The organism is Streptomyces sp. NPDC002886, from assembly GCF_042888445.1.
Taxonomy (GTDB): domain Bacteria; phylum Actinomycetota; class Actinomycetes; order Streptomycetales; family Streptomycetaceae; genus Streptomyces.
Map to the genome: position 1 here is coordinate 1 of NZ_JBIAPV010000011.1, position 113,916 is coordinate 113,916.

Consider the following 113,916-nt stretch of genomic DNA (forward strand, 5'->3'; position numbering starts at 1 on the left):
ACGGCAGCCCCGCCGGCGCCTGGACCTTCTGGCAGAACCACCACTGGTACTAAACCACCAGCGGAACGCGGGGACACGAAACGCTCGGCCGGACACTCCGGCCGAGCGTTTTCGCGTGCCTGCGTGTCTGCCTGAATGCGTACGCGGCCGCCGACCGGGCCCTCAGGGCTGTGCCCCGCCCCGCTCCGCCCGGTCCACCAGCCGTGAGAGCTCCGTCCGGGAGCGCACTCCGAGCAGGGCGAAGACGTTGCGCAGGTGGTGGTCCACGGTGCGCGGGCTGACGGAGAGGCTCAGTGCCACCTCGCGGTTGGTGGCGCCCTCGGCGACGCGGCGCGCGATGCGCAGCTGCTGCGGGGTCAGGACGGCCAGCCCACCCGCGGGCACCGGGGCCGGTGCGTCACCGGTCGCCCGCAGTTCGCCGCGGGTCTGCTCGGCCCACGCGGGGGCCCCGCAGTGCTCGAAGGCGACCAGTGCGTCCCGTAGCCGGTTCTTCGCCTCGGCCGGACGGCGTCGGCGCCGCAGCCACTTCCCGTACAGCAGTTGGGTACGGGCCCGCTCGAAGTCGCCGTGCACCGCTTCGTGCCGGGTCAGCGCCAGGGCGAAGAGGGCGTCGGCGGTGTCGTCCGGCGGGGCGACCAGTGCGCGGCACCGGGCCAGCTGCGCCGGTGCCTGCGGGTCGACGCCCTGGGCGGTCCACAGGGCGAACTCCTCGACGGCCACCCTCGCCTCCGCCGAAGCCCCGGACAGGACGGCCGCCTCGACGAAGCAGGGCAGGGCGAGCATGCGGACGGCGAAGTGGCCGCGCCCGGGCCCCGGCCGGGTCAGCGGGCCGAGCCGGGCGGCGGCCTCGAAGGGCCGGCCGCGGCACAGGTCCGCGCGGGCCGAGGCCCATTCGGCAAGGGTGACCGCCTGGAGCAGTCCGTGCGGGCGGGCGATCTCCACCGCGGCGCCCGCATGCGCGGCGACGGCCGCCGCTTCGCCCTCGACCGAGGCGACCAGGGCCAGGATCGCGTGCTGGCCGGCGGCCACGTTGCGCTGCCCGGCCACGTGGGCGGCGCGCAGCCCCTCCTGTGCGTGGCTCCTGGCCCGTGCGTGCTGGCCGGCCCGCAGTTCGGCGTACGCGAGGTGTTCGAGGATCCGCGGGGTGAGGGAGGCCAGTCCCCGCGACCGGGACACGGCGAGGGCCCGCGCGTTGGCCCGGCACGCCGCCGGGATGTCGCCGAGCACCAGCGCGGCCACCCCGGCCCGCATCAGGCGCACGGGGTCGTCGTCGTCCCGGGCCCGGTCGAGTACCCGGCGCAGGGGCGACGCGGCCTCGGCCAGGTGCCCGTCGAGGGCCGTACGCAGCCCCGCCCGGTAGTCGCGCCTCGGGTCCTGCGGGGGAGAAGGGAGCGGGGCACCGGCGAGGGCCGGGGCCTCGGCGAGAGCGGCGAGGCAGGCCACGGGGTCGCCCGCGGCCCACGCCGCGTCCATCGCCTCCATCCTGGCCTCCAGGGCCGCCTCCGCGTCGGACGGGTCGAGGCGCTCGGCGGCCATGAGCAGCGCCTGGTAGGCGTCGCCGACCGGCCCGTCCCGCAGGGCCATGCTGCCCCGGACGAGTTCCGTGCGTCCGTGCACCGTGTCGGGGGAGGCGCCCTCCCCGGCGGCGGCCAGCAGCCGGCGCGCCCTGCGGGTGTGTCCCGCCAGTCGGGCGTAGTCCGCCGCCGCGGTGAGGCGTGCGGTACGGACGTCCTCCTGGGCGGTGAGTTCCGCGGCCCTGGACAGGGCCGCCGAGCGTTCCGTGCCCGAGGTCGGCGTGCCGGGAGCGGAGGCCGCGACGAGCCCGGCCGCGAGGGCGGGGTCGGGTCCTCGCGCGGCCAGGGCGAGGTGGAGCAGGTGGCGCAGACGGTGGCGGTCGGCGTCGACGGCCGAGGCGAGCAGCGCGTGGGCCGCCCGGCGCCGCGAGGACGGGGCGCCGGTGTATACGGTCCGCCGGAGCAGGGACCCCGTGAAGGTGATGCGGTCCCCGTCGTGGTGCACCAGCCTGGCCGCCTCGGCGGGGTCCAGCGCGGCCGGGTCCAGGCCGGCCGCGCCCGCGGCGCGCAGGACCAGGGCGGCGTCCGCGCCCGCCGCGTCGGGGTCGGGCTCGTGCGCGGCCGCCGCCAGCAGCAGGACCTGTCGGGTGGCGGACGGCAGCGGGGCGAGGCGGCCGCCGAAGGTGGCCCACAGGGCGCCGCCGTCCAGGAGCGGCCGGGGCAGTGGACGGTGGCCGCCGAGCTGATCCGGCGTCAGGCGCTGGGCGAGGGCCGTCAGGACGGCGGGGTTGCCTTCGGCCTCGGACAGCAACTCCGCGCGCACGGAAGGATCCAGCACCCCACCCGTGAGGTCACGGAGCAGGGCGGTCGCCGCGCCGTCGTCGAGCGGGCCGAAGCGGACCACGGTCAGCCCCGCGATGTCCGGATCGTCCGACCGGTGCTCCGCGACCGAGAGCAGGATCCCGATCGGGTGCGCGGGGTCGGGACGTCGTGCGGCCGAACCGAGGACGGCACGCGAGGGCGCGTCCCACAGGTGCACGTCGTCCACGCAGACGAGCAGGGGCTCATCCGCAGGGACGTACTGCCTTAGCAGCTCGGCCAGTTCGGGCGGACCCGGCGGCAGTCCAGGCAGTCCCGGCTGTCCGGCCGGCCGGATCGTTCCGAACGCGGCCCGGGGCGGCGCCGCTCCGCTCGTTTCGGCCGCCGCGCACAGCAGTGCGCGCATGCCGTCGTAGGGACGGGGCTCGCCGCTGAGGGGCCGGGGGCGCAGGACGGGCCCGAGCGTGAACTCCTCGCCGGCCCAGGCGAGAAGGGCGCTCCGGCCCAGTCCCGGTTCCGCCGCCAGCACCAGCGCGCCTCCGTGCCGGGGCCGGAGCTGATCCGACAGGGCGGCCACAGCGGCCAGTTCGGCCGTCCGGCCGTAGATCCGGCAAGGACTTGCCACAGTCGCCACAGTCGGGTGTCCGGTCACGCCGGTGAGGTTACTGCCGTGTAAACCACGGCGGAAGACCGGACGCGGCAGGTGGGGGCCGAAACGGAACGGCTTCCCCACCCGCCGGGGGCGGTTCAGGAAGTGTGGGGGCAGTTGCCCCGGTACTCCTCGATGGTCAGGCTCGGGCTCGGCAGCGGGCAGAGGAACTGCTCGTACCGGCCGTCGTTGTCGATGAACCGCTTCAGCCACGAGATGCTGTACTTCGCGATGGTGGTGTCCGAGCTGTTCGGGGTGAAGTGCGTGGCGTTGTTGAGCTCCAGGTACGCCTTGTCGAGCGAGCCGGGCAGGCTCGTGTAGAAGGGCTCGGAGTGGGTGGCGACCGGTGCGACCGTGTCCCCGTCGGCCCCCACGATCAGCGTCGGGGTCTTGATCTCGGGCCAGGACTTGTCGGTGTTCCAGCCGGTGAGCGCGATCGCCGCCTGCAGCGAAGGCCGGCTCTTGGCGGCCTCCAGCGTGCCGCCGCCGCCCATGGAGTGGCCCATCACGCCGAGTCTGCCGCTGTCGATCCGGGTGCGGACGGTGCTGCGCTCGGTGAGGTAGTCCAGGGCGGACAGCAGCTGGCGTCCCCGGCTGTCGGGCTGGTCGAGGGTGGTGAGCGTGTCGATGGTCAGGACGACGAAGCCCTGGGAAGCCAGTCGCGGGCCGAGCCAGGCGATCGACGACTGGTAGGCGGTGAAGCCGGGCGAGATCACCACGGCGCCGAAGGTCCCGTCCGCGGTGGACGTCGGGTAGTAGATGGTGCCGCCGCCGAAGCCGGTGACGCCCAGGGAAGAGACGCTGGTCTGGGACACCGCGTAGGAGCCGCGGAGGGCCTCGATGCTCGCGTTGGTCGGCGCGGGGCCCCGCTCGTACGGGTTGGCCGCCGAGGCCTGTGCCCCGGACGCCGTGAACGTGGCGATCGCGCCGAGGGTCACGAGGGCCGCGAGTGCGGACCCGAGCGAACGGATCCGCCTCCCGCCGCCGACGGGGTCGACGGACCGCCCGCTCGTACCGGCGGGGCCGCGGTCGGAGTGGACCTGGTGGGCGTTCTCGAAGGGTTGCTGCTGCACGACGGAGTCGTCCTCTCGGTCGTGGCGGAGCCGGCCCGGCGAGGGCCGGCACCCGGCTCCGTGCCGAGGTCCGTGCCGCCCGCCGATGAGTCGGTCCCGCCGCTTGCGCTGGCCGGACCACTGTCAGGGCGCACACCGGGGGCCCACATCGGCGGAACCACCGGTCTCGCCGACGGACCGGGCCGACTACCCGCGGAGGAGGCCCGCCACCCACGGCCGCGACCGGCCGGACGCGACCGGCCAGACGGGGCCGGACAGACGGGCCCGGTGAGACGCGACCAGCAGCCCCGGCCGCCCCGGTCAGCCGCCCGACAGCCGGTACGCGTCCCGCGCCAGGGTCAGCGCGATCAGGTCCCGGGGCCGGGAGAGCGACTTCGACGTCAGGTGTTCCAGCCGGCGCAGCCGGTTGAAGACCGTATTGCGGTGGCAGTACAGCCGGCTCGCCGCGCGGCCCGCCGAACCCTCCGCCGACAGCCAGGCGTCGAGGGTCTCCAGGAGCATCGCCCGGTCCGCCGGGTCCAGGTCGAGCAGGGGCCCGAGCACCGCCTGGACCAGCTCGGCCGACAGCTCGGGCTGGCGCACCACCAGGGCCGTGGGCAGCCGGTCGGCCAGCCGCACCAGCACCCGTTCGTCCGGACCGCAGGTCCGCAGCGCGGTCTCCGCCAGCCGCCGGGCCCGGCCCAGTTCGGCCAGTCCGTCCACCACCGGGCTGATGCCGCCCGGCCCCGGGCAGCGGTCCGCGAGTTCCGCCGCGAGATCGGCCGGGGAGGAGTCGCCCAGCGCCACCACGGCCAGCTCCCGCTCCGTGCGCATCCGCCAGAACAGCCGCATCCCGCCCGCCGCCACCACCCGGTGCACCGCGTCGGCCCGGTCGGCGGGTAGCACCACCACCGCGTACCGCCCCTGCTCCGGCAGGTCCAGGGCCAGCGCCACCTGGGCCGCCAGGGCCGGCGCCGTGTCCCCCTCCAGCAGGGCGTCCAGCAGGGCCTGGGCCCGCTCGTCGCTGCGCCGGCGCATCTCCACCTCCGCGGTGCGGTACGCCTCCGCGGTCGCCGCCGCCTGCTGCTCGATCCCCGCCCACATCGCCCCGGCCGCCCGGGCCAGGACGGGCAGCGCCTCGGGCTCCTTCTCGGTGACGATGTCCAGCAGCGCGTCCCAGGTGAGCCGGCCCGCCCTGCGGTACGCGTAGAGCAACAGGTCCAGCGGGAGCCCCTGTTCGGCCCGGCGCCGGCCCAGTTCCTCCGCGTACGCGAGGTCCTTGCGCGGGACGGAGCGGGATGCGGCGAAGGCCTCGATCCCGTAGTGCATGGCCTCGCTGACCTGTTGCCAGTGTTCGTCCCGCGGCACGGCCAGGTCGAACAGCGGCGAGTGCTTCGCCAGGTCCCTGATGAGCTGGTCGGTGAGTCCGGGGATGTCGGCGATCAGTACGTCCGCCGCCGACACCAGGACCGACCACTCCTGTTCCGTGCGCGTTCTGCGTCCACGTCCACCCATGGCCGCTGAGGATGTCACCCCGCCTCCGCCACCGTAAGGGGCGCGCGCGACAGGTCTGTGCGCGTGCACAACACGCTCCTGTCCGGGCTGGTCATCGGCAGCGATTCCGCATCCGCCCGTGGACGCCCGCCCCGACCCGGTGCTGGTGTGTGCGCCAGCACAAGGCCGCCCAGAGGAAGGAGAGGACGTGGGTTCGCTACAAGTGCGTGAGCTGTCCGTCGGCTACGGGCCGGTCCGGGCACTGCGCTCCGTATCGCTCGACGTGCCCGCCGGCGCGGTGGTCGTCGTACTCGGAGGGAACGGTGCCGGGAAGTCCACGCTGCTGCGCGCGGTGTCCCGGACGCTCGGGTTCCACCGGGGAGCCGCCACGGGCGGGAGCATCGCCTTCGACGGCCGGCCGCTGGACGGGCTCACCCCGGACCGGGTCGTCGCCGCCGGCGTGGTGCAAGTACCCGAGGGGCGCAAGGTGTTCACCCGGATGACCGTCGCGGACAACCTGCGCGCCGGGGCCCTGGGCGGTCGCGCGGGATCCCGTGCCGACACGGCCCGCTCCCTGGCCCGGGTGCACGAGCTGTTCCCCGTACTGGCCCAGCGGGCGCGGCAGCGCGCCGGACTGCTGTCCGGCGGCGAACAGCAGATGCTGGCCCTGGGCCGGGCCCTGATGGCCCGCCCGCGCCTGCTGCTGCTCGACGAGCCCACCCTCGGGCTCGCTCCCAAGATGGCCGCCACCATCGCCGAGACCATCACCGAGATCAACGCCTCCGGCGCCTCGGTGCTCCTCGTCGAGCAGAACGCCGCCCTGGCGCTGCGGCTGTCCTCCCACGCCTACGTCCTGGAGGTCGGCGAGGTCACCCTCGACGGCCCGGCCGCCGAGCTGGCCGCCTCGGACGAGGTACGGCGCCGCTACCTCGGCATCACCGACGAGGCCGCGCCCGACCCGGCCGGCGCCGGGACCCGGCGGGAACTGCGCAGGTGGACGGCATGAACGCGCACGCCTCCCCGCCACCGCTCACCGTCACCGACGTCACCGTCCGCTTCGCCGGCCTGACCGCCCTCGACGCGGTCTCCTTCACGGTGGAGCCCGGCAGCGTCCACGCCGTCATCGGACCCAACGGAGCGGGCAAGTCCACCTGCTTCAACGTGCTCTCCGGGGTCTACCGGGCCACCGGCGGATCCGTCCGCTTCGGCGCCGCCGAGCTCACGGGCCTCGCCCCGCACGCCGTCGCGGCCCTCGGCATCGCCCGCACCTTCCAGAACCTCGCGCTGCCCCCGCACACCACCGTCGCCGACAGCCTCCTGCTGGGGCGCCACCGGCTGATGCGGACCGGCTTCCTGGCCGCCGGACTGCGGCTGCCCGCCGCCGCGCGCGAGGACCGCCGGCACCGCGAACGGGTCCGGGAGATCGCCGAGTTCGTCGGCCTGGAGGGCGACCTCGCGGCGCCCGCCGGCTCCCTCCCGTACGGAAAACAGAAACTCGTCGAACTGGCCCGGGCCCTGTGCATGGAACCCCGGCTGCTGCTCCTCGACGAACCCGTCGCCGGCATGACCGCCGACGAGAGGCAGCGCACGGCCGCCGTCATCGCGGGCGTCCGGGACGGCCTCGGCATCTCGATCGTGCTGGTCGAACACGACATGGGGGTGGTGATGCGGCTCGCGGACGCGGTGACCGTACTCGACTTCGGCAGGCGCATCGGCGGCGGGACTCCCGCGCAGGTGCAGAACGATCCCGCGGTGGTCCGCGCGTACCTCGGAGAGGAGGAACCGGCCGCATGACCACCTTCCTCGAACTGCTCCTCGGCGGGCTCTCCATGGGCTCCGTCTACGCGCTGATCGCCCTCGGCTTCGTGGTCATCTTCAAGGCCACCGAAGTGGTCAACTTCGCCCACGCCTCCCTGCTGCTGGCCGGCGGGTACGTCACCGCGACCCTGCACGAGGAGCTCGGATTCTGGGGCGCGCTCCTGGCCGGCGCGCTCTCGGCGGCCGCCGTGGGGGCGGCGATCGAGTTCCTCGTGATGCGCCGCTACCGGGGCCAGGACCAGAGCGTGCTGGCCATCGTCACCATCGGCGTCGACATCCTCCTCATCACCGACCTCACCCGGCGCCTCGGCACCGACGTGCTCTCCCTAGGCGACCCGTGGGGCGACCGCGTGATCCACCTCGGTGCGGTCACTGTGCCCCAGACCCGGATCGCCGCCATCCTCGCCGCCGGGCTGCTGATCACCGTGTTCCTGCTGGTGTTCCGGCACACCTCCTGGGGCGTGGCCATGCGCGCCGCCGCCGAACAGCCGGAGACGGCCGCGCTGATGGGCGTACGGCTGGGCCGGGTCTCGCTCGCGGCGTGGGCCGTGGCCGGGGCGCTGGCCGCGGTCGCCGCGCTCTTCCTGACCGTCTTTCCCACGCCCGGCCTGGAGCGGGCCACGTCCCTCGCCGCCCTGAAGGCCTTCCCGGCCGCGATCCTCGGCGGCCTCGACTCCACCTCCGGGGCACTGGCCGGCGGGCTGATCGTGGGCGTCACCGAGGCGCTGGCCACCGGCTACCAGGGCCAGTTGACCTTCCTCGGCCGGGGCATCGGCGACCTGGCTCCGTACCTGGTGATGGTCGCGGTCCTGCTGATCCGTCCCGCCGGACTCCTCGGCACGAAGGAGCTCGCCCGTGTCTGACACCCGCAGCCCCGTGCTGCACCCCGAGGCCGTCGCCCCGGCGGCGGCCACCCGGCTCCGGCTGCTCACCTCCCGGAACGCGGCGGTGGGAGCCGCCGGCCTGGTGCTGCTCGCGCTGCCGTTCTACCTCGACCGGTTCTGGCTGCAGGCCGGGCTGTTCGCCATCGCCGCCGCCATCGGGGCCATCGGGCTCAACCTGCTCACCGGAGCCACCGGCCAGCTCTCGATGGGCCACGCCTTCTTCCTCGCCGTCGGTGCCTACGGGTACTGCGCGCTCGCCGGGGACGGCAGCACGGCGGGCGGTCACACGCTGGTCGGACTCGGCCTGCCCAGCTGGCTCGCCGCGGTCCTGGCCGTCGCCCTGGCCGGGGCGGCGGGCGGCCTCTTCAGCCCCATCGCCGGCCGCCTGCGCGGCGCGTACCTGGGCATCGCCACACTCGCGCTGATCTTCATCGGCCAGCACGTGCTGTTCAACGCCACCAGCGTCACCGGCGGGTTCAACGGCCGGGAGGTGGAGCCGTTGTCCCTCTTCGGCTTCACCTTCGACGACACCGAGACCGTCATCGCGGCCGTCCCCTTCCAGTCCGCCGAGAAGCTCTGGTACGTGGGCCTCGCGGCCCTCCTCTGCGGCGCCCTGTTCGCGCGGGGCGTCCTGCGGGGCCGGCCCGGCCGGGCCATGAACGCCCTGCGCGACCACAGCATCGCCGCCGGGGTGATGGGCGTGCCGGTCGCCCGGTACCGGGCCGCCGTCTTCGTCCTGTCGTCCATGTACGCGGGGCTCGCCGGCGTCCTGCTCGCCCTGGTCTTCCAGCGCACGGTGCCCGACTACTTCGGCATGGTGCTGTCCCTGGAGTACCTGGCCATGATCGTGATCGGTGGCCTGGGCACCGTCGCGGGCGCCGTCGTGGGCGCGGTCTTCGTCTCCCTGCTGCCCCAACTCCTCACCCGCTACAGCGAAGCCCTCCCGCTGGTGTCCGCCCCCGGAACGGGCGGGGTCTCGCCCGGCGAGGCCTCCCGCTACCTGTACGGAGCGGCCGTCGTCGTGGCCGTCCTGTTCCTCCCCGGTGGACTCACCGGCATCACCCGGATCGTCCGCACCCGCACCACACCCTCGAAGGAGCGAACGTGAACAGAAGAAGGCACGCCGCCGCGGCCCTGGCGGCCGCACTCGTCCTGACCGGCGCCGCCGGGTGCAGTGGCAAGGCCAAGCCGGCCGACGGGGACAAGCCCGCCGCCTCGGGCGGCGTCAAGGCCGGAGCCGGGGTGAGCGAGAAGACCATCAAGCTCGGCGCGCTCACCGACATGACCGGCGTCTACGCCTCCCTCGGCAAGAGCGTCACCCAGGCCCAGCAGCTGTGGGTCAAGCAGACCAACGCGGCGGGTGGCATCTGCGGCCGCACCATCGAGCTGACGGTCCGCGATCACGGCTACGACCCGCAGAAGGCACTCGCCGCCTACACCGAGCTGGAGCCCTCGGTGCTGGGCTTCGCGCAGTTCATCGGCTCCCCGTTCGTCGCCGCCGTCAAGACGCGGATCGACGGCAAGGACAAGGGGCTGGTCATCCCGCAGGCCTGGTCCGCCTCCCTGCTCGGCAGCCCGTACGTCCGCACGGTGGGAGCGACGTACGACGTCGAGACGATCAACGCCGTCGGCTTCCTCCTCGACCAGAAGCGGATCGCCTCGGGCGACAAGATCGGGCACGTCTACTTCGAGGGCGACTACGGCGAGAACGCGCTGACCGGCTCCAAGGCCATCGCCGCGGAGTCCGGGCTGACCGTCGTCGAGCAGAAGATCAAGCCCACCGACAACGACATGACCGCCCAGGTGGCCGCGCTCAAGCAAGCCGGGGTCAAGGCCGTGGTCATCAGCGCCGGCCCCCGTCAGGCGGCCTCGCTCGTCGGAGTCGCCGCGGCCGGCGGCTGGAACGTCCCGTTCGTCGGCAACAACTCGGCCTTCGCGCCGCAGCTCCTGGCCACCCCGGCGGGCGCGGCCCTGCAGAAGGACTACTACGTCGCCTCCTCGGCCCTGCCGATCGGCTCGACCGAGGCGGGACCGGCCGCCCTGGCCGCCGCGTACAAGGCCGAGTACCCGGACGCGGGCCTGGACAACGGCGTGGTGGCCGGTTACAGCGCCGGAGCCCTGTTCGGGGAGGTGCTGAAGAAGGCCTGCGCCGACAAGGACCTGACCCGCGAGGGGATCCGGGCGGCCCTGCTGAGCCTGAAGTCCTACGACAACGGTTTCGGCATCACGCACGACTTCTCGGACCCGAAGGCACCCTCCACGCGGCAGAGCGTGATCCTGAAGCCCGACGCGACGGTCCCGGGCGGCATGAAGGTGGTCAAGGAAGCCGCCGCGGCACCCGCCGCGACGAAGTTCACTCCCGCTTCCTGAGCGGCGGGCAGGAAACGGACGCTGCCGCCCCGACACGCGTCGGGGCGGCAGCGTCCGTCCGTCGGCAGACAGGCCGGCCGTCCCCCGATGAAACGCTTGGGGCCCTTTCGCCCAAGTACTGGACGAGGGGGCCGTCCGGGTTCCCGCGCAGGGGAGGGACCGGGTGCTCAGCCCACGACACCGAAGGCCTGTTGGAGGTAGTCCGATGAACGAGAGGCCCAGTGGCTTCGAGGAGCGCCTGAAGGCGGCGCTCCTCGCACGTCTCCCGGAGGCGCCGCCCGCGCCCCCCGGCAGAGGATCCGCCAGGCGGTACGGCATCCGCTGGCCGTGGGCCTCGCGGCGGCGGAGGTCGTCGCCGTGACGGCCCGGACGGCGGGTTCCCTACGGGCGCGCCGTGAAGAGCGCTTCCGTGAACTCCGTGACCTCGCCGAAGCCGAGCCGGCGGTAGAGGCGGACGGCGGTGGCGTTGTCCGCACGGACGTTGAGCCCGATGTGGTCCACGGTCTCGCCCAGACGTCGGCACAGCTCGGCGACGCAGGCGCCGGCGGCGCCCTGCCCGCGGACCCGCGGATGCGTGGTGACGTTCCCGATCGCGGCGACCCGGTACGCCGCGGAGTGCACGTGCACTCCGGCCACGGCGACCAGCTGCCCGGCCTGCCGGGCACCGACGTACTGGCCGGTGTCGAGCATGCGGTCGTCGAACCAGTTGCCCGGATACGCCTGCTGGAACAGTTCGAGGAGCTCGGGGAGGTCGTCGCGGCTCAGCGGGGCGGGCCGCCACGGTCCGGAGGCATACCGGTCGGCCAGGCCGGGCTCGGTCAGCGCCATGCGCAGCAAAGTGGCGTGTGACTGCGTGGCGTAGCCGGATTCCAGCACCTTCGCGGCGGTTCCGGTCAGATGCCCGAGGAAACGCCGGGGGAGTACGGGCAGCAGCGCCTCGGCCAGCTCCTCCAGGGCGGCCGCTTGCCCGGGGCGGGTGAAGCCCAGCAGCGTCGGTACGTCACCGACGGCGTAGAGCAGCGCCACCGGTCCGTCCTCGGACACGGTGTACCAGCTGGTGTGGGGCCACGGCAGGTCGTCGAGGTCGCCGAGTTCCATCAGGTTCAGGGCCGGGTCCCGTCCGAAGCGGGCGGCCAGGTCTGATCGGTCGTGGAGGCTGCGCAAGATCACCCGCACAGCGTACGGCGGGCCCCGGTCCGGTTCGACGGCGAGGTCGGGCAGCGCCACGGGAAGCGGCGGCGGACACCGCGGCGGACGCGGCGACGCCCCGCACCGAGACGGTGCGGGGCGTCGGGCTGCTGCGGAGCAGATCAGAGGGGACGAATGTCCTCGGCCTGCGGGCCCTTCTGGCCCTGGGTGACCTGGAACTCGACCTTCTGGCCCTCCTGGAGCTCACGGAAGCCCTGGGCGTTGATGTTGGAGTAGTGGGCGAAGACGTCGGGGCCGCCGCCGTCCTGCTCGATGAAGCCGAAGCCCTTTTCCGAGTTGAACCACTTCACAGTTCCGGTGGCCATCTTTTTGCTCCCTGTCGGGGACGAGGGCCCTCGCTTCTGAGGACCCTTGGGTGTGGGTTGCTTGCCCTGGTCCTCCGACGCTTGGTGAAGCGGTACTTCGGACACACGACTGCCGATCACGAGGCATGATCTACCCACTTGCACGAGGAGGGCAAACCGATGATCGGTTTGCCCCGGATCGGGCATTCCGCCCCCGGCCGATCGAGCCCTCCGGAGCCCGGGATCGAGCCCTCGGGAGCCCGGAACCGAGGATGATCAACAGGCCTGTGACCTCCTGCCCCTAGGGTGGTGGTCATGGAGTCGTACACGATGGGACAGGCCGCCGAGCTGCTGGGCGTGAGCGTCGACACGGTGCGGCGGTGGGCGGACGCGGGCCGCTTCCCGACCCACCGGCAGGGAACCCGGCGCATCGTGGAGGGGCCCGACCTCGCCGCGTTCTGCGTGGAAGTCGCCCACGAGGGCGCCGACGCCGAGGGCACCCCTCACACCTCGGCGCGCAACGCGTTCCCGGGGATCGTCACCGCGATCAAACTGGGCGAGGTGTCGGCGCAGGTGGAGGTCCAGGCGGGCCCGCACCGGGTGGTGTCGCTGCTGACCCGGGAAGCCGTTGAGGAACTCGGCCTGCAGCCGGGTGTGACGGTCACCGCCCGGGTGAAGTCGACCAGCGTGCACGTCCAACGCGACTGAACGCCCGTGTGCTTCAGGCCCGGCGGACCCGCCAGAGCCATGCCGTCGTACCGGCCAGCAGGGCGAGCGTCGCCGCGTCGGCCAGGTGGGCCGGGGTATCGCCCACCGGGGCGGCGAGGGCCCACTTCCAGACGCCGATGGCGACGGTCGGCAGGACGGCGGTGAGCAGGACACCGGTCGTCTTCTGGATCCGGGTCCAGCGCACCGAGGTGCAGAGGAGCACCGCGCCGAGGACGCGGAACAGGGTGCTGCAGAAGCTCGAGCCGGGCACGGAGGGGAAGAGCGCGGCGAACAGGAAGGGGAGGGTGAGCATCAGGAGCGGGACCAGGGGGTGGACCTTCCCGCGCCGGACCGGTGCGCCGGCAGTGTCGGTGCCGCCGGCCGCCGGGACGCCCGCGCTCTCGCTGCCCGCCTCGGCCAGGGCCGTCGCCGCGATCGTACGGGGGTCCCCCAGCTCCGCCAGGACCTCGCCGATCGTGACGCGGGGACGCTCGGCGCGCGTCACCTCGATGTGTTCGGCAAGGTCGGCGAGGAGCTCCCGGCGCCGTTCGGCGGGCAGTGCGGAGCTCTCGCGTTCGACGGCGGAGAGGTAGTCGCGTACGGGGTCGGCCGAGGTCTTCATGCGGGGTCTCCGGTGGAGTGGTGCGGGGTGGCGAGGAAGCCGTCGACGGCGTCGCGGAAGCCGGGCCAGACCCGGGCGAACTCGTCGAGCGCGGCCCGGCCGCTGTCGGTGAGCGCGTAGTAGCGGCGGGGCGGTCCGGTGGCGGACTCCTGCCAGGTCGTGGTGACCAGGTCGTCGCGGCGCAGCCGGGAGAGCAGCGGGTAGACCGTGCCCTGGCTGGTGGCCAGGGTGCCGGAGTCCTCCAGGGCGTGCAGGAGCTCCACGCCGTACCGGGGGCGGTCCCGCATCAGCGCGAGCACGCAGTACTCCAGGACACCCTTGCGCAGCTGGGCGGCGGCCCGGGCCTGCTTGGTCGAATCACCTGGTTCCATGCGATGCAAGATACCTGGCGAGGCAATCAGGCGGTAGAGGGGGGCTGCGAGAAAGGGCCGGCCACGGGGACAGGTGTCTTCGCCGGAGCCCTGTGGCCGATACTTGATCACGTGACGGGGGGAAGCACGGCTGTGGGCCGACCGGTAGGGAACTGGTTCACGGCCAGGTCAAAGGGTGTGGGTGATCGCATGGTCTCGTCGGTGACGCCGGGAGCCGACGTAGCGCGCGAGGACAGGTTCGACTGGTTCTGCGAGACGGTGTCCAGCGATGTGATGCCCGTCATGCTCAGTACCCGGCACACGACCGACTTCCGCGCCAAGATCACGGACCTGGATCTCGGCGTGGTGCGGTTGTCCTCCGTGGCGTGCTCACCGGTCCTCTCCCGCCGCACTCCGGCCCACGTCCGGCGTGGCGACCCCGAGCACCTGCAGCTGGCCCTCATCAGCCACGGCGCCTTCCGGATCTCCCAGCGGGGCAGTGAGTCGGTGGTCGCGGGGGGACTCGTCCTCACGGACACCTCACGGCCGAGCGAAGGGGTCAGCGCGGGCGGGCAGGGCGAGGCCATCGTGCTCCAGATGCCCCGTCCCGCCGTGGGGCTGCGCCCGGACCGGGTGGACCGCCTCCTCGCGCGGAGCCTGGCCGCCGACAGGGGGTCGGGAGCCGTCCTGGCCGACTTCCTGCGGACCCTGCTCACGCACGGCCCGCGCTGCGGCCCGGAGGAACTGCGCGGGATGGGGGCCATCGCCCTCGACCTGGCCACCGCCTGCCTCGCGCGGCACCTCGGCGACCTCGGCGAGGCGCCCGCGGAGGCGCGCGCACAGGAGACCCTGCAGCGGATCCACCGCTTCATCGACAACAACCTCGGCGACCCGGACCTGACCCCCCAGGTGATCGCCGACCGGCACAGCATGTCCCTGCGAGGCCTCCACGCCCTCTTCGCCGACCAGCCGCGGAGCGTCGCGGCACGGATCCGCGAAAGCCGGCTCGAGCGCGCCCACGCCGACCTCGCCCGAGGGGAGACGCGCTCTCGGCCCGTCCAGGCGATCGCGGCCCGCTGGGGATTCTCCAGCGCCACCGCGTTCAGCAGGGCCTTTCGCGAGGCCTACGGAATCACCCCCACCGAACACCGCGCGGCCTCCACGGCCAGCGCCCCGGGGCGCGGTCTTCCGGGCTCGTGGGAGCCCGCGCCCTCGGCGTAGGCACGCCGGCCGTCCGCGCGGAAGCGGATGTTAGCTTCCTCCCCATGACGGATCATCAAGCCGAGACCGGGGCGGCCTACGACGGGGTCGTCGAGCTGTACGCGTCGCTGTTCGCCGACCGGCTGGAGACGCAGCCCTTCTCGCGAGCCATGATCAACACCTTCGCCGAACTGGCGCGCGGGACGGGCAACCCGCGAGTGGCGGACGTCGGATGCGGTCCCGGGCACCTGACGGCCATGCTGCACGACTTGGGGCTCGACGCCTTCGGGCTCGACCTCTCCGCGGCCATGGTCGACCACGCCCGGCGGGCCCACCCGACGCTGCGGTTCGACGAGGCGCGCATGGAGGCCCTGCCCGTCGAGGACGCCGCGCTCGGCGGCGTACTGGCTCACTACTCGATGATCCACACCCCGCCCGGGGAGCTGCCCGCGCTGCTCGCCGAGCAGGCGCGCGTCCTGGTGCCCGGGGGCCTGCTCCTGGCCTCGTTCTTCGGGACCGACGGAGCGGAGCCGGTCCGCTTCGACCACAAGGTGACGCCCGCCTACAGCTGGCCGGTGGACCGGTTCGCCGCATCGCTGGCGGAGGCGGGCCTCGTCCCGTTCGCCCGGCTGGTCCACGACCCGGCCTCCGAGCGCGGATTCCTCGACGCCCACGTGCTGGCCCGCCGCCCGGAGACGACGTAAGGCACGTCATGCCCCCGGGCCGTTCTCCGCGGCCACTTCCCGGTGTTAAGGTTTTGTCTGATCGATCTCGATCACAGGATTGTTACTCCCCGAGGACGTCACCTTCGTCGCCACGCGACGCCAAGGCGACGTACCGCTTGAGGGGAGGCAAGGCCTGGGTGGCGCCGCGTGCGCGACCCGGGCCTTTTTTGTTGCCCGGATCCGGGCGTGAGAGATCGCGAACCGAAGCAGGCTGGCAAGAGCCCCAGGATGCAAGGAAGCATCATGAACACACCCGTAGCCGGACCCGGCACGCTGGCGGAGCAGATTCTCCGCGGCGTCGGCGGAGCCGAGAACATCGAGAGCCTCACGCACTGCGCGACGAGGCTCCGATTCCAGCTCCACGACGGGGCGAAGGCCGACACCGCCGGGCTCGACGCCCTCGCCGGCGTCATGGCCACCGTGCCCCAGTCCGGTGACCGCCTGCAGATCGTGATCGGCGGAGCCGTCGCACGCGTCTACTCCGAGATCATGAACCTGCCGTCCATGGCGGGCGGCGCCGCGTCCGGCGCGAAGTCCGACGCCGACGTCAAGGCCGCGATGCGGGCCAAGAGCCGCGGACGCTACGCCTGGGTCGACAACTTCTTCGAGTACCTCTCCGACTCGTTCCGCCCCCTCATGGGCGTCCTGCTGGGCTCCTCGCTCATCATCGCGATCGCCTCGGTCCTCGACGCCCTGGGCTTCGTCGACTTCCGTGCCGCGGACAAGTCCGCCACCTGGGTGTTCGTCGACGCCATGTGGCGCTCGGTGCTGTACTTCCTGCCGATCATGGTCGCGTACAACGCCGCCAAGAAGCTGAAGGTCGACCCCTGGGTGGGCGCCGCGGTGATGGCCGCGGTGATGACCCCGAACTTCACGGGCATGCTCAACCCGAAGTCCGGGATTCCCGGGATCACCTGCACGACCAACGGGACCCTGGGGACCCAGGAGTGCGTGGCCCACGTGTTCGGGCTGCCGATGCAGCTGAACGACTACGGCGGCCAGGTCTTCGTGCCGCTGCTGATGGTGGCCGTGCTCGCCTTGGTCTACAAGGGACTGCAGCGCATCTTCCCGGAGTCCGTGCACCTGGTCTTCGTGCCGTTCTTCAGCATGCTGATCATGATCCCGATCACCGCCTTCCTCATCGGTCCGATGGGCGTCTGGGCCGGCAACGGCCTCGGTTCGGGCCTGTCGTGGCTGAACGGCAACGCTCCGATCGTCTTCGCGATCATGATTCCGCTGCTGTACCCCTTCCTGGTGCCGCTGGGTCTGCACTGGCCGCTGAACGCGCTCATGCTCGTGAACATCAACACCCTCGGCTACGACTTCATCCAGGGCCCCATGGGCGCCTGGAACTTCGCCTGCTTCGGCGCGACCGCCGGTGTGCTGCTGCTCTCGATCCGCCACCGGGAGAAGGAGATGCGCCAGACCTCCGTCGGCGCCCTGGCCGCGGGCCTGCTCGGCGGCATCTCCGAGCCCTCGCTGTACGGCATCCACCTGCGCTTCAAGCGGATCTACCCGCGCATGCTCGTGGGCTGCCTCGTCGGCGGCGTGATCGTGGGCGTCCTGGGCGGCGTGGACACCAAGGCCTTCGCCTTCACCTCCCTGCTGACCATCCCGGTCTTCTCCCCGATGGGTACCTACGGCATCGCGATCACGGCGTCCTTCTTCGTCTCGATGGCGCTCGTGTACTTCTCCGACTTCCGCACCCCGGAGGACCGCGTGCAGGCCAACGCCGAGCGCGACGCCGCCGAGGCGGCCGCCCGCGGCGAGGCTACGGCGGCCGATGACCGCGAGCTCGTCACCGTCGGTGCGACCGCGGCCACCACCGGTGCTTCCACCGTCGCCGCCTCCGCGTCCACGGGCGGCACCGCCACCGCCACTCCCACCCCCAGCAAGGCAACCGAACTGGCCGCACCGGTCGCGGGCCGCGTCGTCGGCCTCGACGAAGTCGGCGACCCCGTCTTCGCCTCCCGCGCGCTCGGCGAGGGCGTGGGCATCGAGCCGGCGGACGGCCGCGTCGTCGCCCCGGTCGACGGAGAGCTGATCATCGTCGCCGCCACCGGTCACGCCTTCGGCATCCGTACCGCGGACGGCGTCGAGGTGCTCATCCACATCGGCATCGACACGGTGCAGATGAAGGGCGAGGGCTTCGACGTCCGCACCGAGGCCGGCCGGCAGGTCTCCGTCGGCGACCTCCTCGTCGAGGTCGACCTCGACGCCGTGCGCGCGGCCGAGCACCCGACGGTCACCCTCATGACCGTCACGAACACCGCCGACCTCACCTCGGTCGAGCCGCACACCGGGCAGACCGTCGCCGCCGGCGCGCCCGTGGTGACCGTAAGGCGCTGAGGGGCCGGCCACCGGTCCGCCGCGGGCACGTGACTCCTCGTGGGGCACGTGCCCGCGGCGTACCGGTCCGGGGAGAGGGCAGGTGGCGTAGGGGTGGGGAACAATGCGGGATCATTGGGTAGTACCGGACCGCGAACGAGAAGGAGAGCAGGCGTTGAAGGCGCTGCGTGTCCTCAATAACAACGTGGTCCTCGCGCGCGACGACAAGGGCCAGGAGGTCATCCTCACCGGGCGCGGCATCGGGTTCAGCTCCCGTCAGGGCAAGCCCGTCGATCCCGCGCTGATCGTGCGCGTCTTCGTCCCGGCGGACGGCCGTGACCCCGACCACCTCAGCGAGGTCCTCGCCCTCATCGACGAGGAGATCCTGCGGGCCGTCGTGATCGCCCTCGACGAAGCCGGCATCGAGGGGCGCGAGTCCACCCGGCCGACCCTCGCCATCGCCGTGGCCGACCACGTCGTCGGCGCTCTCGACCGGGCCGCCCGGGGCATCGTCATCGAGTACCCGCTGCGCGCGGAGGTCCAGGCCCTGTACGCAGCCGAGTACGCCCAGGCGCAGCGCCTGCTCGATGCCATCAACGAGCGCGTCGACCCGCGGCTGGAGGACTCGGAGGCGATCGCGCTCGCGTTGCACCTGGTCAACGCCGGTTTCGCCACGGGTGACCTGTCCTTCACGTACACGATGACCGGGGTCATCCAGCAGATGCTGGCCGTCGTGAGGGAGCGGTACGGGCTGTCCGTCTCCCAGGAGTCCATGAGCGCGGCACGGTTCATCACCCACGTGCGCTACCTCTTCGTACGGATCCAGCAGCACCGGCAGCTGAAGGGCCACGAGTCCACGATCGGCGACGGCATCCGCCGGCACTACCCGGAGGCGACGCGTACCGCGCAGCAGCTGGCGACGATCGTCGAGCTGCGTCTGGGGCAGCACCTGAGCGAGGACGAGGTCTCCTATCTGGCGCTCCACGTGGCCCGCATGACCACGGAGCCGGACGGCGCAGTCGCGTAGGGCCGGCGCGACCGACCACGCGCGCGGTTCGGGAACCGCGGACATGCCCCTGCCGGGAGTTCGGCAGGGGCATGTCCGCGGTGGAGGGGGCCGCGGAGGGCCGGCGGCTACCGTTCGCCGCCGCTCCGACGGCCGGTCCTCACTTCAGGTGCCGGGTGAAGAACCGGGCCACGGCGTCGCCCTCGAACTGCGGGACGCCGGTGTGTCCACCCATGTTGGCGTGCAAGGACTTCTCCTCGGAGCCGAAGGCGTCGAAGAGGTCCAGGGCCGCCTGCCGGTCGTTCCCCTCGTCGTCCCACTGCAGCAGGACGTGCAGCGGAACGGTGACCCGCCGGGCCTCCTCGAACATGGCGCGAGGCACCAGACTTCCGGCGAAGAGACCGGCGGCCACGATGCGCGGCTCGACCACCGCCAACCGGATGCCGATGGAGACCACTCCTCCCGAGTACCCGACGGGGCCACCGATCTCGGGCAGCGACAGGAGGGCGTCCAGGGCGGCCCGCCATTCCGGGACCGCCTCGTCGACCAGGGGGAGGACGAGGGCGTCGACGATCTCGTCGCCGACCGGCTCGCCCGCTTCCATCGCCCGGCGCAGGTCGGCGCGGGCCTGCTCGATGGCGGGCCGGCGGGGCCGGTCACCGCTTCCGGGAAGCTCGATGGTGGCGGTGGCGAAGCCGTCCGCCGCGGAACGCCGGGCCCGGTCCACCAGTCGGGGGTACATCCTGCGCAGCCCGAGGGGAGGGTGGCCGAGCAGGATCAGCGGCGCCGGGGTGGAGGGGGACGCGGCTGCCGGTGCGGGTGTCCACAGGATGCCGGGGATCTCCCCGAGGGTGAACTCGCGTTCGAGGACGCCGCCGTCGAGGCGCCGCGTGGAAGTGAAATGCATGGTCGTGCCTTTCGGGAGTGCACTGGAACGGCGCTCCCGGACGACCTGTCTACCGTCCGACCGTGACCCCGGAGGGGAGCACCCATGTCGATACTGCGTTCACGGGTACCACCTCCTCGATCTTTCACACGGCCTCCGGGACCGTAACAGCGGCCGCCCCCGTCCGCCAACGGGTTTTCGCCCGGGGGCGAGTTGTTCCTCTGGCCTCGTCGCTTCGTGAGGCCGCCCGGCGGAGTTCACATAACGAACATCTTCCGTTCCAATGACATGTGAAATATCACATAGCATAAGCGTCGACCGGGAATCCCCGGACGGGTGCTCCATCACAAGGAGAACGAACCACGATGAACCGCTTAGCCCTGCTCGCAGCCAGTGCCCTGGGTCTGGTCGTCTGCGCGATCACCCCGGCCGTCGCGGCCCCGTCGGCCGACACGATCGAGACGGTCACCTCCTGCGGGAGCTCCGGCCTCCAGGCGGGTCTGGCCACACGGGTGTGCGCGGAGGTCACCGGTACGTCCGTCACGTTCTACGGGAAGGTGGGACTGGCCGGCCCGCCCTCCCCGGGCAGCCCGCTGCCCGTGACCAAGGAGTTGCTCACCACCCTGACCGTGGAGGTCGTCGGGTCCGCCGCACCGCAGACCCAGATCAAGCCGGTCCTCTTCACCGCCGCCACCATCGAGGTACGGGCTCCCGCCGGCACCGCTCCGTGCGGCTCGACCGTCCGTGGCACCTTCGGCGTGGCCTCGTACCCCCGCGCGGCCAGCCCCGTGGTTCACGAGATCACCCTCACTTGCTGAGACCTCCCGCGCGCACGACGCCGAAGCCCCGGGCCGCAGGCCCGGGGCTTCGGCCGGACCGGAGCCCGGCCGCCGCCGTCCCGCCGCCGGGTGCCCGGTCGCTTCCCCCCTGGCCCCGGCGGTGGGATGTTTACGGGCTGGAGCGGCCCGCGGTCGCAGCAGGGCCTCGGAGAGGGAGCGAAGTGGACACCTCGATACGCCGGCAACGCCACACGGGCGACGGCAGAACCGCCGGAACGGCGCGGAAGGCCGGCGTGCCCGGCCCGGCGCGGCGCCGCTGGGCCGCGGTGACCGCCGCGGTGGCCGTCATGACGGTACCGCTGACCCTCGGGGCGGCCGGAGACGCGGGGGCGGCGGGCGACCGCTCGATCGTCTTCGCCCGCTACACGGCGACCGCGCCCACCGAAGACCTGTACGCGATCTCCCCGGGCGGCGGCACTTCCGTCAAGCTCACCCCCACCCCGACCGTCAGTGACGTGATGCCGAGTTGGTCCCCGGACGGCAAGCGCGTGGCCTTCGTCCGCTACGGAGCAGGTGGAGCCGTCGACGGCATATGGACGATGACGGCCGCGGGCGGCGACCTGAAGGCCGTCCCCGGCACCAAGGGCGCCTCCGATCCGGCGTGGTCCCCGGACGGCAAGCGGATCGCGTACGCCAAGCCGGTCGGCTCCCAGCGCGAGATCTACGTGGCGGCGCTCGCGGGCACGTCCGCCACCCGGCTCACGCACACCGCGGCGGACGACCTCCACCCGACGTGGTCCCCGGACGGGAAGTACCTGGCGTTCAACCGCGCGGACGCGAGCGGACACAGCAGGGTGATGCGGATCCGGCTGTCCACCCTGACCGAGACCGCGGTCACCGGTGCGAGCTCCCACGACTGGACGCCCGACTGGTCGGCGGCCGGCCGGATCGCCTTCAGCCGTGTGGACTCCTCCGGCTTCGCGCACCTCTACCTCGTCCGCCCCGACGGCACCGGAGTCCACCGCATCACCGCGGCCCGTTTCAACGACAAGAACCCGTCCTGGTCTCCGGACGGCAGCCGTCTGGTCTTCACCAGGGGCGGAGGGGACGACGCGGACCCCGAACACCTCTACCTGGTGAAGCCGGACGGCACCGCACTCACCCGGCTGACCAAGACCGCCTCCCATGACCTGGAGGCCGACTGGCGCCCGTAAGGCACCCGCCGGGCCGTCCTCGCCGTCCGCGATCCGGAGGGCAAGGACGGCCGTCACGTACGGGATCCGGTGGTGAACCGGCCTACTTGGACTGCGTGGAGACGCTCACCCCGCTGAAGTCCTGCGCGGCGGCGAGGCTGAAGTACACCCACCCGGAAGGCGGGTTGTCCACCGTCAGGGTCTCGGCGTTGCCGGCGTTGGTGGACTTCGCCCGGTAGCTGCTCGTGGTGGCCCAGCTGCCGCCGCCGTAGTACAGGTCGGCATTGCCGGAGCCGCCGCCGCTGGTGATGGTCAGCTGCTTGACGCCGGCCGGCAGGTACACGAAGTGGTAGCTGTAGTTGCCGGCGGAGGCCGCGAGGTTGTCCCGGCGGCAGTTCCCGTCGAACTGGCGGGGGTCGCCGCTGGTGCACAGCGGGGTGGACGGCGCATCCGGCAGGGGACCGCAGTCACTTGTCGCGCAGGCGGTCGTCAGCCAGGTGGCGAAGTCGGCGTCGTAGCTGGTGCCGATGGTCTGCTTCAGGACGGCGCGGGCACCGTTCCAGTCACCGGAGCGGTACTTGCCCAGCACGGTCTGCACGTCGGCGGGGTGGGCCTGGAGCATGTAGCGGACCGCGAGCCAGCCCCAGCGGTAGACCCGGTTCGAGTTGACCTCGGGGTCCGCGTCCTGGCCGTAGACGGTGTCGAAGAGCTCGCTGAGCTTGTAGGTCCGCTTGCCGGCCTCGGCGATCGCGTCGGCGTTGCGCTCGCCCCGGTAGCCGAACGAGATGTTCTCGGCGATGCCCTCGACCCACCAGATGGTCGGCGTGGTCAGGCTGGCCTCGAAGTCGCCGGCCATGTTGTAGCGGCCGTCGAGGTAGTGGGTGTACTCGTGATTGAGGTTCCAGACCTGGAACTCCGGGCGCAGCCAGTGCGCCTCGTGGGCGATGAAGCGGGCCTGGTTGCCGGCGACGGCCGGGTTGCCTTCCTCGTACATGCCTCCGTTGTCGACGTCGATGTCGTAGATGGCCCAGGCGTACAGCGAGTAGTTGGTGTAGTCGTCGAAGACGACGACCTCGAGGCTGGTGTTCACGTCGCCGGGGATCGCGCCCTTGTCGCCGATGACCCGGTGGAAGTAGGCGTCCTGGTTGACCAGGCTGGTGCAGGTGCCCTCCAGCTGCCCGGGGGACATGTCCTGGGCGCGGATCTTCAGGCCCGGGGTGCACGTGTGCTGGATCGGCAGGATGGCCGGGAGCACGCGGGCGCCCAGGTCGCAGATGGCGTAGGTCGCGCAGTTGTTCCTGTCGTACTGGCGCGTGTACCAGCCCAGGTTCATGGTGATCGGCGCGGTGGGGCCGACGTTCGGGTAGCGGTTGATCAGGTCCTTCAGCAGCGGACGGACCCGCTCCTTGAGCTCGGGGACGTCCAGGGCGTAGCCGAGGAAGCGACCGACGTTGCTGACCACGTCCAGGCGGTTGAGCTGCGCGCTGTTGCGCGTGATGAATCCGGCCCAGGTGTTCAGGATGGCGGGGTCGGTCTTGAGGGCGGCCCGCCAGCCGCGGTCGTCGTTCTTCGCCTTGAAGCCGTTCTCGACGACCCACTCGACGTGCTGCATCGCCAGGTTCATCTGGCCGGGCCACGTGCCGTCGTAGCTGCCGAGCATCCACTTGACGACACCGGCGTAGCGGCCGGCCGCGTGGGTGCTGTCGATCAGGGTGACGACCTCGTTGAGGATCTCACCGTTGGCGTCCGTGACGTCCTTGCTGCGCGGGGAGGCGAAGAAGGCGTCCAGCGCGCCGCGCGCGGCACCGTCGAGCGCCGTGCCGTAGGGGCCGACGACGGCCCCGTTGTTGTCCTGCACGTAGTAGCCGGCCCGCAGGAACAGCACCAGCTGCCCGACGGCGGCGCTGTTGCTGCCCGCATAGGTGGCGGAGGCGTCGCGCAGCGCGTTGGCGACGGTCACCATCTGGGCTTCGTTGAAGGCCTTGCGGGCGTTCTCCCCGGTGAGGCTGAACAGCGGGTACGTACAGGAGATCCGGGGGAGCGCCTTGAGCTGCTGGACCAGGGCGCCGCCGGTCGCGTTGATCACGCCGGAGAGGTCGCCGCACTCGTCGCCGGCCGCGGCCGAGGACCGCGCGCCGTCCTTGCCGGACTTGGCCGGCTGTACGGGCTTCACGGTCGGGGCGGGGGTGGCGGACTCCTCGGTGCTGTCCTGTGAGGAGATCCGGAACCGGGAGCCGTTGCTCATCGCGTCGGGCGACTTGGGGACCGGGATCGACCGGGGCGCCTGGGCAACGGATTTGCGTGCGTGCGCGGCGGCCGGGGTCGTGGCGCCGGCGGAGGCGGCCTGGCTCTGCGGCGCGAGCAGGCCGAGCGCAAGGAAGGCGGCTGCGCCCAGCGCGGGAAGTCTGCGCGTATTGGCCTTCGATATCCGGAAGGGATGCATCTGCGGGGGCCTCCGGGGCCGTTGTGGCCCGTGTGAGAAACACGGGCGTTTGATGTGTGACATGTAAAATTTCACATGTCGCACCGCACCGGAAGTCCTTTGGCCAGATTGGCACCTGGCGCGATGAGAACGTTGGCGGCCGGCGACCGTAAGGTGTGACGGCCGTGTGGAGATCCACATCGGGAACATCGCTCCGGGGGGAACGACATGCTCAACTCCGCGCGTTCGCGCGCCGGGTCCAGATCCGCGAGAAGGATGCTGGTCCCCGCTCTACTGGCGGCCCTGTTGGTGCCCGCCCTACCGGCCGGGAACGCGTTCGCCGCGACGCCGCCGGTCACCGCATCCACGATCACGGCACCCGCGCCCGTGGCCGCACCCGCACCCGTGTCGGTGCCCGCACCCGTGCCGAAGCCCGAACCGGCCCGGCCCGCGGCGAGCCCCGTTCCCGCGAACAAGGCGGCGAAGAAGGCGCCGGCCCCGGCGGGTTCGGCAGCCGAGCCCTGCGCGCCGCTCGCGCTGGCGCCCCTCGGCGACCCGGGCGGCGCGGTCGGCAGCGCCACCATCGAGCCCCAGGGCACGGCCTGCTTCGAGGTCGTCGTGACGAAGCCGGGTCTGCACCGGCTCCTCGCCTCGGACCAGTACGCCTACGCTTCCCTCACCTTCGATGGGAGCCGGGTCGAGTGCGGGGACGGCTCCTGGTGCGAGCTCGCGGCCGGAACGTACACGCTCTCGGTCTACAACAGCTTCTGGGAGCCCATCCAGAACCGGGTCTCCCTCGTCCCGCTGATGGCCGCCCCCGTGTGCCCGGCCGTCACCGGCACCGGCTACGACTCCGCCCCGACCACGGGGCTCGCCGTGGACCGCCTGGGCATCGTCTGCCACGCGTTCACCGCCGCTCCCGGCGACCGGATCACCGCCGACTTCCAGCTGACCGAGTACGGAGACTTCTGGCACTGGATCACCGACGGCACCGGCAAGCGCCTCTGTGACGGTTCCGACTGTGTCCTGCCCGCAGGGGAGGGCGGCTACCGCGTCCTCGCCGAGGTCCGCAACCCCACCGGGGGCTTCCCGGCCGCGTACGGCCTGAAGGTCCGGCGTCTGTCGAACCCCGCGGGCTGTGTGCCCGTCGCCGTGACCGGATACGGTTCCGCTCCCGCCCCGGCCGCCCCGCAGACCGGGTGCAGGACGTTCACCCCGACCGTGACCGGCCGCTACGACGCCCACGGCGTCGATGCCGAGGGCAGCGTCTCCGGCATCGCGGTGTACGCGGCGGACGGATCCACCGTCTGCGCGAACGGCCAGGACTGCTCGCTCGTCGCCGGCACCCCGTACACCCTGCTCACGGACAAGGCCGTGCGCGTCCTGTCCCGCACCGCGACGGCGGGCTGCGAGAACGTGATCACGCTCGCGCGCGACCACAAGGGCACCTTCGCCGTCCCGGGTGAGGTCGACTGTCTGAACCTGCCGGTACCCCAAGGCGCCCACGTCGCCGTCCTGTCCGACGGTGCCGCGTCGATCACCGTCGTGGACGCCAAGGGGGCCGCCTTCTGCGCGGACCAGCTGACGGACGGCACCTGCGTCCTGGGCGGCACGGCCCCGTACCGCGCCCTGGTCACCAAGGCGGACCCGTCCGACGAGGGTGACGTCTACCGTCTCGTCGTCCACCGCACGGACGCGCCGAGCGCCTGTCGTACGTTCCTGCCCGGCGACTTCACGGGCAAGCCGGTCCGGATGAGCGTGAAGAACGGCACGGAGGTCTTCGCCGACTGCCTGTCCATCGCGGCCGGCGACCACTCCGCGTACGAGATCTTCCAGATCGAGCGGATCTCGGGCGACGCGCACGCGACGGTCAACGTCCTCGACGAGAAGGGCAAGCCGGTCTGCTCCGTCAGCACGGCCTACGGCTCCTTCGCCACCTGCGCCCTGACGGCCAAGGCCGCGCACACCGTCCTCGTCCGGGGCCGGAACGTGCCCGCCGAGTTCGCCCTGACCCGCCTCGACGTCACCTCGACCGCGCGCGGTTGCGTCCCGACCGCGGCCGTAGCGGTGGGCGGCCCGTCCACCGGAGGCGTACCGGCCAAGCCCGGCACCTTCCTGTGCCACCAGGTGACCACGGCCGCCGCCGGGGACACCCTGCACCTGAACGCCCGGGACGCGCAGGGCTCCGCCCGGCTCCTGGCGTACCGGGCGAACGGCGAAGGCGTCTGCGGCTACTTCGCCGCCGGCTGCGCCGCCACCGGCTCCACCCGCTACCAGGTCCTCATCCAGGTGCCGGAGGGCAAGACCGCGGCACCCGCCTACCGGCTGGACGCCCTGCGCATCGGCACGGCGGCCGGGCCCGCCCCGGAGTGCGTCAAGGTCCCGAACGTCAGCTACGGGTTCGGGCCATTGACCTCCACCCTCAGCGAGCAGAAGACGGCGATCTGCGCCGTGCTCCCGACGGCGACGGGTGACCGCTTCGACCTGCGGTTCACGCCCGCCGGGACCTTCGAGCAGTCGCCGACACCCTGGCTGTACGACCAGGCCGGCCTGGCGAACGGCTGTTCGGGGTGGTATTCCAGCGAGGGTCAGACCTACACCTGTTCCCTGCCGAACGCCTCTCCGAAGACCTCCCGGCCGAGCGTGTTCGTGATCGGCCTTCCGGAGAAGCCCGCACAGGCCACCACCGCGGTACGGGCCGACGTGACGTGTGACGCCTTCCTGTGCGGCCCCGACGAGCGGACCGTCGGCACGGTGGGCCCGTCCACGGTCGGCCGGGGCAAGATCACCATGACCGTCACGGGCAGCGCCCTGCGCGAGGACGGCGTGGTCGAGTTGACCAGCGGCAGCTTCAAGGCCCGTTCGACGAAGACCTCGGTGGCTCCCGACCGGCGTCGTATGACGGTCTCCCTGGACCTCACGAACGCCCCGCTCGGCCCGCTGTCCGTGAGCGTGTTCGCGCACGGCATGCAGTACGGCATGGGCTCGGTCACCGCCGTCGCCCCGATCCGTTCCACCGCCGCCCCCACCGTCGGCGGTACCGCGGTCGTCGGTGGCAAGGTCACGGCCACGACCGGCTCTTGGTCGCCGGTCGCCGATTCCCACACCTACCAGTGGCAGGCGGACGGGAAGGCGATCGCCGGGGCCACGTCCGCGTCGTACACCCTGCCCTCCGCGCTCCAGGGCAAGCAGCTCACCGTGGTCGTGACGGCCCGCAAGGCCGGGCACCCCACGGTGAAGGCCACCAGCGCCGCCGTGCTCGTCAAGGGCGTCGCACCCAAGGCGACGAAGGCACCGTCCCTCACGGGAACGGCCAAGGTCGGGCGCGTCCTGACCCTGAGCCGTGGGACGTGGACTCCGACGCCGACCTCGTACACCTACAAGTGGTACGCGGACGGCAAGCTGATCACCGGCGCGACCAAGTCCACCTTCACCCTGACCACCGCACAGCGCGGCAAGCGCATCACCGTGAAGGTGATGGCCACCCGAACCGGCCACCTGACCGGCACCGCGACGACCCCCGCAACGGCGACGGTCGCCGCCTGACCCACCCGCTCGAAGCAAAGCCCCTGGGGCGGCCGCCCGGCCGCCCCAGGGGCTTTTCCGGTGCCACTCCATTCATGGTGTTTACTTATGCGAAGTGAATGTGGAGGAAAGGTGGGTCGGGGTGGCCATATCCGGTATGCCTGTGGATGATCCGGGAGCTTCCGGGACCGGTTCAGTGTTGCCATCCGCAATGGAATCCGGGCCGGCCTCACCCGGGCAGGCCGGATCTGACGAGCTGGAGCAGGTTCACTGGCTCCAGCGGGTCATAGCGGGCCTCGGTGTCTTCTTCGCGTTCGTCATCGGGATCGCGATCCTGAAGAGCGCGCGCGAAGCGCTCCCGTTCCTCGTTGTTCCGTTCCTCCCCACGGTCTGGCCGCTCTTCGCCCGGCAACAGCGGACATTCCGTCACCGGTGCCTCGTGGTGGGTACGACTCTGTGCGTCCTGGGGGTGCTCCTGGCCTGCGTGGGCATGTTCTTCGTCATCCCCTCCAACGTGATGCTCCTGTTGGCCGTGGCCGCGGACCCCCGCCGCAAGTCGGTCCTCGCCCGCATCCGTACCGCCGTCGCGGTGGGGGTCGCGGGCCTCATCACGGCCGGTGCGTGCGTGATGTTCGGCAACGTCCTCGCGGGCCCGGCGGGTTATTCCGTCGAGTTCGCCGGGGACGCGAACGCCGTCACGGGGGGAGACGGCCTGAGCGGGGCGACGAGCGTCAGCAGCGGCCCCTCGGGAACCCCGGGCCGGACCCGGCTGACGATCACGTACTCCACCAGCCTCTTCGGTGACGAGCGCAGGGAACTGCGCGAGTACCTGGAGAGCCTCCCCGACGCGGGCCCCGTCGAGGACTGCGGCCGAGGCCCCTGCCGCTGAGCCCCGGCTCGTCGTCGGTGACGTAGGCCCTGGCCGAACGTCGGACGCCCGGACGCGGTTCGCGTCCGGGTCCGCGTCCGGGATTCAGGACTCGTCGTTGGCGGGGCCGTAGCGCAGTTCCCCCGCGCAGGGGAGCAGGTAGCCGATCCTGCGGGATTCGGGCAGTTCGCCTGCCAGCGTCGCGGCATCGCTGCACCCGGACGTCTCGAATCCGATGAACCCCGCGCGGAAGTCCACGGAGCGGAAGACCTCGATGCCGATCCCGGCGAACCAGTCGTCCAGGACCGGGGACCAGGAGGACTGCGGACGCTCGATGTCGAGGCCGGCTTCCTCCAGGGCTCCGATGGGCAGGTAGAAGTCCAGCCAGTCGACGGGATCGTCGCCTTCCTCCCGCACGGCCATGCAACCGCAGGCCACGATGTGCCCGGTCGGGACCCGGACCCGCCCCAGTACGTGCCCGAACTCCGTCAGTGATTCGACCGTGCACGCCACGGGACCCTGCTCCTCGGGCGCGCGCCGCATGTCGCCGTAACAGCCCTGGACGCCGGCAGCGGACCACACCGCCGTCAGGGCCCGCTGCAGCCTCGCGTCGTCGCGGGGCCCCACCTCGATCGCCAGCTCGTAGAAGCCGCCGTGCCACGTGGACCCGCTGAAACCTCCCCGGTCACCCATGGCACGATCATGACGGACCCGGACCGCGATCCCGAGCTCACTTCGCCGTCGCGCGCCGCCGGGGAGAGGCACCGCGCGGCTCGGCGGAGCCCTCAGGAGCCGGAGGGTCCATCGCCCTCGGGGGCGACCATCCGGTGCCTGTACACACAGCCGACAAGAGACCGTCACACAGGACCGGAATCGGCAGCCGTCCGAAGGCGGTTGACGCTTGCATGACTGTCGGAGTAACTCTTCATGCGACCGGCCCCGGGAACCAGATCGACGCCACGGTGCGGCTCGCCGAACAGGCGGCGCGGGCGGGCCTGCGCTCGGCCTGGTTCGGGCAGACCTTCGGGGCCGACTCCCCGCAGCTCGCCGCCATCGTCGGGCGGGAGGTACCGGGCCTGCAGGTCGGCACGTCCGCCATCCCCGTCTTCGGCCGCCACCCGCTGATCGTCTCCAGCCAGGCCCAGACGGCCCAGGCGGCCACGCACGGCCGCTACCACCTGGGACTCGCCCTCGGTACGAAGCTGCTGACGGAAGCCGGCTTCGGCATCCCCTTCGAACGTCCCATCGCCCGCCTGCGGGAATTCCTCGCGGCCCTGCGCCAACTCACCGAGACCGGCACCGCGGACTTCCACGGCGAGCTGCTCACCGCCACCACGCCGATTCCGGGCCGCGTACCGGGAGCAGAGCCCCCGGTGCCGCTCCTCGTTGCCGCGATGGGCCCCCAAGCCCTCCGCGTCACCGGAGAGCTGGCCGACGGCGTACTGCCCTACCTCGCCGGGCCGCGCGCCCTGGCGGAGCACATCGTCCCGGCCGTCACCGCGGCGGCCGAGGCCGCGGGACGGCCCGCACCCCGCATCGTGGCACTCGTCCACGGCGTGGTCACCGACGACGTGGAGTCCGTGCGCGAGAAGGCGACCGAGCAGCTCGCCTTCTACGAACAGATCCCCTCCTACGCCAGGATCGTGGAACTCTCCGGCGGTCGACGGGCATCCGATGTGGCCGTCATCGGTGACGAGAAGACGGTGGCCGCCGAGATTCGGCGCTACCGGGACGCCGGAGCGACGGAAGTGGTGTTCTCGGGAACCGACCTCGCCGGCGACGCCGACCGGCTGCGCACCTGGGCGCTCCTGGGAGACCTCGCGAACTGACCCTCTCCGGGCGGACCGACCACAAAGTTACCGCGGGGTAGTCTCAGGTGAGCCGGAGCGGTAGCATCCGGTCCTGTGAAGGGGGAACCATGCCTCGTACGCTGACGGTGTCCGACAGCATCGTCGTCCGTGCCCGTCCCGCCGAGGTCTACCGGCGCGTGTCCGATCCCGCACGGATGGGGGAGTGGAGCCCGGAGAACCTCGGTGCCACCGTGCGCGGCGGCAGCCGCGAATCCGCCGTCGGGATGGTCTTCGACGGCCGCAACAAACGCGGCGCCTTCCGCTGGACCACCCGGTGCACCGTGACGGCGCTCGAGCAGGACAGGCTGTTCCGGTTCCGGGTGCATGCCATCGGTGTCACGCGGCCGCGGCTGCCGGGTGCCATCGCCACCTGGGAGTACCGCTTCGAGGCCGTACCGGAAGGGACCCTGGTCACCGAGACGTGGACCGACGACCGCCGGTCCTGGCCGGACTTCGTGGCGAACGCCTTCGACCGGGTCGCGACGCGCGGAAGCGTCTTCGCCGACTTCCAGCGCCGCAACATCGCCACGACCCTGCGCAACCTCAAGAAGGCCCTGGAAACCGGCTGAGCCGCCGGCCCCGGGTCAGACGAGGCCCGCTTCGATGGCCCGCCGGACGGCCGCCGCCCGGTCCGGGATGGCGGCCTTGGCGAACAGGTTGTTGATGTGGGTCTTCACGGTGGCCTCGCTGATGAAGAGCTTCTCGGCGATTCCACGGTTGGGCAGGCCCTGGCCGATCAGCGCGAGGACCTCGCGTTCGCGGCGCGTGAGGTCCTCGGGCAGGGCGGATCCGGGCACGGGGCCGTTCGTGCCCTTCGCAGCCGCGGCCGTCGTCGTGCCCGTGCCCGTGGTCGTGTTCCTGACGGTGGCGAGCAGCCGGTCCTGTACCTCGCGGTCGAGTACGGACTGACCCGCGGCGGCGGCCCGGATGGCGCGGGTGATGTCCTTGCGTCCCGCGTTCTTAGTCAGGTACCCGCGGGCCCCCGCGCCCAGTGCGCCCAGGATCGAGTCGTCGTCGGCGAAGGTGGTGAGCACGACGACCGCCACCTGCGGGTACTGCTCGGACAGCCGGCGGGTCGTCTCGATCCCGTCCATGACGGGCATCCTCAGGTCCATCAGTACGACGTCCACCGGCCCGGCGGCCACGGCCGCCAGCACCTCCGTCCCGTCAGCGGCGGCCGCCACGACGTCGATGTCCTCGGCCAGGCCCAGTACCGCGGCGAGCGGCTCCCGGACGGCGGCCTGGTCGTCGGCGACGATCACCCTCAACCTGCGACGTTCCTCGGTCGGTTCGCTCATCCCGGGATCACTGCCTCCACGTGCCATCCGCCCCGGTCCGGCCCTTCGGTGACCGGGCCGGCGGTGACGGTTCCATTCAGTAGGGCGACGCGCTCACGCATTCCGATGAGGCCCATCCCGCTCCCGGGCCCCGCGTTCCCCGGGCGGGTGCCGGGGCCGTTGTGGATCCTCAGGGTCGTCGATGCGGCAGCGAACCCCAGGTCCACACCGACGGCGCCGCCCGGCGCATGCCGTGCGGCGTTGGTCAGCGCCTCCTGGGCGATCCGCAGGAGGTTCTGGGTCACTCGGGCGGGGAGCTCGCGAGCCGTACCGGTCACGGTGAGCCCGGCGTGGCGGCCCGCGGATTCGACCATCGCGGTCAAGCTCTCCACGAGCGGCAACGCGTCCTCACGCAGGGCGTGTACGGTCCACTGCGCTTGCTTCAGGCTCTCTTTGACCAGGGCGTGGGCCTTGGAATTGGCTTCCCGGACCTTCTCCAGGTCACCGGTGTCGATCAACGCGTCGGTCAGTTCCAGCTGCATGTTGATCCCGGCCAGCGAGTGCGCCAGTACGTCGTGCACGTCCCGGGCGATCCGGCCGCGTTCGCTCAGCACGGCCGTGCGCGCCTCGGCCCGGGCGGCGCGCTCGGCGGACTCGGACGCCGCGATCGCGGCCCGTACCGCCTGGCGCTGGCTGCGGTTGAGGATGCCGACCAGGACCGGGGCGCCGGTGGCCAGGCCGAGCACCCACGGCAACTGCTGGTGCCCCGGACCGAGATCGAAGTAGATGACGCCGGCGCAGAGCGCGCTGCAGAACCCCGCGAGCGCCAAGGCCCACTTGGTCTCCAGCCGGTGCCCGATGTGACCGGTCAGGAAGAACGCGAAGAGGTATCCCGTGCCGCTGCTGCTGACGCCGATCAGCGCGGCCGCGGCGACGACACCGCCGGTCAGCCACACGGGGGCGAACCGGCGGGTCGCCGCGTTCTCGGGCAGCCCCCGGGCCAGCAAGGCGGCCGCGTTGATCACGAAGAGGACGGCGACGGCCAGCCCCTGGCCGCTGACGCCCATGGGCCGGATCGTCACGGCTCCGACGGCGACGACCGCCAGGGTCAGGGCCCATTGGACCCTGGGGTCCTGCCCGGGAACCGGACGCGCCCGCGCCTCCGGGGACGGTGCCGTTCCCGGAGGCGGAGGGGTCTTCGTCGGGGGCATGCGCCGAACATACTGCACGGTCACACCGTACGGTCGAGCACGGGCGCGGGGCGGGCCACCGTGTGGCTGCGGCTCCTGATGAAGATCGTCGCCAGCCGTGTGACCACTTCGGTGAGGGCCATCAGGACGAACGCCGCGACCCAGGCCTTGTCGCTGGTGATCTGGTGCGCGGCGCTGAACCGGGCGACATCGGCGGCGCCGCCGTGTTCGACCCACAGCTGGAAGCCCATCCGCGCTCCCATGCCCACGATCCACAGGACCGCCGCCACCGCACCGGCCTTGATCAGGACGTGCTCCCCGACGGTACGGACCCGGGTGTGGACGCCACCCGCGATGCCGAGCGCGGCGCCCACGGCGACCAGGACCGTGATCAGCACCAGGTCATTGCCGGCGGTGGGGATGGTGTCCAGGTAGGAGTAGGCCACGAAGGTCACGATCCCCAGCGGGATCAGGAAGGACCTGAGGTCGAGCCGGCCTTCCCGGAGCTGGCGGAAGACGATCAGGAGGAGGGCGATGTCGGTGATCCACTCGGTCGTTGTCATGCCCTCAAGCCTGCTGCGCGGCGGCTCTCGACGCCTGGACCCAAGGGTGGAGAGACGGGTGGAGATCGACGGCTCCCGTCCCTCCACCGCGGCCGCTTCCCGGCCGCTTTCCGGCCGCCGGGCGGCGGCCCTCACACCGGACTCCGTTTTATCCAAGACGGTGCGGCCGGCGCCGACGCATGATGAACGGTCCGGGTTCTGCCCGGATCGAGGGCGGGGACGTGTCTCCCCTTTCCACAGCTGGATACCGCATGCCGGGGGCCTGCCGATGTACCGACCGCTCGCTCTGCTCTTGGCTTTCTACCTGTGCGTGGCAGGAGTCTGGGCCGTGGCCACCACTCCCCGGTCGGGCGGCGGCGGTCCGGCGCCGTCGGCGGCAGCGGCCCTGGTGCCGGTCGGGACACCGACCGGGCCGGGCGCCGTACCCTCCACCGAGCCCTCCACCGCGCCGTCTCCCGCCGCCCCCACCGTTCCGGCGGTATGGACGCCGGGCACCCTGCGGAACTACCTGGTCGCCGAGGCCACCGCGAAGGACCCCGGCGTCGCACTCGCCGATCTGGAACGGATCACCGTCAAGTCCCCCTATGTGGACGGTTTCTGCCACCCGATCGCCCACGATCTGGGACACACCGCGCTCGTGAAATACCACGGGGACTTCACCAAGGCGATGAGCTTCCCCAACGACGTCTGCGGCGCCGGCTACCTGCACGGGATCGTGGAGGAGAAGCTGCGGGAGATGCCGAATCCGGCCGCTGCCGTCACCACCCTGTGCGGCCCCGCCCAGACCCCGGCCTGCATCCACGGCATAGGCCACGGCGCGATGTTCGTCTCGCACTTGGACGTCCCGGCCGCCGAGAAGATGTGTGACCGCTTCCCCAAGGACTACCAGGTGACGGCCTGCTCCGAGGGCATCTTCATGCAGTTGTTCGAGCCGGACGAGAGCGACCCCACCGCCCTGGCCAAGCTCCCGGACGACAAGCTCGCCGGTGAGCCCCAGTACCCGTGCGCCGAGCAGCCGGCGGACTACCAGAGCGCCTGCTACTTCTACGCGCCCATCTACTACTTGCAGACCCACGACTACACCGTGCACCCCGAGGCGTTCGTCCAGGGACTCGCCTGGTGCCTCAAGGCGTCGACCAACGACGGTCGTTCGGCCTGCTCGCGGGGCATGGGATCGAGGACGATGAAGTACAACATCGACCGCCCCGTGTGGGTGGGCGACCAGTGCCAACGGGCCCCGTCGGCCTGGCAGCGGCAGGACTGCGCCGCGGGAATGGTCAGTTACTGGAACGTCAACTACGGGGGCAAGTCGGCGGCCAGGACCAGTCTCTGCCCGAAGCTGAGCGGCCAGGCCAACGCGAACTGCCGACGGTCCGCCCCCGGCAGCAGCTCCGCGGACTGACGCAACGCCCGGCCGCACGCCTCCGCCCCCTCCCCGCCGCACCGATCGGACCCCCGCCATGGACCAAGCGCCCGACACGACCGCTCCCATAGCCGCCGGACCCCACCCCCACCCCCACGCCCACTCCCACGCCCACCCCGCCGCCGACGCCGGTCACGGCCTCGGCCGGTACGCGCTGCTGCCACTACGGCTCTTCCTGGGTGCCACCTTCCTGTACGCCGGTCTGGACAAGCTGGCCGATCCGCACTACCTGGGCGGTCTCACCGACCCCGCGTCCATGGCCGCACAGGCCCACGCGCTGGCGGCACACAGCCCGATCGGCGCCCTGCTGGACCGGGCCGCCGCCGCGCCCGTGCCGAGCGGACTGGCCATGGCCTTCGGTGAGCTCGCGGTGGGCTTCGGCACTCTGCTGGGCCTGTGGGGAAGAACGGCCGCACTCGCCGGGGCGGTCCTGAACCTGACCCTGTGGCTGAGCGTCAGCTGGGGCGTCCACCCGTACTACCTGGGCAACGGCCTGATCTACCTGGTGGCTTGGCTGCCGCTGATGATCGTCGGGACGCCCCATCTCTCTCTGGACGCCCTGATGGCCCGACCATCCCACCGGCCCCGCCCGGCCGCCGCCACCGCAGGCCCCCGCCTCCGCCTCCGCCGTCACGTCCTGCTGGACGGAGCCATCGCCACCCTGGCCGTCGCCGGAGCGACCCTGCTGACCGGAGCGGCGGCAGCCCGCAGCCGCCCGCGCACCAGGCCTGGGCCGGCCGGTGCCGCCGCGCCCTCGGCTTCCGCCAAGCCCTCGGTCCCCGGGTTCGCCGCCGCCTCGGTTCCGGTGGGCGGAGCGCTACGGGTCTCCGCCCCGGGGAGCGGCGACCCGGTCTATGTCCAGCAGCCGAAGGCCGGGCAGTACACCGCCCTGTCCGGGCTCTGCACCCACGCGGGCTGCACCGTGAACCCGCCCAAGGACGGCCGCTTCCTCTGCCCCTGCCACAACTCCTCCTTCGACGCCGCCACGGGCGCCGTCCTGCAGGGCCCGGCCACCCAAGCCCTGGCCCGGTTCGGCATCACCCGCACCGGTGACCAGTTGCACCTGGGGCCGGACGCGGACTCCTGACGCGGCGGCACGTGCGCGGTTCCGGGGCGGTTCGAACGAGGCGCGAGAGGCCACTTGGGCAGGGAAAACGCAACTTCGACAGGAGCCACCGAGGCGGTTACCTTCACCTGGTCTTCGGCGATCACCCACGGTCGCGAAGGAGTTCCTCCAGCCTGAGCCACCCGCGACGGGATGCGTGCGTCCCGCCCCACGCGTCCCCGCCAGGCACCCCGAACCAGGGAGAGACGCATGGCCCGTCTTGCGCTGTACACCTTCGGCGTCCTGAAGGCGCCTCTGGCCGATCCCGCGCCCCTCACCCAGGCGTTGTACGCCACCGGTGAGGCCGTCTACCGGGAGATCGGTGAGCGCCCCGGATACCTCGCGCGTGCCGAACCGGAGGACGGTGACCGGGGCGTGCTCTTCGATGCGGACTGGGGCGCATGGGGAGAGTTCGCCGTACCGACCTGGTACGGCAAGGGCCGGACGGTGGAAACGACCGCCCTTGCCACGACGCTCTCGCTCTGGACCGACCTGCGCCCCGCCTTCGATGCCGTCTACACGGGCCTGCACCGCGCGGCGCTGAACAGGCGCCACGACTGGTTCGAAAGGACCGAGCACCCGAACTACGTGTGCTGGTGGGTCGCCGAGGGCGTGATACCCACCTGGCGGGAAGGGGTTTCGAGGCTGGACCACCTCCGCGAGCACGGCCCCGTCCCGCACGCCTTCACCTTCCACCATGCGTTCGCCCCGGAGGGAACTCCGGCCGGGAACCGAGGCATCGGGCCGAAGGGCGATCGGTTGCGCGGAGCCGACCGCTAGGCGACCACCGCTCGGCGCACGACGAGAACGGCACGGTCGTCGTCATGCCGTGTGGCTCCGGCACAGGACATCAAGGCGTCCGCGATCTCCTCGACCGGTGCGCCCCGGGACTCCTCCAGCGTCCGGCAGACCAGGGCCGTGCCGTCGTCGAGGCTGAGGCGCGGCCCTTCCACGAGCCCGTCGGTGAGCAGGGCGAGGGTCTCGCCCTTCCCCAGGCGGCCCTGTGTCAGCGGGTACGCCGTGCCGTTCTGCACGCCCAGCGGGAGTCCGCCGGGCGTCTCGGGCGCCGATGTCCCGGTGGCCGTGCACAGGACGGGCAGTACGTGGCCCGCCCGGGCCGAAACCACCCGGCCGAGCGGATCGAGGAGCGCGTAGAGGCAGGTCGCGAAGCCGGCCGCCCCCATCTGGAGCATGAGTTCGTTCGTCCGCTCCAGAACGCGGTCGGGCGAGGGGTCCTCCCAGGCGTAGGCGTGCATGGCGGTACGGACCTGCCCCATCAGCGCGGCCGCCTGGATGTTGTGGCCCTGGACGTCGCCGATGATGCAGGCGACCCCGCCGTCCGGCAGGGCTATCACGTCGTACCAGTCACCACCCACCTCCAGGCCCTCGTTGGCCGGCAGGTAGCGCGCGGCGATCTCGAATCCCCTGATGGCGGGCAGCTCGGCGGGGAGCATGTCCCGTTGGAGCGCCCCGGCCAGCTCCAGGCGGGCCGTGCTCAGACGGATCCGCTCCCAGGCCTGGCCCGCGAGCTCGGCGATGACCCCGAGGAGGGTGCTCTCCTGTTCCGTGGTGCGGTGGGGGGCGTCGTAGGTGATGACCCAGCCGCCCAGAGGTCTGCCGGGCTCGGCGGCGAACGGCACCATGAGGAAGGACTGCGCGGTCGTCGCGTCCAGCAGGCCGTGCGCCTTCGGCCAGGCGGCGCGGTAGGCCTCCCTGGAGCCGATGGCCTCGGTGCGGCCGGTACGGATGGCATGGGCCAGGGGTTTCGGCGAGTCCAAGCTCATGCCGTGCAGGGAACGCGCCATGGCGGGGTCGATGCCCTCGCCGAAGGTGACCCGGAGCCGCTCGTTCTCGACGAAGGCGAGCAGCGTGCCCGTTCCGGCGAACGCGGGCGCCACCTTGTGCAGGATGGCCTCGGTGAGCTCCTGCTCCGTCTTGGCCGCGACGAATGCCGCGGCGAGTTCGCGGACCAGCCGGTTCTGCCGGGTGTGCTCGCGGGCCACGGCCCGTTCGTGCTCGTCGGCGTCCGTACGGTCCGCGGTGGACCCGACGATCCGCCGCGTCCCGTCGAAGCCGATGCGCATGATGCGGGCGACCGACTGCAGCGCACGGTAGCCGCCTTCCCCGTCGGGATGGCGGAAGCGGATGTTCACCACCTCGCGCTCGCCCCGGCGCAGGGCCCAGAAGGCGTCCTCGACGTGAGCCGTGTCGTCGGGATGCAGCTGGTCCAGCACGTTCTGCAGGGGAAGCTCCCCGGCGCCGTCGTGCCCGTTGTGCTTCAACGAGTTCTCGACCCACCAGAACCGGTCCTGCTCCTCGTCGTAGGCCCAGACGGACTCCCCCCGGAGCGCGGCCATCGCGTGCAGCATCGCCCAGCTGCCGGAGTCGGCGGGGGAGGACCGTTCCAGCTCGACCACGGCGGCCGGACGGCCCTCGGGACCGTCGACGGACCAGGCGGACACCAGGCACAGCACGGCTTCGTCCCCGCTCCGCAGCAGCAGCGGCCTCCGGGTCACCGGAGGAACGGTCCCGGCCGTACTCGCGACCGGCGGGTCCGTCCGATGCGAGTGGGCGACGTCGAGCAGGAGCCGGGACACCGCCCCCGCATGGCCGGCGGGGGCGAGCGCGGCAAGGGGGAGTCCGACCAGCTCGAAAGGGGCCGTGCCGAGAAGGGCGTGTGCCCAAGCATCGGCGTCGAGGATCAGCCCGGTTTCCCGGGAGCCGCCTTCGAGGGCCACCAGAAGGCGGCCGGATCCGTCGGCAGCGGGCCGCGCGAGGGTGGGAGGAGCAGGTTCTGCGGGCCGCGGGTTCATCTCGGGCGGTCCCCTCCAAGTAGATGGCACGACTTTCCAGCCAAGCGCGGGGGAGGGGATACGACCAGTGGCCGGACGTCCGCTCGGTGGGGACCGAAGGTCCCGTGCGCAAGGGTCCGCGGTCCCGTGTAGGCCCGGCTCCCGGCTCCTACCCGGCGGAGACGGGTCGTGACCGGTCGGGCGCGGGATCGCCGAGCCCGGCGGGGTCGGCCGACACCACGATCACCTCGTCCTCGGGGCTCCAGCGGTGGCGTGCGGCCTTGTGCGGGTTCAGCAGGAGGCCGTGGTCCGGCGACAGGGTGCGCCGCTCGTGCAGCCGGTACCCGATGGCGCATTCCCCCCGTGCGCGGGCCGCCGCGACGACGGTGGCGAAGTTCGCCTCGCTGCCCGGGCGTACGTAGGTTCCCGCGGGGCACAGGCGCACCGTGCTGCCCTCGGCGGAGAACAGCTCGCCGAACACGGGTGCGAGGTGCCGGTTCTGGGTGATCTGCGCCATGAGCAGCCCGGTCAGGTTGCCGCTGACGATGACGTCGGAGCCGGGATCGACCGGCGCCAGGGGCCGGTTGCGGTCGTCCGTGAGCTCGGTGACCACGCGCAGCTTCCGGGCGGTGCTCTCTTCCAGAAGACGCAGTCCCAGCAGCGTGACGAGCGTCCAGTCGTCGGGACGGTCGGGGCCCTCGCCCGGTTCGGGGCCGAGGACGACCAGTCCGTCGTACCCGGAGAGGTCGAGCCCCAGCAGGGTCTCGGGGTGGGACAAGGGCGCGGACCGGAAGTGCACGGCGAGACGGGGCGGAGCCGGCGCACCCCGCCCCGGCTCGTGGTCCGGCTCGTATCCCGGTCCCGGTCCCGGTCCAGCTCCCGGATCCGTCGCCGGGGTCGGGACCGACGCCCGGGGCCCGGGCACGGTGAGGTCCGTGACCACGTCGAGCACGGAACCGGGCCGGGCCATCCGGCGGAGCTGTCCGACCACGAGGGGTGCCCGGCGGTTCCAGCCGAGCAGGAGCAGCCGCGAGGCCTTCTCGGGCGGGGGCGCGGCCGTACTGACCGCCGATGGATCGACGAGGTGCTCGCAGTCCTCCGGTCGCGCCGAGTCCTCGTCGCGGGCGAGGACGATCAAGTGGCTGCCCGGTTCGACAGGGGTGCCGGCCGGCGGGTTCAGCACCGTACGGGCGTCCGCGGTGAGCAGCCCGATGACGCAGGAGTCCGCGTAGCCCAGCAGTGCGGCGCCGAAGGGGCGGCCGTGGAAGGGGGTCGCGTCGACGACGTGGAACTCGGATCCGGCGAAGTCGAGCAGGTCCCGCAGGACGAGGGAGAGGCCGGGGCGGCCCACGCACTGGGCGATCAGCCGGGCCGTGACGGTGTCGGTCCGCAGGACCGTTCCGCGCGGGCCGGCGGCGATCCGCGCCGGTGCGTGGTACCTGTCCTCGCGCACCGCGGCCAGCACCGGAGGCCCGTCCGCGGCCGTACCGAGGACCGCTCGCAGCGCCAGCAGGATCCGCAGGACCTCCGCGTCGGCGGCCGGTTCGTCCGAGGACAGCACCAGGACCGTGCTCGCCGTCTGCGGGCTGACCAGAGTGAGCACCCCGGGGTCGCTCGCGGGCCCGCTCCGGCAGATCACCCGCGGTCGTCCGCGGCCCGGGCTCATGCGCGCGGCGAGCGCCCGCTCCATCTCGGTCTTGTCCCGGTCGGCGAGCAGCACGATGGCCCTCGGCCGGCCGGGGGCCTGAGCGGCGGCCAGCTCGCTCACCACCGTGCCCGCCTGGTCCGACCAGCCGAGCACCACGATGTGGCCCTCCTCCAGGACGGTCGACCGCCCCCGGCTCAGCTCGGCCATCCGGTCGGCCAGACCCGTGGTGATCACCCCGACCAGGGTCGACACGCACAGCAGGGCCACCAGGCCGAGCAGGGCCGCGAGCACCATGCGCAGCGGTGTTCCGGTCACGGATCCCAACCGCAGCGTCTCGGCACTGGTCCGCCAAGCGGCTGTCAACCGGCCCGACAGCGAGCGCGGGGACCCGGGGTCCGTCCACACGAGCAGGGTGCTCACCGGGACGACGACGGCCAGGCAGGTGATCACCAGCCAGCCCATCAGGGTCCCGGTGCTGCGGGCCAGGGTCCGGTCGAACCGATAGCCGGCCCGGTCCCGCAACGTAGCCCGCCGCTGCCCCTCAGGTCGTCCCACGCCCATCCGGCGCCCCCGCTTCCGGCCCCGACCGCATCCCCCTGAGCGGTCTCCACATCCCTGAACGGTGCGGGGTGCGGTGCCGGTCCGCGGAGAGTTCCAGAGCTAATCCACCCATTCGGGCGGCTCGCACCTAGGCCGTCCCTTTCGGATCTTGCCGGGCCCGCGACCGACAAGATCCGAAAGAGACGACCTAGGCCGGCGCATCCGCAGGGTGCACCCGCCCCGGCAGAGGGAGGCCGGCCCGGCGGACACCCGACGGCTGGCACGGGCCCGGCGACCGCGTTTCACTGGGAACTGTCGGCAAGACCGGATCCGGCATGCTCCGGGAGGTCCCGTGAACACGCACACGCCCCCGCGCTTCGACCCCACCCGGGTTCCGCACCTGCTGGGCTCGTTCGCCCCGGTGAGCGAGGAGGTCGACGTCGGCGACCTCGAGGTGACCGGTGAGATCCCGCCCGCGCTGGACGGGCTGTACCTGCGCAACGGCCCCAATCCCCGCTTCACCCCGATCGGCTCGTACCTGTACCCCATCGACGGCGACGGCATGCTGCACGGGATCTGGCTCTCGCAGGGCCGCGCCCGCTACCGCAACCGCTTCGTACGCACTCCCGCCCTGCGCGCTGAGGAACGGGTCGGCCGGGCCCTGTGGGGCGGGCTGGAGTCGATGATCATGCCGGACGCCGACCAGGTCGGACCCGAACTCGCCGGCACTTTCCGGGACATGCCGGATGTCAACGTCGTCCGGCACGGCGGCCGGATACTGGCGCTCGCCGAGGCCGCGTGTCCCTTCGGGATCGGCGCCGGTCTGGAGACGCTCGGCCGGGAGGACTTCGACGGCGCCCTGCCGATGGGCATCACGGCCCACCCGAAGACCGATCCGGTCACCGGGGAGATGGTCGTGTTCTGCTACGGCCTCGAAGCGCCGTACCTGACCTGGTCCGTCATCGGCCGTGACGGCACGGTCACGCGCGGGCCCACGCCGATCGCCGGCGTGGACGAGCCGATGATGATCCACGACATGGCCCTCACCGCCCGCTACGCGGTCATCGTCCTCGCACCCGCCTTCCTCGACCTGGCCGCGGCCATGACGGGCGGCCCGCTCCTCGCCTGGCGGCCGGAGCGCGGGACCCGCGTGGTCCTCGTCCCGCGCGACGGCGGCCCACCGCGCTGGGCCGACGACGAGGCGTTCTGGCTCTGGCACACGGTGAACGCGTACGACGACGGACCGGGCCCGGAGGCCCCGGTGGTCCTGGACTACGTGCAGTGGAGCCGGCTGACCGTCGGGGGAGAGCGGGAGCCCGGCGCGGCCCCCGCGAGCGGCGGTCTCGTACGGGCGCGCATCGACCCGGTGGCGGGCACCATGGCCCGGACCCCGCTGGACGACGCCCGGGTGGAGTTCCCCCGCATCGACGACCGGCTCATCGGCCGACGCCACCGCCACGTCGCGCTGGCCACCGGGACCGGCCGGACGGACCTGCTGCCCGGTGAGTACGACGCCGTGCGCTTCCACGACACCGAGACCGGTACCGCCCGTGTCTGGGATGCCGGGGACCTGTCCGTCGGGGAGCCGGTCTTCGCACCGGTGCCGGGTCTGGACTCGCAGGAGCACGGCTACTGGCTGACCTTCGCCACCGACCGCACCGACGGGTCCGCGTGGTTCCTGGTGGTCCCGGCCGAGGATCCGGCCTCCGGCCCGGTGGCCCGCGTCCGCATCCCGGTCCGGGTCCCGCTCGGGCTGCACGGCTGCTGGCTGCCGACGGACGGGGGCTGAGCGACGTCTGCGGCCCCGACCGGCAGGATCGGGAGCCGGGCGGGTCAGGCGGGCCGTTGCGCGTAGCAGAAGAAGTGCTCCTCGGGCCCCGCGAGGGGATCCACGGGTACGAAGGACGACGTGTGGTGGTGGAGCACTTCGAGGCCGGCTTCCGTCAGCCGTCGCAGGTGCTGGTCCGCGGACAGGCTGCTGACGGTCACCGGATGGCCCATCCACTCGATGTCCAGTCCCCGGATGTCTCCCGGGACCGTGGCCAGCACGAGGTACCCGCCCGGCGCGATCCAGGACGCCATCCGGTCGAGGGCGGCCGCGATGTCCGGCTGGTCCATGACCAGGAGCGGGAAGAAGGAGCACACGGCGTCGAAGCCGGCGGCCGGGGGGACGTAGGTGCGTACGTCGGCCTGCTCGAAACGCGCCCCCGGAACCCGGGCGCGGGCCGTCTCGACCATGGCCGCCGACACGTCGATCCCGGTCACGCCATGCCCGGCGCGGACGAGCACCTCCGCCGTGGGCCTGCCGGTTCCGCTGCCCACGTCCAGCACCCGGGCTCCGGCGGGCAGCCGCCCCGCGAGCCATTCCAGGGCCTCCAACTGCTCGGGCACGGAGCCGAACAGCTCGTCGTAGCGCCCACCCAGCGCGTCGAACACCTCGGCCGCGCTCTCGCGTCGGGTCATGTCCCCTCCTCCTGCCGGTGGTTGCCACGCTACCGGCCCCCGGGTGATCAGGCGCCGTACACCCGGAACTCGGCGACCTGGCCGGCGGGCCAGCCCGTGTTGGAGGTGAAGACGAGCCGAAGGTGGCGGGCCGCGGTGCCGGCGGGCAGGGCCAGGGTGGCGGTGTTCCCGGTGGCCGGGTCGAACGTACGGGCCGAGGCGCCGAGTACTTGGCTGAAGGAGGCGCCGTCCGTGCTGCTCTGGACGGCGACGGTCTGAGTGCGGGTGGCCCATGCGGTGGCCGGAGGGAGGGTGAGGACGATGCGGCGCACTCCCACGGAGTCGCCCAGGTCCACCTGGAGCCATTGGGGGAAGGCGTTGTTGGCGCTCTCCCAGTACGAGTTCGCCTGGCCGTCCACGGCGTTGCCCGATCCGTACACCTGGGTGTGGCCGCTCTCGGCGGTCGGCCGGTTCAGGGCCAGATCGACGGTGGGGGAGCCGCCCGCCGTGGTGGTCGGGGTCACCTGTCCGGACGGCTGGGAGACGGAGCCCGCCGCGTCGAGGGCCTGCACGTCGAAGGTGTAGGCGGTCGAGGCGGTGAGTCCGGTCACCGTGAACGTGGTGGAGCTCCCCGGGGCCGCGCCGATCGGGGTGGCCCCGGCGCCGGTGATCCGGCGGATCCGGTAGCCCGTCACGCCGATGTCGTCGCTGGAGGCCGTCCAGGCGAGCGTCACGGTGGTATCGGTCACGGCGGTCGCGCGCAGGTTGCCGGGGGCCGTCGGCGGGGCCGTGTCCCCGCCGACGACCGGCGGGGTCGGGCGGACGGCGGTGAGGGGGATCTGCCCCTTCAGCATCCGGGCGCCGTCGCCCGTCAGCCGCAGGTAGTAGTCGGACGAGCAGGCGGTCCCGTCCTCGTCGAGGGCCGCGAGGCCCGATCCGGCCGGCACCCACAGGGGGGACTCGGCGGTCTTGGCGATCTGGTTGCCCTCGTTGTACTCGTCGAACATGGAGATGTACGCACTCGCGACCCCGGCCCGGCCCATGTTGTAGAACTGCCGCCACATGAAGTCACCGTGGGCGCGCTGCCGTTCGGTCACCCCGCCGGGCAGGACGCACGGCTGGTAGTCGATGCCGTGTGCGGCGCACTCGGCGAGGTCGGGCAGGGTCGCGACGTTGTAGAAGTTGTCCGCGTCCCCGACGTTGCCGATCCGGCCGACCATCCACGGCGAGAGCATGTCGAAGGCGTGGTAGACCCCGGAGAAGCCGGGACGCGAGTCCCCGCCTCCCGTCCGCCACCAGGTCGGCACCCCACCGATCACGTAACAGCCCTGCTGCTTGAACCAGTTGATGACATCCAGACAGGCGTCCGGGGTGAACGGCCGCTGGTTGTCGTTGAAGCCGAAGCCCCAGAGGCACACCACGGGCTTGCCGTTCTGCCGGGCGTACGCGGGCGAGCCGGTGTGGGCCCGCATCTTGTTCACCCAGTCGGCCTTGATGTCCGTCTGCATGGACGTCCAGTCGGAAACGTCGTACATCACGTAGAACTTGACGCCCTGGGACTCGGCTGCGCCGCGCACCTTCACCGCCATCGCGTCACGGGTCGGACCCTCGCCGCCGGTCGGGTTGAAGCGCTGGAGCGCGGCGGCGTCGATGCCGTACTCCTTCATCCAGCGGAAGTGCACGTCGACGGTCGACTGGTCGTACGAGGAGAACAGCGAAGCGGGCTGTCCGTTGCCCAAGTTCCCGAAAGCGGTGCGGTAGGTGGTCGGATAGTCGCGGACATCGGGCCACGCCACGATGGCCTTGTTGGACGTGGACGGTGACTGGCCCCAGTTCTGGGCCCAGTGCCACCAGCCATTGATCGGGGCACCGTCGCCGGCGCACGCGAACCAGCCCTGGTACCCCACGGTGACCTTGCCGACGACGTCGCCGGGTGCGCTCGCCGCGCGTGCGCCTTCGGCGAGCGCGATCCGGGAGGCTCCGACGACTCCGGCAACTCCGGTGGCCCCGGCGGCGGTAGCGGCCCGCAGGACCGTACGGCGCGTGACACCCATCTGGATCTCCTCCGACTGCGTCGCATCAGCGCTGACCTTGACGCGGCAGAGCGTAGGGAGGTGAGCATGGGGATGCAATAGAGAGGCATGGATCCGCAAAAACCAAGAAGAAGAACGCAACAAGCAGCCTGTTGTGGGAGGCTGAGGGTTCGCCGGAATGTCGCACCTTCGAACTCACGGTCCGTTGCCACGCGCTATGTGCGCGACGCGCGACACGCGACGTGCTGCGCCCACGCGAAAGCGCCCCGCGGGCAGCGGGGCGCTCTAGGAGGTGAAGGAGCTAGTCGACTTGCTCCCCGTCGTACATGCCGCCCTTGCAGAGGTTGCCCGCGTCATTGATCGCGGGCGTACCGCCGCCCTGCTTGCACTCGGAAGGAGTGACGACGGATGGAGTGCTCTGTAGCGCGGTGGCGGAAGCGGTGGCGGCGCCGGTGAGGCCGAGTCCGGCGAGGGCCAGCGTGGCGATGACGGCGGCGAAGATTCGTCGCATGCGCATGTGGTTCCCCTTTCACGGATTGCGTCGGTTGGGGCCACCTTCCAGTTTCTCACCGGGGTGGGTGGCACGTCATGTCGAGCCGTGCGCCATCGCAGGTGCTCGGCGTCGCCCGCCCCCGGGTGCGCAGGACGGGTGGGGGAGAGGGTGCGACGCTGAAGTGAGGGGCCCGCGAGTGGAGCTCCGAGTGCGTCCCATCCGGTCCGCGGCCCTCTCGCCGAGCCTCGTCAGGCGGCCATACCGCGCGGTTCCGGCCCCTCGGAACCAGGACCACGCGACGAACCCGGAAGGCAGGTGCGTCCCATGCGCACGTCAACCCGTATCGCCGGTGCCCTCACCGGCCTGACCCTCGCCCTCGGTGGCGGGGTCCTCGCTGCCCCTACGGTCCGGGCGGACATCCCCGCCTGCACGCAGATGGCCGAACTGGCCGGTGCCACCGCTTCCGACTCCGTCACCGCAGCGTGCGGCCGTGGCGTGGTCGGAGACCTGCAGAGCTGTGTCACCGGGCTGACCGAAGCCGGGGTGGCGGGCGGCGCCGCGACCGGTGCCTGCCGGTCAGCGGCCCACGAACCGCGTTAGAGGACCGCGCGCGGCGCCGAGCCCGGCGTCGCGGGCCTCCCGCGGAGCGCCCATGCTGGAGAAGAGGGCGCCGTCGTCTTGGCACTTGTCCTTCCTTGCCCTTCCCGAAGGCCGAACGAGGCGCCTGAGAGGAGGAAGTCATGCGCATCCGAAGAACCCTGGGCCTGGCCCTGGCCGCGGCAACCCTGGCCGGCATGAGCGCTGTCGGCGCTGTCAGCGCCGCGGCCGCCTCGTCTCCGAACATCTCCAGAGACGACTGCACGGCCGCCGGCGGACAGATCGCCGCACGGCCTTACGCCGGCTACTACTGCGCGCTGCCCGACGGGACCAAGCCGGCGATCGATTGACCGTACGGGCCCGTAACAGCACACCAAGGAGCCGACCGGCACCGTAAGGCGCCGGTCGGCTCCGCCGTGCTCCCCGGCGACCCCGGGGACGACTCCGTCGTTCGGCCCATCAAGGGCATCGGCCGCAACGCCGAAAAGGACCAAGCGGAGTCGCTCCACCCTCGCGTTCCATGACACCTCCGTGCCGCAGGCCGCCCCCGATGAAGGCGGTCCCGTACCCCGGCCGGCCGGCCCGGAGGAGATCCCGCATGCGCGCCTTGCTGCCCCTGACCGCCGTCACCACCACCGCGCTCCTGCTCGGCACGGTCACCGGCGCGAGCCCCGCCGCCGCGGACCGGACCCCCGGCGGCACACCCCTGGTCAAGGTGTCCGACGGCGACCCGTACGCGGGCTGCGCCATCGGCGCGAGGTCCCCCGAGAGCGTCGTCTACCCGGGCACCGAGGTCGAGCCGTACCTGTCCGTCGATCCGCGCGACCCGAAACGCGTGGTCACCGTGTACCAGCAGGACCGGTGGAACGACGGCGCCGCGCGCGGCCTGGTGGCCTCCTGGACCACCGACGGCCACACCTACCACCGGAGCGCCCTGCCGTTCAGCCTGTGCGCCCCTGGCGGCGCGGACTACGAGCGGGCCTCCGACCCCTGGGTGAGCACCGGCCCGGACGGCACGGTCTACGCGAGCGGGGAAGGCGTCGACTTCACCAAGAGCACGCGCAGCGCCCTCCTGACCGCCACGTCCCACGACGGCGGCCGCACCTGGCGGAACCTCACCACCACCCACGTCGACGAGCAGCCGTTCTTCAACGACAAGCCCTCGCTCACGGCCGACCCGATCCGCGAAGGCACCGCCTACCAGGTCTGGGACCGCCTCGACAACGACCCGCCCGGCCCCAGTTCCCTCGACGGTCCCGGCTACATCTCCCTCACCCGCGACGGCGGCCGCACGTGGAGCGAGGCCCGGCGGTTCGTCGACACCAGCGCCGTGCCCAACACCCAGACCATCGGCCATGTGATCGTCGTCGACCGGCGCACCGGCACCCTGTACGACTTCTACGACCGGATCACCTACACCGACGACCTGAGCGCCGTCGCCGAAGCCCACTACGAGGTGGTCACCTCCACCGACGCCGGAGAAACCTGGAGCGGCCCGGCCACCGTGGCCCGCGACACCTCCGTGCCGGAGGTCGACCCGAACGACCCCGCCAAACTGCTGCGCGCCGCGGCCACCTTGCCCAGCCCGGCCGTCGACCCCGCGTCGGGCGCGCTGTACATGGCCTACGAGGGCTCGGACTTCTCCGGCGGCAGGTTCGACTCCGTCCAGCTCGTGCGCTCCACCGACGGCGGACACACCTGGGGTAACCCCGAGCTGATCAGCCCTGAGAACGTGCCGGCCTTCTCCCCGTCGATCGCGGTCGACGAGCGGGGCACGGTCGCGCTCACTTACTACGACCTGCGGTTCCTCAAGCCGGGCGACACCACCACCCTGCCCACCGCCTATCAGCTGGCCACCCTGCCGCGCGGAGACCCGGAGCTCCGGACCGAACGACGGATCTCACGGGTCTTCGACTGGCTCCAGGCGCCGTTCGCCGGGGGCTACTTCCTCGGCGACTACCAAGGTCTCGTCGCAGACGGCAAGGGGGTGCGGGCCGTGCTCACCGAAGCCAACAGCAACGCACCGGAGAACCGTACGGACGTGTACACCGGCCGTTTCCACAAGTGGGCGGTGTCGGTGGGGAGGCCCGAGAACCTCGCGGGATCCGGAAGGCTGTGATCCACATCGCATTCGGCCGCCCGGACCGTTTGCGAGCACGATGATCGCGCAGACGGGATGGCTGGAGCACCCATCGAGGAAAGGACCGGCCCATGGTGGCCCCCAATCCCCCGCAGGTGGCCGATCCCGAAGCGGTGAAGCGCCATCCCATCCTCTTCCGCGCCATCAGGCAGCGCAGGAATCCCAGACTGCGCAGGACGGACATCACCGTCACGGACCAGGCGACGGTCATGCGCGCCGTCAAGGCGGCCTCGCTCGGCAACGCCATGGAGTGGTTCGACTTCGGCATCTACTCCTACCTGGCCGTCACCCTCGGACACGTCTTCTTCCCGTCCGGGAACGACACCACCCAACTGCTGTCCTCGTTCGCCACGTTCGCCGTGGCCTTCCTGGTACGGCCGCTGGGCGGGATGTTCTTCGGCCCGATGGGCGACCGCCTCGGCCGCAAACGGGTCCTGGCCCTCACCATGATCATGATGGCGGTGGGCACGTTCGCGATCGGGCTCATCCCCTCGCACGAGACGATCGGCCTGTGGGCTCCCGCCCTGCTGATCCTCTTCCGCATGGTCCAGGGCTTCTCGACCGGCGGTGAGTACGGCGGCGCCTCCACCTTCATCGCGGAATACGCGCCCGACAAGCGCCGCGGGTTCTTCGGCAGCTTCCTGGAGTTCGGCACCCTGGCCGGGTACGTCGGCGCGGCCGGCCTCGTCACCACGCTGTACGCCGTGCTCGACGACGGCCAGATGGAGGCCTGGGGCTGGCGCATTCCCTTCCTCGTCGCCGGGCCGCTGGGCCTGGTCGGCCTCTACCTGCGGCTGCGCCTGGACGAGACCCCCGCCTTCCAGAAACTGGAGGGCGGCAAGGCGCTCGCCACGGAGGCCGCGGACGCCGTGGAGACCACCACCAAGGGCGACCTCGCGAAGATCTTCCGCGACCACTGGCCGACGCTGGTCCTGTGCGTCTGCCTGGTCGGCGCGTACAACATCAACGTCTACCTGGTGCTGTCGTACCTGCCGACCTACCTGTCCGACGAGCTGGGCTACAGCGAGACGCACGGCCTGCTCGTCCTGCTGGGCATGATGGTCTTCCTGATGCTGGTGATCAGCCGGGTCGGCACGCTCTCCGACCGCTTCGGCCGCAAGCCCGTACTGATGACGGGCATGACGGGGTTCTTCGTGCTCTCCCTGCCCGCGTTCCTCCTGATCCGGCAGGGCAGCGTCCTCGCGGTCGGGCTGGGCATGCTCGTGCTGGGCCTGTCGCTCGTCTGCATGCTCGCGACGATGTCCGCCGCCCTGCCCGCCCTGTTCCCGACGCGGGTCCGGTACGGCTCCCTGTCGGTCGGCTACAACCTGTCGACCTCCCTCTTCGGCGGGACGACCCCGCTGGTGGTCACCGCCCTGATCAGCTGGAGCGGCTCGAACCTGATGCCCGCCTACTACTCGATGGGGGCGGCGCTGGTCGGCATCATCGCCGTGGCCTGCATGAAGGAAACCGCGCGCAAACCACTCGACGGTTCCCCTCCCTCCGTCGAGACACAGGAAGAGGCCGCGGAGCTGTGCGAGGCCCAGTCCCCGCACCCGAAGTTCTGAGCCCCCTGCGGCCCAGATGGGATCGGCGTCGACCGTCACCCGCCCGGCGGCGGCGCGGCCCTGCCCGTGGTCGCCGGGTCGGTCAGAGGCGGCTCCTAAACTCCGTTCATGATCGACGGGTGATGCGCCCGTGCCGAGGAGGGGGCTGGAGTGGGATTGAACCAGGCAGGGATGAACGACTGGCACTCAGACGTGGAACGAGTTCCCGAGCTTCTGGATCGTGTGGAGCGTCGGGACGACGACGACGAGGCGTGGACGGAGCTGGGACGCCGGCTGATCCTGGAGAACGACCTGGTGTCGCCCGCCGGCATCGCCGCCCTGCCTCGCCTGATGCGTCTCGCGCCGGACAGTACGGAAGCCCGCCACCTGGCCGGAGAAATCATGGAGCGCGCCGCAGGACACCACGGCTGTGACGATCTGCTGGCCGACAGCGCTGAAGCGATCGCCGAATTCGGCATCCTGCTGGACCGGCATCTGGAGTCCCGGCCGGCCGACTATGTGGTGACCTTCCGCGCCCTGCTCGCGGTCGAGGAGCAGTACCACTGGGCGAACGCCCTCGGGGACTTCACGGACGACTTCTACGACGTGCTCTGCCCTCAGTGCGCCACGCAGGTGACGATCGCGATCGGCGACTACGGCCGTTACTCGGCGATCCGTGACTGGAACCTGGGTGACGTGGACCGACGCGACCTCCGGCCGACGCCCATCGAGAGGCTTTCGGGTGTCGGCCGGTGGATGCACGAGACGGCCGTCCGCGATGGGCACGTCGCACTCGCTGAGGGGATCTCCCACCTTTTCGGCAGGGCCGAGTGTCCGAGATGCGCCGGCGTCTTCACCGTCGCGGATGAGTACGAGGCCGCCAACCGCCCGGTTCTGCGGTAGCCGCACGGCAGTGGCCCCGGCCCCTGCCACCCGGCCGGCGGCTGGGCTTCGGGCTGAAGGAGGTTGCGGAACTGGTCGGGGACCCGTCCTCCGACGCGGTCGCGCAGCTGCGCCGGCTGCGTGGCCCGTTGCTGGAGCGGCCTGTCCGGGCGGTGGGCCGAGTGCAACGGCGGACTCGCCGACCTCGACGCGGCAGGTCTCGGCCTCCGCCTGCTCACGGCTTGAACCGCGGCGACATCATCCGCGGCTGTGAGACGGCGGCGGTCGCCATCGTGGCGGTCAGCCGCTGAGCCAGTCCTGGTAGCGGGTGGTCGCCAGGCGGGCGCCGGTGCCCGGGGTGAGGACGTCTCCGTGGACGGCGGCGAACAGGCCCGCCTGGTCGTCGATGACGACGGTGCGGCGGTCGCCTCGCGCGGCCAGCGTCATGCGGCCGATCTCGTCGAGCGTGAACTTGTCGGGACCCGCGACGTCGAGGATCCCGCCGAGCGGCGTTCCGGTGGCCACGTCCGCGAGGGCCTCGACGACGTCGGCGCTGGCGATCGGCTGGAGAGGCGTCGCGGGCAGCCGCACCGCGCTCTCGTCCGAGGTCCACGACATGGTCGGCTCCATGAACTCGAAGAACTGCGTGGCGCGCACGATCGAGTAAGGCGTCGGGCCGCCGCGCAGCAGCTCCTCCTGAAGCGTCTTGGCGCGGTAGTAGTCCAGTTCGGCGACCTGGTCCACGCCGACGATGGAGAGAGCGACCTGGTGGCGTACGCCGGCCCGCTCACCCGCCGCGAGCAGATTGCCCACCGTGGTGCGGAAGAACTCGATGGACTGCTCGTCGAACGTCGGGGAGTTGGTCACGTTGACCACTGCGTCGGCGCCGGCGAGCGCCTTGTCGAGGCCGGCTCCGGTGAGCAGGTCTACGCCGGACGACAGCGACGCGGCGGTCACCTCGTGGCCACGTGCGGTGAGCTCGGTGGCGAGCTGGGATCCGATGAGTCCGGTGCCGATGACGGTGATCTTCATGGTGTGCCTTCCTTCGTGTGCCGAGCACCCCTGCCGCAAACTCGGACAGATGATGTCCGAGATGATACTCGGATAGGCTGTGTCCGAGTCAAATGGAGGTGGAATGAAGCTGTCGGGTGGCGTGGAGTGGGCACTGCACTGCTGCGTGGTGCTGACCGCGGCCGGCGATCCCGTGCCGGCGGCCCGGCTGGCCGCGCTGCACGACGTGTCGCCGAGCTACATGGCGAAGCAGATGCAGGCGCTGTCCCGCGCGGCCCTGGTGCACTCGATCCAGGGCAAGACCGGCGGATACGTCCTCGCCAAGAAGGCCGAGGACATCACCCTGCTGGACGTGGTGCGGGCCGTCGACGGAGCGAGCCCCGCATTCGTCTGCACCGAGATCCGTCAGCGCGGCCCCCTGGGGACGCCGCCTGAGCAGTGCACGAAGCGATGCCCCATCGCCCGGGCGATGGAAGCGGCCGACGCGGCGTGGCGCGCCTCGCTGGCCGCCGTCACGATCGCCGACCTCGCCTCGTCGGTGGAGAGCGACAGCGGCCCCGAGGCACTGCCCAGGATCGGTGCCTGGCTGGCCGGAAGCCCGGGTGTCGACGGGGGCGCCTGACCATCACCCGCCACCCGCCACCCGCCACCCAGGGTGACTTCGGGCGGGCGAACCCCCGCGGTGGACGCTTTTCTGCCGTTTTTGCCCGGGCGCCGTTGTGGTTGGGCATGCTGGGCGAGGGCGTGACCGCGTCCGCGCCTGTCGTGTCCGGGAGCGTTGCGAGGCTGTGCGAGGGCGACCGAGCCGGCCTGGGAGCAGGAGGGGTCATGGGGTGGGTGCCGGAGGAGTTCGGGTCTTCGCATGAGGGCTGGGCGGGGGCGGTGCTGGCTGATGGGAGCGAGCCCGGTCCGGTGTATCTGGATCCCGGGAGCGGCACGAATTTTCATGAGACGCGTGAGTGGTGGGCGTACAGCGGGATCCTGAACCGGCCGCACGCGGAGCGGGCCCGCGCGGCGTGCGCCTGTGGCTGGCGGGGTGCCAGGACGTACTCGATCGACTGGACCGCCGTCGACGTCGTGAGCTTGTACGAGCCGGTCATCGACGGCCCCGAGGACGACTGGGCCTTGCACATCGCGGACGTCGAGTCCCGAACGGTGCCGCTGCCCGTCGAGCTGGCCGCGCTCCTGGACCGCGTACAGGAGCAACTGCTCCACCTGGCCACGGATGCTCCGCTCGCCGCGCTCAGGGCTGTGGCGGCCCTGGAACGCACCACGAAACGAGCGGCAAGAAACGCCGCCTGCAACGCCAAGGACGACGAGCTCTCGGACGAGGCGATCGGGGCCGCCCTCGGACTTGCCGCGGACAAGGCCGGCTCCCGATTGATCCACTACGCGCTGCGCCACTGAACCGCCCGGCCGGAGCACGGGCCGGGACCAGCCGCTCGGCCGCCGGCCGCGTTCGGCCCGCGGATGCTTCAGGTATTTGGTCCCTACCGTACGGGCGACGTTGGTTGGATGATCTTTCCGAGGGGACCTGTCGCCGTCCGATGGCGACCCCTCTGTGGCTCCCCGGGTGAAAGTTCCTCCCATGCCACCCCCTTGGGACCCCGGGGAGCCCCCTCCAGGACGGGAGGGACATGCGTGAGGAAAGGTGAGGCGCCGAGAACCCGCAGCTGCCGACAATGTTCGTATGACGATCACCGCACAGGCTCGCTCATTCGACACCGCCGCCGCCGACTACGCCGCGAACCGTCCCTCGTACCCGTCCGAACTGCTCGACGCGGTCGAGGAACTCACCGGCTTCCCCTTGAAGGGTGCCCGCGTCGCCGACGTCGGGGCCGGCACCGGACTGGCGACGACGCTGCTCCGGGCGCGCGGTGCGCGCGTCATCGCGGTCGAGCCCGGCCCGGGGATGGCCGCCCAGTTCCGTCTCGGCCTGCCCGAAGTCCCCCTTGTGAGAGGAGACGGCAACAACCTTCCGCTGGCCTCCGCCTCCATCGACGTCATCACATATGCCCAAGCCTGGCACTGGACCGACCCGCGCGAATCCGTCCCGGAAGTTCTCCGGGTCCTGCGCCCCGGCGGTGCTCTCGCCCTCTGGTGGAACGACTCCGACAGCACCGTTCCGTGGATCGCGGACCAGGACGCGCGCTTGCGCCGACTCTTCGGTGCCGACCCAGCCGACCCTGCCGACCGGGCCGACGCCGGCGAAGAGAGCCCGCACGACCCCACGGCGCGGTTCCGCGGACTGCCGCCCAAGCTCGGTTTCGTCCACCGCCACGTCCCGTGGACCCGGAGCGTTCCTCTCGACACGCACCTTGCCAACCTCGCCAGCTACTCCGACTTCCTGGTCCTCGGCAAGGAAGCGACGAACACCTTCATGGCCCAGGAACGCGACCTCCTGACCGAGGTCTTCCCGAACCGGATGGTCGAGGAGCGCTACGTCGTCAGCCTGGCCGTCGCCACCCGCTGACGTGCCGCTGCGGCACGTTGGCGACCGCCGACGGACGCAGGCGCCTACTCCCGCGGGAGTAATCCGCTCGCCCGGGCAGCCCACGGCAGTACCCGCGAACTCGATCTCAGGCGCGACGCTCCGGCCTTCGCCCGCCGGGAGTCTTGGAAGCACCACAAGACGCCCGAACCGGAGGGAGGCCCGATCATGGGGGCCGGACTTACACAGAGACGGCGACGAGCACTGCCCTGGCTGGTGCTCGCGCTGTGGGTCGCCGTGCTCGCGGTCGCCGCGCCGTTCGCCGGGAAGCTCGCCGACGTCACACGCGACCGGGTGACCGACTATCTGCCCGCGAACGCCGACTCCACCCAAGTGGCCAAGCTCCAGGAGCGGCTGCCCGGCGGCGAGAGCACCGAGCTCGTCCTCGTCTACCAGCGCGACGGAGCCCTCACCGCCGCCGACCGCGAGACCGCCGAGCGGCAGATCGGGCGGATCGCCGACGAGCACAAGCTGACCGACACCCCGAAGGGCGTGCCCTCCCAGGACGGCACCACGCTCATGTACCCGGTCAGCAGCATCGAACCCGGTGACGACGACGAACTGCGCAACGCGTTCGTCGACGACATCAGGGAGACCGCCCGCTCCGCCGATGGCCTCACCGTCGAGGTCGGCGGCCCCGGCGCGGTCGTCCGCGACGCGAAAAAGGTGTACGACTCCCTCGCCGGCCCGCTGCTCTACACCACGGTCGCGGTCGTCGCCATCCTGCTGATCCTCATCTACCGCAGCCCCGTACTGTGGCTGATCCCGCTGGTCGTCGCCGGCATCGCCGACTACCTGGCCATGGGCGTCGCTTACGGCCTCAACCAGGGCTTCGGCACCTCCATCTCGGGCGCGGGTACCAGCATCATGACCATCCTGGCCTTCGGCGCCGGCACCGACTACGCCCTGCTCATCGTCGCCCGCTACCGCGAGGAACTACGCCGCATCGAGCGTCCGTACGAGGCCATGGCGGCCGCCCTGCGCGGTTGCGGGCCCGCCGTGATCGCCTCCTCCGGCACCGTCGCCGTAGGCCTGCTGTGCCTGCTCGCCGCGGATCTCAACTCCAACCGCGCCATGGGCCCCCTCGGCACCGTCGGCGTGCTGTGCGCGCTGATCGCCATGCTCAGCCTCCTGCCCGCCCTCCTGGTCCTGCTCGGCCGCCGCGTGTTCTGGCCGCTCATCCCGGCCTTCGGCAGCGCTCCCAAGGAGCGCCGCTCGCTGTTCTCGGCCATGGGCAGCTCTGCCGGACGCCGCCCGGTGGCCGTTCTCGTCTCCGGTGCCTTCGCGCTGGGGGCGCTCGCCCTCGGCGCCCTGAACCTGCCCGGCGACCTCAAGCAGGAGGACGCCTTCGTCGACCGGCCGGAATCCGTCTCCGCCATGCTGACCCTGGCCGACGCCTACCCGGGCAGCTCCAGCCAGCCCATCACCGTCATGACTCCGGCCGACCGCGGCGAAGCCACCCTCGCGGCGGCCACCTCCACCGAGGGCGTCGCCTCCGCCCGTATCGGCCGGACGGGAGAGGGCTGGACCGAGGTGTCCGTGATCGCCTCCGCACTTCCGCAGACGGACGCCGAGACCCGCACGATCAAGAGCCTGCGCGACAAGCTGGACGGCTCACTCGTGGGCGGACCCAGCGCCCAGCAGATCGACCTGGAGAAGACCAACGCCCGTGACCAGAAGGTCGTCGTACCGATCGTCCTCCTCTCCGTCCTGCTCATCCTGATCGTCCTGCTGCGCTCCCTGGTCGCCCCGTTGATGCTGGTCGCGTCCGTGGTCGCGGTCTGGGGCGCCTCCCTCGGCATCGGCGGCCTGGTGTTCGAGCCGCTGTTCGGCTTCCAGGGCACCGACCCCGCTCTCGGCCTGCTGTCCTTCGTGTTCCTGGTGGCCCTCGGCGTCGATTACGGCATCTTCCTGATGCACCGCATGCGGGAGGAATCCCTGGGCGGCGCCGAACCCGTCACGGCCGCGCTCACCGCCCTGCGCACCACCGGCGGTGTCATCGCCTCCGCGGGCCTCATCCTCGCCGCCACCTTCGCGGTGCTGATGAACATGGGCCTCGTCGCGCTGGTCCAGCTCGGCTTCGTCATCGCCGTCGGCGTGCTCCTCGACACCTTCCTCGTCCGCACCTACCTCGTCACCAGCGCCAGCGTCGCCCTCGGCAGGAAGGTGTGGTGGCCGGGCCCCATGGCGAAGGCGCCGGTTCCCGAAGCCCCGCTCCGGGAACCGGAGCGCGTCTGACACCTTCCCGACCCCGTCTGATCTCCCTGGGCGCCCCTCCCTTGCGGGACGGGCGCCCATGTGACGGAGGATGAGCACGTGCCCGAAGCTGAACTCACACCCCATCTCGGCGAGCGGATCATGACGGTGATCAACCGCGACCCGCGGACCGCCCAGCACGCCACGCGCAAGGACGTCCTGCTCGCCCTCGTCGTCGCCGCCCTGGCCGTGGTCCTCGCCCTCGTCACCGACCCGTCCCGGCGACCGGACGCGCTGGGCTGGCTCCTGCTGCTCCCGGCGCAGTTGCCGATCCTGTGGCGGCGGCGCCACCCGCTGGTGGCGCTGGCCGCGGAGGCCGTCCTGCTCCTGCCGTACCACGCCCTCGACAACAACCACGCCGCCGCGTTCCCGGTCGCGGCAGTCGTGTTGTACAGCCTCGCCGTGATCTGCCGACCGCTGTACACCCTGCTCGCCACCAGCGTGGCCATGACCGTGGCGCTGAGCGTCATGATGGTCATCAACAGGAAGCAGGCCGCCGAGGCGCTGCGGATCTCCGGCTGGGTGTTCGCCGTGGTCTTCATCGGCGTCGCCCTGCGCTTCTACCGGCAGTACGTCGCCGCGGTCGTCGAGCGCGCGGAGCGCGCCGAACGCACACGTGAGCAGGAGGTCCGCCGCCGCGTCGCCGAGGAACGGCTGCGCATAGCACGGGACCTGCACGACCTGCTCGCGCACAGCATCACCCTGATCGGCGTGCAGACCTCCGTCGCCGCCCACGTCCTGAACGCGGACCCCAAGCGCCTGGACCGCCAGGCGATCGCCAAGTCCCTCGACGACATAGCCGAGACCTGCCGCACCGCACGCAGCGAACTGCGCACCACCCTGGAGGTGTTGCGCGAGCACGGCACGGGCGACGCCCGCGACCCCCTGCCGGACTTGCACGGCCTGGTGGGTCTGGTGGAGGCCGCCCGGGTCTCCGGGGCCGAGGTGGACCTGACGGTCACCGACGAGGTGCCGCCCGCCGCCGTGGGCGCGGCCGCCTACCGGATCGTGCAGGAGGCCCTCACCAACGCCGTACGCCACGGCGGCAGGCGGGACCTCGGCATCCGGGTCGGCGTGCGCGCCGGAGAAGGCTCCCTCTGGGTCACCGTCACCGACGACGGAACCGGCACGGGCGGGGGCACGCCCGGCTTCGGGCTCGTCGGCATGCGCGAGCGGGCGCGCAGTGTGGGCGGAACGCTGGACGCCGGGCCACTTCCCGGCAAGGGTTTCGAGGTCAGTGCCGTACTGCCCTTGGGAGGCAACCCGTGACCATCCGCGTTCTGCTCGCCGACGACCAGGCGCTCGTACGGGCCGCGTTCGCGATGCTCCTCGAGTCGTCTCCGGACATGACCGTCGTCGGACAGGCCGCCACCGGGCGGGAGGCCGTCGAACTGGCCCGCAAGGAACGGGCCGACCTGGTGGTGATGGACATCCGCATGCCCGACCTCGACGGCATCGAGGCCACCCGGCTGATCGCCGCGGACGAGGACCTGGCCGGTGTGAAGGTGCTCGTGCTCACCACCTACGACACGGACGAGAACATCGTCGAGGCCCTGCGCGCCGGGGCCTCCGGCTTCCTGGTCAAGGACACGCGCCCGGCCGAACTCCTCGAGGCGATCCGCACGGTGGCCGGCGGGGAGGCCCTCCTCTCGCCCGGACCGACCTCCCGGCTCATCGCCCGCTTCCTGCTCAGCCCCACGGCAGCGTCGCCCGAGGCCGGCCCCGAATGCCTCACCGACCGCGAGCGCGAGGTCCTCACCCTCGTCGCGTGCGGACTCAACAACACCGAGATCGGCGAGGCCCTCGGTCTCAGCCCGCTGACCGCCAAGACCCACGTCAGCCGCATCATGGGCAAGCTGGGGGCCCGGGACAGGGCGCAACTGGTCATCGTGGCCTACGAGTCGGGGCTGGTACGACCGGGAGTGTGAAGCGGATCGTCTTCGGCCTCGGTGTACCCGCCCCGGGCGTACCTACTGGGTACAGCCCGTGACAGGGGCGTTTGAGGGAGTGCAGTTTCCGGGGTTGTTGTTCGCGATGGTGGCGTGGTTCAGGGTGACGCTTCCGCCGCTGTTGTGGAGGCCGGCGGGGGCGTAGGCCGCGGTATTGCGTGTGACGCGGGAGTCGTTGAGCGTGAGGTCGCCGTGGTTGTGGATGCCGGCGCCGGTTCCTTGGGTGACCGTGTTCCCGTCGATGACGGTGTTGCGGGTGTTGAGCGTGCCGAAGTTGTAGATGCCGCCACCGGAGAAGCTCGCGGTGTTGCCGCGGATGCTGGTTTGGACGTTGATGTTGAGCGCGCCGAAGTTGGCGATGCCCCCGCCGGTTCTGGCGTCGTTGCGGCGGATCTGGCTGTCGGTGATGGTCGCCGAGAAGCCGTTGGTGTGGACGGCGCCGCCCAGGCCTTGAGCTTCGTTGCCGGTGAGGATGCTCGAGGTGAGGGTGAAGGGCGAAGAGATGCTGCTGTGCGAGATCGCTCCGCCGTTGCCACCGGTGACGGGGCCGGTGGAGTTGTTGGTGAAGACACTGAGGTCCACGCGCGTGGTGCCGGTGCTCAGGATGGCACCGCCGTGGCCGGATTCGGTGTTGTTGCCGTTGAAGTAGGAACTTACGACGCGGAGGCTTCCGTTGTTGTTGTTGATGGCGCCGCCTCCGTTGCCGGAGGTGTTGCCGGTGAGACGGACGTTGTTGAGGGAAGCAACGGTGCCGAATCCCAGCTGGATGGCCCCTCCCTGGGCGACTCCCGCGACTTCGGCGTTGTCGAGCACGAGGTCTCGGAGCGTCAGGTTCGCGCCGGTGGTGGGAGGGAGGTTGAAGAAGCGGAATTCGTTGTCGGTCTTGTCCGCGCGGGCGATGGTGGCGTTGCGCCCGTTGATGGTGACGGGGCTGGTGATCTGGGGGAGCGCGGCCTGGCCGGGGCCGGCGATCTGCTCGGAGTAGGTGTAGGTGCAGTCGCGGGCGAGGTTGAGGGTGTCGGAGGTGGTGGGGGTGCTGTTGGCGGTGGTGACGGCCTGGATGAGGGCGGCGGGGGAGCAGGCGACGTCGATGGTGGCGGCGTGAGCGGGGGTGGCGACCAGGCCGGCGAGGGTGAGTGCGCATGCGGGCGCGGCGAGCAAGGTAGCGGCCTGGCGGGGGCGGCGCAGTGGCCTCATTGTCTGATCTCCTCTTTTGGGGGAGGCGCCGGGGCGATCCGATCATTGTTTACAGCAGATCAATATCTATCCTTTTCGGGACACGCCGGGCGTATACCCTGGGGTGCTCCGGCCTGCCCTTCACTCCGGCCGTGATCCCGGCGCCGTACCGCTCCATGCCGCACCGTGGGGCGGGGGTGTCAGCCCTTGCAGAGCCCGCGGGTGTGGTCGTACGTCGCGGTGGCCTGGGAGTAGCGCCACTGCGGGTCCAGCAGGTCGCTCTTGAGCTGTGCGGCCGCGGCCGGGCTCTCGATCACGTACCCGAAGTCCTGCAGCCAGGAGGGGTAGAGGTTCTTCGAGCCGATGTAGAAGGCCGCGCCGTCGACCGAGACGAGCTTGTGGTGCTGGGCGTACGGCTTGCCGTCGGCCCAGGCCGGCGCGTCGGAGGCCCGGAACGTGGCCAACTGGAGGTTGTCGCACAGGGCTGTCCGCGCCCGAGCCCCGTCACCTGTCAGGGCCGCCACCCGGCCGCGCAGGGCGTCGCTCACCTCGGAGAGGGACTTGATCTGCGAGTAGCCGCCGCTGCCGATCGCGCCGCGGTTCGCCGGATCGCTCACGACGATGCGGACCTTCACGCCGGAGACGAGCTTCGCGGCGAGGGCGTCGTAGAGGCGTACGTCGTAGCGGGGCAACGGCGGGCAGGTGGCGTGCACGTCCTGCTGGGAGATCTCGATGTGGGAGTTCGCGCTGGAGACGAGGGCGCGCAGCGCGCTCTCCTCCGGGTTGACCGTGTCGTAGTCCCGGTCGGCGTTGGTGTAGTCGTGCAGACCGATCCCGCACTTGGTGTCGCCCGCCGCCGGCAGGACCGGGCGGAACGAGGAGGCGGGGTCGTTCTGGCGGATGCCCACACCGAGTCCGCCGACGGCGAGCGCGGGCACGTCGCCCCCGCCCTGCGGCGAGGCGGGCCGGGGCAGGGTGGGCATGCAGTCCGCGCCGGGTGAGGCGGCGAACCAGACCGTGCTCCAACTGGTCTTGTTCCGGCAGGTCCAGTCCCAGAGGGAATCGAGGTAGCGGCCCGCTGAGCCCGCCGCGGGTCCGGAGAGCGCGAGGTCGACGTCGCTCACCGGGTGGGTGGTGTCGAGGTAGTCGTCCTTCCAGCTGTTGATGCCGCCCGTGATGACCGAACTGCCGTCCACCACCACGAGCTTGGAGTGGTTCCAGGAGAAGGCCGTCTTCGAGGTGGTCATCGAGGCCACGTTGAGCGTGATGCTGCCCGCGGCGCCCGGGCCGAGTCGAGCGAGCAGCTCGTCCCGGTAGGACGACGGGATCACCGTGGAGTGGTAGAGCGGGGCGGCGCCGACCAGGATGCGCACCTTCAGCCGGTTGCCCCTCCGGGTCGATTCCCTGAGGCCGGCGATGATCGCCTCCTGGTAGCCCCCGTCGGGGAAGGGGGCCAGTGACGATATGTCCACCGTCTGCCGGGCATCGGCTATGTCCTGGCGCATCTTCTCCAGAAGACGGCGCGATCCGGGCCGATCGGCGCACGTGGCGTCGCCCCAGCAGCCGGGTGTTTGGAGCAGCCAGTCGCCGCCCCCGGGGTCGGACGAGCCGAGCCGGTTGCCGGAGGTGCGTTCCCACACCGAGCCCTCCAGGCCCGGCGAGACCTGCCGCAAGGTCTGCTCGACCGAGTCCAGGTGGGGTGTGGGCGCGTCCGCGGCGGCCGCGGGGGCGGCGGCGCCGAGGAGGGAGAGGGTGAGTGCGACGGCGGACGTGGAGACGAGGGAGGTCGTCCGGGCGGTGCGTGCCAATGTGATTCCTTGACCGAGGGGCGAGGCGGCGCGGCGCGGGCCGGGAGCATGACCGACCGTGGCTGCGAGCATGATCAACTCGCGCAAGTTACCAGTTGGTACGCAATGGATCGGCGACCTCGGACGAGTTCCGGCCACCCGGGGCCGTGCATCCGCGGCCGGGTATCCGCAGCGGGGTACCGCGGCCTGGTTGCGGTCCTGCCGCGGTGGTCAGCCGGAGCCGACCACGAGGTCCGCGCGGTGGCGGCCGCGCGCGACGAGGAGGGCGTTGGGGGCGTCCGAGCGGGCGACCCAAGCGCGGGCCGACTCCGGGTCCTTGCCGTGGCGCACGTGCCGGTCGACGAGACGCCGCACGCGCAGGCTTTCGTCGGGCGCCACGTACCACGCCTGGTCCAGGAGCGACCCTACGGGTGCCCATTCGGGCGCGTCGTGGAGCAAGTAGCTCCCCTCGGTGATCACCAAGGGCACGCCCGGGTCGACGGGGATGCTGCCGGCGATCGGCTCTTCGAGCGAGCGGTCGAAGGCCGGTGCGTAGACGGTGCGTTCGCCGGGATCCCGCAGCCTGCGGAGCAGGCAGAGGTATCCGGCACTGTCGAACGTGTCGGGCGCGCCCTTGCGCTCGGCCCGCCCGAGCCTGTCCAGCTCGGCCTGCGCGAGGTGGAACCCGTCCATGGGCACCACCACGGCGCGCTCCGGTCCGAGCGCGTCCGCGATCAGCGCCGCCAGGGTCGACTTCCCGGCACCGGGAGGCCCGGCGATGCCGAGGATCCGCCGGGCGTCCTCATCGGCCAGAGCGGCCGCCCGCGCGATCAAATCCGATGTGTGCACCCGGCCATCCTGCCCGAGTCCTGGCCACATCAGCCCGTACGCCCGGCCCTCTGGTCCGACCGTCCCGAGGACGTCTCCGCACCCGCCCGGCGCTACACCAGTGCTGCGTGCACTGCGTGCGCCGCGTGGTGAGGGTGAGGCCGAGCGCCGTGACGACGACGGTCAGTACCGTCACCGCGGTGAGGGCGATCAGCGTCTGCCGGTCCGGGTGCGCCACCGACTGCCCGCGTCGCGCCTGCCAGGTCAGTACCGCGAACAACCCGGTGTACCAGCACGCGGCCGCGCCGACGATCAAGGTCCTGACCCCGTCGTCGAGCCGGCGGCGGGAGAGGGTCCCGTACAGGTGCATCACGGCGATGATCAGCAGGAGGACGTGGATGGCGTGCATGCCGACCAGGTGGGGTACGCGGAGGTCTCCGCCGGTGAGGCTCCAGCCGGTGAGCGGCATCCCCCGCCCGTCGGGATCGCCGATCCCGTGGGCGCCGCTCAACACGACCGGGTTCCCCGACGCGTCCTGGACGGTACGGGGCTCACTGGAGACGGTGGTGAGCCAGGCCGCCACGGCCATGCCGGCGGCCGCGAGCGTGAGCCCCGCACCCAGGGCCACGGTGAGCGCCCGGTCGGTGCCGGACCGGAACAGCACCAGCGTCGCGATGACCAGGGTTGCCACGAGGAGCGGCATGACGCCGATGGAGAAGGCCGCGGAGACGTTCCGGGCGACGGCGTCGGTGTTCTCGTTGAAGTGGCTGTAGGTGCCGTGGGCAGCGGCGTAGACGACGGCGCAGACGTCGATCACCCCGGCCACGGCTATCACGGTTCCGGTCCACCAGCCCACCCGCGCGGCCTTGTCGAGCCTGCTCAGGAGCCAGGCGAGCGTGGCTCCGTAGATGCCGAAGGCCACGCCGAACTTCATCGGTTTGAACCAGACCGATTCACCGAGGAGTTGACGGTCATCGACCAGCGCGGCGACGGCGCAGAGCAGTGAAACGGCAAACATCAGCGCGGAGTTCAGCAGGAGCGGGCGATGCCATGGTGACGCTGCCGGTGAGCGGTTCACGGGTCCTCCAGGAGCGGGCGCGGTTCGTGCTCGCCACGCTAGGAAGGGAGCCGCCTCGGCCGCGTCCCCTCCCGGGGGCACCCGGCGGCCCCCGGGAGGGGTGGCAGCCGGGGGCGGCGTACCCCACAGGGACGATGCGCACCCCGCGGTCCCCGGCTAACGTGCGGAACAGGGCAACAGGGCAACAGGGCAACAGGCCAACGGGGGACAGCCGGCTTCCGGAGCCCGCCCCCGGCTGGAAGGACCTGGCAGCGATGCGCCGACCCGCGTACCACCCGAGCACGTGGCGACCGCCCCGTACGTGGCGGATCCCGACGGGCCGCCCGCTGCTCGCCCGCCGCCTCGCCGCGGATGCCGTACTCGCCGCGGCCTTCTTCGCCGTCATGCTCGTCGAACGATGGGGTCCGGCCGCAGGAGCGGACACGGGCACCACGCGCGCCGTCGTATGCGCCGCGGCGGTCGCCGGACCGCTGGCGTGCCGCAGAACCGCGCCGCTGGCCTCCTACCTGGCGGGTACCGCGGCCCTGTCCGTCGAAGCGCTGTGCGGCCTGGAGAACCCGCTCTCCCCGTACGCGAACCTGATCGGCCTGTACTCCCTCGGCCTGCACGCGAGCCGCACCCGGGCCTGGACCGGTCCGTTCGCCGCATTCCTCGGCATGATCGCCTACTTCACCGGGCAGGAGGAACGCGACGTCTGGTCCGTGGTGCCGGCCGGGGTGCTCTTCCTGTGGCTCCTCGTCTGGGCCATCGGGTTCGGCGCCGCGCGGCGCCTGGAGGAGCGTGACGCGAGCCAACTCCGGTTCCGCGAGGAGGTGATCGCGGGGGAGCGCGCCCGGATGGCGCGCGAGCTGCACGACCTCGTCGGCCACACCGTCAATGTGATGCTAATTCAGGCGGGCGCCACCCGGAGGCTGCTCGACCGCGACCCGGAGCGTGCCCGCGAGGTGCTGGGGCAGCTGGAAGACTCCGGCCGTGATGCCCTGGAGGAACTGGACCGGGTTCTGGGCCTGTTGCGCCGCACCGAACCGGCCGGATCCCGGCCGAAGCTGGGCGACCTGAGCCGTCTCACGGACCGGATGGCCCAGGCCGGGATCAGCGTGGCGGCACAGCTGGATCCCGGCCGGGACGAACTCCCCAGCAGCATCGACATGTCGGCGTACCGGATCGTGCAGGAGGCGCTCACCAACACGGTCAAGCACGCCCGCGCCGGATCCGCCGACGTGACCGTCCGCCGGGTGGGGGACCGCCTCGACATCGAGGTCAGCGACGACGGCCAGGGTGCGGGCAGCGGCTACGAGCCCGGACGAGGTCTGCTCGGCATCGCCGAACGCGTGTCGATCCTGGGCGGCAGGCTCGAGCACGGGCAGGGCGAGCAGGGCGGGTTCCGCCTGCGCGTCTCGCTCCCGGTCCGATGACCTGGCACGCCGAAGGAGCGGCCGGCGACGAGCGACCGATCACGATCGTGGTGGCCGACGACGACGCGCTGCTCCAAGCCGGCCTCGAACTGATCCTCGGGACCGAGGACGGCCTGGAGGTGGCCGGGCGGGCGGCGGACGGCATCCAGGCCGTCCGTCTGTGCCACGAACTCGTCCCCGACGTCATCCTGATGGACGTACGGATGCCCGGTATCGACGGGGTCGAGGCAACCCGGCGGATCGTGGCCGCGGGGCTGCCGACCCGGGTGCTGGTCCTGACGACGTTCCATCACGACGAGTACGTCTGGAGTGCGATCCGGGCCGGCGCGAGCGGCTTCCTCCTCAAGCGCGCTTCTCCCGAACGTCTCATCGAAGCCGTACGGACCGTCGCGGACGGTCAGGCCGTGCTGGATCCGGCCGTCACCCGCGACATCCTCACCCGGCTCGCGGCCCAGCCCGCACCCACGCGCTCAAGTGACCCGCGGGCACCGGCCGACGCACGCCTGGAGCGCCTGACAGCCCGTGAACGCGAAGTGCTGCGGCAGGTCGCCCAGGGCCTGTCCAACACGGAGATCGCCGAGCTGCTCTCCCTCGCGGAATCCACCGTCAAGACGCACGTGAAGCGGATCCTGGCCAAGCTCGACGCCCGTGACCGAGCCCAAGCGGTGGCGATCTCGTACCAGAGCGGTCTGATGCCGACCTGAGGGCACCTCGCGCACGCTCCCGTCGGTTTCCGTGATGTCCGTGGTGTCTGTGCTGTCGTGTGGTCCGGAGGCACCGTCCACGTCATGCGAGCCGGGCGGTTGACGGGAGAGGGCGGGCTCCAGCAGCCGGCAAAACGGCGGCTGGAGCCCGCCCTCGAGGGCGAAATGACGTATGAACAGGTGCGCCGGTCACATCGGATGGGCGTTGCCAAGGATGCGATGGCTGTCCCCGCTCATGGTGCGCGGACTGTGTGCGGGGTTCTCAGTAGGTGTGTCCGGTGTGCGCGAGCGCTTGCTTCAGCAGTACGCCGTGGCCGCCGGGCATCTCGTCGTGCACGGCCAGGTCGGCGGCCTCCTGGGGACTGAACCAGACCAGGTTCAGAGCGTCCTGCCGGGGCCGGCAGTCGCCGGCCACCGGCACGACGTAGGCGAGCGACACCGCGTGCTGGCGGGGGTCGTGATAGGCGGTGATGCCGGCGGTGGGGAAGTACTCGGCGACGGTGAAGGGCTGCAGGGAGGCGGGGACACGGGGCAGGGCCACGGGCCCGAGGTCCTTCTCCAAATGGCGCAACAGCGCGTCACGGACCCGCTCGTGGTGCAGAACGCGTCCGGACACGAGGGTCCGGCTGACCGTTCCGTCCGGACCCATGCGCAGCAGCAGCCCGATGCCGGTGACTTCGCCGCTCTCGTCTACCCGCACGGGAACCGCCGTTACGTACAGGATCGGCATCTGGGTTCTGGCCACTTCAAGCTCGTCCGTGGTCAGCCAGCCGGGCGTGGTTTCGGTCATGTCAGACATTGCTTGATCGTACTTTCCAGGTGGCGCGGCCGCAGTACCCACATGCCGGTTCACACGTGCAGGTCTCCATTCCCGCTGTCGCGCGCGGTGACGTCGGGTGGATCCGCGCGGTGACGTCGCGAGGGTCCGCGCGATGAAGCGGGTGATCGTGCGGGGCGATGCCGGCCGACCCGGTGGGCCGAGACTCCGGGAGGGAGAGGGCCGGGCCGCCCCTCGGAGCAGCCCGGCCGCTTTCATGACTGTTCGTCAGTCCTTGTGCCCGAGCCGCACGTCCCGCTCGGTGCGGCCGCCGCCCGCGACCTGGAGGACCGTCGCCACCGGCGGATAGCCCGCGGTGATGACCGTGTACTCGCCGGACGGCAGGTCGACGAACCGGAAGGTCCCGTCCGGACCGGTGGTCAGGGTGTCCACCACGTTGCCGGCCGCGTCGAGCAGGGTGACCCTGGCATCCTCGACGGGCCTTCCCGCGCCGGCGCGCACCGTGCCGCGCAGGACCGCGCCGCCCGCCAGCTCCACGTCCTGGCGGGTCTCGCGGGAGGCCTGGACGCTCACCGGCAGCGCTGCCGGCCGGAACGCCGGGGCGCTGGCGGACAGGGTGTATTCGCCCGCCACCAGCTCCGCGATGAGGTACGTGCCCTCCTGGTCGGTCCGGGTGGAGGAGACCACCTCGCCCCGGACGTCGGTGAGGGTGACGGCCGCGTCGCGGACCGGGGTGCCGTCGGCCGTGAGGACCATGCCGGCCAGCCGCCCGGCGCCGCCGAGCACCACGTCCAGCTCGACCGGCCGCTCTCCCACGGTCACGCTGACGGCCTGCGGCTGATGGCCGCCGGCCGCCGCGATCAGGACGTACGAACCGGGGCCGCGCACGCTCAGCGCATAGCGTCCGTCGGCTCCGCTCGCGCCCCGGCCGACTTGATGGCCGCTCACGTCGATCAGGGTCAGGGCGGCGCCGGGGACCGTGCTGCCGTCGGGGTGCTGGACGGTGCCACAGACCGGCAGCCCACCCGGTTGGGCGGCGTCGGTCGAGGCACGCGCGGCGGGAACCTCGCCGGGGAGCGGCTGCGGGAGAGCCTCGGAGAGCAGCGAGTCGGCTGCGGGGGCGTTGTGGGACACCAGCGGTTTCTCCTTGAGGAAGCAGGCGATGAGCAGGCCGAGGACGAGCACCGGCACGAGGTAGAGGAAGATCCGCGGCATGGCCTCGGCGTAGGCCGCGACGTACGCGTCCCTGACGGTCGGAGGCAGGGAGCGCACCAGCTGCGGAGTGATGGCGGAGGAGTCCGGGAGCCCGGCGCCGACGGGCAGCCGGTCGGCGAGGGCATCGGTCAGCCGGCCGGCGAAGACCGTGCCGAAGACGGCGGCGCCGATGCTGCCGCCCATCTGCCGGAAGTAGTTGTTGGCGCTGGTGGCGGTGCCGAGGTCCGTGGGCCGCACCGAGTTCTGTACGGCGAGGACCAGTACGGGCAGCACCAGCCCGATTCCGATCCCGAGGACGGCCATCCACATGCTGTACGCGAGCCGGGTGGTGTCGGTCTCCAGCCGGGACAGCAGCCACATGCCGAGGGTGGACAGCGCCCCGCCGAGGACCGGGTAGATCTTGTAGCGGCCGGTCCTGCTGATCAGCTGGCCGGAGGCGATGGAGGCGACGACGACTCCGCCCATCATCGGCAGCATCAGCAGCCCGGACTCGGTGGCGGTGGCCCCCTCGACCATCTGGAGGTAGGTCGGCAGATAACTGGCGGCGCCGAACAGCGCGATGCCGATGACAGCCCCGACCAGGCTGGTGACCGTGAAGACCGGGTCACGGAACAGCCGCAGCGGGATGATCGGTTCGGCCGCGCGGTGCTCAGCGACCACGAAGAGCAGGGACGTTCCCGCAGCGCCGACGGCGAGCCCCAGGATCATCCGCGAGCCCCACGCGTACTCGGTGCCGCCCCAACTGGTCAGCAGTACCAGGCAGGTCGAGGCCGCGGCGAGGAGTACGGCGCCGATCACGTCGAGCCGGGGCCGGACCGCGGGCTTGGGGAGCTTCAGCACGACGGAGATGACGGCCATGGTGATCAGCCCGAACGGGACGTTGATGTAGAAGCACCAGCGCCACGACGCGTGGTCGGTGAAGAACCCGCCGAGCAGGGGCCCGGCGACGGACGCGAGACCGAAGGCCGCGCCGATCAGCCCCATGAAACGGCCGCGCTGCCGGGGCGGGACGATGTCCGCGATGATCGCCTGCACACCGATCATGAGCCCGCCGGCGCCGATGCCCTGGACCGCGCGGAAGGCGATGAGCTCGTTCATCGTGCGCGACCAGCCGGCCAGCGCGGAACCGATGATGAAGACCACGATGGCGAACTGGAAGACGCTCTTGCGGCCGAAGAGGTCGCCGAGCTTCCCGTAGAGCGGCAGCCCGATGGTGGAGGTGAGCAGATAGGCCGTGATGGCCCACGACATCCGGTCCAGGCCCTGGAGTTCCCCGACGATCTTCGGCAGCGCCGTGGCGACGATCATCTGTTCCAGCGCGGCGAGCAGCAGGGCCAGCATCAGCCCGAAGAACACGAGTCGGACCCGGCGCGGGCTGAACTCCTCGGGCTCCGAACCCACTTCGACGGCGGGCGGTGGCGCACCCGCGGTGTCCCGGCCGGCCGGCTCGGGACGGCTCCCCTTCTCGAAGTGGACCGGAGCCGGCCGCGGGGCGGCCTGCTCGTCCGTCACCAGAGTGATACCGCCCACGTCCTGCTCCCCTCGTTGCCCCAGGCAATCGCACCTGGCCGCCCTTTTCTCGCATTCGGCAACAACAGGAGCAAACGCGCGGATTGACGCCCCGAACCGGCCCGACGGGCATACGGGCCGGTGGGAAGGGGTGCCGCGAACACCCGCCCGGCACGGAGAACCACCCGAACCGGTGAGGGCCCGCACCGTCCCGTGACCGGCCCCTCACGCTCCGATCCACCCCACAGGCACCGTTGACGTGCCCACAGGCTGCGCGAACCGACGTGGCGCCCCAGGACTTGTCCGGCCGATCAAGGTCCGCCTGGGGGCATCTCTTTGGTCAAGCTGTTGGGGTAACCCCGGTGGCGGCGAAGCGTGCGTCAGCCATCCGCCGCTGTGTCGATGCCGGCGTATTCGTAGATCCAGCCCGCAGAGGCGTCGGGGGCTCGAACTGCCAGTTAGATGTGTTTGGCGGCGGAGTGCCAGGGTCCTGATGTTCGACCGGGGCGACCGCGGAAGCCTGCGGGCGGCAGTCCTGACTGGTCGAGCCCGACGATTTTGGTCCGTCCGTGGAAGGGGCCCATCACGAAGAGGACGTCGGCCCGTCGTCGGGCGAGGCAGAGCAGGGCTTGGGCGTGGCGCTTGCCCTGGGCGATCTTCTTGTCGTAGTAGGCCCACGATTCGGGGTCGCCAAGTGCGGCGAACGCGGAAAGGAAGAAGCCGCGTGATCCGTTGCGCAGGCGGGCGGCCTGGCTGTCGGTCTTCTCCGGGATCGTGTGCCGGATGCCGCGGCGCCGCAGGTATTCGCGGGACGGCCGTTGATGAAGGCCTTGTCCGCGGCGACGCTGTCGGGCTTCTTGCGGGGCCTGCCGGGCCGGAGCTTCGGGACGCGGATCTTCTTCAGTACCGGCTTGAACTGGGTGCAGTCCGCCCGCTGACCCGGCGTGACGATCAGGGACAGCGGGCGGCAGCGGCCGTCCGCGCTGAGGTGGCACAACGCCTGTTGCTGACCGGCAGGAACGGCCGTAGCCGTTCCCACTCGACATCACTCAGATCACCCCGCCCCATGTCCAAAACAACGGCCTGGACACGCAGTGGTCACACGGTTGACCGGACAGGTCGTCCTAGCCGGACGGCCGGATCGCAGCGAACCGCGCACGCAGGGCGGGACCAAGGTGGTCAACAAGGCCATATCCGGGCTGATCAGGCCATGGGAGATTGAAGAGGAACGAGGTGGTAACCACCTGGCCCACTTCGAGGACATCGAGTCGAAGCTGCTCTTCTAGGAATCGCAGTGTGACTTGCCAATCCGTCGCGTCTCCTCCGAGGAACGACTCGACGGTCTCCTGAACGACATCCCAGAAGAAGACATGGGGCAGGACACCGTCCTCGTTGAAGACGTGCGCTTCGAACAGGTCCTTGAAGCCGGGCGCAACCGCGACCAAGTCCCGCACTAGCTGAACGTCCCGTTCCATGTCGCCCCCTCCCCAGGCACTCAGGATAGATCCACTCCCGCATCCGCAGGATCGGCCGGACAAGTCCTAGTCGGCCCCTGAGCGGTCCAGTTGTCCCGCAGGAGTACCTGGCCGGTCCGGTGTCAGCGGCTCCGCGTACGGTCTGCGCATGGTTGATCAGAGGCTCTCCACCGCATCGATAGGCGACTTCGCGACCTGGGAGCCGGTGCTGCGGCTCCTTCTGGCCGAACGGGCGCGAGGGCACGTTGCCGGGCCCGTTCGAGTGGCCGGGCGGATAGGGCGAGGAGGCTGGAGTCTGGCTCTGACGCGGCGGATGCCACCACCCGGCCGGGCCGCTCAGGTAGAGGACATGCGGGAGGAGCTCGACGCGGTGGAGCGGGTGCAGGGCGCGCTTGCGGCCGCTGGAGTCGACGACGTCTCGTTCACGGCGGAGATACACCCGGCCGGGAAGACCGTGCTCCGCCTGCTGGGTCCCAGCCCCGCCGTCGAACCCGGCATAGGTACCCCGCACCCGGGGGCGCTCATCCTGGTCGACGGCGCTCTCCCCGAGCCCTGGCGCCGTCTCCCTGAACCGTCTCCTGGGGCGGCGCCGGCCCCTTCGGCGGACCCGGCGTTGCTGGAGCGGACACTGCGTGAACGCTTGCCGCACGCCATCGGCGCGACGGAGGAAGAGATATCCGCCGCCGAATCGCGCCTGGGCGTCGCGCTCCCCGACGAGCTCAAGGCCCTCTACCGGGTGACGCGGGCACGGTGGGAGGACCTGGGTGACGACTACGAAGCAGCGATGAGCGAGTGCGAAGCGGTCGGATGCGAACTGTTCGATCTCGACAGCTTGTACGTCGCCGACGCGGCGTCGCGTGACTGTCGCTGGGAGTTCGCGGCGACGAAGGCGGTCGTCACACGGCCCGACGCCATGGTGCAGGGCCTCGTCGGCTCGCCGGGCTGGATCGCCTTCGGCGACAACGGGGGCGGAGACAGGCTGGCCGTCGATCTGACACCCGGCCCCCGCGGACACACGGGCCAAGTCATCATGCTCTCCCACGAGGAAAGCATCGGCGCCGAACTCGTTGCACACTCCCTCACCGACATGGTGCTGGGCCGATTCGCCGCGGAGCCCACGCCCCGAGAGAAGCGGCCGCCTGCCGTTGCCAGGGTCAACATCGCAAGCCTGAAGAGCATCCAGGCCGCCGCGCACCCTGACTTGGAGGCCCTGTCCATAGGCGTGTGGGACGGTGTGCCGCTCAGTCTCGCCCTCGTCGCCGGGCTGCCCCGCCTGCGCACCCTCACCGCTTACCCCGGCACCCTGGCCGACCCGTTGGAGATCGCCGAGCTCACGGGGCTGGAGTTCCTGGAGCTCGGGCCGGAGGAGTGGAGGGTTCTCCTGGACGCTGAGGCCGTACCGCGCAGCCCGTCGGCCGCAGCCATCGAGGTGCACGGCGACCAGGACCCCCTGCCGGTCGTGGCCATCGCGAACGAGATCCTGGCCCTTTGGGACCGGCCCCAGATCATCCAGACGGTCCTGGAAGGAGATCTCGGACCGTCGGCATAGCCAGGAGGGCAGGCGACTGGTCGCAAGGACGTACCTCGGCCGCCGACCATCCGGCCATCCGGGATCTCTGCACCCGCTGCGCGGCGCAGCAGGACGGCAGAGGAGGGCTGGTGTCGAACGTGGGCAGCCGGGACGGGCCGTATGTGCAGGACGTGCCGGCGGCGTCTTGGTCGGCCATCTGCAGGCTCTTGAGCGGCTACTTCCGCAGCTTGTGCGACCTGGAGTGCGCTCGCACTCCGCGGGGATGGCGGGTGACGTGCTCGCTGTACCCGTCGTGCTCGTCGTCGATCACGCACTCGATTCTGGGTCTCACCCTTGAAGCGGCTCTCTACGGCGCTGTGCGTGTAAGCGGCGTACGTGCTTCACCGTCACCGCCACCGGGAGACCGCCCAGGAGGAGGGCCAGTCCCACCGGGAGCACCCCCGTCCACACCGTTGGTGAGACGTACGCGGTGCCGGACGTACCGTCCACCAGCCACGCACGGACCGGTGGCGCGTCGACGTCGCCGTCAACGGGGACATCGAACGACGAGCCGCCGTCGTCCGGGGTGAAGGCGCCCGAGCAGAACGTCGACGTTCCCGCATTGGCCACGGTGTTGTCGTACGTCCGGCAGTCGGTTTTGGTCACGGTCCCTGGCTCGCCCCACAGCGCCGTCCGCAACTCTCCGGTGAAGTTCGTCAGTACGACGTAGGCCAGAGACAACCCGACCAGACAGGCCAGCGCCAGCCACGGCACGGGTCCGACCGGCTGTGGTTGCCCGTCCGGAACGTTCCCACCCTCGCTCATTCCCACCCTCGGATCGCCGACGGACCTCCATGGTGACCGATCCGAAGCACCCTCGGAAGCCCTCCAGGGCGTGCTGGTGGGCTCGCACCATCGTCGAGTCGACCGGCACCAGCCAGTCGATGTCGCCAGCCGCGTCCGGCCCGGACCCGCGGCATCCGCGAGAACGTGGCTGTCGGGACGATTCGGCCACGCGGCGAGGTGCCACGCCAGACACCGCGGCCCCGGCCATGACCCGCCGGACGGGTCCTGGTTCTCCGTGCGAACTCGCATCACCACTGGTCACAGCTCCGCCTGTAGCGAGCGCCGTACATGGCGAATCCCGCCAACTGAATTACTCAGTCAGACGATTGGGGGCTTTCTGATCGTTTCAGAATGAGGTTCGCAGACGGCGGAGGCATTTGAGGCCGCAGGCCAGTTGGAGCAGGCCCTGGTGGAGATCGGCGCGTTGTTCGTAGTGGATGCGGAGCCTCTTGAACTGGTGTATCCAGGCGAAGGCGCGCTCGACGACCCAGCGGACCTTGCCCAGTCCAGAACCGTGAGCGACACCACGGCGGGCGATCCGGGGCTTGATTCCACGCTTCCAGAGGCGGCGGCGGTACTTGTCGAAGTCGTAGCCCCGATCCGCGTACAGACGTCGGGGCTTGCGGCGGGGGCGTCCCCGCCGACCCCGAATCGGCGGAACGGTGTCCAGCAGCGGTAGGAGTTGTGCGGCGCTGCGGACCCACCTCACCAACTCTGATAGAAGCCGTCGTCGTCCTCGTTCGGCTCCAACGGTGCGAACTGCCGCAGCTTGCCGCCCCTAATCATCCAGATGCGGAAGAACCCCTCCTCCTGATCCATCACCAGGAGCTGCACCAGATTCGGCTCGCGCCACTGCATCTCGAACACACGCTGCTTGAGAGCGCCGAGATCTGCGTGGTTCAGAGCACCCGCCCACACCTCGCACTCCGGGTTCTTCCACCCACCCCAGCGATGGGTTTCAGGACTCGTCAGCGGTTCCAAAGAGCCCACTCCGCGACCCTCTCGGTCAGCGTGACGAGGCGCGTCCGTCCGCAACCACGCACTCAGCACCTCTGCGTTCGCGCTGTCCGCCGCGTCAATCGAAATCATCACGTTCGCCACCCAGCTCATAGCGATCGTTCTACAGCAGCAGTCAGCACACCCGACCAACCACCTCCTCGCAAGCCCTCGTGCTCCGAGACCCAGCCCTCATTCTGAAACGATCAGTCAGTGCTCTGGTTAGTTCTGCCCGCTCTTCCGTGACGACCACGGCCGAAGGGGGACGGAGGCTGTCGAGACCCCTACGGCCACCCCAAAACCGATGTCACCCAGGTTTCGGAGGGCGGTGCGTCTTGTGGCGCGCCGTTCACCAGCCACGAACCGTTCCATTCGACGTGCCACACGTGGCCAGAGAAGTTCTCGAACTCGACGAAGCTCCCCGGTGCGCCTTCGAGGAGCCTGAACTCCCGCAGCAGCACGTCGTGTGTGGTGAACCCACGGGACGGGCCCACGCTGCCGCCGCCGGTCCGGGTGTTCTCGTAGCGCATCCGCACGTACGGAGCCGGGGGCCGGGAGATGGTCGTCGGCCGCAGCATGCGCTTGTACCGCAGAACGGCCTCATCCTGGCTTTCGTCCCCGCGGAACTCGCACTGGTACGCCGGGAAGACCGCTGAAACGACCTCGTTCAGGGCCTCGTTCCGCCCATGGTGGGAGCCGTGCACGGACGGTGCGGCCGCTGCCACCGCGTCGAACCGGTACGTCCCGTAGGAGAAGCCGGCGGCCATCGTGAGAGGTCGGGAACCTGATCCGCGCCCGAGCCGGTTCTGCCTCGCGAACTCAAGAACAGCCCTGGTCAGCTTTCGTCGTGGACGTCCAGCGAGTTCATTTGGTAGGCCCACTGCCCGTCGATGTCCATGGCGAGGGAGAACACGAAGCGCGACATGGGTGACCATCGCCAGGCCATGGGCAGTCCAGGCACCTCCTCGGCGTTCCCGAATTCCGTGACAGCCTGTTCGATGTTCATGTCCGTCATCTTCTCCTCCCCGCGCCGGCGCGGACGGCTGTGCACGCCACGTGGCCAGGCGGGCCAACAGCGCGCCAATTCACAGGAGGTCCTGAGACCGTCTGCCCTGAACCGCCTGCCCTGCTCGGTGCACACGGCCCCGGATCCTGAGCGTCCTGACCTGGGCGTTAGCCTCAGCGGATGATTCCTGAGCCGCCACCGAAGGTCATCACCCGTCTCCGCGACGGGCGGATCCACGCCTACGTCGTGGGCGCTGGCGTCTACGGGACGCTGGAGCCCGCAGCGGTCTTCCCGCCGCGGGCCGGCGACGAGGTCGTGGCGTCGGTGGTCCGGCAGGATCTGGAGCGGGTCGTGTACACGACGCTGAACCGCGTCGTCTGCGTCACCCGTGCCGGCGACCTCGTCTGGGCCTCGGACTTCGAGCCGCACTCCGACGTACGCCATGGCCACCGGCCCGGCTGCGTGCTGTCTCTGGACGGCCGCACGGTGTGGGTCTACCGCCCGGACGCGATGGCCGGACGCGGGGGCGGGGACCAGTGGGTCGTGCACGATGCCGATGGCGGTGCGGTTCTCGCCCGCCAAGAGCTGGAGACGGCCGGGCACGGCGCCGGCCACCACGTGCATCCGGTGGACGGCAGCGTCTACCTCGACATCGGTGAGGGCCAGGACGGATCCGTCATTCTCCGGGGCACGGTGGGGGAGGACCGCGAGCCGGAGTTCGTGACGTACCCGTGGCCGGACCGCTGCCTGATCGACCTGGCCCCGTCCGGGCAGCAGTTCATGACCGTAGACCACGGGCAGGCGGACGTCGCCTTCCACGACCACCCCAGCGGGGACGTGGTCTTCACGCTCCCCGTCGAGGCCTTCGGGTATGACCCGGAGGAATCCTTCGTGGAATGGAGCGGCGGCTACCTGACCGAGGACACGGCCATCGTCACCCTGGGAGGTGAGAGCGAGGACGAGGAAGAGTGGTTCCGCTACCACTTGGTCGACGTACGCACGGGCACGGTCAGCGGCGAATTCACCGTGCAGGCGAGCAACCCGTACGAGCTGGTGCCCCTGGGCGACGGTTCCTGGCTCACCGACGGCCCCGGCGGCGACCCCGTCCGTTGGTCCAGCGCTCCTCAGCAGTCCGCACCGCCGCACCCGGCCGCACCAACCTCCCCCGGCGAAAGGCAGCAACCGTGACGGCAGACACCCGGGTGCCGCAGACCCCTCAGGCGCCCGAAGGCTTGAGCCGACGAGCTCGCTACTTCGTTGAGGTGCACGGTCTGCGTGTTCCCCACCGGGACCTGACGCCCTTGCGGGAAACATGGCTTGAACACGGGATTCCCGCTGCGGAGATCGACCGGGCCGTGGCCTTTCAGGGCCGCTGGGGCGGCATCGCCCTACCCCCTGCCCCCGAATACGAGGGCGGCCCGCGTGTTCTGGAGGCCGATGTGCCCGAGGGTTCGGACGCGCACGGATGGCGGTTCCCGGCCGGCGGCTGTCGCGTCTCCATGGGCCACGGGTTCATGATCGGGCCGGGAGGCGAGTTCGGCATCGACGCTGACCGTTGGACACCGCTGCACGCCAGCACGGAGGGGTGGGTGGAAGCCCTGGCACTGGCCGACCACGCGGGCTACTGGGCCAAGACCATCACGAAGATCAAAGGCGGCGCCGTCGACGAACTGGACCTCCACGGGTTCGAGCAGGTACCCGAAGTCCAGGGCCTCGCCGACACCTGGTGGCGCGGCAAGGACTCGCTCATCGCCGTCTACCGAGGCGAAGCCGCAGGCTTCGACGCCCCCCAGTGCCTCAGGGCCCGCATCTACGGCGGGCTCGACGCATGGGCCCTGGGCGGCACCTGACTCCGAAGGCCACCCCCTTCGCTCCCGCCTGCGGAGCGCTCTGCTTGGCCGCATGGGCCAACTACGACGCCAAGTGCCTGTTCCGTATCCCCGTTGCCGCAGGTGCAGACCCGATTCAAGGAAGATCAACCGAGAGACGCCTTCGGGGAGCGGTCACAGTGACTGCTCCCCGAAGGGAAGCTCCGGTGTGGATGAGGGGGTCGGCCCGTCCTACACGAGTGTCGGTGCGTGGGCCTGGGTGGCCGAGATGACCCCGGCCAGGGAGCTACGGGTCTCCGATAGCGCGGCGATGCGGTCGTCCAGACCCTGTAGGTGTTCTTGGAGGGTCTCCAGCTTGCATGCGGCGACCGTGCCGTCTTGGCGAATGCACGGCTGCAGGTCGCGGATGACCCGGGTCGGCAGGCCGGCATCCAGCAGCGCGCGAATACGCCGGACCACGGCGGGGGCGCTTTCGTCGTAGCGGCGGTGGCCGCTGTCGAGGCGGTCGGACCCCAACAGGCCCTGCTCCTCGTAGTAGCGCAGCAGTCGGACGGAGGTGCCCGTGGCGGCGGCGAGTTCGCCGATCTTCATGTGGTGCTCCTCACAACCCCTTGAACCTCACATGGATGTGAGATCTTAGCGTGAGGGCCATGACGAACACAGATCGCCCCATAGCCCTCTACGGTTTCCTCCGCCCCAGGCCGGAGCATGCGGACGAGGTCCGGAACATCCTTTCGTCCTTCGTGGAACCCACCCGGCAAGAGCCAGGCAACCTGCAGTACCACCTCCACGAGCAGGAGGACGGCCGCTTCTTCCTGTACGAGGTGTGGCACTCCCAGGAAGAACTGGACCGCCACAACGGGACGCCCCCACTGCGCGCCTTCCTGGAAAACCTGTCGACCTTCCTGGAGGCAGCGCCAGAGGGCTACTTCGACACGATGCTGAGCCCGTATCCCGAGGCTGAACCGGCCCGCGCCTGAGGGGGACTCCCACGACGGTCGCCTTGTCTCAGGAGCGTGACCGCTTGCGGCCTCGGGGAGCAGCGGAACAGTGGTTGGCGTCAAGCATTGACCGACGTCATGGACGCCGTTGACGGCGGGAGTTCCCGTCGGTTACTCGTACCCGTACCCGTACCCGTACCTGTCCGGTTCGACGTCGCCGAAGGCGCGGAATCCGCCGAGATCGCGTACTGGGCGAGGATCTCCCCGCCGTGCACGACTCGGACATCGGGCTCGCTACCGCAGCCGTCCTCTCCCTTGACCTCTCGCGCGTCAGTCCGGCAGCCAGTCGAGCTCGTGCGCCAGGGTTTTGGCGACGGCACGGACGCGGCGGTGTAGCGGCGACTGCTCGCGTGGGAGGACCAGGTGGATCGTCAGGCTGGGCGCGCCCCGCAGCGGCCGCCAGGTGAGGCCGGCCGGTTGTACCGTGATCGCGGTTTCTCCGGCCGGGGCGAGGGTGAACCCGTCGCGCAGGTCGCGCTGAGACAGGTCGAAAGAGACTGCGGGCGTGTGGAACCGGGGGTGTGGCCGGATGTCGCGGAACACTGCGGACAGCTGATCGTGGATCACGGGGTTGGCCGCACGGTCCGGGAGTCGCAGCGGATACGCGGCCGCGTCGGCGATCTCGATCTCCGGGTGTTCGGCCAGCGGATGGTGCTGCGCCAGCTGGACCCCGACGCGCATGCGCCGCAGCAGGTACCGGCGCACGCCACGGCCCGGCTGTTCGCCGCGGGTGATCCCGGCATCGATGCGACCGTCGGCGACCGCGGGGGAGATCTCCGGTGTCGCCATCGGGACCGCACCGACTTCGAGTCCGCCGTTGCCGCGCATCAGCCTGTCGACCAGCGCCGGTGCCGTCTCGGCCCCGGCGCTGAGGCTGTATCCGATGCGCAGCGTGCCCAGTTCACCGGCCGCCGCGCTCCGGGCGGTGTCCCATGCCCGGTCCAGCGCCGCCAGCGCGGGAGGCGCGGACTCCGCCAAAGCCGCACCGGCCGTGGTCAATGCGACGCTACGCGTGCTGCGGACCAGCAGGGCCGTACCGAGTTCCGCTTCCAATCGGCGCATCCGGGCGCTGAGTGCGGGCTGTGCGATTCCGATCCGTGCGGCCGCGCGGGTGAAGTTCAACTCCTGCGCCAGCACCAGGAAGTACCGCAGGCTCACCGTGTCCGGCGCCACGCGACCTCCCTGCCGATTGATAACGATCCGTTCTGACTCTATCCCGAACCGGTCTTTCCCTCGATCGCACATCAAGCCCTAACCTGCGCATATGGCGATTCCACGGACCGCAGTACGCGCCGCCGGGATCGATCGATATGAGTGCCGATCCGAAGTCGGACGTGTCCGGCCCACCACAGGAGGTTTCCATGGCCAAGGGCTACTGGGTCAGTGTCTACCCCGCCCTTTCCGACCCTGAGGGGCTGACTGCCTACGACAAGCTGGCCGGTCCGGCTGTCCAGGCCGGGGGCGGGCGCCTCATGTCCCGGATCCCGTCCCATGGCGGTCGAGTCGTCGCCCACGAGGCCGGGATCCCGCAACGCGTCGTTCTGATCGAGTTCGACAGCTTTGAACAGGCCGTCGCGGCATACGAGAGCGAGGCCTATCAGAAGGCGCTGGTGGCCCTCCCCGACGGCGTCGAGCGCGACTTCCGCATCATCGAAGGCATGGACTGACCGGCGGCCCAGCCGCATCTTGAACGAGTTGTCCGCAGTCGCGTGCATGGCGGCGGACGGGCATGAGCCGGGCGAGGCTGCGTTCGACGTCGACGTCCTGGTGGCGGGGCAGGACGACCGGGCGAAGCTACGGGGCCTCCGGGGCCGGGTGACCTTTCCGTCCCGCGCCCGGTTGAGCCGGCATGAGAAAGACGATCTACGCACTGACGGCGGCGGCCCTCGTGTTCGCCGCCTCACCGGCGCACGCCGACGCGAAGGCCCAGGACGGCAAGGTGGGCCTGTCGGTCCGGGGCAAGGGGCTGCGAGTCGACGACGTGGGCGCCCACTTCGAGGGCCACGGCACCGGGGTACGGGCCCGCTTGATCACCTATGACCCGGACGGGTACCGCTCGACTCTCACCGGGTGGAAGGACGCCACCCCGGTGAGCGCCGCCCTGACGAAGGGATCCATCGTCGGCTGGAAGTGGAAAGGCGGGAAGAAGTTCGCCCACGGCACCCGGTTGTGCGTCGAGTTCAACATCGTGCAGGGGGAACCGTGTGCGGTGATCCACCGGTAGCGGGGTCCTGCTGTTGGAGACAGACCTGCCGACGATAGGCATTCGACCCCGCCCATCCTCCGTCGCGAAGACCCGCCTTCGCGCCGCGACGTACCCCAAGGGGCTGACCCTGGACGGCCTGCGCCAGAACCAGGCACTGGGAGAGATCGGCTTCGCTGCCTTCGCCCAGGTTGAACGGGGTCAGGACTGACGCAGGCTGAGCGGGTGTGCTTCCTCTCCTGCCCGGCCTCGGTCTGGGCCAGGCGGCAGGGCTCCGTTCCGGCCTCGATGAGGGAGCCCCGTTCCCCGCCGGGGCCTTCGGCTCGTCCAGCGCCATACGGACCGGCGTACCCCTGCCCAGCTGGACGCCCTCGTCGAAGCCCTCCCGGCCCTGCACCGCCTGGCCGAGGACTGACTCGGCCCGCACTACCGGCGCCGCACCATTCGGCCGCACCCCCGGGCCCCGTCCGAAGGCGCACGACCAACCCCATGCGCCGACGCGCGCCCCTGCGTGTGCCCAACCCATCAACGAACGAAGGAAGATCCCCCCATGTCTGAGATCACGCTCGACAAGAACACGGCCCTGGTCCTGATCGACCTCCAGAAGGGGATCATGGCCCTCCCCGTGGTCACCCCCGCCGAGCAGATCCTGGACAAGGGGATCCGGCTCGCCGACGCCTTCCGCACGGCCGGCCTGCCCGTCGTCCTCGTCAAGGTCGCCTGGTCCGCGGACGGCGGCGACCTGCCCACCAACCGCACCGACGAGCCCGGGCTCACCGCCGCGCCCCCGGCCGAGTTCTCCGCCTTCCCGCCCGAGCTGGCCTCCGGCGCCGACGACATCGTCATCACCAAGCGCCACTGGGGCGCCTTCACCGGCACCGAAATCGACCTCCAACTGCGCCGCCGCGGCATCAACCGCATCGTTCTGGCGGGCATCGCCACGAGCATCGGGGTGGAGTCCACGGCCCGGTCCGCCTGGGAGCACAGCTATGACCTCGTCTTCGCCCAGGACGCCACCACCGACATGGACGCCGCCGCGCACACCCACACCTTCACCAAGATCTTCCCCAGGCTCGGCCAGGTCGGCACCACCGACGACGTCCTGACCGCCCTCAAGAGCCTGAAGAATCTCGACAACTGAGCCCCGACCTGCCCAGCCCATCGCGTCCCCGTCTCGCCTGCCGCACCGCGGCCGCCGTGCAAGCGGGCCCGGCCCGGCTCGCGCTTCAAGCACCCCTCGCCGGGCCGGGGGACCGGTGCCTGTGCCGGTGCCTCCGTAGGGCCGGCTCTCGGACGCGGCCCGGTCCTGCCGATTGATCCCAGGGCGGTACGGGACTGAATGGGTGGCTCGCTGTACTCCTTGCTGTCAGGGGTCTCCGGGAGTCCTGACAGCTCGCGATTCGCTCCGCCGGGGGACCCGCCGGCCGGGAGGGCCCTACCGGATGCCGGCTGGAGCATGACGGCCACCACTGTGGTGTTCCTGCTCGCGGTGCCCCTCGCCTTCGTCTCGACGACGGCCGCCGTGTGGTGCTGGCCGGCACTCGTCCCGGCGCAGCTCACCGTCCGGACCGACGGCGGAGACACGCTCCCCGGACCTGATCCTCCCGAGCCCGATGCTTTCCCACGCGCCGGCGGACGGCGGACGGGGGACCGTAGGCCCTTCGGCGGTCCTTGTCATGGTGGCCCATCGGAGCGCCGAACCATGGGACGGGGCGGGGCGAATCGTATGGTTGCGCGGTCGGGGGGACGACCGAACTGCCGGCCCTGGGAGTGGCATGACCGAGCCCGATTCCGACCGCGTGCGGGTGTCCGCCGGGCGGGTGCTGCGCAACCCGCGGATCTGGAAGTTCCCCGCGATCCTGGTCTCCCTGGTGATCGTGGGACTCTCGCTCCTCTACATGGGAGGCATCGCCAACCCCAACGGGCACCTGCGTGACGTTCCCATCGGCCTGGTCAACGCCGACAGCGGCGTGGACGTGGCGGGCAAGCACCAGAACCTGGGCACCTCGATCACCGAGGGCATCGCGGACCCGCGCTCCGCCGTACCGCAGGCGTCGTGGCGGCTGTTGGACGCGGACACCGCGCGCGAGCAGATGGAGTCGGGCAAGCTCTACGGAACCCTCGTGGTCCCGGACGGCTTTACCGCCGCCGTCCTCGGCCTCCGTACCGCCTCCGGGAGCGATCCGGCTCGGCCGACCCTCGAGGTCCTGACCAATCCGGGCGTGGGCAGCCTGGCCTCCAGCTTCGCCTCGACCATCGCCCAGGGCGCCGCCCACCGTGCTTCCGCCCAGGTGGGCAAGGACCTTACGGCGGCTGCCGCGGCCGAGCCGAGAGGGTCAGCGACCGCGGCCGAGCAGCTGATGCTGTCGGACCCGCTGCACGTCGAGGTCAGGCCGGGCCACCCGCTCGGCGCGCACAGCGGGCTGGGCCTGACGGCCTTCTACTACTCGCTGCTGCTGGTCATGGCGGGTTTCATGGGCGGCAACATCATCAGCAACGGTGTGGACGTGGCCCTCGGCTACGCGGACGGCGAAATCGGCCCCTGGCACAGCCGCCGGCCGACCGTGCCCATCGACCGCCGGCACACCCTGCTGGTGAAGTCCGCGATGTCCGTGGCGCTGTCCGCCGTGACCTCCACCCTGATCATGCTCACCTGCATCACCGTGATCGGCATGGACGCCTCGCACCTGTGGCTGCTGTGGGTGTTCTCCTTCGCCACCAGTGCCACGGTCGGCCTCGGGGTCCAGGCGATCAACGCCACCTTCGGGAGCATCGGGCAACTCGTCAGCATGTTCGTCTTCATCGTCATGGCCCTGCCCTCCTCCGGTGCCACCGTCCCCCTGGAGGCCCTGCCGGCCTTCTACCGCTGGCTCGCGGTGTTCGAGCCGATGCGACAGCTCAGCGGCGGCGTCCGCTCGATCCTCTACTTCGACGCCCGAGCCGACGCCGGCCTCACCCGTGCCTGGCTCATGATCGGCCTCGGCATCGCGGTTGCCGTCCTCCTGGGCTGGGCCGCCACCACCTACTACGACCGCAAGGGCCTGCGCCGCCTGGGCCCCACCTCGACCCCCTGACAAGGGTCGGGCTCGGACAGCTCGGACAGCTCGGACAGCTCGGTCCCGGCGGACGGGCCTTCGGGTCCGTGGTGTTGGGGAAGGGCACCCTACGGTCCTGTCGGTGCCCGTGCCCAGTGGCCCTCAGCGGGCCACTGGGCACGGGCCGCCCGCGGCCGCCCGCCGGCCCGGGCGCGCCGAACGCGATCCGGCCCCCTGCCGACGGCAGGGGGCCGGATCCGAAGGCGGCTCAGGAGCGCGGCGTCCGCCGGCCGACGCCCCACTCGCCCATCGGGGTGACGAGGTCGGAGTCGGACAACTCGTAGCCGAGGGCCACGGTGGCGCTGGGGGCAGGGGCGGAAGCGGTCAGCCCGTGGTCCGCCGTGGACGCCTGGCCGACGGCCGGGGCCGCGATGAGGACACCGCCGGCGACAGCGGCGGCACCGGCGAGGAGAATGATCTTCTTCTTCATGCTGGGTCTTGCCCTTCGTTCTGTTCGACTTGTCCCGCTTGTGATTCCCGGGCCACCGAGGGGGCCGGGAGGGGCGCTCCGCGTGGGCGGTGGGGTTGTCCGCCGTACGGAGCAGCACCGCTGCGGGAGGCTCAGTCGATCACGGTGGACCGTCACGTTCCCAGGCACTTCCACCAGCAGAAGTACGGTCGGCAGTCCTTGCCGGGCCCCGGATCCACCGTCCGTGCGCAGCCACCGTCTCCATTTCCGCCGCTACGCCGCCTCCTCGGCCGAGCCCGTGGCGGGAGGCGGCCGGATTCGCGCGCAGAACCTGCAAAACCAGGTCGGGCATACTTTTGCGGGAGAGGTACGGCGTTGTGCTGGGCCGCACCGATCAGGGGACTTCCAGACATGGACACCGGTACAGCGGACACCGGCGAGTTCGGCGCCCTTCTGTACGGTCTACGGAAGCGGGCCGGGCTGAGCCAAGAGGAGCTGGCCCATGCCGCGGGGGTCAGTGTGCGGGCGCTCTCGTACATGGAGCGCGGGCACTCCCGAGGGCCCCAGCGCCGCACGGTGCAGGCGTTGGCCGCGGTCCTGGTTCAGGACGCGGCCGGTGCCCGGGAGCTGGAGCGCACAGCCGGTCTGGGCCGTCCCCGCCGGGCCCCCGTAGCGGACGTCCCGCCACCCGCCTTCGTACCGGACGCCGCCCCGCCGACCCGCGCACCCGATCTGCTGCCGCGCGCGCCGCGCGGCTTCCACGGGCGGACGGCGGAGCTCGTCGCGCTGTCCCGGGCCACCGAGGGCGAGGCGCCCGTCTGCCTGGTCGTCGGGCCCGCCGGGGTCGGGAAGACGGCCCTCGTGCTGCACTGGGCCCACCACGGCCGTGCCGCCTTTCCCGATGGGCTGCTCTACGCGGATCTGCGCGGGTTCGGCGACACGGGCGAGCCCGCCCTCGTCGAGGTGCTGCGCGAGTTCCTGCCGGCGCTCGGTGTGCCCCACGGCCGGATTCCGGAGTCGGCGAACGGCGCGGCCGCGCTGTTCCGGTCGCTCGCTGCCGACCGCCGGCTCCTCGTGGTGCTCGACAACGCCCGGGACTCCGAGCAGGTCAGGCCGCTCCTTCCCGGCGGTCGCCACTGCGTCACCGTCGTCACCAGCAGAAACCGGCTGCCGGGACTGATCGTCACCGACACCGCCCGGCCCGTGGCCGTGGACGTGCTCGGACCGGAGGACGGCACGATGCTCCTCGCCGAGGTGCTCGGGGCGGAACGCGTACGCGCGGAGCCGGAGGCAGCGCTCCGGCTGGCGGAGCTCTGCGACGGGTTGCCCCTCGCGCTGCGCGTGGCAGCCGCCCGGCTCGCGGGGCGACCCGCCTGGTCCCTGGGCGAGATGGCCGCCGAACTGTCCGACGAGACGCGCCGGCTGAGCCTGCTGGACGTGGAGGACACCGGCGTACGGGCGGCGCTGCGCGTGACGCTGCAACAGCTGCCGCAGGAGGTGTCCCGTCAGTTCGCCCATCTCGGCCGCCACCCCGGCACGTACGTCGACCGGTACGCGGCGGCGGCCCTGGCGGGTACGGACCCGGCAGTCGCCGAAGCCTCCCTGGAGCGGCTGGCCGTCGCACACCTGGTCACGGAGACGGTGCCCGGCCGGTGGACGATGCACGATCTGGTACGGCTCTACGCGCGCAGCCTGGAGGGCGGGCCCGAGGCACTGGGGCGCGTCCTCGACCACTACATCGCCACGGGCATCGCGGCGGTGGCGGCGGCCGAGCCCGGCAACGAGGACTGCTTCCCTCTGCCCTCGGACTACCTGCCGCCGGCCGTGGTCCGGGAGTTCGGCGACCGGTCGGCCGCCGTGGCGTGGTACGCGGCCGAGCGGGACGACCTCACACAGGCGGTGGCCGCGGCACACGCCGCCGGACTGCACGAGCGGACCTGGCGGATCGTCCTGACGATGTGGCCGCTGATCGTGTGGCGCGTCCGGGACGGCTGGGCCCCGCTCCTGGAGACCGCGCTCGAAGCCGCACGGGCTGGCGGAGACCAGTACGCCGAGTCACGGGTGCTGAACGTGCTCGGCTGGGTCCTGACCGAGGAAGGACGCATCCCGGAGGCGCTCACCCACCTGGAGGCCGCCTCAACGCTGGCCTCCCGGGCGGGCGACGCGGTGGCCGAGGCGAACGCCTTGGTCGTCCTGGCCGTCGCGCAAGCCGCACTCGGCAGCCTGGACGAGGCCGCGCGAGGATGCGAGCGCGCGGTGGAGCTGGCGCGCGAGGCCGGTGACCGGACCATTGAGAGACTGGCCATGCAGCACCTCGCCCGCCACTGGGCCGACGCCGGGAAATGGCGCCCGGCGCTCGACACCGCGACCGAGGCGCTGGCCTTCGACGAACGGTCGGACACGGCCGACGTGCCCCGCGTCCTGCTCCTCATGGTGCGGGGAGAGGCGCTGCTGGGGCTGGGGGACGAGGCCGGGGGCATCGGGCAACTCGACCTGGCGGCCCGGGAGGCGGAATCCTCCGGCTACGACGACGGCGCCGTACGCGCGCTCGGCGCGCTGCTGCGGGCATCGGCCGATGCGGAACTCCAGGCGCGGTACGACGCGGCGGTCGCTCGGCTCATGACGAGGGCCTGAAGCCGGAGGCCGGGCAGGACCAGCCGTGCGGCTTGGCGGGCGGGCGGGCGGCCGGGCGCGGTGTGGCTTCGGTTCAGGGGAGCCGGTGGACGAAGTGATGGTGCGCGCCGATTCCCGGCACGGTGTACTGGTCGCCGACTGGTGTGAAGCCGTGGTGCTGGTAGAAGCCGGCGGCGGCGAGGCGGCCGCTGCACCAGACGAGCCGGCCGCCGCGCGCGTGGCAGGCGTCGAGGCCGGCGAGCAGTACGGCCCCGCCGAAACCCTGCCCGCGTACGTGTGGTGCGCTGGCCATCTTGCGGAGCCGCCACGTCCCTTCGGTTACGTAGGGCGCCAGAGCTGGGTCGTCGGGCAGGGGTTCGGTGCTGAAGGTCGCGCAGGCGGCGAGTTCGCCGGTGTCGGTGCGGGCGGCGAGGTGGAAGGTGTCCGGCAGCAGGTCGGCCTCGGTGAGGGCACTCTCGCGGGGCTGCCCGGGCCGCAGGACCTGCTGTCGAAGGTCCAGGATGTCCTCGACCGAGGCGGAGGTGATGTACACGGTGCTTCCTCTCCCGTCAGGGCTCGCGGCGGCGCGACGTGAGCGTGCCCGGCATGCCGCCGTCTTCCCGTTCCCGCTCCCCGCCGCTGGGGTCCGGGGTCCGGCGTAGAAGCGATGTCCAGTGGCGTCCAGTGGCCTGCGCTGAGTCACACACCGATTTTCCCATCGCGCGCCCCGTCGGCGGGGTATCCGTTCGCCCGGTCATGTCCCGCCGGTCGGCCTCGTGCGCCGGGTCCATGGCCCTTGCGCCGCAGCCGCATGGGCCGCAGACCCATCAAGCCGAGGGTTTCACCCAGGGAGCCAGGCGTTCCCCGACTGCCAGGTTCTCGCGCCAGTAACGGAAGACGGTTCCCTGGACGATGTCGAGCCGCCCGGCCGCGACCAGGCCGGAGGCCGGACTCGGCCCGCCCGCATCGGCCTCGAAGGCAATCAGTACGGGAGGTGTCTCACCGATCTGCCGAGCTACCAGTCGGACCTCGTCAGGCGTCGGCGCACGAAACACCGGGTCCTGGAAGAAGGCCGGGCACGTGACGAAGACCGGGTCGCTGAACACCAGCTCCAGGCCGTGGGCATACGAGATGTCGGACCCGGCGCCCAGGCACAGCCGGCCGGGGTCCCAGCAGACGATGTCCCAGTCCCACCATGACCCTTGGGGAAGCTCGATCACGGCTCGTTGGTCGCCCTGCACCGCCAACGCCTCCATGACCAGCGCTACATCCATCGCGTCCCCACCCCCGACCTGAATCGAACAGTCGGCAGGCTACACCGGCCCCTCACGGCCCCTGGAGTTCGAGGAACGCGTGGATTTCGGCGGCGTCGCCCGGTGCCGCGCCGCCTGTTCGACCGGTGTCGGGGATGCTGCTCAGGGTGGCCACAAGCCCTCGCGGCTGTGACCGTGCACGGTGTGCCGGTCCGCAGGTCGCTTGCGACGGCCTCGGTCTCATCGGCGGGAGCCTCGTGGCCATCGACTTGGCATCTTGGAACCCCCCGGAGGTCTGGCCCGTGCCGGGGCGCTGTGAAGCGGCTGGAAGCATTGTCCGAGGCTGCCCCTAGAGTCACACCAACATGATCGCGGCGGCGCTGCGACCGGGGGTGTGACATGCCGTGCCATGCCCCGGACCAGGCCGTCTGACCGAGGAGACAGCACATGGGGTGGGTTCCGGCCGGCGACTACGAAGTCGCCCTAGACGACGGGAAAGTGGTCTGCCGCAATGCGGCGGGTCGCCGGCTGAAGACGGTCCCGGGGAAACTCGCGGACGACCCGGCCGTGGTCGGACTGCGCCAGCTGGTGGAGTGGCTGGATCGGCACGAACGCCAGTGCGTCGCCGACGTGGAGCGCTGGATGGTGCGCTCGCTGCCCGTCCCCGTCGCGGTCATCGCCCGGGTGTGGCAGGACACGGCCTGGCGTTCCGCGCTGTACGACCTCGTCGTCACGGGCGAGGACGGCGAAGTCGCCGGATTCCTGCGCGACGCCGACCCCGTCCGGGGCCTCGGCCTGGTCGACCTCGACGGCGACACGGTGCGCATCAGCCCCGAGCTGGTCCGCATCCCGCACCCGGTTCTGCTCGCGGACTTGGAAGAACTGCGTGAGTTCGCGGTCGAACTCACCGTGGACCAGCGGGTGCAGCAGCTCTTCCGCGAGGTCTGGCACCGCCCGGCGGACCTGGACCCGGAGACCGCCTCGGTCGACGACTACGCGGGCGGCGCCTTCAAGGAACTGCGGTTCCTGCACGGGCGCACCACCCAGCTCGGCTACCGGGCCCGCGGCGGCCAGGCGGTCTGCCCGGTCGTAGAGGACGGCGCGACGGTCGAGGCGCGCATCTGGATCGGCGACTACGACAGCTACGAGCGGACCGAGACGGGCTCGCTGACCTGGACCGACGCCGCCGGCCGGGCCCTGACCGCCGGACAGGTCGGCCCGGTCGCCTGGTCGGAAGGCATGCGCATGGCGGCGGCCCTGTACGCGGGACGCGACATCGAGGACGAGGAGCAGGCGGCATGAGCACCGGTATGAGCACCGACATCACCCGGGCCGCGGCCCTGCTGGACGCCGGGGCGATCCTGCGCGCCGGCACCGTCTCCCGCGAGGACGCCGACACCCTCACCGCCCGCACCTACATCCACCCGGCCCTGGACGACCGGCGCGTGGTGCGCCTGGTGGCGGGCACCCTGGGCGAGGCAGAGGACCTGGCACTGGACTTCCTCGGACTCGCCCGCGAGCCCGACGCCCCGGAAGTGGGGCAGGTGCGCCGCGAGACGCTGGGCTTCCCCGCCTGGGCCCTGGTCAACGATCCGGCCAACGGCCACCACGCGCTGGCCCTGGTCAAGGACATGGAGCGGCTGGCCCGCCAGGCCAAGTCCCGCGCCGGCGCCGCCAAGGACGGCTTTGAGGCACTCGCCACCCGGCTCGGCCGCGCCGTACCGCACTTCCTGCCGACCTTCTACGAGCAGGCGGCGCGCGTCTTCCTCCAGCACGACAACAGCACCTACGCCGCGACGCTCTTCGGCAAGGCGCGCGCCGCCGAGCGCGTCCACGGCCTGCCGGTCGACGAGGAGCGGCAGCGGGCGGTCTTCCTGGAGTTCGCCTTCGCCGGGGCCCTGACCGTCAAGGCGCTCAAGGACCACGCGCAGGACCTGTCGCGCCGCCTCGACCCGGCCGAGGCCTGGGCGCAGTTCCGGCAGCTCGCCGTCGAACGCTGCGCTGCGGGCATGGCGCCGTACGCGGCCCTGCCGCAGGATGCCCGCGCGCTCATCAAGGCCGCGGGCCTGGACCGGGAGACCACCGAGAGCGCCTTCGTCGGCGATCTGATCGCCTCACCGAGCATCGTCCGGGCCCCCGCGTCCTTCTGGACCGCTTACCGCCCGACCCTGGTGGCGCTCGCCGCCGTACGACCGGAGATCCGTACCCGCCTGCTGGAGATCATGCCGACCGGGCTCGGCGATGACCGGAAGGCCGACGAGGCCTGGCTCTCGCTGCTCGCGGAGACGGGCGCGGACACCCTGCTCACCGACGCGCACAGCACGGACGGAGTCGACCCCACCGACGGCGTCGACCCCGCGGACTGGCTCAGCCGCTGGGCCCTGCACCGCAAGCACGGCTCGTCCAGTTCGGAGCGCTGCGCGCGCACCCTCGACCTCGTCGAGCGCATGGCCCCCCGGCTGCGCGCCGACGGCCGCCCCGCCGACCTCTTCCAGGGACGCTGGCACGCGGGCGCCGACCTGGACCTGCTCGACGCCTGCGTCGCCTGGGACATCCCCGTCACCGAACCGGCGGCGGGCGCCAACGTCCACCTCCCGTTGGAGCGCTGGATGGGCGATGAGACCCCGGGCCGCCGCGACCTGACGGCCGTCGCCGGCCGCCCCCGCTTGCGCGCACTGCTGTACGACGCGCTGAACGGTATGAACGGCCATCGGTCGAAGGACTCCGTACTCACCGAGATCGCCGCCCACCCGGTGCTCGGCGCCGTGCTCCACGACTGGCTGCGCGATCGCGCCGCGGAACTCACCGGGGCCGCGGGACTGCCCGGTTCACGAGCGGCGCTCCGGCGCCTGTCGTCCTTCCGCGCGGTCGCCGGCCAGGTCAACCCGGAGGCCGTCGCCCGGATCGCCGCCCACGACCTGGCGCCGGTCCTCGGCGCCACCCTGCGCGCCGGTGTCCTGGACGAACTGGGCTGGCCCGCCCTGGAGGAGACCTACCGGCGGCTCGACACCGACCGGACCGACCAGCACCACTGGATGGTGGTCGCCGAGGCCTGGCCCGCCCTGGTCCTCGCCAACCGTCACACGGCCGTCGTGGTCGGCCCCGAAGGGGTGCTGCTCGAACACGAACTGCGCCTGCCCGCCGACCTGGACCGCTGGCGGCGCCCCCGCTTCCGGTACACCGACGGCGAACTGCTGGTCATCTGGGCGGAGGACGGCAAGCAGCGCGCGTACTGGTCGAACCGCCCCGGCGAACCCTTCACCCTCGGCGGCGAGCAGCTGCCGCAGTGGTGGAACGGGCAGGACGTCGGCTCCCCGTCGCTGCCACTGCCCGGCGGCGGCCGCGCCACCGGCGGCCGTACCCTGCACGCCGGCGACACCACCCTGCCGTCCACCCGCCCCGTGCTGGGCGACGGCACCGGACACTGGCGCCAGGGCAAGCAGGGCCGCGACCACTGCTGGGTCGAGTACGACCCGGCGGGCGGCACCCACGGCCGTGCTTCGCTGCCCGCCTTCCTGCAGTCGGGAATCCGCGACGGCGCCCGACTCGTGACCGAGGAGTGCGAGGTCCTGCCGCTGCTCCCGGGACTGGAGACCACGCCGTTCGGAACCGACGGCACCGTCCTGGGCCGCTGGGTGCGCACCGAGGGACAGGACACCGACCGCCGCGTCACCTCCGGCACTCCCGACGGGCGGACCGTCACCCTGGCCGTCGCACCGGGCCGCCGGGACCGTTCCGTACCGCTGGGCGCCCTGCGGCTGCCGGGCGGAGCCGCGCCCCTCGCCGCCGTCGTCGGCGGCAATGTCGAGCTCTATCCGGTGGGCGCCGCCACCACCGACGCGCTGGGATCGGTACCCGTGGGGGAGCAGGGCGGCGAGTACGCCGCCGGCACTCGGTACGTCCCGCCGCCCGCGTTCTGGCACGCCCTGCGCCCGCGCGACGAGCGGGGCTCGGCCGCCCTGCGCGCGGTCACCGACACGCAGATCGCGAACCTCCTCGACACCGTCGCCACGGCACTGGCCGGACGGAAGGCCGCGGTCGCCGCCGACAAGTCGTCCGACGGCCCCACCGCCGACGAGCTCATCGAGGCGGCCGTCGCCACGGCGTTCCCCGCGCTGACCGACGCCCGGCTGCTCACCGGCGTGAGCGTGCTCGTGCGGACGGCCGCCCACCACCGCGCCGCCATCGCCGCGTACGTGGCGCCCCCGCAGGACGAACCGCACGGCGCGAAGCGGCACGGTGAGGGGATGTACGCGGACCACCGGCCCGTGCACGGGGACGACACGACCCTGACGGCCGCCGTGGACGGGATCGCCACGCCGGGCAGACACGGCTACTGGGGGCGCGAAGCGAGGTGGAGCGGCCTCCAGCAGATCCTCTCCGTCAACCAGGTCCTGTCCGGCAAGCCCGCCGACGGCAAGCCGCTGCCCGACCCCACCGCGCTGCCGGCCCTCGGCGACGGCTGGACGAGCGAGACCCACACCGTCCCCGGCATCGAACTGGGCTGGCTGCCGTTCCTGGACGCCTTGGCCCCCCTCGCCTACCGCGCCGCCGCCCCCACCACCACCGGTGAACACCGGGAGGCGCTGCTGCTCCTGCTGGAAGCGGTCGCCACCGGCCCGCTCGCCAACCCCGCGGGCGCCCTGCGACAGGTCCTGCTGTGCGAGGAGGACAGCGAGGACCAGGTCGGCAAGAAGCAGCGGCTCGGCCAAGTGCTGCGCCGCGGCGACCGTACGGTGGTGATCCTCGGCCGGGGGCACACCCAGCGCAACGACCGTGTCCACTGGCTCGCCCTGGACCACGACCCGGAAGGGGCGTTCGGCCAGATCGCCGGCTTCACCCACCACGAGGACCAGCGGTACACCCCCGCCCTCCCGCAGGAGCGCTTGCTCCCGCTGATCCGCCTCGTCCGCGAGCGCGGCGCCGCGCCGTGGCGGCCCGAGGCGCCCGTCACATTCGACGCCGCCACCGGCATCGGGCCCGCACAGGCGGCCCTCCTCGTCGCGGCGGGAACCGGTGAACTCGACGCGGCAGGGCTGGCCCTGGTGGGCCTCAAGGCCCGGCAGGCCGAACGGGCCGACGCCAGGCTGAGCGCGCTCGGCCGCACCAACCGGCTGGCACTGCTGGACGCGCTGCTCCCCGCCGACCCCGCCGACCTGTGGGAGACCGGCCCCGACACCGCGGCGGCCGCCAAGACCTGGGCGGAGCGTCTGGGTTCGCAGGTCCGGCTGCCGGAGGAGCTGGCAGACGTCCTGGCCGGTGTCTCCATCGCGTCGGCCGAAGCCGTCCTCAACCCCGGTACCACCGCGTGGCTCAGCCGCACCACCCCGATGCGGCTCGACAAGGACGGCCACCTCGTGGCGGAGGACCCGGCCGCCGTCCCGGGCCGCGGCAACCTCACGAGCGCGGTGGCCGCGCTCAGCGGGCTCGCCTACGGACTGCCGTACGGCCATCCGCTGCGCGCCCACTTGCCGGCCGGACTCGCCGCGTTGCGCCGGCGCCTGGCCGACCCCGACCTCATCCTCGACCTCGACGTGGAGTGGACGGAGAAGGGCACCGCGACCGCGGCCCCGCTGCGCACCGCGTACGGCCTGCCCGCGACGGGAGGCGCGGGAGCCGATGGCCTCACCCGGCTCGGGGACGCCCTCGTGCTGCGCCCCTGGTACGGCGACACCGAGATGACGTTGGTTCGTACGGCCGGGATCACCGGCGCCGACGATCCCGTGCTCGGGTTGCTCGAAGGGCTGGTCGGCCCGGGCCGGGGCCACTCCCTGGCCGTCGTGCGGACCCTGCTCGGCGACGACCTCGAACAGGCCGTCCTGGCCGGGTCGGCTCCCGGCGGCTTCACCGGCTACGCCCAGGACCCCGCCCGCTCGGTCCCGGAGCTGGTCGCCGAGGTGGCCGCGACCCATGGACTGGGCGACGACGCGGCCGTGCTCTACCTGCAACTGCTCGCACTGCCCGACCCGACCGACCGCGACCGCGCCCGGTGGACCGGCTGGACTCCGGGCCGGTCGAAGAAGGCCAGGACCGAACTGGCCGCCACCGGCCTGGTCCTGGAGGCCAAGAGGTCCCGCGCGGGCCGGACCCTGTTCCTGCCCTGCGGCTGGCACGACTTCAAGGCCCCCGCCCTGCCGGTGGAGACCTGGAAGGAACCCCTCTACCCGCTCCGCGACCACACCCGGGCCGTGCCGCACCTGCCGGTGCCCGCCCTGTTCGCCCGCGCCTGGGGCCGTGTCAAGGACGGCGACGCCCCCGCCTTCGAAGAACTCACCACCCGTGCCACCCGGAAGGGCCGCCGCCGATGACCACCGACACCACTGACACCACCGACACCACCGTTTCCGCACCCCCGGCCGCCCGTCAGGTCAGCCCGCCCGAGGACAGCCACGCGACCGAACTGGCCTTCCTCGCCGCCTACGACAACGGCCCCCGCCCACCCGCCTGGCTGCTGAGCCCGCGCGCCGTCGTCACCTTCGTGATGGGCAGCGGAGGCGAGGCCCTGCGGCTGCCCGAGGGCGCCGCGGCGCCCGACGGCGTCCCGCGCAAGCTGGTCGTCCAGCAGAAGTTCGTCGGTGACCGCGCCCTGGTGGAACGCTGCGTCGTCACCCTCGCAGGAGAACGCGGGCTGCTGCTCGTCGGCGAGCCCGGCACCGCCAAATCGATGCTCTCCGAGCTGCTGTCGGCCGCCGTGTGCGGCACCAGCGGCCTGGTGGTGCAGGGCACCGCGGGCACCACCGAGGACCAGCTCAAGTACGGCTGGAACTACGCGCTGCTCCTGGCTCAGGGCCCCACCCGGCAGGCCCTGGTTCCCTCTCCGGTCCTCACCGCCATGACCCGAGGCGCGGTGGCGCGCGTCGAGGAGATCACCCGCTGCCTGCCCGAGGTCCAGGACGCCCTGGTCTCCCTCCTGTCCGAACGGCGCATCGCCGTCCCGGAACTGGCCGGCAGCGCCGACGCCCTCGCCCACGCCGCCCCCGGCTTCACCCTCATCGCGACCGCCAACCTCCGCGACAGGGGCGTCTCCGAGATGTCCGCTGCCCTCAAGCGCCGCTTCAACTTCGAGACCGTCGGCCCCATCGGTGACCTGGACGCCGAGACCGCCCTGGTACGCCGCCAGGCCCACGCCGCCGTCACCCGGGCCGGTGCCCCGTTCCAGGTGGACGACGCGATCCTCGAAGCCCTCGTCACGGCCTTCCGCGACCTGCGGGACGGGCGGTCGTCCGAAGGCTGGGATGTCGAGCGACCGTCCACGGTGATGAGCACCGCGGAGGCGGTGTCCGTGGCAGGGTCGCTGGCCCTGGCAGCCGCGTACTTCCCCGGCGACCGGGACGTGCTGTCCCTGCTCCCCGGGCACCTGCTGGGCGTGGTCCGCAAGGACGACCCGGCCGACGCCGCCCGGCTGCTGGGCTACTGGGACGGTGCGGTGCGCCGCCGCGCCGAGCAGGGGTCGGCGACCTGGCGCACCCTGTGGGACCTGCGCCCGGTCCTGGAGAGCTGACACCATGACCGCACCGTCCCCGGCCCCGTCCCCGGCCGCCACCGCCACCGCCACCGCCACCGCGGAAGCCTCCGTCCCCCCGGCCGACTCCACCACCCACGCCATGACTCCCGACGAGGCGGTGGAGGCCCTGACCGACCCCACCGCCCCGTACCTCATCGGCGTCCGCCACCACGCGCCGTCGCTCGCCGCCGTCCTACCGGAACTGCTGGACGCGGCGAAGCCCGAGGTGCTGCTCGTCGAGCTCCCCGCGGATCTGCAGGAGTGGCTGCCCTGGCTCGCCCACGCCGACACCCGGGCCCCCGTCGCCCTGGCCGCCGTCCCCGCCGGCTCCGGCAGGGACGGCTCCGGGGACGGGCGCGGTCCCGCCTTCTACCCGTTCGCGGACTTCTCTCCCGAACTCGTCGCCCTACGTTGGGCCGCCCGCCACGACATCCCCGTGATCGCCTGCGACCTTCCGCTGTCCGACCCGGCCCGGCACGAGCCCCGGCGCCCGGCCGGAGCGGGCCACGAAGGACCCGGGCTGCGCGAAGCGCTCACCGCACGCCTTACCGGCCGTCCCGGCGAGGACCTGTGGGACCGACTGGTGGAAACCGCCGCCCCCGGCTCCCCGCCGGAGGCGCTGCGCCGCGCCGCCCTGCTCACGGGCTGGGCACTGCGGCACGACGCCGAACGGGCCGGGGCGGTCGCCGAGTCGGACCTGGCCCGCGAGCGCTGGATGCGCGCCCGGATCGAGGAGGCCACGGCCGCCGGCCGCCGGGCCGCCGTGGTCGTGGGCGCCTTCCACACCCCGGCGCTGCTGGGCCCCGGGACCGGTCCGGTGCCGCCCGCGGAGGCGCTCCCCAACGGTCCGTCCTGGACCGTGTCCCTCATCCCGTACACCTACCCGCTGCTCGACGAGCGGTCCGGCTACCCGGCCGGCATCCGCGACCCCGAATGGCAGCACCTCGTCCTGGAGGCGGCGGGCCGGCCGGCCGCCATCGACGAGGCACTCCTCACCACGGCCGTGCGGATCTGCGGCGAACTGCGCGCGCAGGACCACCCCTCGGGGCCCGCGGACGCCCGCGAGATCGTCCGGCTGGCGGGCGACCTCGCCCGGCTGCGCGGCCTGCCCGCGCCCGGCCGCGGCGAACTCATCGAGGCCGTGCAGACCGTACTGGCCCAGGGCGAACCGCTCGGCCGCGGTCGCGCGGTCGCCCGGTCGCTCGAACGGGTTCTGGTCGGCACCCGCTCCGGCCGGCCCGCGCCCGCCGCCCCGCGCGGCGGTCTGGCACCGGCCGTGGAGGACGAGGTCGCGGCCCTGGGCCTGCCCGGCCCCGCCGACACCGGCCCCACCGCCCGCGACCTGCGACTCGACCCCTTGCGCTCGGACCTCGACCGCCGCCGCGAACTCCTGCTGCGCCGGCTGACGGTCTGCGGCATCCCCTACGCCTCGTCGACGCCCGTCACGGGCACCGGCGCCGGCGAGGCCGTGACCACCCGGTGGGAGGTGCGCTGGACCCCGGCCACCGCCGCCATGCTCACCGCCGCCGCAATCCGCGGCGTCACCCCCGCCCAGGCCGCCGAAGGCCTGCTGCGCGAGCGGCGCCGCGCCGAACAGGACGACGGCGGTCCCACCGCCGCCCAGAGCATCGACGGCCTCGCGGAGGCCGCCGCCTGCGGACTTGCCGCGCTGGCCGACGAACGGCTCACCGAACTGGGGGAGGCCGTCCCGGCCACCGGCACGCTGCCCCAACTGCTCCTCGCCCTCGGCCTGCTGGACCGCATCCGGGCCGGCCACGTCGCCGGACTCGGCCCGGACCCGGACCGCGCCGCGCGGTCGGCGGTGGTCGGCGAACTGCTCACCTCGGCCGCCGTCCGCCAAGTCGACGGCCTCACCGGCTCCGACGACCCCGAAGACGCCCGAGCACTGCTCGAACTCGCCCACCGCGCGGACGTCTTCGGCGGGATCCGGCTCACCGACGCCCTCACCCGACTGGCCGCCGACGGCTCGCCCCTGATGTCCGCCGCGGCCGGAGCCGTCCGCGTCCTGCTCGGCCACGAGGACGCCCACGCCTTCGGTACCCGTACCGCGTCCTGGGTGGACGCGGCCACGGACGCCGCCACCCGGACCGCGCTGACCGGCCGCCTCATCGGCCTGCTCACCGCCGCCGCCCCCCTTCTGGAGACCATGGCCCCCGTCCTCGACCCGGTGCTGGACCGCGTCACCGACCTCGCGGACACCGCCTTCCTGGACCGCCTTCCCGCGCTGCGCGGGGGCTTCGACACCCTCAGCCCCGCCTCCCGCGACCGGTTGCTCACGGCGGTGGAAGAACGGCTCGGCGACGCGATCGGCCTGGTCACCGATACGGACGGCATCGACCCGGCCGCGCTGGCACTGTGGACCCGCGCCGACCTCGCCGCCCGCGGGACCCTGGACCGGCTGGGCCTGCTGCCCCCCGCCCCTCCGGCGGGCCCCGACGTCCGCGGACCGTCCGCGACGCCGCCGCATGACGGCGCTGACCACCCCGGCGAACCGTCACCCGCCCCCCTGACGGAGCCCACGACCCCTGATCCGACCGGTACACCACCGCATGCCCCAGGCCACCCACCGGCTCCGGACGCCGCGGCGACCGGAGGTACCGCCGACCGCGCGGCCGCGCAGCGGGCCGACCTGCCGCCGGCAGCATCCTCGGCGGCGCCCGCGGTGGACCGCGTCTTGGCCCCCGCCGATCGCTGGCGACTGGTACTCGGCCGCCGCACCGACCAACTGCCGTCATCGGCAGTGCCGTTGGCCACCGCACTGGACGAGCTGTACGGCAGCGGCCGCGGCGAGGGCTCCCGCGGCGATCTCGGCGCGGGCAACCGCGGCGGCCGCCAGGCGTCCTACCCCGGGGTCCGCGAATGGTCCGAGGAACTGTCCGCTCTCTTCGGCCCCGGCATCAGGGAGGAGGTCCTCGCGGCCGCCGCCGCGGCCGGCCGCCGCGACGTCTTGGGCGAACTCGACCCGGCCGCCGTCCGCCCCTCCGTCGACCTGCTGCGCACGGTCCTCCAGCACGCGGGCGGCCTCCCCGAGGCCCGGCTCGGCGCACTGCGCCCCCTGGTCCGCCGACTCGTCGACGAACTCACCCGGCAACTGGCCACCCGGCTGCGCCCCGCCCTGACCGGCATGACGCTGCCCCGCCCGAGCCGACGCCCCGGCGGACGGCTCGACCTGGCCCGCACCCTGCGCGCCAACCTCGCCACCGCGCGCCGGACCCCCGACGGCAGCGTCCAGGTCATTCCGGAGCACCCGGTGTTCCGCTCCCGCGCCCGGCGCGCCGCCGACTGGCGGCTGGTCCTGGTCACCGATGTCTCCGGCTCCATGGAGGCCTCCACCATCTGGTCGGCCCTCACCGCCGCCGTCCTGGCCGGGGTACCCACCCTCTCCACCCACTTCCTGGCCTTCTCGACCGAAGTCATCGACCTCACCGACCACGTGCACGACCCGCTGTCCCTGCTGCTGGAGGTACGGGTCGGCGGCGGTACCCACATCGCCGCCGGGCTGCGCCACGCCCGCACGCTGGTGACCGTGCCGTCCCGCACCCTGGTCGTCGTGATCAGCGACTTCGAGGAGGGCCATCCGGTCGGCGGGCTCCTCTCCGAGGTGCGCACCCTCGTCGGAGCCGGGTGCCATGTACTCGGCTGCGCGAGCCTGGACGACGCCGGCCGCCCCCGGTACTCGACCGGGGTCGCCGGACAGCTGGTCGCCGCAGGGATGCCGGTCGCCGCCCTCAGCCCGCTCGAACTCGCCCGCTGGGTAGGGGAGAAGATCGCATGAGCCAGCACCACCAGCAGCTGCCCGCTGTCCCGCCCGCCGTGACCGCCGAGATCGTCGGCGCGCTCTCGCCCAGGCTGCGCAAGCGGCTCGACGCCGCCATCACCAAGATCGCCGACCGGCCCGTCACCCGCGACGGAGACATCGTACGGATCGCGGTCGACGACGAGACCGGCCTGGAACTCCACGCCCCCGCCGGGGTGGTGGCCACGGCGGACGCGATCCGCTGCGGCTGCCTGCTCGCCCCGGACTGCCTGCACCGGGCGGCGATCGCGTCGGCCGCGCCGGTGGCCGACCCCGCGGCCGGCCCGTCCCGCGACGCGGACGCCGGGCAGTCGTCACCCGGCGGGGACACCGGAGCGCCGGAGCCGCCGCCGGCCGAGGAGAGCGCGGCCACCCCCGAGCAACGCGCCGCGGCCGCCCAGCTCTGGGCCGCGGGAGCCGCCGTGCTCGACACCGGCATCGAAGGCGCCGGAGCCGTCCTGCAGTCCGAACTGCTGCGGGCGGCCCACACCGCCAAGCTCGGCGGCCTGCCCCGCCCGGCGGCGGCAGCCGTCTCGGTCGTCACCTCGCTGCGCTCCGCCCGCTGCGCCGACCCGGCCCACCGCCTCGCCGACCTCACGGCGGCCGTCCGCGAACTGCTCGGCACCGCCCACCGGCTGCCCGACGCCACCGGCCCCGAACTGGCCGCCCTGCGCGGCACCGCCCGGCAGACCTACGTACCGGACGGATCCCTGCGCCTGTACGGCCTGTTCACCGAACCCCTGATCACCGCCGGCGGCTACGCGGGAGCCGTCACCTGGACCGCCGCCGCCGACGGCCGCCTCTACACCGTCTCGGACATCGCCCCGGGCGGCCCCGGCCGTGCCACGGCGGCAGCCGGGCGCACCGTACGCCTGGGCGACACCGCGCTCACCCACCGCCAGTTGTCCCACGCCGGGCTCGCCCTGTCGGGGGCGACCGTCTCGCCCACCGGCCGCCTCGGCGCGGGCGCCGGGAGCAAGGCCGTCCAGGCGACGGGCGTGGCCTGGACGGACGAACCCCTCGCCGCCCTGTGGGCCCCGCCGCCCGCCGAACAGGTCGCGCGCGCCCTCCACCCCCAAGCTCCCGGTGCCGACCTGCTCTTCCTCGACGTGACGATCCTGGGCCCCGCCCGCGAGACAGGCGGCGACTGCCTCCTGGCCACGTCCTCCGACGACCTGACCCTCCGCCTCACCGCGGCCCACGACCATCCGGCGCTGGCGTACCGCGACAACCTCCGGATGCTGGCCACCCTGCCCGGCACGCGCCTGCGCGTCGTCGGCCGCCTCGTCCCGGACTCGCGCCCCACCCTCCAACTGCTGGCGGCCGCCCATCCGGCGGATCCCACCCGGCGCGTCGACCTGGGCCTGGACCGGCTGCAACGCGCCGACCTCCCCTCAGCCCCGCCGACGTCCGTCGCACAGGTCCCCACCGGCCGGGGGGCGGACCAGGCCCCCCTCCACCTCCTGCGTCGCCGCCTCGAACAGGCCGTCGCCGCCGGACGCCCCTTCCTGTCCGTCCCCGGATCGCTGTCGGCCGACGCCGGGCTGCTGCGCCGATCTGCCTTCCCCACCGCCGCCGACCTTCTGGCCGAACTGCAACGCACCGCAACCCGGCGCGCCCGCGACCCCTTCGGCCGCCTGCTCCCCGCCGACCCGACCGACTTCGCCCGCGCCTGGCTGGGCGCGGCCCTGTACGCCGAAGCGGCCGAGACCTCGCTCTGTGCGGCGGCGTGGCTGCCGGACCGATGAGGCCCGGGACGGCGGCGGTGTCATCCGGCGGCGGGCACGCGTAGAGGTCGAGGTCGCCGAAGACCCGGCACCTTCTCAGGCCGGGCGGACCAGGCGGTTGTCGTGGGCGAAGACCACGGCCTGGATCCGGTCGCGGAGTCCGAGCTTGTGCAGGATCCGCCCCAGGTGGGACTTCACGGTCGCCTCCGCGAGGTACAGCGCCGCCGCGATCTCGGCGTTGGACAGGCCGCGGCCGACCTCGACGAGCACCTCGCGCTCACGGGCGCTCAGCCGGTCCAACCGCTCGTCGCGGACGGCGGCACCGCCGTCGGGCAGGTGCGGACGGAAGTCCTCCAGCAGGCGCCGGGTGATCCGCGGGGAGAGCACCGCGTCGCCCGCCGCGACGTTGCGGATCGCGGTGAGCAGCTCCTCCGGCCTGGTGTTCTTCAGCAGGAAGCCCGAGGCTCCGGCGGCGAGACCGGCGAAGGCGTACGCGTCCAGGTCGAAGGTGGTCAGGATCAGCACCCTGCTCCCCGGCGAGACCTGGACGACCTGCCGGGTCGCCTCGATCCCGTCCGTCCCGGGCATCCGGACGTCCATGAGGACGACATCGGGCCGCAGCTCCCGGGCGAGGCGGACGGCCTGGGCGCCGTCCGCGGCCTCGCCGACCGGTGTCATGTCGGGCTGGGCCTCCAGGACCGTGCCGAAGGCCATCCGGAGCAGCGCCTCGTCGTCGGCGATCAGGATGCGGATCGTCATGCGGGGTCCGTTCCACCGCTGTTGAGGAGGAGTCGCGTACGGACGCTCCAGCCGCCGCCCGGAAGCGGTCCGGCCCGCAGCGTCCCCCCGTAGGCTGCCGCGCGCTCGCGCATGCCGGGGATGCCGTGGCCGGGCGGTGCGGCGGCGGGCCGCGCCGGGCGGGGGCCGCTGTCGGTGACTTCCACGCCGACGGCCTGGGGCGAGCACTCGACCAGGACCGTCGCGCGGGTGCCGGCGGGTGTGTGCTTGAGGGTGTTGGTCAAGGCTTCCTGCACCAGACGGTAGACGGTGAGTTGTGCGGTGGCGGGGACGTGGGTGTGGCCGCCGCGGACCTCCAGGCGGGTCGGTAGCCCGGCGGCGCCCATCTGGTCGGCCAGAGCCTCCAACTGGGCGACGCCGGGCGGCGGATGGCGCTCCGCGTCCCGCTCGCCGGCCCGCAGGACGCCCAGCGAGCGTCGCATGTCGGTCAGCGCCTGCCGGCCCGTCTCGGAGATCTGCAGCATCGCGGAGGTGGCCCGGTCCGGGGACCTGTGCTGGGCGTAGACGGCGGCGTCGGTGAGCGCGACCATGACGGACAGGTTGTGGGTGACGATGTCGTGCATCTCGCGGGTGATCCGGGCCCGCTCCTCGGCGACGGCCAGCCGTGCCCGCTGCTCCTGGTGCAGCGCCAGCCGGCCGGCCCGTTCCCGCACGGCGGCGAGGTAAGCCCGGCTGGTCCGCACGTTCACCCCGAGGACGGCGGCGGCGACGACCGTCGCGGACAGCGCGACGAAGGGGGTCAGGAACGCGCCGTCCGGTACCCAGCGCAGGCAGGCCAGCACGGCTCCGCCCTCCACCACGGCAGCGGCGAGGAGCGTGCCGCGCCGGCCGGTGTGCGTGGCCGCCGTGTAGAGGGCCACCAGCAGGGCGACGTCCGCGAGCAGTTGGATGTCCATCGACCACTGGACGAAAGCCGCGGCCGCCACGGCGCCGAACACGGCGAGCGGTGCCCGGCGCCGCCACAGCAGGGGGAGTGCCAGGGCGGCGGTGAGCGCCGCGGCCACCGGCAGGTCCCGCGCCGGGTAGACGGTCACGACGTTGAGGAGGAGAAGGACCGGCAGCGCCGCGTCCCACACCAGGGGCGGTACTCGGTCCCGGTGGCGCACCGTCACACCTCCCCGTGGATCGGTCGTCTTGGCGGCCCGACCGGGACCGTCAGCGCGTACGGGCGGAGCCTAGGCCGCGGGGGCGGCGGCGCACATGAGCCCACCGTCTGACCGCACCCTGCCGGCGTACGACCGCAGGATGAGGCCCACCACCTCCCGCGGTCGCAGAGCGGCCGCCGGGCGGGAGCGACCGCTTGCCACTCCGGTCGCACGGCGGACCGCCCGGGTTGCGACCGCAGTGGCAACCGGCGGCGACCCGCGACCGATTCGGCGGCGTGGACCCGGCGTCGAGCATGGCCGGGTGACCGAAACCATCACGGGGCCGTCGATGTCCCTTCCGGAAGTCCTCGTCCTGCTGGGTGCCCTCGGGCTGGTGGCGGCGCGCTGGTTCCCCCCGGCCGCCCGCCGGCCCGTCACGATCGGGGCGGTGGCGGTGTTCGTGGCGTCCACGACCGTGCTGGGCGTGGTGGGGATCCGCTGGCAGCTGCTGCCGGTCCTGGCCGGCGCCGTCCTGGCGTCGGCGTTCGCCCTCCCGCCCCTCCTGCGACGCCGTACCGGCCGACCGGCGCGGCGGGCCCGCTGGTGGCTGGCACTGCCGGGATCGCTGGCCTGCGCCGGCCTGATCGCCCTCGGCCCGGTGGCGGCCCGGGCCTTCCCCGTGCCCGAGTTCCCCGAGCCGTCGGGCGGTTTCGCGGTCGGCACGCGGGTGGTGCAGTGGACCGACCCGCTCCGCCCCGAGAGCTTCACGGACGATCCGGACGACCGGCGCACGGTCGTGGCCCAGCTCTGGTACCCCGCGCAGAAGAGCCCCGCCGGCACCCGGCGCGCCCAGTACCTGGGACGCACCGAGCACGAGGCGCGCACCGTCGCCGAGGCCCTCGCCGACGGGGCCGGCCTGCCCGGCTTCCTGGTCGACGGCGTCCCGCGGGCCCGCAGCCGTGCGGTCGTCGACGCCCCGGTGGCCGGTGGGGGAGAACGGTTCCCGGTCGTCCTGTTCTCCCCGGGGTCGGGCGGGGTCCGGACCCAGAACACCGCCTGGGCGGAAGAGTTGGCCAGCCACGGCTACCTGGTCGCCGCCCTCGACCACCCCTACGACTCCGCGGTCGTCGTCCTCGCGGACGGCCGCACGATCCGCGCCACGGTCGCCTCCAGCGGGGACCGGGACCGGGACGAGGAGCTGGCGGCGGGCTGGACCGCCGTCCGGGCCGCCGACCTCGGCTTCGTACTCACCGAGCTGGAACGGCTGGACCGGGCCGAAACCGCCGACCCCCTGACCGGACGCCTGGACACCGGCCGCGCCGCGGTGGCCGGCCACTCCCTGGGCGGTGCCGCCGCCCTGCAGGCGGCCCGGCAGGACCGCCGGTTCGGCGCCGTCGTCGACCTGGACGGCTACCCCCACGGCCCCACCGCGCCCGCCCTCGAGCAGCCGGCGCTCGCACTCACCCAGGAGATCACCGCCGGCACCGACCCGCGCTATCTGCCCCGTCTCACCGACGCCCTCGAGCACAGCACCGCGACGAGCTACCGGCTTGCCGTCCCCGGCGCCGGGCACCTCACCTTCATGGACGGCCCGCTCTACCTGCCACCCCTGCCCTCGATCGTCGGCACCCTGGGCCGCGCCGAGAGCCCGCGCGTCGTCGCAGGCGCCACGCTCACCTTCCTGGACGCCGTCCTGCGAGACCGCCCCGGCGACCCGGCCGAGGCACTCCGGGCTTACGGGAGGGTCTACACGCTCTCGCCGTCAGAACGCGGGGAACTGCGAGGCTGACTCCGTGATGTGGCCGAACGCGCACGTAAGCCGCGCGGCTCGATCTCCTCGCCGCCCACTCGACGTCCCGCGCCGCTGAGCAGAGGGACGGGCCGGAACAGCCCGCCGCCGAGGCAACCCCCGCCACGCCACGGCGTCGGCGCTCCGGTTCCTACGCGGCCGTGCCGCCGAGGCGGCGGGGCTCGGCGTCGAGAAGCGCCCACACCCGGCGGCCGTCCTCGGCCGCATCGGTACCCCACGAGTCCACGGTGCGCAGGGCCCCAAGGCTGCCAAGGATGTTCTCGGTGGGGCCGGGATCGGGCATATGGCCAAGAACGAGGACCAAGACCTTCTGTTCCTGATCGGCCAGGTGCACGCTGACCCGTTTCCCGCCGTCTTTCACGACGGTATTGACCAGGAGATTCACAGCAGCGGCAAGGTCGTCCGCGTCGAGTGCCGGGTAGCCCCAGCCGCGCACAGTGGCCAGGGCCTGCCTGCCGGCCTTTGCCGCCGCCCACTGGTCCGCACGGAAGGTGAGCACCGCGGTCTGCCGGTTGCGGATCTGCAGGCGCGGCCGCCGGGGCATCAGCTCCGCCTTGGGCTTCGTGGCCGGCTGTGGCCGCGGTGCCTCGACGGGCTTCTTCTGCGGCGGCGGGCTCCGCGGGGGGTAACTCGGCGGCACCATCGGCCCCTGTGCCTCTGAGATCGTCAACTCGTCCTCCCCGAAGCGGGCATTGCCGTACTCCCATCCTGACAGTCCCCCAGGGAGGCCGGGCACGAAACCGCTCCGTCCAGGTGGACTCCTCCATGGCCGGCCTCCTCTGCTGAGCTACGGCAGCACGGGCAGGGCCGCCGCACAGGGGCACCCCAGCGTCGATCATGTCCGCGCGGGCGGCCCAGCGGCCTACGCCCACCCCGCGTCTGGCCGCGCCCGCGGCTCGCGCCGCCGTAGGACCCCCTATCCACGGGCAGACTGGACGTGGACGGCTCGGGCGCGGGCCACGGAGGGCCGGGAGACGACGGCGATGGCGATGGAGACGGCGGCCACGAAGGTGATGGCCGTGCCGGAACCGAACTGCTGGGCAATGCCGCCGGCGATCGCGGCTCCGATGCCTTGCCACGTCATCCGGCCGGCGGACTCAACTCCCTGGACCTGGCCACGGACCGGATCAGGGGTCAACTCCAGAAGCCGCTCCTGAAGCGGCAGGGTGGCAGAGAAGCCGGCACTGGCGATGAACACCGCGGCTGTCGCCACCAGCACGGGCGGGTGGACGGCGAACAGCAGGTAGGGAGCGGCGAGCAGCAGTCGCAGGGCGAAGGCGCAACGGCGCCGCTGCTCGGCGGTGAGCAGCCGCCCGACCGCGAGGTCGCCGAGGAGCATGCCGGCCGACCCGGCGGCCAGGAAGATTCCGGCGTGCTGGGGGGCGTAGGAGATGAACAGGGCCTCGCAGCCAACGATCAGACCGTTGGGGACCCACAGGTTCAGCAGCAGCGCGCGCCGGCCGGAGTGGGAGAAGAGCTCGACGTTCGTCGTCCAGGTCTGGCGCAGTCCAGGGCGACGGGTCAGACGGATCGAACGTTCCCGGACCGTCACCGCCACAACGACCAATCCACCGCCGGTCAGGGCCGTCGCGACGGCGAAGACCCCCTGCGGGCTCAGGTACCGCAGCAGTACGGCGCCGATGGCGTAGCCGAGGATGGCCATGCCTCCCGAGGTGATGTTCATCAGCGAACGCGCCAGCGCATAGCCGGAGGTCGGCACCACCTCGGCGAGCAGCCCCATCCGCACGCCGGTTCCCAGGGACTGGAAGAACCCCAGTACGAGGAGCAGACCGAACCGGGCGGCGAGCGGCAGCCCGGGAACCATCTGCGCCGCAACGCCTACGAGGGCGACGCACTGGAGCGCCACGAGGGTCCGGCGAGGACGGCTTCCGTCCGCGACCGACATCAGCGTCAGCGCTCCGAGTACCGTCGCGAAGGTGGCGCCGTACATGCTCACAGCGGTCAGGAACGGGGACTTGGTCTGCTGGTTGACCAGCGTGCCGAGCGCGAAGCCCGACAAGGTGCTCGCGGCGACCGACAGCGTGAAGCCGGCGTAGAGGCCGACGAATTCACGGTTGCGGAGCAGGTCACGGTAGGTGGTGGGAGGAGAGCCGTAGGCAGAGGTGTCAGAAGGCATAAAAAAAGCCTTCGCGCGCACCCAATTTGGGTCGCCGAAGGCCGACTCGTGGATTATAGCAAGCGCCCCGGGGCCCACCACGACCCACCACGACCCGCATCGGACCGGGGGGAGAGACCGGGGGAGAGCCTGCTCACCCGCGTGCCCTGCCCGCGGACCGGGTCGGCATCAGCGTTCGAGACCCGCAGAAGGCACGGGCCTTCGCCGAGCAGGGAGTACGAGTGCGCCGGGGCAGCTGCACCTCGGCCGTCGGCCGCCGGACTTCTCGGCGAGGTCGAGAAGTGCAGTGCTCCGTTGTTGTCGTCCGGGGCGGGGTTCAAGGGCACCAGGAGTTGCCGCTCCGGCTCGCCCGGGCCTCCACCGTGTAGCCCTGTTCCCCGTCGAATGCCCAGGAGATGGCGAGATGGGAGGTTGCGCCGTCGATCTGCTGGGTGAAGCAGAGGCCGATCCGTTCGCCGGTTGGGTCCTGGTGCGAGACGGGCTGGTCGGGCTCGGGCGGTTCGGGCAGCCAGCCGTTGCGTGTGGCCGCCGCCTGGTAGTAGGCGACGACGTCCGCTCGGCGAGTGGGCTCGGTGTACTGCCGGCCGACGTACGCGAAGCGGTCGTCGTCGTCGCAGCCGGAGTAGGACTCTTCGCCGGCCTGCGCTCCTTGCGGGGTGCCGAGCGCCCGGACCTGGTCAGCCATCGGGTCCCGCAGCGCCGCGTCCGCGGCGGTGCAGCCGTAGATCCCGCCGCTGAGAGCCCACCATCCACCCATGACTGTGAGTGCGCCGAAGACCAATCCGCCCGCAATGACGGACGCTCCCACCCGAAGATCGATCACGGGCGGCAGCGTACCGGCCGGCAGTGGCGGGGAGTACCCGGGTCACGCCAAGAGCACCAAGGCCGCCAGGACGCCACTGATCAGCAATCTCCAGGTCAGAGCCGCCACACGCGCCAGCGGTCATCGCGGCAATCCTGCTGGGTGATCGGTTCGTTGTCCCCGCTGCCCGGCCGGGAGGAGACACATTTCCCGCTGTTGGTATTGGCGAGCCACCAGGCCCCCAGACTGCTGTCGTAGCGCAGGGTCCAGAACTGGTCCGGAAACAGGCCGTCCCGGTCTCCGCACTCGAACTGGGTGACGAGGGCATCGTTGGTGTCACGGGCCGCGTCGACGGACAGGCACATACCGGTTTGCCTGTTGCGGATCGAGTACACGACGCCGGCCGGGCCCGTCGTCTCCGGGGTGAGATGCCAGCGCTGTTCCAGGCTTGCCGTGCACCCGCTCTGTACCAAGCCGGCGCCCGGCGTGTTGCTCCCGGCGGCCACCGCCAGGCACATACCGCTCCCGGGGCTGGTGAATTGCAGCAGCCCATCAGCCGGCGACGGCACGCTGGGCGGCGTACTGGGCGACGTACTGGGCTGAGGACTGCCAGAGGCGGTCACCGTCGCGGACGCCGACGGCTGGGCGGAGTGGCCGGGCGGGGGAGCTGGTGGAGTGATCGCGGGCGCGTTCGGCATGGTGGCGGAAGGCGAGGTGCTCGGCGACCCGGCGGGCCCGGGCAAGGACGGCAAAGGTGAACCGGACGGCGAGAGCGAGGGCGTCGTGGCAGATACCGAGCTCCAGCCCAGGTCACGGGAGCGCGCAAAGTCCCGCTGCCCCACGCCACTCGTGGCCGCGGGAGGGACGTTGCGCTGCTGGCCGATGACGACCATCGCGGTCGTGGCGAGCGCTGCTATGGCGAGGACGGCGGCCGCGGCGACAGCGGCCAGCGGCGTCCCCGACAGGCCGCGTCGACCGGCCGGAGCCGGAGGGGCCACGGCGGGCCGGAGCACCGGGGCTGCGTACGGGGGGAACGACCGCTCCACCGCGGTGATGGAACGGGCCGGCGACGGCGGATGCACCCCGTCGAGCCGTTCCAGGACGACACCTTCGAGGGGCGTGCCTTCTACGGCCCGTGCGTGGCGACGACCTACGGGGCCGCCGAGCCCGGCGTGGAGCTCTTCCCACAGCCGCTGGGCTTCCCATCCGCCGTACTCCAGCACCGCGGCCATCCGGGCCAGCGCGAGCACCAGCTCGCGGTCTGCGCCGGCATCGTCCCCGCCACCCGGGGGTAGGGCTCGACAGCGCGTCTGCGCGCCGGCCAGGACCTGCCGGGCCGCGTGACGGGCCACCCACGCCTCCTCCATCTGGGTGAACGCCCGATCCGCGAGCTCATCGAGGACCACCTCGCGATCCGAGGGCCGCACATCATCGCCCGACGCCCGGGTCTCGGGTTCGGACTGAGTCGGGCCGGTGGCCGGGGTGGGTTCGCCCGGTTCGTTGACCAGCAGGGTGACGACCGTGAGCAGGCTCTTCACCAGGTGCTCCGACTCGGCCAGGTTCGACTCCGCCTGCCGCAGCGCCTCGGCCAGGCTGGGCCTGGGGCCCGCGTCCGCCTGACCGTTCAGGGCGGCCTCGTGCAGCCGACGCGCCCGCTGCAGCATCGCCTGCTGTCCCCGACCGTCCCGTACGCGATCCCGTACGACGGCGTTCAGCCTGCCCAGCGGAATGATCCGCGCCCCACTCCGGTATTCGCTCCACATCGTCCTGCCGCCGCCAAAACGCTGCGCCAGCTCCCGGACCGTCAGCGCCGTCGTGATCTCCACCAGGAAGCGGGCGAGTTCGTCAGCCGCCAGGGACGCGCCTTTCATAGCCCCCTGCGGCCGGCCTGCCTTGACCATGATCTCCCTCAGTTGTCCGCGGACAACTGGGTTTGTCCGCCCCTTCTCCACCTGATGAGCTGCACGTTCCTCTCCGGAACGGCCCGGACAATCCACTGCGCGGGCAATGTCTGGCAGCGGAACGGCACCACAGAACACCAGTTCCACGGCACCGTCCATCACGTCGCGCACCGTTGTCTCGAATGCTGCGGTCGCCGACCGCTCGGGTCGCATGCCGCGTCGGACATACAAGAAAAGCCCCGCGGAATCGACCGGAGGAGCACTTGTGGTCAGCTCGGCATCGATATCGCTCGCAGACCGATTGCGTGACCGGCGCTCAGCGGCCGAGAACGGATTGCCCGACAGCACCGATGGGCTTCCTGCATAAAGAGGCCGCCGTCCCTGGCAAGAGGCAGCCTCCGAGCCGGCGGCCCGCTGTGCGGCACCACTTGGAAACCCACGACCAAACCCACTCACCCACCCATCAGAAGAGGAAATTCCAGCCATGATTTCTTTGCGTACTTCCCTCGCGGCCATGGCGATCGCCACGGCGGCCGTGATGGCCAGCCCCCTCACGGCCCAGGCCGCCGAATCCGGGACGGCGGGAAATGGAGTGGTTGCCTCCGTCGCCGCGGCGTCCGTTCCGCCGTCGGCGGACCTGTACGGCTGCACGTACAAGATCATCACGGGAAGCGGCGGGCACCAGGGCTCGGCCATCACCTGCAAGGGCTCGTCCGCCGAAAGCTTCGTCGGCTGGGTCAAGTGCCGCGACGTCTCGGGGAACATATACGAGAGCGTCGGTCCTCAGACCTGGGCCAACAACGCGTCCACCGCCTGGTGCGCTCTGGGGTACCGGGTGATCGGCTCCTACTACTACGCCGTCTGACCGCGTAGGAAACGCAATCCAGTCAATGTGCCCGCCCCCTCGGGGCGGGCACATTCATGCGATCGGCCGAAATCCATCACGGCAGGGACGGGAGCCGGCTGAGGGGTGTGCATGGACGGCGGAAGCACGAGGTGGCTCCCGGAGAAGGTCCGTGTGGACCGGGGAAAGGATTTCTTGTCGAAGACGGTCGCAGTCGGCCGTTACGAGCAGTGGCTCCCAGTGGTCCACGCCGATCTCATCAGGGCCCCACGGACCAATCTGGATGGCCCGGTCACCGAGCTCGTCCGTCCGGTCCGGGAAAGCCGGACGGGTACCGGCGTGCGAACTCCTGCGCTGTCAGCGCCTCTCGCGCTGCAACCAGCCGTTCGATCGCTTCCCGGAACCATGTGCGGGCGATGTCCGCCGTCTCAAGGACATCAGCCACTTCAGTGGGCACCTGACCCCCATCGAAGTCGCGGCCCAGGACTGCCCGCGTGATGACGTTGGACGCGTGTTGCAGCGCATCCACTGAGCCATGCATCCGTCTTCCTGCAACGTGGAGGAGGACCGGGGCGTAGATGGAATCGAACGATTCAGACCGATGGTTGTGACAGGTCGCCACGAACTCCTTGACGTCCACGTGCTCACCGGCAACGGCCAAGGCGACGGTCAGGTTCAGGTAGTCGAACCACCTTCGGGTCTTCAGCCGGCCCAACGTCAGAGCAGTGACCCGTGTGGTGTACAGATCATCCTCGCGCGCCAGTTCCTGCCAGTGGCGCTCCTTCTTCTTTAAGACGAGGGGTCCGTAGACCGCCGCGGTTGCCCCGACTACGGCTCCGCTTGCTGCACCTATCAGCCCCATCAGGGCGCTACCGTCCGGCATGGAAACGACCATGGCAGCAGGACCGCCTGTTGGACAGAGGGCCCGCGTGGCGGCGGCCCCCATCGCAGGCGGTCTACTACGCCGTAGCCGGCGCCCCGACCACGGCGTGGTGGTGAAGGGGACCGCCTCGTAGCCGATGGCGGATCCGGGCAGTCCTCGGCGAGCCCCAGACGAGCCTCGCGCACTCCGCCATCGGCCGATTCCACCTGTCCGAGTCGACCTTTAGTCCGTTTTCATGGGCTGATGATCGTCCATGTGAGGGGCAGCCGGTTCAAGCGAGGGCCTGACTGGTTTGCCCCATGCACCCCTGTCTTGCGGCCTGCCCCCCGACGGCCGGCAGCTTCACAGACTCACCCGTCCGACCTGGGCACCGTGCATAGTGACCTCATGGATCGATTCGTGGGTCAGGCTCGGCTCGAATGGTGGGCCAATCAGTCGTCTTGCCTCGAGATGTACGACCTCGACATCGCCGTCACTGTCGACTCGGTCGGCACGCTGAGGGCAACCGGTCGGCATGCCAAGGCCCTCGACACGACCCAGCGCGAGGGCTGGGACTTCCTCATGGAGATGGATCCCTACTTCTCCCTTGCGTTTCCCGGCGAGGATCGCGGCGGGATCATGGTGCGAGTCGACGAGGCAGAGAACGGAACCCTCTCGCTCACGGAGGCACCGGACTGGAACGGCTCCGGAAGCGTCACTTTCGACCTCACCTGAGTTCAGTTCTGCACCCGGTTCAGGCGGGCGTCGTGGTCACCCGCGCAGTGTGCCGCCCGGCCTCGGCGGTCCGGACCGGTTCACCGGCGGTAGCAGTGGCCTGACCGCTCTGTTCGGGTGGGCTGAAACAACCCGGCTGGCCCTACCCGCAGGGCCGGACTTGGGCGACTGGGGATCATGAACGACCGTCGACCGCTCTCGCTGCCCGCCTTCTCCGACTCCGCTTCAGACGCTCCGTACCCGCCCAGGCGGGTGGGCGCCGGCTGATGCCGGTCGAGCAGGTGCCGGCGTCTCCACCTGGACAGTGGTCGTAGCCGGCCTGGCTCCCGCCTCGGATATCGTGTTCCTGTACGGGGTGCCATATCGGATGTGACGCCCCCCACCGGAGGTAGTCAGCGTATGAGCTCAAAGCGCAGCAAGAATCCAGCCCTGCCCGTACTTGACGACGCGTTCCGACTCGCGTCGGTCAAGGACGCCGACGAGTCCACCCGTGACTTGGCCGCGCGGCTGGCGACCACCGAGCTGCGCCGCGCTTCCCACCCGGGCCGGGTCACCTGGGAGCCGACCGATCAGGCCGAGCCCGTACCGGTCCCGCCGACTGTGGTCGACGGTGACGGGGACCTGTGGCTGCGGGACCGGAGCACTGGCACCTGGACCATGCCCGAGTTCAACCCGAAGGAATTCCCGGCCCGCTGTGGCGAGGTTCTGACGTGGAACCAGCTTGCCCGCGAGTTCGGCCCGCTGACCGCACTGGCCGACGACCGCCGCATCGGCGGCGGCCGGCGCTGACCGCGCAGCCCTCTGGGGTGACCGCGCCCTGAAGCGCCCGTTACGGGTAGCTGGGGGCCCAGCTCACCGCCGAGCCCGACGATGGCGGCGAGCAGCTGAGCGTGGTGGTGGTGTGCGACGGCCTCGAGCAGCGTGGTGCGGGCCTGGCGCCACCCCACGCTTCCGACTCGGGGCCGCTTCCCGTCTGGCGGGCGCCGGTGAAGAAACTTCGGCCGCTGCTCCCGCCTGGCGGGACATAGGGCTGATCAGTCTTTTTATGCAGGTCAGGGCCGTGTGGCGTGGTCTCCAGATGGATATCGCGACCATTCGAGCCGGTCAGATGTACCGCTCCTACCTGCGCCAAGTCGTCGTCGGTGACGGCCGCCGCCCGGCGCGTACACCCTTCCCTAAGGCGCAGGAGGAGGCGGGTGTCCGGGCCGGGCGATGGATGGGCCGCTGCCTGACCGTGTTCGGTCCGTCGGCGGCAACGCGGTCTCGTCGATCCGCGGAACGGTGCTCAGTTTCACTGGCGGGGTGGAGCAGAAGGACTGCGGGTCGGGCGCACCGCGGCCCATGGCCGAGGACGAGAAGGCCGACGTACTGCGCGAGGCGATCGACGTCTTCCTGGCCGAGGCGGACACCGAGGGGGCGGACCTTGACCCCGATGACCTGCCGGGGGTGACGGACGGCAAACCGTCCCCGCCCGGCCAGGGCAAGGGCGGCCCGCTTCGTGCCGACCCACCTCGCTGCGTACGTGCGGTGAATGAGCCGTCCGAGGGCAGCCATTCGGCGGGGTCCTTGTCGGACTTGCTCCTGTTGGAGGGGGCGGAGACCGCGATCAGCGTGTCGGGGCTGTTCTGATCATTGGCGTACGCCTCTCGCCGCGCCGCCGACCACGGTGCTCGTTCAGCTGGTGGGGAGCGTCGTTCGAGACGCGTGCTCAGGTGCCTGCCGCGGCACGGCGGCGGATGCGGAGGTGGGGCGGCGCGGGCGGGCGAGCAGGATGGCGGCCAGGCCGGCGATCACCCACATGGTCAGCGTGATCGACGATCGCATGGCCTGTGCGCCGTCGAAGAACGCCACCGACCGCAGCAGTGAGCCACCGGCGCCGGGCGGCAGCCACTGGCCGATCAGCCCGGCCGGCTCGGGCAGCAGTTCGGGGGCGGAGGTCATGCCCGAGAACGAGTTGCCGAGCAGCATGCAGAGCAGGGCGCCGACCCCTATGCCGGCCGGGCCGATCAGTGCCGCGAGTCCGGCCACGGTGGCACCGACCGCGAGGGCCGTGAGGCCGAATGAGCCGGCTTCGGCCCACCAGTTGCCGGTGAGCGCGCCGAGCCAGCTGTGGGTGAGCGCAGCCGCCACGATGCCGACCAGGGCGGCCGATCCGAGAAGTGCCAGGGCTCCGCGGGTACCGCGCAGTCCGAGGAGCGTAATGACGGCGCCGGCCGCGATTCCCGCGAGGGTCA

At 71.8% G+C, this 113,916-nt stretch carries 95 protein-coding genes and 3 pseudogenes (1 of these 98 only partly in view); 53 read left to right on the forward strand and 45 right to left on the reverse strand.

The window, feature by feature from the left end:
- Nucleotides 1–162: 162 nt before the first annotated feature.
- The 3 genes from ACFYYB_RS34145 to ACFYYB_RS34155 form a co-directional block, all read right to left on the reverse strand.
- Nucleotides 163–2,958 (reverse strand): LuxR C-terminal-related transcriptional regulator, encoded by a 2,796-nt coding sequence (locus ACFYYB_RS34145; RefSeq protein ID WP_389440635.1) that lies wholly within the window; start codon nt 2,956–2,958, stop codon nt 163–165.
- Nucleotides 2,959–3,080: 122 nt separating this feature from the next.
- Complete coding sequence (locus tag ACFYYB_RS34150) at nt 3,081–3,920, reverse strand: alpha/beta hydrolase family protein (protein ID WP_389441258.1); 840 nt, start codon at nt 3,918–3,920, stop codon at nt 3,081–3,083.
- A 435-nt stretch (nt 3,921–4,355) separates the two neighbouring features.
- Nucleotides 4,356–5,549 (reverse strand): helix-turn-helix domain-containing protein, encoded by a 1,194-nt coding sequence (locus ACFYYB_RS34155; RefSeq protein ID WP_327308889.1) that lies wholly within the window; start codon nt 5,547–5,549, stop codon nt 4,356–4,358.
- 187 nt (nt 5,550–5,736) lie between these two features.
- Here ACFYYB_RS34155 and ACFYYB_RS34160 point away from each other — a divergent pair, with 187 nt between their 5' ends.
- The 5 genes from ACFYYB_RS34160 to ACFYYB_RS34180 are packed head-to-tail and all read left to right on the forward strand — an operon-like array spanning nt 5,737 to nt 10,600.
- Entirely contained in the window at nt 5,737–6,534 is a 798-nt protein-coding gene (locus ACFYYB_RS34160) for an ABC transporter ATP-binding protein (RefSeq protein WP_327308890.1), read from the forward strand.
- Nucleotides 6,531–7,322, forward strand: coding sequence for an ABC transporter ATP-binding protein (locus tag ACFYYB_RS34165; RefSeq protein ID WP_389440639.1), 792 nt, complete (start codon nt 6,531–6,533; stop codon nt 7,320–7,322). Before ACFYYB_RS34160 ends, ACFYYB_RS34165 begins: the two co-directional genes overlap by 4 nt.
- Nucleotides 7,319–8,209: a branched-chain amino acid ABC transporter permease gene (locus ACFYYB_RS34170; RefSeq protein ID WP_389440642.1), complete on the forward strand. Its 891-nt coding sequence runs from the start codon at nt 7,319–7,321 to the stop codon at nt 8,207–8,209. The genes ACFYYB_RS34165 and ACFYYB_RS34170 overlap by 4 nt, the downstream gene beginning before the upstream one ends.
- The gene (locus ACFYYB_RS34175) at nt 8,202–9,338 is read left to right on the forward strand and encodes a branched-chain amino acid ABC transporter permease (RefSeq protein ID WP_389440645.1); all 1,137 of its coding nucleotides are present in this window, start codon (nt 8,202–8,204) and stop codon (nt 9,336–9,338) included. Before ACFYYB_RS34170 ends, ACFYYB_RS34175 begins: the two co-directional genes overlap by 8 nt.
- The gene (locus ACFYYB_RS34180; RefSeq protein ID WP_389440648.1) at nt 9,335–10,600 is read left to right on the forward strand and encodes an ABC transporter substrate-binding protein; all 1,266 of its coding nucleotides are present in this window, start codon (nt 9,335–9,337) and stop codon (nt 10,598–10,600) included. The genes ACFYYB_RS34175 and ACFYYB_RS34180 overlap by 4 nt, the downstream gene beginning before the upstream one ends.
- Nucleotides 10,601–10,981: 381 nt before the next feature.
- Here ACFYYB_RS34180 and ACFYYB_RS34185 read toward each other — a convergent pair whose 3' ends face one another.
- Both ACFYYB_RS34185 and ACFYYB_RS34190 read right to left on the reverse strand, forming a co-directional pair.
- On the reverse strand, nt 10,982–11,770 hold the full coding sequence (locus ACFYYB_RS34185) for a GNAT family N-acetyltransferase (protein ID WP_389440651.1): 789 nt from the start codon (nt 11,768–11,770) through the stop codon (nt 10,982–10,984).
- 140 nt (nt 11,771–11,910) lie between these two features.
- Nucleotides 11,911–12,114: a cold-shock protein gene (locus tag ACFYYB_RS34190; protein WP_243336897.1), complete on the reverse strand. Its 204-nt coding sequence runs from the start codon at nt 12,112–12,114 to the stop codon at nt 11,911–11,913.
- A 294-nt stretch (nt 12,115–12,408) separates the two neighbouring features.
- On the opposite strand from ACFYYB_RS34190, the gene ACFYYB_RS34195 reads away from it, so the two are divergent.
- Nucleotides 12,409–12,801: a molybdopterin-binding protein gene (locus ACFYYB_RS34195; RefSeq protein WP_389440654.1), complete on the forward strand. Its 393-nt coding sequence runs from the start codon at nt 12,409–12,411 to the stop codon at nt 12,799–12,801.
- Between the two features lie 13 nt (nt 12,802–12,814).
- On the opposite strand, the gene ACFYYB_RS34200 is transcribed toward ACFYYB_RS34195, so the two are convergent.
- Complete coding sequence (locus ACFYYB_RS34200; protein WP_389440657.1) at nt 12,815–13,423, reverse strand: HAAS signaling domain-containing protein; 609 nt, start codon at nt 13,421–13,423, stop codon at nt 12,815–12,817.
- Entirely contained in the window at nt 13,420–13,794 is a 375-nt protein-coding gene (locus ACFYYB_RS34205) for a PadR family transcriptional regulator (protein WP_389440659.1), read from the reverse strand. Before ACFYYB_RS34205 ends, ACFYYB_RS34200 begins: the two co-directional genes overlap by 4 nt.
- A 201-nt stretch (nt 13,795–13,995) precedes the next feature.
- Here ACFYYB_RS34205 and ACFYYB_RS34210 point away from each other — a divergent pair, with 201 nt between their 5' ends.
- From ACFYYB_RS34210 to ACFYYB_RS34225, 4 genes are all read left to right on the forward strand, one after another.
- Nucleotides 13,996–14,994: a helix-turn-helix domain-containing protein gene (locus ACFYYB_RS34210; protein ID WP_389440661.1), complete on the forward strand. Its 999-nt coding sequence runs from the start codon at nt 13,996–13,998 to the stop codon at nt 14,992–14,994.
- Between the two features lie 44 nt (nt 14,995–15,038).
- Nucleotides 15,039–15,677 carry a class I SAM-dependent methyltransferase gene (locus tag ACFYYB_RS34215; RefSeq protein WP_389440663.1) on the forward strand — a complete coding sequence of 213 codons (639 nt, stop codon included), beginning with the start codon at nt 15,039–15,041 and terminating at the stop codon, nt 15,675–15,677.
- 264 nt (nt 15,678–15,941) lie between these two features.
- Nucleotides 15,942–18,047: a glucose PTS transporter subunit IIA gene (locus ACFYYB_RS34220; protein ID WP_389440666.1), complete on the forward strand. Its 2,106-nt coding sequence runs from the start codon at nt 15,942–15,944 to the stop codon at nt 18,045–18,047.
- Nucleotides 18,048–18,201: 154 nt separating this feature from the next.
- Complete coding sequence (locus ACFYYB_RS34225) at nt 18,202–19,053, forward strand: PRD domain-containing protein (protein WP_389440668.1); 852 nt, start codon at nt 18,202–18,204, stop codon at nt 19,051–19,053.
- A gap of 139 nt (nt 19,054–19,192) precedes the next feature.
- Here ACFYYB_RS34225 and ACFYYB_RS34230 read toward each other — a convergent pair whose 3' ends face one another.
- Entirely contained in the window at nt 19,193–19,939 is a 747-nt protein-coding gene (locus ACFYYB_RS34230) for a dienelactone hydrolase family protein (RefSeq protein ID WP_389440671.1), read from the reverse strand.
- A gap of 344 nt (nt 19,940–20,283) precedes the next feature.
- On the opposite strand from ACFYYB_RS34230, the gene ACFYYB_RS34235 reads away from it, so the two are divergent.
- On the forward strand, nt 20,284–20,736 hold the full coding sequence (locus ACFYYB_RS34235) for a hypothetical protein (RefSeq protein WP_389440674.1): 453 nt from the start codon (nt 20,284–20,286) through the stop codon (nt 20,734–20,736).
- Between the two features lie 182 nt (nt 20,737–20,918).
- The gene (locus ACFYYB_RS34240; protein WP_389440677.1) at nt 20,919–21,911 is read left to right on the forward strand and encodes a hypothetical protein; all 993 of its coding nucleotides are present in this window, start codon (nt 20,919–20,921) and stop codon (nt 21,909–21,911) included.
- Between the two features lie 82 nt (nt 21,912–21,993).
- On the opposite strand, the gene ACFYYB_RS34245 is transcribed toward ACFYYB_RS34240, so the two are convergent.
- Nucleotides 21,994–24,333 carry a collagenase gene (locus tag ACFYYB_RS34245; RefSeq protein WP_389440680.1) on the reverse strand — a complete coding sequence of 780 codons (2,340 nt, stop codon included), beginning with the start codon at nt 24,331–24,333 and terminating at the stop codon, nt 21,994–21,996.
- A gap of 255 nt (nt 24,334–24,588) precedes the next feature.
- On the opposite strand from ACFYYB_RS34245, the gene ACFYYB_RS34250 reads away from it, so the two are divergent.
- Entirely contained in the window at nt 24,589–27,858 is a 3,270-nt protein-coding gene (locus ACFYYB_RS34250; RefSeq protein ID WP_389440683.1) for a hypothetical protein, read from the forward strand.
- Nucleotides 27,859–28,048: 190 nt separating this feature from the next.
- Nucleotides 28,049–28,726 carry a hypothetical protein gene (locus ACFYYB_RS34255; protein ID WP_389440687.1) on the forward strand — a complete coding sequence of 226 codons (678 nt, stop codon included), beginning with the start codon at nt 28,049–28,051 and terminating at the stop codon, nt 28,724–28,726.
- A gap of 84 nt (nt 28,727–28,810) precedes the next feature.
- Here the strand turns inward: ACFYYB_RS34255 and ACFYYB_RS34260 are convergent, their stop codons facing one another.
- Nucleotides 28,811–29,398 (reverse strand): hypothetical protein, encoded by a 588-nt coding sequence (locus ACFYYB_RS34260; RefSeq protein ID WP_389440690.1) that lies wholly within the window; start codon nt 29,396–29,398, stop codon nt 28,811–28,813.
- 212 nt (nt 29,399–29,610) lie between these two features.
- Between ACFYYB_RS34260 and ACFYYB_RS34265 the strand changes: the two genes are divergently transcribed.
- Together ACFYYB_RS34265 and ACFYYB_RS34270 are read left to right on the forward strand one after the other, a co-directional pair.
- Nucleotides 29,611–30,534 (forward strand): LLM class F420-dependent oxidoreductase, encoded by a 924-nt coding sequence (locus ACFYYB_RS34265; RefSeq protein ID WP_389440693.1) that lies wholly within the window; start codon nt 29,611–29,613, stop codon nt 30,532–30,534.
- A gap of 89 nt (nt 30,535–30,623) precedes the next feature.
- On the forward strand, nt 30,624–31,124 hold the full coding sequence (locus ACFYYB_RS34270; RefSeq protein ID WP_389440696.1) for an SRPBCC family protein: 501 nt from the start codon (nt 30,624–30,626) through the stop codon (nt 31,122–31,124).
- Between the two features lie 15 nt (nt 31,125–31,139).
- On the opposite strand, the gene ACFYYB_RS34275 is transcribed toward ACFYYB_RS34270, so the two are convergent.
- Genes ACFYYB_RS34275 through ACFYYB_RS34285 form a run of 3 tightly spaced genes read right to left on the reverse strand, consistent with a single transcriptional unit; the run spans nt 31,140 to nt 33,585 of the window.
- The gene (locus ACFYYB_RS34275; RefSeq protein ID WP_389440699.1) at nt 31,140–31,853 is read right to left on the reverse strand and encodes a response regulator; all 714 of its coding nucleotides are present in this window, start codon (nt 31,851–31,853) and stop codon (nt 31,140–31,142) included.
- Nucleotides 31,850–33,043 (reverse strand): sensor histidine kinase, encoded by a 1,194-nt coding sequence (locus ACFYYB_RS34280; RefSeq protein ID WP_389440702.1) that lies wholly within the window; start codon nt 33,041–33,043, stop codon nt 31,850–31,852. Before ACFYYB_RS34280 ends, ACFYYB_RS34275 begins: the two co-directional genes overlap by 4 nt.
- A 20-nt stretch (nt 33,044–33,063) precedes the next feature.
- Nucleotides 33,064–33,585, reverse strand: a complete 522-nt coding sequence (locus tag ACFYYB_RS34285) for a hypothetical protein (RefSeq protein ID WP_389440705.1) — start codon at nt 33,583–33,585, stop codon at nt 33,064–33,066.
- Nucleotides 33,586–33,913: 328 nt separating this feature from the next.
- Between ACFYYB_RS34285 and ACFYYB_RS34290 the strand changes: the two genes are divergently transcribed.
- The 3 genes from ACFYYB_RS34290 (at nt 33,914) to ACFYYB_RS34300 (ending at nt 36,893) form a co-directional block, all read left to right on the forward strand.
- A complete protein-coding gene (locus ACFYYB_RS34290) occupies nt 33,914–34,987 on the forward strand; it encodes a hypothetical protein (RefSeq protein WP_389440708.1) in 1,074 nt (357 codons plus the stop codon).
- Between the two features lie 58 nt (nt 34,988–35,045).
- Nucleotides 35,046–36,095 carry a Rieske 2Fe-2S domain-containing protein gene (locus ACFYYB_RS34295; protein ID WP_389440711.1) on the forward strand — a complete coding sequence of 350 codons (1,050 nt, stop codon included), beginning with the start codon at nt 35,046–35,048 and terminating at the stop codon, nt 36,093–36,095.
- A gap of 228 nt (nt 36,096–36,323) precedes the next feature.
- Entirely contained in the window at nt 36,324–36,893 is a 570-nt protein-coding gene (locus tag ACFYYB_RS34300; RefSeq protein WP_389440714.1) for a DUF3291 domain-containing protein, read from the forward strand.
- Here the strand turns inward: ACFYYB_RS34300 and ACFYYB_RS34305 are convergent.
- Together ACFYYB_RS34305 and ACFYYB_RS34310 are read right to left on the reverse strand one after the other, a co-directional pair.
- Entirely contained in the window at nt 36,890–38,926 is a 2,037-nt protein-coding gene (locus ACFYYB_RS34305; RefSeq protein WP_389440717.1) for a SpoIIE family protein phosphatase, read from the reverse strand. The genes ACFYYB_RS34300 and ACFYYB_RS34305 overlap by 4 nt on opposite strands.
- Nucleotides 38,927–39,074: 148 nt before the next feature.
- Complete coding sequence (locus ACFYYB_RS34310; protein ID WP_389440719.1) at nt 39,075–41,108, reverse strand: NAD-binding lipoprotein; 2,034 nt, start codon at nt 41,106–41,108, stop codon at nt 39,075–39,077.
- A 337-nt stretch (nt 41,109–41,445) separates the two neighbouring features.
- Between ACFYYB_RS34310 and ACFYYB_RS34315 the strand changes: the two genes are divergently transcribed.
- Entirely contained in the window at nt 41,446–42,882 is a 1,437-nt protein-coding gene (locus ACFYYB_RS34315; protein ID WP_389440721.1) for a carotenoid oxygenase family protein, read from the forward strand.
- 44 nt (nt 42,883–42,926) lie between these two features.
- On the opposite strand, the gene ACFYYB_RS34320 is transcribed toward ACFYYB_RS34315, so the two are convergent.
- The 3 genes from ACFYYB_RS34320 to ACFYYB_RS34330 form a co-directional block, all read right to left on the reverse strand.
- On the reverse strand, nt 42,927–43,556 hold the full coding sequence (locus tag ACFYYB_RS34320; protein ID WP_389440723.1) for a class I SAM-dependent methyltransferase: 630 nt from the start codon (nt 43,554–43,556) through the stop codon (nt 42,927–42,929).
- Nucleotides 43,557–43,603: 47 nt separating this feature from the next.
- Nucleotides 43,604–45,589 (reverse strand): discoidin domain-containing protein, encoded by a 1,986-nt coding sequence (locus ACFYYB_RS34325; RefSeq protein ID WP_389440726.1) that lies wholly within the window; start codon nt 45,587–45,589, stop codon nt 43,604–43,606.
- Between the two features lie 280 nt (nt 45,590–45,869).
- Entirely contained in the window at nt 45,870–46,085 is a 216-nt protein-coding gene (locus ACFYYB_RS34330; protein WP_389440728.1) for a hypothetical protein, read from the reverse strand.
- A 300-nt stretch (nt 46,086–46,385) separates the two neighbouring features.
- Here ACFYYB_RS34330 and ACFYYB_RS34335 point away from each other — a divergent pair, with 300 nt between their 5' ends.
- The 6 genes and pseudogenes from ACFYYB_RS34335 to ACFYYB_RS34360 form a co-directional block, all read left to right on the forward strand.
- Entirely contained in the window at nt 46,386–46,661 is a 276-nt protein-coding gene (locus ACFYYB_RS34335; protein ID WP_389440730.1) for a hypothetical protein, read from the forward strand.
- A 140-nt stretch (nt 46,662–46,801) separates the two neighbouring features.
- The gene (locus tag ACFYYB_RS34340) at nt 46,802–47,008 is read left to right on the forward strand and encodes a hypothetical protein (protein WP_389440732.1); all 207 of its coding nucleotides are present in this window, start codon (nt 46,802–46,804) and stop codon (nt 47,006–47,008) included.
- 248 nt (nt 47,009–47,256) lie between these two features.
- Complete coding sequence (locus ACFYYB_RS34345) at nt 47,257–48,777, forward strand: sialidase family protein (RefSeq protein WP_389440734.1); 1,521 nt, start codon at nt 47,257–47,259, stop codon at nt 48,775–48,777.
- Nucleotides 48,778–48,869: 92 nt separating this feature from the next.
- The gene (locus tag ACFYYB_RS34350) at nt 48,870–50,366 is read left to right on the forward strand and encodes an MFS transporter (RefSeq protein ID WP_389440736.1); all 1,497 of its coding nucleotides are present in this window, start codon (nt 48,870–48,872) and stop codon (nt 50,364–50,366) included.
- Nucleotides 50,367–50,516: 150 nt separating this feature from the next.
- Nucleotides 50,517–51,248 carry a hypothetical protein gene (locus ACFYYB_RS34355; RefSeq protein ID WP_389440738.1) on the forward strand — a complete coding sequence of 244 codons (732 nt, stop codon included), beginning with the start codon at nt 50,517–50,519 and terminating at the stop codon, nt 51,246–51,248.
- Between the two features lie 35 nt (nt 51,249–51,283).
- Nucleotides 51,284–51,397, forward strand: a pseudogene (locus tag ACFYYB_RS34360) (MerR family transcriptional regulator); the annotation flags it as partial.
- A 130-nt stretch (nt 51,398–51,527) separates the two neighbouring features.
- Here the strand turns inward: ACFYYB_RS34360 and ACFYYB_RS34365 are convergent.
- The gene (locus ACFYYB_RS34365; protein WP_389440740.1) at nt 51,528–52,259 is read right to left on the reverse strand and encodes an SDR family oxidoreductase; all 732 of its coding nucleotides are present in this window, start codon (nt 52,257–52,259) and stop codon (nt 51,528–51,530) included.
- 103 nt (nt 52,260–52,362) lie between these two features.
- Here ACFYYB_RS34365 and ACFYYB_RS34370 point away from each other — a divergent pair, with 103 nt between their 5' ends.
- The 6 genes from ACFYYB_RS34370 (at nt 52,363) to ACFYYB_RS34395 (ending at nt 58,913) form a co-directional block, all read left to right on the forward strand.
- Complete coding sequence (locus ACFYYB_RS34370; RefSeq protein ID WP_389440743.1) at nt 52,363–52,860, forward strand: RrF2 family transcriptional regulator; 498 nt, start codon at nt 52,363–52,365, stop codon at nt 52,858–52,860.
- 206 nt (nt 52,861–53,066) lie between these two features.
- Nucleotides 53,067–53,645, forward strand: coding sequence for a hypothetical protein (locus tag ACFYYB_RS34375; protein ID WP_389440745.1), 579 nt, complete (start codon nt 53,067–53,069; stop codon nt 53,643–53,645).
- Nucleotides 53,646–53,928: 283 nt separating this feature from the next.
- Nucleotides 53,929–54,711: a class I SAM-dependent methyltransferase gene (locus ACFYYB_RS34380; RefSeq protein ID WP_389440747.1), complete on the forward strand. Its 783-nt coding sequence runs from the start codon at nt 53,929–53,931 to the stop codon at nt 54,709–54,711.
- A 186-nt stretch (nt 54,712–54,897) separates the two neighbouring features.
- Nucleotides 54,898–56,967, forward strand: coding sequence for an MMPL family transporter (locus ACFYYB_RS34385; RefSeq protein WP_389440750.1), 2,070 nt, complete (start codon nt 54,898–54,900; stop codon nt 56,965–56,967).
- A 120-nt stretch (nt 56,968–57,087) separates the two neighbouring features.
- Nucleotides 57,088–58,254 carry a sensor histidine kinase gene (locus ACFYYB_RS34390; RefSeq protein WP_389441260.1) on the forward strand — a complete coding sequence of 389 codons (1,167 nt, stop codon included), beginning with the start codon at nt 57,088–57,090 and terminating at the stop codon, nt 58,252–58,254.
- Nucleotides 58,251–58,913: a response regulator gene (locus ACFYYB_RS34395; protein ID WP_389440752.1), complete on the forward strand. Its 663-nt coding sequence runs from the start codon at nt 58,251–58,253 to the stop codon at nt 58,911–58,913. The genes ACFYYB_RS34390 and ACFYYB_RS34395 overlap by 4 nt, the downstream gene beginning before the upstream one ends.
- 42 nt (nt 58,914–58,955) lie before the next feature.
- On the opposite strand, the gene ACFYYB_RS34400 is transcribed toward ACFYYB_RS34395, so the two are convergent.
- From ACFYYB_RS34400 to ACFYYB_RS34415, 4 genes are all read right to left on the reverse strand, one after another.
- Entirely contained in the window at nt 58,956–60,131 is a 1,176-nt protein-coding gene (locus ACFYYB_RS34400; RefSeq protein ID WP_389440755.1) for a hypothetical protein, read from the reverse strand.
- A gap of 179 nt (nt 60,132–60,310) precedes the next feature.
- The gene (locus tag ACFYYB_RS34405; protein WP_389440758.1) at nt 60,311–61,918 is read right to left on the reverse strand and encodes a phospholipase; all 1,608 of its coding nucleotides are present in this window, start codon (nt 61,916–61,918) and stop codon (nt 60,311–60,313) included.
- 210 nt (nt 61,919–62,128) lie between these two features.
- A complete protein-coding gene (locus ACFYYB_RS34410; protein ID WP_389440760.1) occupies nt 62,129–62,776 on the reverse strand; it encodes a nucleoside/nucleotide kinase family protein in 648 nt (215 codons plus the stop codon).
- Complete coding sequence (locus ACFYYB_RS34415) at nt 62,700–63,743, reverse strand: hypothetical protein (RefSeq protein ID WP_389440762.1); 1,044 nt, start codon at nt 63,741–63,743, stop codon at nt 62,700–62,702. The genes ACFYYB_RS34410 and ACFYYB_RS34415 overlap by 77 nt, the downstream gene beginning before the upstream one ends.
- A 314-nt stretch (nt 63,744–64,057) precedes the next feature.
- Between ACFYYB_RS34415 and ACFYYB_RS34420 the strand changes: the two genes are divergently transcribed.
- Nucleotides 64,058–65,218, forward strand: a complete 1,161-nt coding sequence (locus tag ACFYYB_RS34420; RefSeq protein ID WP_389440764.1) for a sensor histidine kinase — start codon at nt 64,058–64,060, stop codon at nt 65,216–65,218.
- Nucleotides 65,215–65,922, forward strand: a complete 708-nt coding sequence (locus ACFYYB_RS34425; RefSeq protein ID WP_389440767.1) for a response regulator — start codon at nt 65,215–65,217, stop codon at nt 65,920–65,922. The genes ACFYYB_RS34420 and ACFYYB_RS34425 overlap by 4 nt, the downstream gene beginning before the upstream one ends.
- A 262-nt stretch (nt 65,923–66,184) precedes the next feature.
- On the opposite strand, the gene ACFYYB_RS34430 is transcribed toward ACFYYB_RS34425, so the two are convergent.
- The 4 genes and pseudogenes from ACFYYB_RS34430 to ACFYYB_RS34445 form a co-directional block, all read right to left on the reverse strand.
- Nucleotides 66,185–66,712 carry an NUDIX hydrolase family protein gene (locus ACFYYB_RS34430; protein WP_327309609.1) on the reverse strand — a complete coding sequence of 176 codons (528 nt, stop codon included), beginning with the start codon at nt 66,710–66,712 and terminating at the stop codon, nt 66,185–66,187.
- A 255-nt stretch (nt 66,713–66,967) separates the two neighbouring features.
- The gene (locus tag ACFYYB_RS34435; protein WP_389440769.1) at nt 66,968–69,445 is read right to left on the reverse strand and encodes an MFS transporter; all 2,478 of its coding nucleotides are present in this window, start codon (nt 69,443–69,445) and stop codon (nt 66,968–66,970) included.
- 560 nt (nt 69,446–70,005) lie between these two features.
- Nucleotides 70,006–70,149 (reverse strand): annotated as a pseudogene (locus ACFYYB_RS34440) (IS110 family transposase); the annotation flags it as partial.
- Nucleotides 70,150–70,548: 399 nt separating this feature from the next.
- Complete coding sequence (locus ACFYYB_RS34445; RefSeq protein WP_389440772.1) at nt 70,549–70,899, reverse strand: hypothetical protein; 351 nt, start codon at nt 70,897–70,899, stop codon at nt 70,549–70,551.
- 148 nt (nt 70,900–71,047) lie between these two features.
- On the opposite strand from ACFYYB_RS34445, the gene ACFYYB_RS34450 reads away from it, so the two are divergent.
- Nucleotides 71,048–72,448, forward strand: coding sequence for an SMI1/KNR4 family protein (locus tag ACFYYB_RS34450; RefSeq protein WP_389440774.1), 1,401 nt, complete (start codon nt 71,048–71,050; stop codon nt 72,446–72,448).
- Nucleotides 72,449–72,757: 309 nt separating this feature from the next.
- On the opposite strand, the gene ACFYYB_RS34455 is transcribed toward ACFYYB_RS34450, so the two are convergent.
- The 5 genes and pseudogenes from ACFYYB_RS34455 to ACFYYB_RS34475 all read right to left on the reverse strand — a co-directional run bounded on the left by ACFYYB_RS34455 (nt 72,758) and on the right by ACFYYB_RS34475 (nt 75,257).
- Nucleotides 72,758–73,234 (reverse strand): hypothetical protein, encoded by a 477-nt coding sequence (locus ACFYYB_RS34455; RefSeq protein WP_389440777.1) that lies wholly within the window; start codon nt 73,232–73,234, stop codon nt 72,758–72,760.
- Nucleotides 73,235–73,601: 367 nt separating this feature from the next.
- A pseudogene (locus ACFYYB_RS34460) lies at nt 73,602–73,940 on the reverse strand (transposase); the annotation flags it as partial.
- Nucleotides 73,941–73,960: 20 nt separating this feature from the next.
- Nucleotides 73,961–74,365 carry a squamosa promoter-binding protein 15 gene (locus tag ACFYYB_RS34465; RefSeq protein WP_389440779.1) on the reverse strand — a complete coding sequence of 135 codons (405 nt, stop codon included), beginning with the start codon at nt 74,363–74,365 and terminating at the stop codon, nt 73,961–73,963.
- Nucleotides 74,366–74,535: 170 nt separating this feature from the next.
- A complete protein-coding gene (locus ACFYYB_RS34470) occupies nt 74,536–75,018 on the reverse strand; it encodes a hypothetical protein (protein WP_389440781.1) in 483 nt (160 codons plus the stop codon).
- A gap of 68 nt (nt 75,019–75,086) precedes the next feature.
- On the reverse strand, nt 75,087–75,257 hold the full coding sequence (locus ACFYYB_RS34475; protein ID WP_389440784.1) for a hypothetical protein: 171 nt from the start codon (nt 75,255–75,257) through the stop codon (nt 75,087–75,089).
- Between the two features lie 180 nt (nt 75,258–75,437).
- On the opposite strand from ACFYYB_RS34475, the gene ACFYYB_RS34480 reads away from it, so the two are divergent.
- Nucleotides 75,438–76,445: a hypothetical protein gene (locus tag ACFYYB_RS34480; RefSeq protein WP_389440786.1), complete on the forward strand. Its 1,008-nt coding sequence runs from the start codon at nt 75,438–75,440 to the stop codon at nt 76,443–76,445.
- On the forward strand, nt 76,442–77,107 hold the full coding sequence (locus ACFYYB_RS34485) for a hypothetical protein (RefSeq protein WP_389440788.1): 666 nt from the start codon (nt 76,442–76,444) through the stop codon (nt 77,105–77,107). The genes ACFYYB_RS34480 and ACFYYB_RS34485 overlap by 4 nt, the downstream gene beginning before the upstream one ends.
- Nucleotides 77,108–77,317: 210 nt before the next feature.
- Here ACFYYB_RS34485 and ACFYYB_RS34490 read toward each other — a convergent pair whose 3' ends face one another.
- Nucleotides 77,318–77,677 (reverse strand): MerR family transcriptional regulator, encoded by a 360-nt coding sequence (locus ACFYYB_RS34490; protein WP_389440791.1) that lies wholly within the window; start codon nt 77,675–77,677, stop codon nt 77,318–77,320.
- A gap of 59 nt (nt 77,678–77,736) precedes the next feature.
- Between ACFYYB_RS34490 and ACFYYB_RS34495 the strand changes: the two genes are divergently transcribed.
- A complete protein-coding gene (locus tag ACFYYB_RS34495) occupies nt 77,737–78,066 on the forward strand; it encodes a putative quinol monooxygenase (protein ID WP_389440793.1) in 330 nt (109 codons plus the stop codon).
- Between the two features lie 291 nt (nt 78,067–78,357).
- Here ACFYYB_RS34495 and ACFYYB_RS34500 read toward each other — a convergent pair whose 3' ends face one another.
- A complete protein-coding gene (locus ACFYYB_RS34500) occupies nt 78,358–79,260 on the reverse strand; it encodes a LysR family transcriptional regulator (RefSeq protein WP_389440796.1) in 903 nt (300 codons plus the stop codon).
- A gap of 188 nt (nt 79,261–79,448) precedes the next feature.
- Here ACFYYB_RS34500 and ACFYYB_RS34505 point away from each other — a divergent pair, with 188 nt between their 5' ends.
- The 4 genes from ACFYYB_RS34505 to ACFYYB_RS34520 all read left to right on the forward strand — a co-directional run bounded on the left by ACFYYB_RS34505 (nt 79,449) and on the right by ACFYYB_RS34520 (nt 83,364).
- Nucleotides 79,449–79,754 (forward strand): DUF1330 domain-containing protein, encoded by a 306-nt coding sequence (locus tag ACFYYB_RS34505; protein ID WP_389440799.1) that lies wholly within the window; start codon nt 79,449–79,451, stop codon nt 79,752–79,754.
- A 182-nt stretch (nt 79,755–79,936) separates the two neighbouring features.
- Nucleotides 79,937–80,311 carry a hypothetical protein gene (locus ACFYYB_RS34510; RefSeq protein ID WP_389440802.1) on the forward strand — a complete coding sequence of 125 codons (375 nt, stop codon included), beginning with the start codon at nt 79,937–79,939 and terminating at the stop codon, nt 80,309–80,311.
- A gap of 529 nt (nt 80,312–80,840) precedes the next feature.
- Complete coding sequence (locus tag ACFYYB_RS34515) at nt 80,841–81,431, forward strand: hydrolase (RefSeq protein WP_389440804.1); 591 nt, start codon at nt 80,841–80,843, stop codon at nt 81,429–81,431.
- Nucleotides 81,432–82,065: 634 nt separating this feature from the next.
- A complete protein-coding gene (locus ACFYYB_RS34520) occupies nt 82,066–83,364 on the forward strand; it encodes a YhgE/Pip domain-containing protein (protein WP_389440806.1) in 1,299 nt (432 codons plus the stop codon).
- A gap of 229 nt (nt 83,365–83,593) precedes the next feature.
- Here ACFYYB_RS34520 and ACFYYB_RS34525 read toward each other — a convergent pair whose 3' ends face one another.
- Nucleotides 83,594–83,815, reverse strand: a complete 222-nt coding sequence (locus ACFYYB_RS34525; RefSeq protein ID WP_389440809.1) for a hypothetical protein — start codon at nt 83,813–83,815, stop codon at nt 83,594–83,596.
- Between the two features lie 390 nt (nt 83,816–84,205).
- Between ACFYYB_RS34525 and ACFYYB_RS34530 the strand changes: the two genes are divergently transcribed.
- The gene (locus tag ACFYYB_RS34530; RefSeq protein WP_389440811.1) at nt 84,206–86,428 is read left to right on the forward strand and encodes a helix-turn-helix domain-containing protein; all 2,223 of its coding nucleotides are present in this window, start codon (nt 84,206–84,208) and stop codon (nt 86,426–86,428) included.
- 73 nt (nt 86,429–86,501) lie between these two features.
- Here ACFYYB_RS34530 and ACFYYB_RS34535 read toward each other — a convergent pair whose 3' ends face one another.
- Together ACFYYB_RS34535 and ACFYYB_RS34540 are read right to left on the reverse strand one after the other, a co-directional pair.
- Nucleotides 86,502–86,960, reverse strand: coding sequence for a GNAT family N-acetyltransferase (locus ACFYYB_RS34535; RefSeq protein WP_389440813.1), 459 nt, complete (start codon nt 86,958–86,960; stop codon nt 86,502–86,504).
- 274 nt (nt 86,961–87,234) lie between these two features.
- On the reverse strand, nt 87,235–87,681 hold the full coding sequence (locus ACFYYB_RS34540; RefSeq protein WP_389440816.1) for a hypothetical protein: 447 nt from the start codon (nt 87,679–87,681) through the stop codon (nt 87,235–87,237).
- A gap of 426 nt (nt 87,682–88,107) precedes the next feature.
- Between ACFYYB_RS34540 and ACFYYB_RS34545 the strand changes: the two genes are divergently transcribed.
- The 5 genes from ACFYYB_RS34545 to ACFYYB_RS34565 are packed head-to-tail and all read left to right on the forward strand — an operon-like array spanning nt 88,108 to nt 100,729.
- Complete coding sequence (locus ACFYYB_RS34545; RefSeq protein WP_327308954.1) at nt 88,108–88,962, forward strand: DUF4132 domain-containing protein; 855 nt, start codon at nt 88,108–88,110, stop codon at nt 88,960–88,962.
- Entirely contained in the window at nt 88,959–93,968 is a 5,010-nt protein-coding gene (locus ACFYYB_RS34550) for a hypothetical protein (protein WP_389440819.1), read from the forward strand. The genes ACFYYB_RS34545 and ACFYYB_RS34550 overlap by 4 nt, the downstream gene beginning before the upstream one ends.
- The gene (locus ACFYYB_RS34555) at nt 93,965–95,161 is read left to right on the forward strand and encodes an AAA family ATPase (protein WP_389440821.1); all 1,197 of its coding nucleotides are present in this window, start codon (nt 93,965–93,967) and stop codon (nt 95,159–95,161) included. The genes ACFYYB_RS34550 and ACFYYB_RS34555 overlap by 4 nt, the downstream gene beginning before the upstream one ends.
- 4 nt (nt 95,162–95,165) lie before the next feature.
- Nucleotides 95,166–98,960: a DUF5682 family protein gene (locus ACFYYB_RS34560; protein ID WP_389440824.1), complete on the forward strand. Its 3,795-nt coding sequence runs from the start codon at nt 95,166–95,168 to the stop codon at nt 98,958–98,960.
- The gene (locus tag ACFYYB_RS34565) at nt 98,957–100,729 is read left to right on the forward strand and encodes a hypothetical protein (protein ID WP_389440827.1); all 1,773 of its coding nucleotides are present in this window, start codon (nt 98,957–98,959) and stop codon (nt 100,727–100,729) included. Before ACFYYB_RS34560 ends, ACFYYB_RS34565 begins: the two co-directional genes overlap by 4 nt.
- Nucleotides 100,730–100,804: 75 nt before the next feature.
- Here the strand turns inward: ACFYYB_RS34565 and ACFYYB_RS34570 are convergent, their stop codons facing one another.
- Both ACFYYB_RS34570 and ACFYYB_RS34575 read right to left on the reverse strand, forming a co-directional pair.
- Nucleotides 100,805–101,467 carry a response regulator gene (locus ACFYYB_RS34570; protein ID WP_389440830.1) on the reverse strand — a complete coding sequence of 221 codons (663 nt, stop codon included), beginning with the start codon at nt 101,465–101,467 and terminating at the stop codon, nt 100,805–100,807.
- Nucleotides 101,464–102,618, reverse strand: coding sequence for a sensor histidine kinase (locus ACFYYB_RS34575; RefSeq protein WP_389440833.1), 1,155 nt, complete (start codon nt 102,616–102,618; stop codon nt 101,464–101,466). Before ACFYYB_RS34575 ends, ACFYYB_RS34570 begins: the two co-directional genes overlap by 4 nt.
- A gap of 322 nt (nt 102,619–102,940) precedes the next feature.
- On the opposite strand from ACFYYB_RS34575, the gene ACFYYB_RS34580 reads away from it, so the two are divergent.
- Nucleotides 102,941–104,380, forward strand: a complete 1,440-nt coding sequence (locus tag ACFYYB_RS34580) for an alpha/beta hydrolase family protein (protein ID WP_389441264.1) — start codon at nt 102,941–102,943, stop codon at nt 104,378–104,380.
- A 151-nt stretch (nt 104,381–104,531) separates the two neighbouring features.
- Here the strand turns inward: ACFYYB_RS34580 and ACFYYB_RS34585 are convergent, their stop codons facing one another.
- The 4 genes from ACFYYB_RS34585 to ACFYYB_RS34600 form a co-directional block, all read right to left on the reverse strand.
- On the reverse strand, nt 104,532–105,071 hold the full coding sequence (locus ACFYYB_RS34585) for a hypothetical protein (protein ID WP_389440836.1): 540 nt from the start codon (nt 105,069–105,071) through the stop codon (nt 104,532–104,534).
- A gap of 246 nt (nt 105,072–105,317) precedes the next feature.
- Complete coding sequence (locus tag ACFYYB_RS34590; RefSeq protein WP_389440840.1) at nt 105,318–106,538, reverse strand: MFS transporter; 1,221 nt, start codon at nt 106,536–106,538, stop codon at nt 105,318–105,320.
- 316 nt (nt 106,539–106,854) lie between these two features.
- Entirely contained in the window at nt 106,855–107,361 is a 507-nt protein-coding gene (locus tag ACFYYB_RS34595; RefSeq protein WP_389440843.1) for a hypothetical protein, read from the reverse strand.
- Between the two features lie 95 nt (nt 107,362–107,456).
- Complete coding sequence (locus ACFYYB_RS34600; protein ID WP_389440845.1) at nt 107,457–109,589, reverse strand: RICIN domain-containing protein; 2,133 nt, start codon at nt 109,587–109,589, stop codon at nt 107,457–107,459.
- A gap of 136 nt (nt 109,590–109,725) precedes the next feature.
- On the opposite strand from ACFYYB_RS34600, the gene ACFYYB_RS34605 reads away from it, so the two are divergent.
- On the forward strand, nt 109,726–110,106 hold the full coding sequence (locus tag ACFYYB_RS34605; protein WP_389440848.1) for a hypothetical protein: 381 nt from the start codon (nt 109,726–109,728) through the stop codon (nt 110,104–110,106).
- Between the two features lie 271 nt (nt 110,107–110,377).
- Here ACFYYB_RS34605 and ACFYYB_RS34610 read toward each other — a convergent pair whose 3' ends face one another.
- The gene (locus tag ACFYYB_RS34610) at nt 110,378–110,968 is read right to left on the reverse strand and encodes a hypothetical protein (RefSeq protein ID WP_389440850.1); all 591 of its coding nucleotides are present in this window, start codon (nt 110,966–110,968) and stop codon (nt 110,378–110,380) included.
- A gap of 387 nt (nt 110,969–111,355) precedes the next feature.
- On the opposite strand from ACFYYB_RS34610, the gene ACFYYB_RS34615 reads away from it, so the two are divergent.
- The 3 genes from ACFYYB_RS34615 to ACFYYB_RS34625 all read left to right on the forward strand — a co-directional run bounded on the left by ACFYYB_RS34615 (nt 111,356) and on the right by ACFYYB_RS34625 (nt 113,311).
- Entirely contained in the window at nt 111,356–111,682 is a 327-nt protein-coding gene (locus ACFYYB_RS34615; protein ID WP_389440852.1) for a hypothetical protein, read from the forward strand.
- Between the two features lie 399 nt (nt 111,683–112,081).
- Nucleotides 112,082–112,471: a hypothetical protein gene (locus ACFYYB_RS34620; protein ID WP_389440855.1), complete on the forward strand. Its 390-nt coding sequence runs from the start codon at nt 112,082–112,084 to the stop codon at nt 112,469–112,471.
- Between the two features lie 513 nt (nt 112,472–112,984).
- Complete coding sequence (locus ACFYYB_RS34625) at nt 112,985–113,311, forward strand: hypothetical protein (RefSeq protein WP_389440858.1); 327 nt, start codon at nt 112,985–112,987, stop codon at nt 113,309–113,311.
- Between the two features lie 45 nt (nt 113,312–113,356).
- On the opposite strand, the gene ACFYYB_RS34630 is transcribed toward ACFYYB_RS34625, so the two are convergent.
- Nucleotides 113,357–113,916: the 3' portion of an ABC transporter permease gene (locus ACFYYB_RS34630; RefSeq protein ID WP_389440861.1), read on the reverse strand. Its footprint extends 478 nt past the window's final position; the window shows 560 of its 1,038 coding nt (coding positions 479–1,038); its start codon lies beyond the right edge, outside the window; its stop codon occupies nt 113,357–113,359.

Excerpts from the sequence above, each read along its gene's own strand:
- ACFYYB_RS34155 (WP_327308889.1), bottom strand. The coding sequence starts at position 5,549 with ATGGGTGGACGTGGACGCAGAACGCGCACGGAACAGGAGTGGTCGGTC.
- ACFYYB_RS34165 (WP_389440639.1), top strand. The coding sequence starts at position 6,531 with ATGAACGCGCACGCCTCCCCGCCACCGCTCACCGTCACCGACGTCACC.
- ACFYYB_RS34170 (WP_389440642.1), top strand. The coding sequence starts at position 7,319 with ATGACCACCTTCCTCGAACTGCTCCTCGGCGGGCTCTCCATGGGCTCC.
- ACFYYB_RS34190 (WP_243336897.1), bottom strand. The coding sequence starts at position 12,114 with ATGGCCACCGGAACTGTGAAGTGGTTCAACTCGGAAAAGGGCTTCGGC.
- ACFYYB_RS34195 (WP_389440654.1), top strand. The coding sequence starts at position 12,409 with ATGGAGTCGTACACGATGGGACAGGCCGCCGAGCTGCTGGGCGTGAGC.
- ACFYYB_RS34200 (WP_389440657.1), bottom strand. The coding sequence starts at position 13,423 with ATGAAGACCTCGGCCGACCCCGTACGCGACTACCTCTCCGCCGTCGAA.
- ACFYYB_RS34205 (WP_389440659.1), bottom strand. The coding sequence starts at position 13,794 with ATGGAACCAGGTGATTCGACCAAGCAGGCCCGGGCCGCCGCCCAGCTG.
- ACFYYB_RS34215 (WP_389440663.1), top strand. The coding sequence starts at position 15,039 with ATGACGGATCATCAAGCCGAGACCGGGGCGGCCTACGACGGGGTCGTC.
- ACFYYB_RS34220 (WP_389440666.1), top strand. The coding sequence starts at position 15,942 with ATGAACACACCCGTAGCCGGACCCGGCACGCTGGCGGAGCAGATTCTC.
- ACFYYB_RS34230 (WP_389440671.1), bottom strand. The coding sequence starts at position 19,939 with ATGCATTTCACTTCCACGCGGCGCCTCGACGGCGGCGTCCTCGAACGC.
- ACFYYB_RS34235 (WP_389440674.1), top strand. The coding sequence starts at position 20,284 with ATGAACCGCTTAGCCCTGCTCGCAGCCAGTGCCCTGGGTCTGGTCGTC.
- ACFYYB_RS34245 (WP_389440680.1), bottom strand. The coding sequence starts at position 24,333 with ATGCATCCCTTCCGGATATCGAAGGCCAATACGCGCAGACTTCCCGCG.
- ACFYYB_RS34250 (WP_389440683.1), top strand. The coding sequence starts at position 24,589 with ATGCTGGTCCCCGCTCTACTGGCGGCCCTGTTGGTGCCCGCCCTACCG.
- ACFYYB_RS34255 (WP_389440687.1), top strand. The coding sequence starts at position 28,049 with ATGGAATCCGGGCCGGCCTCACCCGGGCAGGCCGGATCTGACGAGCTG.
- ACFYYB_RS34260 (WP_389440690.1), bottom strand. The coding sequence starts at position 29,398 with ATGGGTGACCGGGGAGGTTTCAGCGGGTCCACGTGGCACGGCGGCTTC.
- ACFYYB_RS34265 (WP_389440693.1), top strand. The coding sequence starts at position 29,611 with ATGACTGTCGGAGTAACTCTTCATGCGACCGGCCCCGGGAACCAGATC.
- ACFYYB_RS34270 (WP_389440696.1), top strand. The coding sequence starts at position 30,624 with ATGCCTCGTACGCTGACGGTGTCCGACAGCATCGTCGTCCGTGCCCGT.
- ACFYYB_RS34275 (WP_389440699.1), bottom strand. The coding sequence starts at position 31,853 with ATGAGCGAACCGACCGAGGAACGTCGCAGGTTGAGGGTGATCGTCGCC.
- ACFYYB_RS34280 (WP_389440702.1), bottom strand. The coding sequence starts at position 33,043 with ATGCCCCCGACGAAGACCCCTCCGCCTCCGGGAACGGCACCGTCCCCG.
- ACFYYB_RS34285 (WP_389440705.1), bottom strand. The coding sequence starts at position 33,585 with ATGACAACGACCGAGTGGATCACCGACATCGCCCTCCTCCTGATCGTC.
- ACFYYB_RS34295 (WP_389440711.1), top strand. The coding sequence starts at position 35,046 with ATGGACCAAGCGCCCGACACGACCGCTCCCATAGCCGCCGGACCCCAC.
- ACFYYB_RS34300 (WP_389440714.1), top strand. The coding sequence starts at position 36,324 with ATGGCCCGTCTTGCGCTGTACACCTTCGGCGTCCTGAAGGCGCCTCTG.
- ACFYYB_RS34305 (WP_389440717.1), bottom strand. The coding sequence starts at position 38,926 with ATGAACCCGCGGCCCGCAGAACCTGCTCCTCCCACCCTCGCGCGGCCC.
- ACFYYB_RS34320 (WP_389440723.1), bottom strand. The coding sequence starts at position 43,556 with ATGACCCGACGCGAGAGCGCGGCCGAGGTGTTCGACGCGCTGGGTGGG.
- ACFYYB_RS34325 (WP_389440726.1), bottom strand. The coding sequence starts at position 45,589 with ATGGGTGTCACGCGCCGTACGGTCCTGCGGGCCGCTACCGCCGCCGGG.
- ACFYYB_RS34330 (WP_389440728.1), bottom strand. The coding sequence starts at position 46,085 with ATGCGCATGCGACGAATCTTCGCCGCCGTCATCGCCACGCTGGCCCTC.
- ACFYYB_RS34335 (WP_389440730.1), top strand. The coding sequence starts at position 46,386 with ATGCGCACGTCAACCCGTATCGCCGGTGCCCTCACCGGCCTGACCCTC.
- ACFYYB_RS34340 (WP_389440732.1), top strand. The coding sequence starts at position 46,802 with ATGCGCATCCGAAGAACCCTGGGCCTGGCCCTGGCCGCGGCAACCCTG.
- ACFYYB_RS34345 (WP_389440734.1), top strand. The coding sequence starts at position 47,257 with ATGCGCGCCTTGCTGCCCCTGACCGCCGTCACCACCACCGCGCTCCTG.
- ACFYYB_RS34350 (WP_389440736.1), top strand. The coding sequence starts at position 48,870 with ATGGTGGCCCCCAATCCCCCGCAGGTGGCCGATCCCGAAGCGGTGAAG.
- ACFYYB_RS34365 (WP_389440740.1), bottom strand. The coding sequence starts at position 52,259 with ATGAAGATCACCGTCATCGGCACCGGACTCATCGGATCCCAGCTCGCC.
- ACFYYB_RS34370 (WP_389440743.1), top strand. The coding sequence starts at position 52,363 with ATGAAGCTGTCGGGTGGCGTGGAGTGGGCACTGCACTGCTGCGTGGTG.
- ACFYYB_RS34375 (WP_389440745.1), top strand. The coding sequence starts at position 53,067 with ATGGGGTGGGTGCCGGAGGAGTTCGGGTCTTCGCATGAGGGCTGGGCG.
- ACFYYB_RS34380 (WP_389440747.1), top strand. The coding sequence starts at position 53,929 with ATGACGATCACCGCACAGGCTCGCTCATTCGACACCGCCGCCGCCGAC.
- ACFYYB_RS34385 (WP_389440750.1), top strand. The coding sequence starts at position 54,898 with ATGGGGGCCGGACTTACACAGAGACGGCGACGAGCACTGCCCTGGCTG.
- ACFYYB_RS34390 (WP_389441260.1), top strand. The coding sequence starts at position 57,088 with ATGACGGTGATCAACCGCGACCCGCGGACCGCCCAGCACGCCACGCGC.
- ACFYYB_RS34400 (WP_389440755.1), bottom strand. The coding sequence starts at position 60,131 with ATGAGGCCACTGCGCCGCCCCCGCCAGGCCGCTACCTTGCTCGCCGCG.
- ACFYYB_RS34410 (WP_389440760.1), bottom strand. The coding sequence starts at position 62,776 with ATGTGGCCAGGACTCGGGCAGGATGGCCGGGTGCACACATCGGATTTG.
- ACFYYB_RS34415 (WP_389440762.1), bottom strand. The coding sequence starts at position 63,743 with ATGTTTGCCGTTTCACTGCTCTGCGCCGTCGCCGCGCTGGTCGATGAC.
- ACFYYB_RS34420 (WP_389440764.1), top strand. The coding sequence starts at position 64,058 with ATGCGCCGACCCGCGTACCACCCGAGCACGTGGCGACCGCCCCGTACG.
- ACFYYB_RS34425 (WP_389440767.1), top strand. The coding sequence starts at position 65,215 with ATGACCTGGCACGCCGAAGGAGCGGCCGGCGACGAGCGACCGATCACG.
- ACFYYB_RS34430 (WP_327309609.1), bottom strand. The coding sequence starts at position 66,712 with ATGACCGAAACCACGCCCGGCTGGCTGACCACGGACGAGCTTGAAGTG.
- ACFYYB_RS34445 (WP_389440772.1), bottom strand. The coding sequence starts at position 70,899 with ATGGAACGGGACGTTCAGCTAGTGCGGGACTTGGTCGCGGTTGCGCCC.
- ACFYYB_RS34450 (WP_389440774.1), top strand. The coding sequence starts at position 71,048 with ATGGTTGATCAGAGGCTCTCCACCGCATCGATAGGCGACTTCGCGACC.
- ACFYYB_RS34455 (WP_389440777.1), bottom strand. The coding sequence starts at position 73,234 with ATGAGCGAGGGTGGGAACGTTCCGGACGGGCAACCACAGCCGGTCGGA.
- ACFYYB_RS34465 (WP_389440779.1), bottom strand. The coding sequence starts at position 74,365 with ATGAGCTGGGTGGCGAACGTGATGATTTCGATTGACGCGGCGGACAGC.
- ACFYYB_RS34470 (WP_389440781.1), bottom strand. The coding sequence starts at position 75,018 with ATGGCCGCCGGCTTCTCCTACGGGACGTACCGGTTCGACGCGGTGGCA.
- ACFYYB_RS34475 (WP_389440784.1), bottom strand. The coding sequence starts at position 75,257 with ATGAACATCGAACAGGCTGTCACGGAATTCGGGAACGCCGAGGAGGTG.
- ACFYYB_RS34480 (WP_389440786.1), top strand. The coding sequence starts at position 75,438 with ATGATTCCTGAGCCGCCACCGAAGGTCATCACCCGTCTCCGCGACGGG.
- ACFYYB_RS34490 (WP_389440791.1), bottom strand. The coding sequence starts at position 77,677 with ATGAAGATCGGCGAACTCGCCGCCGCCACGGGCACCTCCGTCCGACTG.
- ACFYYB_RS34495 (WP_389440793.1), top strand. The coding sequence starts at position 77,737 with ATGACGAACACAGATCGCCCCATAGCCCTCTACGGTTTCCTCCGCCCC.
- ACFYYB_RS34505 (WP_389440799.1), top strand. The coding sequence starts at position 79,449 with ATGGCCAAGGGCTACTGGGTCAGTGTCTACCCCGCCCTTTCCGACCCT.
- ACFYYB_RS34510 (WP_389440802.1), top strand. The coding sequence starts at position 79,937 with ATGAGAAAGACGATCTACGCACTGACGGCGGCGGCCCTCGTGTTCGCC.
- ACFYYB_RS34515 (WP_389440804.1), top strand. The coding sequence starts at position 80,841 with ATGTCTGAGATCACGCTCGACAAGAACACGGCCCTGGTCCTGATCGAC.
- ACFYYB_RS34520 (WP_389440806.1), top strand. The coding sequence starts at position 82,066 with ATGACCGAGCCCGATTCCGACCGCGTGCGGGTGTCCGCCGGGCGGGTG.
- ACFYYB_RS34525 (WP_389440809.1), bottom strand. The coding sequence starts at position 83,815 with ATGAAGAAGAAGATCATTCTCCTCGCCGGTGCCGCCGCTGTCGCCGGC.
- ACFYYB_RS34530 (WP_389440811.1), top strand. The coding sequence starts at position 84,206 with ATGGACACCGGTACAGCGGACACCGGCGAGTTCGGCGCCCTTCTGTAC.
- ACFYYB_RS34540 (WP_389440816.1), bottom strand. The coding sequence starts at position 87,681 with ATGGATGTAGCGCTGGTCATGGAGGCGTTGGCGGTGCAGGGCGACCAA.
- ACFYYB_RS34545 (WP_327308954.1), top strand. The coding sequence starts at position 88,108 with ATGGGGTGGGTTCCGGCCGGCGACTACGAAGTCGCCCTAGACGACGGG.
- ACFYYB_RS34550 (WP_389440819.1), top strand. The coding sequence starts at position 88,959 with ATGAGCACCGGTATGAGCACCGACATCACCCGGGCCGCGGCCCTGCTG.
- ACFYYB_RS34555 (WP_389440821.1), top strand. The coding sequence starts at position 93,965 with ATGACCACCGACACCACTGACACCACCGACACCACCGTTTCCGCACCC.
- ACFYYB_RS34560 (WP_389440824.1), top strand. The coding sequence starts at position 95,166 with ATGACCGCACCGTCCCCGGCCCCGTCCCCGGCCGCCACCGCCACCGCC.
- ACFYYB_RS34565 (WP_389440827.1), top strand. The coding sequence starts at position 98,957 with ATGAGCCAGCACCACCAGCAGCTGCCCGCTGTCCCGCCCGCCGTGACC.
- ACFYYB_RS34570 (WP_389440830.1), bottom strand. The coding sequence starts at position 101,467 with ATGACGATCCGCATCCTGATCGCCGACGACGAGGCGCTGCTCCGGATG.
- ACFYYB_RS34580 (WP_389441264.1), top strand. The coding sequence starts at position 102,941 with ATGTCCCTTCCGGAAGTCCTCGTCCTGCTGGGTGCCCTCGGGCTGGTG.
- ACFYYB_RS34590 (WP_389440840.1), bottom strand. The coding sequence starts at position 106,538 with ATGCCTTCTGACACCTCTGCCTACGGCTCTCCTCCCACCACCTACCGT.
- ACFYYB_RS34605 (WP_389440848.1), top strand. The coding sequence starts at position 109,726 with ATGATTTCTTTGCGTACTTCCCTCGCGGCCATGGCGATCGCCACGGCG.
- ACFYYB_RS34610 (WP_389440850.1), bottom strand. The coding sequence starts at position 110,968 with ATGCCGGACGGTAGCGCCCTGATGGGGCTGATAGGTGCAGCAAGCGGA.
- ACFYYB_RS34615 (WP_389440852.1), top strand. The coding sequence starts at position 111,356 with ATGGATCGATTCGTGGGTCAGGCTCGGCTCGAATGGTGGGCCAATCAG.
- ACFYYB_RS34620 (WP_389440855.1), top strand. The coding sequence starts at position 112,082 with ATGAGCTCAAAGCGCAGCAAGAATCCAGCCCTGCCCGTACTTGACGAC.